The sequence below is a fragment of the Phocaeicola vulgatus ATCC 8482 genome (genome assembly GCF_000012825.1).
Taxonomy (GTDB): domain Bacteria; phylum Bacteroidota; class Bacteroidia; order Bacteroidales; family Bacteroidaceae; genus Phocaeicola; species Phocaeicola vulgatus.
In genome coordinates, this window is sequence record NC_009614.1 from 5,016,297 (window position 1) to 5,131,639 (window position 115,343).

Below are 115,343 nucleotides of genomic sequence, written 5' to 3' on the forward strand. Positions count from 1 at the left end.
CGATAAAACCGATCTCAATAGCAGCTTCAGGCACCGGAGACAAAGCAAAAAGTGCCGAACGGGTAATGATATTGGGAAAGTTCTGAGTCATGTGCTCATAAAACTGCTGTTCTACTTCGGCTGCATCTTCGGGGTCTTTAGTTTCCACCATCACATTGGCATAGTTAGACTTCGGTCCAAAAGAAGAACTTGCCAAATAGTAACGCAACGGAGTACCACCCAATGTCACCGAATATGATTTAACTTTCTCATGATTCTTCAAGTAATCCTCCACCTTCATCACATCCTGATCTACCGCATGAATACTAAATCCCTCAGGGAATACCAGATCAGCACGGAAATAAGGCTTATTCATTTTCGGGAAAAAACTCTGAGGCATAACAGCCATAATAACCAAAGAAAGCACCAAAGTTACAAAAACCGTGGTCAATGTCACAAAACGGCGTTTAATCAGCAAGGTCAGAAACTTCTCGAATTTATGATAGAGTTTAGTATCATACGGGTCTTTCATTGCACCGCCGGGAACAGCTTCTTTCAAAATAAAATTACCAAAAGTCGTAGTCTGGCACAAAGCCAGAATCCAGCTCAATCCCAGTGATACAGCCAATACAACAAATAGCGGTTTCACAATCTCAGCCACGGATGCCGGTGCCAGATACAAAGGCAGGAAAGAGCAGATAGCAATAAAAGTAGCGCCCAGCAATGCCCATTGCGGCTTGATGGCTCCCTCTATCAATGACTGATAACGTGATTTTCCGCGCTTGATACCTATCTGCGCATTATCTGTTACCACAATGGCATTGTCCACCAGCATCCCCATGGCGATAATAAATGCCGCCAAGGAAGTACGGTTCAATCCTACCCCCCACATCAACATAATAAGCAAAGTACCACCTACCGAGAAAAGTAAGGAACTACCTATCAGCATACCGGCACGCGATCCCATCACCACAAAGATAATCAGGATAACAATAACCAATGATTCTATCAAATTCAGGATAAAGCCATTATTCGCCTCATCAGCAATCTTGTCCTCAGGATAAAGCGAGGTCAGTTCAATGCCGATAGGCAACAATTGCTCTATTTCCGCCAACCTTTCGTCCACTGCTTTACCCACAGCCACCACATTATCCTTTGCTCCACTGGCCACACCTATACCGATAGCACGTTTACCATTGACCCGCATCAAGGTTGAAGGCGGATCATAGTATCCACGCTCCACTGTTGCAATATCCCCCAAACGGACTTCCCGTCCGTCCTTGCTGATAATCAACTGGTTTTCTATATCTTCCAGACTGGTATAAGTCCCTTCCGTACGCAAGCGCAACTGATAAATTTCTGTCGCTATATCTCCTGTATTCACCTGTATATTCTGCTTCTGCAAGATGCCCATAATCGAAGTGGGATCAATACCCAATGCCGAAAGTTTGGAGGTAGATATCTTGACATTGATCACTTCGGTCTGCTCTCCGTATAACATTACTTTCTGTACTCCCTCAATCGGGGTCAGCTGAGTACGGATACGCTGTGCCCAGTCACGCAAATCGGTATACGAGAAGCCCTCATCAGCTGTCAAAGCATAATAAATACCATACACATCACCAAAGTCATCATTTACAGTAATGGTAGACGCCCCACTGGGCAACTTAGGTTGTATATTCGCCACTTTACGACGTAATTCGTCCCATTTTACAGGCATATAATCCGGATCAATCGTAGGCTGAAGTTCAATAGAAATCTTAGACAGTCCGAAATAAGATTCCGATTTAATCTGATATACATCTGTCATGGACTGAATTTCACGTTCAATCGGTTCCGTAATCAGTTTCTCCACTTCATGTGGATTCGCTCCCGGATACTGGGTAACCAATACCGCAGTCTTTATCACAAAAGGCGCATCTTCTTTCTTAGGCAGCTTGAAGAAGGAGATTACTCCGCCTATCAACAAAATAGCCAAAAAGAAATAGATAACCTTCCGGTTCTCCAAAGAATATTTTGGAATATTCATGATATGCTCTCTCCTTTTTTATTCTGTTAATATTTTTACTTGCTGGCCATCTACCAGATAAGACGCTCCGGCAGACACAACCTGTTCGCCCGGTTCAATATTTCCGGATACTATCAGGTCGTTACGTCCTACAATAATTCCCTCATCACTGACTTTACGCAGTTCTACTTTCTGTGTAGACGGATTATATATAAATACGATCTTGCTATTCAAGTTATTATCAAACACTACAGCGGACAAAGGCACTGTAATTCCTTCTTTTACCACATCATTCTCAATATTGACAATAACACGGCAAGAAAAGCCCACCGATACCTTATATTTTTTCAAATCAAATTCCGGATCATCAATGTAAAGGAATACAGGAACTCCTGCCCCATCGGGAGAAGCCTCTACATACTCCTTTACTTTTGCCTGAAATAATTTTCCTTTATAGGCATCAAATTCTACGTAAATAGTAGAAGGAGAAGTTACATAAGAAATATTCGTTTCGGGGATAGTGAACTCCACTTGCAATTTAGCCGGATTAATCAAACACACCACTCCTTGTCCTGGCTGTACACGCTGATAGTTTTCAACATATTTTTTTTGGATAAAGCCATCAAATGGAGCGCGTAGTTTGGTGTCATTCAATGTGTTTTGCGCATTTTCAAATGCCGATTTGGCATTGGTATACGAAGCTTGGGTCGTTTCGAACTCTTGCATGGAAATAGCATTCTTGGCCAACAGTTTCTCTGCGCGTTGCATTTGTGATGACGCCTTTTGGAATGAAGCCCTCTTAGCGTCATAATCCAGTTTGTAATCTGTCGGATCAATTTCGGCCACTACCTGTCCTTTCTTCACCCGTTGTCCTTCGAGTACATTCATTGCTACCAGCGGACCGGACATTTTAAATGCCAAGTCACTGAACTGATCAGGCGACACAACACCTGAATACGATTTTTCGATCCTGCTTAACGAGGTCACTTCCGCCAATTTCACGGGCCGAGGACCGCGTTCTTGTGCAGGTTGCTGTCCGCAAGAACAGAACACTGCCGCAATCATTGCCATAATAGACAAATTTTTACCTTTCATACTGTTTATCTTCACTATTAGTTTCGCTGCAAAGTTCTTATAATTATTAAAAGCGTACAAGTGCTAACAGTAAGATATATTAGTCTATTTTTAAGCATTTTCTTTGTTATCTGCTCTAACTGCCCTATATTTGTGGTGCATAATCAAAACCTTCTTTATTTTTATGAAGTATATAGATGACATTAACTTATTTAAATCGAATAAGGATTTCGTTGCAGAAATTGACATGACAGGATCATTAGGCCGTATTTACCACTATCCGCAACGAATGGAAGGATGCTTGTTCCTTCTGTGCCTGCGAGGTGAATGTGACATAACGATCCATCTGTCTGAACACAAGATACAAAAGAACGACATTGTCACTATTCTGCCAGAAACCTTTGTACATGTTCACCGGCAAAGTCCCGACTGTCGTCTGTACTTGATAGGATTCAACAAAGAGTTGCTGAACGGAATAAATCTCTTCAATTCCACCATGAACTATCTTTCAGCCCTGATTGACACACCCATTATCCCTCTGCGTCCCGAAATAACCGAGTTGTTTCAAGACTATTTCCGGTTGCTGATAAAAATGAAACGTATGGGAGCCAAGCCCAATAAAGAGTTAATCAGCACCATGCTGCTCACTATATTGCACGGTGTAGGCAGCATTCATCAGAACACCAATGTAACCACACGTACTTTCAACCGTGGAGAAGAAATTGTGAAACGCCTGGTCCAATATATCATCAAACATTATACGAAAGAACGGAGTGTAGCTTTTTATGCCGACCTGCTTCATATATCCCCTCAGCACCTCAGCACTACTGTCAATAAGATTACGGGAAAAACTGTTACAGATATCATCGCCAAACTAGTGATAACAGATGCGGAAGCCAAACTAAAATCCACAGACTTTACCATTCAGGAAATAGCCTATTCACTTAATTTCCCAGACATCTCATTCTTTGGGAAATATTTTAAAAGATATACAGGAATGTCACCGAAACAGTATAGGGAGAGCACATAACAATGCTCATTCCCCATATAATACGGTTTCGGTAATCCATGCAAAAACATTGGCTATCAATTTGGAAGCATCATTATTGATGGTTCCTGCTGTGTTATTAATGTGATTCTCACTAGTCGCCCCTGTACCGGATAAATTACTGCTCATATCTGTATCCCCCCAATATACAATTCTCCTGGAATAATCTATACCCAACACTATTCCCCCACCAGGCCCCATCAAAATAGGAGTTATGCCCTCAGAAGCACTAGTATTCACCTGTATCTCACCATGATATATATCATAATTCCGTAATGCAAAATTCGAAGTGACAGGAGCATTTTTGGTAAAAGGTCCGTCAGTAGTAAAATAATGATTACCAATAGTAGAAGCAGCCAAAGGATAAGGTCCTCCGTTTGATGTAAAATATTTGATGCCACTCTTCCCCGCAAGAATTTCCGCTAACAAATTCTGACTTACATCGGAAGCATCATAAGAGGCGATCAAGACACGATTCTTCTTTGTTTTCAGCCAGTTATGAAGTTTATGAGCATCTTGACTACCAAACTGCGAGGTTGGCACATAATTTATATATACTACATCAAACAGAGAAAAAAGAGCATCTGTCAAATTATTAGCATTAACCCCTACTCCCACCAAATTATAACCGCCACACTCCACTACCCCATCGGGTCCAAAATTAGTTTGATTAGTCAAAATACCACGAAGTCCGGTAGCACGAGCTTCAGCACTACTAGAACCTAAAATATTAGTACCCAAATACCCCAGACCGGAAGTAAATGACATCAAATTGATCGTTTTATAAGCTGCTATATCATACTTCTGCTGTATGCTGACATAAATAGTCCACCGCTGAGCTGTAATCACAAAATGCTGTATACGGTTGCTACCATCTGCCAAATTATTTTGCAAAGCTGTTATCACCAACCGACTTCCATTATCCTCCTTCGTTACTGTAAAATAATCATTAGACAAAGACTGGGCTCCGGTTCCTTGGAGCACACCTGCATCATCTGCCCACTGCAACGTATAATCCAAAAGGTCTGTACTGACACTAATAATTCCCTCAGAGCCGGTTTTATGCTTCAAAACAACTTCACGTGTTGATATTCCGAAATGATGTTCTCCGTCAAAATACATATCCATAGTATCATCATCCCATGCTTGTACCTCCGCCACTATATTAGATGAACGGTTATGGGCTGCATCATCCGGCGTACTCCATCCCGGAGCCGATACCTTCTTTATATTAAATATATATTTATGGTTACGTAAAACTTGCCCAAAAGCATTATGGTTATTATCCGGATCAAAATCCATTCGATAATAACTTGGCGTATTGCTATCAGCATAGTATCCCTCTACCACTATACAAGTAGCTTTATCTACCTGGTCTGCAGGTTCAGGCGACCAAGTTTCGGATAAATAAAGCCGGGCGGAAAAATTATTCCAATTCTCTGAAGAAACAGGAAATATCGAACTGTCCACATTCCTGTCACTACCTTCGGGTACACTTGGAAAAGTTACTTTGCTCACTCCCGTTTCATCCGGAATAACTTGCAGATAATTATTGGCCCGATAAGCTTTTACCCCTGTCATTCTAAAATTAGCCACTTCCGTAGCTGTCACATCCACTCTAGCTATGGAACGTAACATTTTCAATCCTAAAATAGTACCTGTTCCCGTCGGCTTCAAACCTTCCGGCAATTCATATTCTCCAGACATGGGAAAAACAGATGTCAGATAATCAAATTTTCGATTCATTTTCTTCTTTATCATTTCTTCACTATCACCAACGACAGGCTCATCAGCCACTACCACATCGGTGGCATTTGCCAAAATCAATAACTTCATAGGGATATCACCGGATTTCAGTAACGCCGTAAAAGTTATGGTAGAAGCAGTGTTGTTGATAGACAACCCCGGCACACGATATTTATATTTACCCTCCTCAAATACCAATATTTGAATCTCATTTATCAAAGTTTCATGATCAATCGTACGAACTATCCCCCTTGTACGGGTATAGGTGACCGCCGGTACAGTTACAGCCAACTCTATCAAAACATTTTCTGTACCTTCATTTTTATCGGGCTTTACGGGTAATTCTGCATTATCTGTACAAGATATACATAAAAAGATGATAACCAATATAGCCATTAATTTACTCATAATTGTTCAAGTTTGTTTTATTTTGAAACAAAAGACAGAGGTTCTTGGTTCTAATCATATTCATTAAAACAATAAGAATATGAAAACAAGTAAAATGTTTATAACCATAGTCACTGCTTTGGCAATGGCTTCGTGCAACAATGACAAAGAGTTCGCCAATCAGCCAGAGCTGGAAATGCAAGTTCCAGAAGCATACGCATCTTTCTCCATCAGTATCCCCCATACTTCGGGAACACGCTCTGTAACCACCCGTTCCACTGAACCAGGAACAGATGCAGAAAATATCGTAAAATCCCTTCATATATTTATTTACGATAAGGAAGCACCTTTCACTTCTACGGTAGCAGAATTCAGCGTTGCCGCAAACACACTCCAACAAGCCCCCGGAAATACTTCCCAATGGATTACCACTCGGCCCGTCAATACCAAAAAAGCGGATAAATATATCTTTGCGGCAGTAAACCTGAATACAGAAATTGTAGATTATATTACCTCTAATGGCTTGGGAGCATTCAATTATAAAGAGTTTACGCAAGAGGTCGGCAAACTGGCAGATCAAACAAACGGGTTCATTATGTTTAATGAAAATTATCCCAATATCACTCCAGCCACAAATTTATATGAAGATAAAGCCGAAGCAGAAAAACATCATATTTCAATACCAGTCAGCCGTGTTACTGCAAAGAGTGCTGTATTCACTTCACCTACGTTTAAAGTAAAAGGAGGAGGATCCATGACAGATTTGAAATTCGGTTGGCGAAACTTAAATAAGAAATTCTATTTTATTCAAGATAGCAGAGATGGAATTGTCAAAGACTATAACTGGAACAGCTATACAGAGCAAGATTTTTCAAGAGGCACAGATGCTATAAACGTTTACGGAAATGATACTCCTCCCTCTGTCTTCTCTTATGCTCCGGAAAATACGTTTCAATATGTATCGGGAACATCAAATGTAAATGAAAGCACTTTTATCAGTATCAGCGGAGTCTTCACTCCTGCCAAAATCGTAACTAGCAAAAATGACTCCCCTACCGGTGAAAGTGATTTTACAATAGAGAATAATACAAGTGGCCCCGGAACAACTTTTTATGTAGTACATACCGCTGATGGGACAGCCAATTACTTTATAGATGGTGCTATTGCAGAAAAATATGCCGAACTTTGTGCAAACAATACTACAGGTATGCCTGCACTCACCGGTGATTATGTGTTGGCAGACAATACCTACACCAATGGCATATGTTATTTTCATGTACAGGTCAACGGTAACGTAACAGCGCCCCAAGCACCTTATAATATATATCGAAATCAATATTTCAAAATTACTGTCAATTCCATACAAGCCCCGGGAAAACCATCCGATAATTTTGATAATAATCAACCTATCCAGCCTAACACATGGATCAGTGCAGATATAGAAGTCATTCCATGGGAAGTAATAGAGGAAGACCATGATCTATAAATGGGTAATAATTATTCATTAACAAAATGAAAATCAGATTGAAACTGGCATCTCTTGTTCTGTTGTTATTTGTTCTAACCAATTGCATTAAAGAGAATGAATGTTGCTGTTCTCAGGACTATACAGTCCTGGGACTCAAATTCCGCTACGCAACAAACAAAAGCATACATCAGCAAACAGAGTTCCCTCCAAACGCCATGCTGGCTGTTTTTATTTTTGATGACAAAGGAACATTCGTTTCCCAAATAAATGACTCATTAAATCAAGTTAATGACGACTACACCATGAAACTGCCTTTCAAACAAGGCAGCTATCAATTCGTAGCCTGGACAGGTTATGATGAAACCTGTTACCAATTGTCCGCATGCATTCCACAACAGACTGACATACACGATTTCTTTTTATCTCTGAAACGTGAAAAAGACAATCAAACTATCAACCAGCCTAGTCTGCTCTATCATGGAATACATGACATTGTGAAAATCAGAGAAGGAAAAGAAAACATTGTATGGATTGACTTAAAACAAATCACCAACCATATCCAAGTTATCGTCCATAATTTGAATGATAAAAAGAAACATATCATCTATATTGAAGACAACAATGGGAAATATGACTCTTTCTTGCAGTATGCCGATGATGAAAAAATTACTTATCTTCCCACCTACTCAAATCCATCAAACACCACATCTTCTCTCATAGCCGATTTCACGGTAATGAAGCTGGATAAAAACAGAGAGCCACGACTGAAGATTTCAGATGATACAGGAGTCATCCGTTATGATGAAAATCTTATAGGCAAACTGCTGCAAAAAAAACCTTACATTGATTTCGACTACAATCATGACTTTACCATTGAAATATCATTCAACGATTATATTCCTGTGAGTATAAAAATTAATGGCTGGGAAATTATCAATGAATCGGTATAACAAACATAAAAAGAAGGTGCAGTTCACATTACGACGCACCTTCTTTTATTATTCATCTATAAAGCCTTCGGCTTATAAATAGCGTTCCACCAAGTCGCATCATCCTGCAACCATTTGGCAAACCAGGCAAAAATCGTGTTCTGCCACTGAATCCTCTTGCCATAATCCACTATATGATGATCTTGTCCCGTTACAGCCACAAAAGCCGTTTCGCGCCCCAGTAACTTCAGTGCTGTAAACATCTGAATGCTCTCTCCCACCGGTACATTCACATCCGCATCACCGTGCAAGAACAGCAAAGGCGTATGTATCTTGTCCGCATTGAACAACGGGCTTTGTTTTACAAAAAGATCAGGATTGCTCCACGGATAACTATTCGCCATGGAAACTTCACTGTACGAATATCCCCAATATCCTTCCCCCCAATAACTGGTATGATCACTGATACCGGCATGAGAGATGGCCGCTGCAAAAATATCGGTCTGTGTTTGCAGGTATTGTGTCATGAAGCCGCCATAGGATGCACCTATACAGCCTATTTTCTTGTCATTGACAAAAGCATGTTCTTTACAAAACTGCTTTGTACCTTCTATGATATCCTGTGCCACCCCTTCCCCAGCTGTATTGACGTGGCGGGCAGAAAATTCCTGTCCGAAACCGGTAGCACCGCTAGGTTCTATCACATACACCACATAGCCCAATGCCGCGTATGCATGATGCGGATAACGGCTTTCGAAATTACGGCTGACCGGACTGCACCCACCATAATAATTCACAATCATAGGATATTTCCGGTTGGCGTCAAAATGAGGCGGCAGGTAATAACGACCATAAATGGTATCACCACGAGAATTGGTAAAACTCCAGGCCTTGCATTCGCCCAGCTCCACATCTTTCAATATGTCTTTACTTAAGTCTTCCAACAAAGATGATTTCATCTTTTTGGTATTCATGGTGTATAAACGGTCGGAATTTGAGGCGCTCTGTCCATAATAGACCATAACCGGAGCATTTTGCGCCAATGAGAATGAGTTGACCAAATCTTCTGAAACCTCCAGTTGCTGAATTTTCCCATCAGCGGGATTCATCCGGTACAAACTGTAACAGTCACGGTTCTCGGCCGTGAAATATATTTGCCCGTCGGCCTTATTCCACACGGCACGCTGTACGCTGGGATTAAAATCTTTCGTCAGCGGAGTGACTCTCTTATCAGCTATATTCAGCAAATAAAGCTGACCGTCCGTCATACTCGGAGTCTGCCCCTCCTTTACATTTTTCCCTATTCCACCCAGCGATTCAGGCGAGCCGGATACCAATACCTGCGTTCCGTCAGGTGAAAAACGGGCTCCACTGATAAAACCATCTTTATCTATCAGCAGTTCCGCCTGTAAAGTCTGCATATCCAACCGATATAGTGAGAATAAAGTAGTAGGACGCTTGGTCAGACGGCTCTGACTGGTCATCATCAAAAGATACCGGCCGTCATTGGAAATATCGGCAGCCCAGACATTGTGATAACCGAAAGTCAGTGGCTGCAACAAACCGGTCTTCAAATCATATTTAGCCAGATAAGAACGGTTACGCCACCCCGGCTGGCGATCATCCGGTTCCAGGACCTCATAAATTTCTTTACGTTCTTTCGGACCTTCCTGGGTCATGGTGAAAAGCAGGTAGTCTTCCGTAGGTGCGAACTGGAAATACCCGTCAGGTAATTTATTCACCAGCACAGTTTCCATTCCGGTAAGCGGATCCACAACTATCAGCTGCCTGCCATCCACCCCCGTACGGGTATAATAATAACGGTTAGAACGAGGCATCCATTGCATATTTTCAGTACGCTCCGCCAAAACCTTACCGCTGGCAAGTTCAGTAATGCGCGTACTACCGGCTGACCGACCACCTACATAAGTCGTACGATAATTGGCAATCAAATATCTGCCATCAGGGGAAAGCCCTACTCCGGCAAAACGAGTTCCATGCAACACATCCGCCAAAGTATATAGCTTTTTGTTATCTTGCTTAAGTGAAATGCTTCCCTCTTGATCCGTATCCACACTCACTTTCAAGGAATCTGTTTTCCCTGCTTCAGAAAGATATTTAATAACTACAGAATGGGTGGCCGGCTCCAAAGCGAGTTCAGTTCCTTCCTGCTTCTTTCCATCTACATAAAGCTGGTATCTTTTCAGCCCGTCAATCTTCAGCTTGGCTGTGGCATAACGAGTATTCTCCAACACAAAACCCATCATGTGCAAGGCATATCCCGAGTCACTTCCCGGCAAAACCCCGCCTGTAAATAAAGTTCCCTGTTGCAATACGTCCACAGAAAGATGAGTGTCCAACAGACGTCCGGATACAAAAGTCTTTGAATTCACATCCACGCTGTCCACCTGAAAAGGGGCCTGTACAACGTAGGGGCCGGCATAACGGAAAGTAGTAATGTCAATCGTTTCAGCACCTGCCATCACAGCCCAGGCAAGTGCACAAGACAATAAGATTTGTTTCTTCATATTTCTAACAATTTGTGTTACACAAAGATACGAAATATAAAAGAAACAAAAACCTTTTCCTACGATTTTCAATGCTTCCTACAACATATTATTTCACCTCTCCCGGCAGATAGCGTAACTGCAAATACTGTTCCCCCGGTTTCAGATATCCCCCTTCGAATATTTCTTTCCTGATCCGGTAAACTTCCACTCTTTTCAATAAGTAATTTTCTACCTTCATCGGCTGCTTTTTACACCAGGAAAGCACTTTCAGACTTCCATCGGCATGAACATCCGCATAAACCTTTACCGTTCTTATCGGAGTCCCGTCCGTTATCTTACGTCCTCTTTTATAATCCACCCACAAAATAGCTTTCGCTTTTTCCCCCTCACATGTTCCGGCATACTCATCCGTTTCGGACGCGGTGGAAGGTGAAGAAGTTCCCTTACAACCTACAACCACACATAAAATCAAAAGATATAAAATATAGCTTCCTCGTGTTTTCATATCAATCGGATTAGTCTTTTATCTCTTCTATAGGAGTAATATCCTCTATTTCAGGCATCCCCGGTTCTTTCTTCTGACGGAAGCGGATGATGTTTATCAAATCGGACAGTCCGTATACAATGCTGCTCACTCCCAGAATGATGAATGGAACAGCAGCAGCCGTAAATGGATTAAATAATACCACAATACCTGCAATCAGCACCAACACAGGTATCACAAAGAAACCTCCCGGTACCACCGTCCAACTACGCGCAGCAGATAAATTCACAATCTGACTGATTCCCGCCAGTACCAAAACAGCACCCAGCACATACATCAGGATACCGACAAAAAATGCCGGCATAATCATCAGCCATAATCCGAACAAAAGGCTGCCAAGCCCGGCAATAGGAAAACGACTGCCATCCTGCTTGCCACGAATCAAATACCCGGATAAAGAAAAGAGTCCCGGTACTAGAAACAACACACCGATTGTAATAACCAGATAAAGAATGGCAGCCTCAGGCCATGCCACCAGCAACACACCGATGACCAACGCACAGATACATCTGATTATAGAATAATTCATTGTTTTCATATTCAATCATGTCTAATTGGTTAATGAAGCGAATATACTGATTATTTCTGAGAAGACAGATGCAAAATGGATATTAATTTTCAGACAGAAGAACAAAAGAACAAAAAAAGAAAGCCAAAACAAATTTTCCTGCCATAAGCTTAGAACTAATTCTATTGTTCTATAGACTTTAGCAAACAGAATGTTATACCGACTATTCCAATCTATTCTTTCGTACCCATGCCTGAAGATCATCCTTTTGTCTTATGACAAATCACTCTATCTGTTCTGTTTCAGGCAGACTTTGTTCATTCTCGTCCTCATCGATCAAAATAGCCCAAAAGAGCCACCATAACAGCAATCCTGCCAACAACACGGCACCTATTCTTATCCAAAGTTTACGTTTCATACACTTCATTTTAATGATTTATTAACTGATGTATTAAAACCATTCCGCCACCCGAAATGTTCATTTATAAAACCAATTTAAAGTAATAAGATTATGAATAATGGAAAATTCTTTGCCGGACTGGCACTAGGAGCGCTGGTCGGCAGTGCATTAAGTTGTTTTGCGCACAGCAACAGAGGTCGCAAATTGAGAAGAGACGTGTATGATGCCATTCAGGACTTACAAGAAGATGCAAAAGACCTGGCTCATCATGCAAAACATAAAGCAGAAGAAGTAAGCAGTGAAGTAGCCGGAAAAGTAGGTGAGAAAGTGGAAGAAGTGAAAGGGAAAATACACGAAGCTGCAAATAAATAAAAAAAAAGTAAGTTTTTCTTTGGAGTTTAAAACAAAACGCTTACATTTGTCCCAAAATAAAAACAGATTTTATGAATAGAATCATGGTAAATACATATTGGTGGCGTTTCTTACAACTAAACAAGTCGTAAGGGAACCAGACCATGTATATATACCTGACATTCTAAAAGGATATTCAAACTGAAGGCCTGTCGTACTTACGACAGGCCTTTTTTCGTTAGTGCAATTAACATTAAAATATAGAACGACAATGAAAACTTATCAGGTAAACAAAGAAGGTTATTATGGCGAATTTGGAGGGGCGTATATTCCCGAAATCCTTCACCGCTGTGTGGAAGAATTGCAGAATGCCTATTCCAAAGTATTGGAAAGTGAAGGATTCAAACAAGAATTCCACCAGTTACTACGCGACTATGTAGGACGCCCTTCACCTCTTTACCTGGCAAACCGGCTAAGCAAGAAATATGGCTGTAAGATCTACCTGAAACGTGAAGATTTAAACCACACCGGAGCACATAAAATCAATAATGCCATCGGACAGGTGTTACTGGCAAAACGTATGGGGAAAAAACGTATCATTGCAGAAACCGGAGCTGGACAGCATGGGGTGGCCACCGCTACGGTATGCGCTTTGATGAACATGCAATGCATTGTTTACATGGGCAAGACCGATGTAGAACGCCAGCATATCAATGTAGAAAAGATGAAAATGCTGGGAGCCGAAGTCCGCCCGGTCACTTCCGGCAACATGACACTGAAAGATGCTACAAACGAAGCCATCCGCGACTGGTGTTGCCACCCTGCCGATACTTACTATGTCATCGGCTCTACCGTAGGCCCTCATCCCTACCCTGATATGGTGGCACGTCTGCAATCCGTTATCAGCGAAGAAATCAAAAAGCAGCTGAAAGAACAGGAAGGAAGGGAATATCCCGATTACTTGATGGCTTGTGTAGGAGGAGGAAGCAATGCGGCAGGAACCATTTATCACTATATAGATGATGAACGTGTGCAGATTGTCCTGGCCGAGGCAGGAGGCAAAGGTATAGACACCGGTTTCTCGGCCGCTACCATCCAACTGGGGAAAATGGGAATTATCCACGGAGCAAAGACCTTGGTTATCCAAAACGAGGACGGACAAATAGAGGAACCTTACTCCATTTCTGCCGGTCTGGATTATCCGGGCATAGGACCCATGCATGCCAATCTGGCCAAACAGCAACGCGCTTTGGTACTCGCCATAAACGATGATGAAGCCATCCGTGCCGCATTTGAGCTGACCCGGCTGGAAGGTATCATTCCTGCATTGGAATCGGCTCATGCATTGGGAGCATTGGACAAAATGAGATTCAAGCCAACGGATATAGTGGTTCTCACCGTATCAGGACGCGGAGATAAGGATATTGAAACCTACTTGAAAGAATCCGGCACAAGGACCTCCTTGCAATAACACATAGAAACCCATGAGAGCAAAAACCCTATACGGACAACTATAAACAGAAAAGAAACAATGAAAACTTTTACCTATACCACCCGATGCAAAACCATACTGGGTGACCTGCATACACCGGTCAGTACCTATCTGAAAGTGCGCGACATTTTCCCACAGAGTGCACTGATGGAAAGTTCCGACTATCATGGAAGTGAGAACAACCGTTCTTTCATCGGACTGAATCCTGTAGCCAGCATCGGAATCAATCATGGCACAGCCACTGCCACCTACCCTGACGGCAGCATAGAAGAACATCCCATCAGCGAACATTTCCGGGCAGACCATGCGATCTCCGATTTTCTGAATCGTTTCAAGGTAAGCGGAGAATACAACAACTACTGCGGACTGTATGGCTATACCACTTTCAATGCCGTACGCTATTTCGAACATATCAATGTAAAAGACAGCCGTGATCCTAAGAACGATGCTCCGGATATGTTGTATATCTTATATAAATACCTGATTGTCTTCAATGACTTCCGCAACGAAATGTTATTACTGGAAATGTTGCAGGACGGTGAGGACAGCCATCTGGATTATGTGGAAAAAGCGATCCACAACCGTAACTATACTACTTACGACTTCCGTGCCGTGGGCGAAACCACCAGTACCCTGACCGATGAAGAACATAAGGCGAACATCCGCAAAGGCATTGCCCACTGTATGCGCGGCGATGTTTTCCAAATCGTCCTTTCACGCCGTTTTATCCAACGTTACGAAGGAGATGATTTCAAACTTTACCGTGCTTTACGCAGCATCAACCCGTCCCCCTACTTATTTTACTTCGATTTCGGAGGCTTCCGTATTTTTGGTTCCTCTCCCGAAACCCATTGTAAAATAGAAAACGGGCGTGCCACCATTGACCCTATCGCCGGAACCACCCGCCGCAACGGAGACAAGAAAATAGATGCTGAACTCACCGCCAACCTATTGGCTGATCCCAAAGAAAATGCGGAACATGTAATGCTGGTAGATCTGGCACGCAATGACTTGAGCCGCAACTGTCACGATGTACAAGTAGAATTTTACAAAGAAGCTCAATATTACAGCCACGTCATTCATCTGGTAAGCCGGGTCAGCGGCGAACTGAACCCCAAAGCCAATCCCATCAAAGCATTTATTGATACTTTCCCGGCCGGAACCCTGAGTGGCGCTCCGAAGGTAAAAGCCATGCAGCTGATCAGCGAATACGAACCTCACAGCCGTGGAGCCTATGGAGGTTGCATCGGATTTATCGGGCTGAACGGCACATTGAACCAAGCTATCACCATTCGTACATTCGTCAGCCGCAACAACGAACTATGGTTTCAAGCCGGTGGCGGCATCGTAGCTAAGAGCAATGAAGAGTACGAATTACAAGAAGTAAACAACAAACTGGGAGCACTTAAAAAAGCAATCATCCTGGCAGAACAAATGTAAAAACGAATCATCATGAAAACAGTAATTATAGACAACTATGACTCATTTACCTACAATTTGAGTCATTTGGTAAAAGAACTGGGAGCCGAAGTTACCGTATTACGTAACGATGCTTTCCAACTGGAAGAATTGGAAAAATTCGATAAAATCATTCTTTCACCCGGTCCCGGTATTCCATCAGAAGCAGGCCTGCTGCTCGAAGTAATTAAAAGATATGCCGGCAAGAAACCGATTCTGGGTGTATGCTTGGGAGAACAGGCCATAGGAGAAGCTTTTGGCGGCAAACTGACCAATCTGAGCGAAGTATTTCATGGCGTACAGACCCCCATCTCAATTAAAAAGAACCAATCAAAAGACAAAGGAAAGAAAACCGATTACATTTTCAACGGACTGCCGGATGAAGTGCCGGTAGGACGTTATCACTCATGGGTGGTAGATACGGACGGTTTCCCTGAGTGCCTTGAAATAACCGCAGTAAGCCAGGAAGGTCTCGTCATGGCATTGAAACATAAAGAATACGATATCCACGGCATCCAGTTTCATCCCGAATCCGTACTAACCCCCGATGGTAAAGCCATGATAGCCAACTTTCTAAACGCATAACCCCAACCGTACATAATAAATATGAAAGCTATATTATCCCGCCTCTTCAATCACGAGGAACTGACCCGAAAAGAAGCAAAGAATTTGCTGCTCAACATAACCCGGGGAATGTATAACGACGCACAGATAGCCGCCCTGCTGACCGTTTTCCAAATGCGCGGCATCAAAGTAGAAGAATTGATAGGTTTCCGTGAAGCATTGCTCACCACCCGCATACCTATAGACTTTTCCGCTTACACCCCTATTGACATTGTGGGCACAGGCGGTGATGGAAAAAATACCTTCAATATCTCTACTTGCGCCTGCTTCATTGTAGCAGGAGCCGGATATCATGTTGCCAAACACGGCAACTATGGCGCGACTTCCGTCAGCGGAGCCAGCAATGTCATCGAACAACACGGTGTAAAATTCACGAACAATCCGGATAAGCTGACCCGTTCTATGGAAGAATGTGGAATGGTCTATATGCATGCCCAGTTGTTCAATCCTGCCATGAAAAGTGTAGGCCCTGTCCGCAAAGCACTGCAAGTACGTACCATATTCAACCTGCTAGGTCCGCTGGTTAATCCATGTCTTCCGGCTTACCAACTTCTAGGAGTCGCCGATCTGCCGCAAATGCGCCTTTATACCAACGTGTTCCAAAAACTGGGCATTGGCTTTGCCGTAGTAAACAACCTGGACGGTTACGACGAAATCTCACTGACCGATGAATTCAAAGTGATGACCAATCGCTACGAAACCATCTACAAGCCATCCGAACTAGGCTTCTCTCTCGCCAGACAAGAAGAGCTTTATGGTGGGAACACTCCCGAAGAAGCGTCGAAAATCTTCAATAACGTACTGGAGAACAAAGCCACCAAAGCCCAGACAGACTGTGTACTGATTAACGCTTCTTTTGCCATACAAGCCATGGAACCGGCCAAACCGATAGAAGAATGCGTGGCCATCGCCCGTGAATCATTGGAAAGCGGAAAAGCATTGAATACATTGAAAAAATTTGTGGAACTGAACAGTTGACTACACACCCGGTATTCCACTACCAAACGCCTCATACAATGACAGATATATTAACAGAAATCATCGCCTGCAAGCAAATCGAGATCGAACTGCAAAAGGCTGCCATCAGCAAAGAAATGCTGATAAACAATTGTAACGAACCCATGCCACGTATCAGTATGCGTGCCAGTCTTGCCTCTTCTCCTTACGGCATCATCTCCGAGTTCAAGCGTCGCTCTCCCTCCAAAGGATGGATAAAAGAAGACGCACAGGCAGATACCATTCCTCCCGCTTACGAAGCGGCCGGAGCCTCCGCACTTTCCATCCTCACCGATGAAAAATACTTCGGCGGCAGCCTGAAAGATATCCGTTCGGCACGCCCCCACGTGCAACTTCCCATTCTAAGGAAAGATTTCATTATAGATGAATACCAACTTTATCAGGCACGCATCGTAGGAGCGGACGCTATCCTTCTTATAGCCGCCGCTTTGAAGAAAGAGCAATGCAAAGCCCTAGCCCTCAAAGCCCATGAACTGGAACTGGAAGTCCTGCTGGAAATCCACAACGAGCAAGAACTGGAATATATAGACGAGAACATTGACATGGTGGGAGTCAACAACCGTAATCTGGGAAGCTTCCACACAGAGGTGGAAAACTCTTTCCGTCTGGCGGAAAAACTACCCGAAGAAATGCTCCGGATCTCTGAAAGCGGCATCTCCAGCCCCGAAACAGTCAAACAACTCCGGGCTGCCGGCTTCCGAGGCTTCCTGATAGGGGAAAACTTCATGAAAACACCCGCACCGGGAGAAGCCTTAAAAGAATTTATAACCCAACTAGAGAAATGTTAGGATGAAGCAACAATGATTATCAAGGTATGCGGTATGCGCGAGCCCGAAAACATACGCGCCATAGAGCAAGCCGGAGCAGACTGGATGGGCTTCATCTTCTTCCCCCAATCTGCCCGCTACGTATCACATCGTCCGGAATACCTACCGGAACAATGCCACCGGATCGGGGTCTTCGTCAACGAAAGCAGCGAAAACATCCTGCTGAAAGCACAGGAATTCGGTCTGCACCATATCCAATTGCATGGCAGGGAGACACCGGAACAATGCCGCAAATTAAAAGCCGCCGGACTGGGAGTCATTAAAGTTTTTTCCATAGCACAGGAAAGTGACCTGCAATCCGCCGGTTGTTATGAGGGCGTTTGCGATTACTTTCTTTTCGACACTGCCTGCTCCGGATATGGCGGCTCCGGCAAAACCTTCAACTGGAATATCCTGCAAGCCTATCGGGGAAAGACGCCTTTCCTGCTGAGTGGCGGTCTCCGTCCCGGCAGTCTTTCCCTTTTGTTGCAATTCAAGCATGAACAATGGGCAGGTATCGACCTGAACAGCGGATTCGAGACCGCTCCGGCTCTGAAAGACGACGCCGCCGTCCACACATTTATAAACCAATTAAAACAAAAAATACAATGAACAGAATCAACCAGTTATTCAGTACCAAGCAAAAAGACATCCTATCTATTTATTTTTGTGCAGGCTTTCCTACCTTAGAAGGTACGGCAAGCACCATCAAAGTCCTGGAAAAAAAAGGGATTAACATGATTGAAATCGGCATTCCTTTCAGTGACCCGATGGCTGACGGTCCCGTTATCCAGCACGCCGCCACCCGCGCCTTGAAAAATGGCATGACACTGAAGCTCCTTTTCGACCAACTGAAAGATATCCGTAAAGAAGTACAGATTCCGCTGGTGCTGATGGGATATCTCAATCCCATCATGCAATATGGATTCAAGGATTTCTGCCGCACTTGCCGGGAGACGGGAATCGACGGAGTGATTATCCCCGACTTGCCTTTCAAAGATTATATGGAGGAATATCGTTCCATAGCCGAGGAACAAGATGTGAGAATCATCATGCTCATCACTCCGGAAACCAGTGAAGAACGTATCCGCCTGATTGATGAACATACCGACGGTTTTATCTATATGGTATCTTCCGCCGCTATCACCGGTGCTCAAAAAGATTTCAACGCACAGAAACAAGCCTATTTCCAACGCATCGCCGACATGAATTTACGCAATCCCCGCATGATAGGTTTCGGAATTTCCAATAAGCAAACCTTCGAAACCGCATCCGCTCATGCCGCAGGAGCCATCATCGGCAGTAAATTCGTGACCTTGCTGGATGAAGAAGACGGAGATACGGAAAAAGCAGCGGACAAGCTGCTGGAAGCCTTGAAAAACTAACCTTTCACAACTCGTAACATCCTCTTCTTCAAAAATCCACCTGAAAGATCATGGCGATACAAGTGAAAAATATAATATCTTACAGGTATAAGATTATATATCTTGCAGCAGTAAGATCTATAATCTTATACCTGATCTTTCTACTTCTTCCATCCACAGCATCCGGCAGAAGCAGTTATCACCTATAAAGAAAAACATTTTGTTATTTCCCTCTCTTATTTTTGTCATACTTATACATAATTACTATCTTTGTGCCAAAATTAAACAAGAGAAGCGCATGATACAGAGTGAATATCCTTCCGTTTTGCTAATATACACAGGCGGTACGATCGGCATGATTGAAAATCCTGAGACAGGTGCACTAGAAGCCTTTAATTTCGACCAGTTACAAGACAATGTCCCCGAATTGAAGCGGTTCAACTATCGCATCTCCTCTTACCAATTCAATCCCCCCATTGACTCTTCGGATATGGAACCTGCCTTGTGGGCCAAGTTAGTCAAGATCATCAAATACAATTATGATAATTTTGACGGGTTCGTCATTCTGCACGGTACAGACACCATGGCATACACCGCTTCAGCGCTCAGCTTCATGCTGGAAAACCTGAGCAAGCCGGTTATCCTGACTGGCAGCCAGCTGCCCATCGGCATGTTGCGCACCGATGGAAAGGAAAATCTGATCACTTCCATAGAAATAGCCGCTGCCAAACATCCGAACGGCACTGCTATTGTACCCGAAGTATGCATCTTCTTCGAAAACCATCTGTTGCGCGGAAACCGTACCACAAAAATAAATGCGGAGAATTTCAATGCGTTCCGTTCATACAATTTCCCTTCGCTGGCAACAGCAGGCATCCACATAAAATATGAATATGACCGTATTCACAAAGCCGATCCCAATCTGCCATTAAAACCACACTATCTTTATGATACCAATGTAATTATACTGACCCTTTTTCCGGGCATCCAGGAAAACATGATCAGCAATATTCTGCATACACCGGGATTACGCGCAGTGGTATTAAAGACCTACGGTTCGGGCAACGCTCCGCAAAAGCCGTGGTTCATCGAACTTCTAAGGGATGCCACCTCACGGGGAATCATCATTGTCAACATCTCCCAATGCTCTACCGGAACAGTGGAAATGGGAAGGTATGAAACCGGACTCCATCTGCTGGACGCAGGGGTCATCAGCGGCTATGACAGTACGGTGGAATCCGTTCTAACCAAACTGATGTTCCTTTTGGGACACGGAAAAAGTGAAAGAGAAATACGTTACCAAATGAGTATTCCAGTAGCCGGAGAGTTTACGAAATCATAATTTATTGCGTTCCAATTATCATCCGGCGGGATGATTGCAGAATCATTAAAATGGTGTAATCTGCGATGAGAACTTAACGATTTTATAGCATGTAATCTTTTTGTAATATTTGTTTCATCAAATAGTAATAAAAATGCTCCATTTTTGCAATGCTGATCAAAAAAGATTAGTTTTGTAGTATTAAAAAGATGGATATATGAATGATTACCGCATTTTAGTAGTTGACGATGAAGAAGATCTATGCGAGATTCTTAAATTCAATTTAGAAAACGAAGGGTATTTTGTGGACACGGCAAACTCTGCCGAAGAAGCCCTGAAGATGGAACTGACCCAATACAACTTGCTGTTGCTGGATGTGATGATGGGAGAAATATCAGGATTCAAAATGGCGAACATGCTGAAAAAGAATAAAGCTACTGCTTCTATTCCCATTATATTCATTACTGCTAAAGATACTGAAAACGATACCGTAACAGGGTTCAACTTGGGAGCCGACGACTATATCTCGAAGCCATTTTCACTGCGCGAAGTTATAGCACGCGTTAAGGCTGTCCTTCGACGCACCAGTCCTACACAGGGAAAAGAAGCGCAAGAACAATTACAGTACAAAGGGCTTTTAGTCGACATAACCAAGAAGAAAGTCAGCATAGACGGTATAGAAATTTCCCTGACAAAAAAAGAATTCGAAATCCTGTTGCTGTTGTTACAAAACAAAGGCCGCGTATTCTCACGCGAAGATATTCTGGCTAAAGTATGGCAGGAGGAAGTCTATGTGCTGGACCGTACCATTGACGTCAACATTACCCGCTTGCGTAAAAAAATAGGCGAATATGGAAAATGCATCGTCACCCGCCTGGGATACGGATACTGTTTTGAATGCGAATAACCTAACCTGTACCTTTCCATGACTATTAAATTATCCAGCCACGTCCTGTCATTCAACAAGAAACTATTCTTGTCGGTAATTTCCTTATTCATAGCATTCGCCATCTGTTTCATGGCATTCCAATATCGCAGGGAGAAGGAATACAAAATAGAATTGCTGAACACACAACTCCAGAATTACAACGACCGCCTGAATGATTTTCTCCGTGGCAGGGATACACTGAATATTCAACAATTGAACGACTATGTTTGCGAACACACCTTTGAAGATCTACGCGTGACACTGATCAACAAGAATGGTACTGTAATTTATGACAATCTGGAAAAAGATCCCAGCCACTTCGAGAACCACCATAACCGTCAGGAAATAAAAGAAGCCATCATTTATGGCAGCGGCTACTCCATTAACAGACAATCGGAAAGCCTGGGCGGTGAATTTTTCTATTCGGCAAAGTATTATCCTAATCTGGACTATATCATTCGTTCAGCCCTTCCCTATAATGTCAGTCTGATGAGACACCTGAAAGCAGACTCTCATTATGTATGGTTCACACTGATAATCAGCCTGATATTAATAATTGTGTTCTACCGATTCACACATAAATTGGGAATGTCTATCACCAAATTGCAACAATTCGCCATGAAAGCCGACCGCAATGAACCGATAGACACTGATATGCAGGATACCTTTCCCAAAAACGAACTGGGCGAAATATCCCAACATATCATCCAGATTTACAAACGTCTGCATCAGGCAAAAGAAGATTTATATATCGAACGCGAGAAACTGATCACCCATCTCCAGATCTCGCACGAAGGCTTAGGCGTATTCAACCACCGCAAAGAAGAGATTCTGGTAAATAATCTGTTCACACAATACGCCAACCTTATCTCGGACAAAAATCTGAGTTCTACGGAAGAGATCTTCTCCATCCCCGAATTGCAGCCCATCACCCGTTTCATTACAAAAAACAAGGAACGCAGTATCGGCAAAGAAGAGAAACGGATGTCATTGAACATAGACAAAAACGGACGTATCTTTGCCGTGGAATGCATTATCTTTCAAGATGACAGCTTTGAAATCTCCATCAATGACATCACTCAGGAAAAGGAACAGGCACTTCTGAAAAAACAGCTGACACAGAATATCGCCCACGAATTGAAAACCCCTGTAAGCAGCATACAGGGATATCTGGAAACCATAGTAAACAATCCTACCCTGCCCCGTGAGAAAATCAATGCTTTCCTGGAGAGAAGCTATGCACAAAGTAACCGGCTGGCACATCTGTTACGGGATATCTCCGTACTTACCCGCATGGAAGAAGCTCCGAACATGATCGAAACAGAACCGGTAAACCTCACCACCATGATGCGGAATATCCTGAACGAAGTAACTTTGGAACTGGAAGAAAAGCAGATCACAGCCCACAATATGCTGCCTGAAGGACTGACCATACAAGGCAATTCTTCCCTGCTATACTCCATCTTCCGGAATCTGACAGACAACGCCATTGCATACGCAGGAACTCATATTTCCATAACCATCCGCTGTTTCCGTGAAGACGAACGTTTTTATTATTTCAGTTTCTCGGACACAGGCGTAGGAGTAGGACCCGAACATCTAAGCCGTTTGTTCGAGCGTTTCTATCGGGTGGACAAAGGACGTTCACGCAAATTGGGCGGTACCGGACTGGGACTAGCTATTGTAAAAAACGCAGTCATTCTGCATGGCGGAACAATCTTCGCTAAAAATACCCCCGGTGGAGGTCTGGAATTCATATTTACATTGAGTAAAGAATAAGAGGATACAAGAGCCTGTTTCTAAATTTTCTTCAAAATTTAAACAGGCTCCAAAAAATAAAGAAAGATAATTGTTTTCTTAAATATAAACTGTATCTTTGCAGTGCATCGGTTCATTTATCTCCCCTCCGAGGTGAATGATTAAAAGGGAATCAAGGTGAGAATCCTGAACAGTCCCGCTGCTGTATGTTTCACTAAACGCATAAGCAAAATGCCAATAACCACTGGGATAATTTCCGGGAAGGTGCTTATAGCGGAAACGAGTCAGAAGACCTGCCTGTGCATTTATCAAATCTGAAGCTTTCGAGGAAAGAGCTTGGAACACTGAACGTAAGGGATGCCTTTAAACACATCCGCTATTTTCTCCGTTTCACTGTCCGGAAAAGAATATCAGGTAAAAAGAAAATTTATTTTAAAGTAAACTCTGCCAAGTTTATTTGGAGTGCTCAGCCGAAGTGATTCGCCTGAGCATTATTTTATAATCCAAGTCAATACAAAATCGGGATGAGTGACATAACGGACCCGATAACGTTCCTGCCGGCCTGTACGATATTCGCATGCCTCGAACTCCCCCTCTTCCGACAAGCTGAAAGGAAAAATACGAAGATGACGAATGAAATCCACCTCCTCTACTCCCATCAGTTTGAACAGTGCCTCCTTGGCCGACCAATGGAGCAATAAAGCATAAACTTCATCTCCTTCCATCATTGCGGGTTCTTCATCGGAACGAATAAAACGGGAAGCTACTTTCCGCACTCTGGTTCCATACTGCTCTATATCCATTCCCACCTCACAGGAAGAATGAAGCGCCACCGCCACATAACCGCGAGTATGCGAGATGCTGATATACCGGCTTCCATCCTTTAGATAAGGCCTTCCCGAAGAGTAATAAGCTATCTCCTTTTCTTCTCCACACAAAGCCTTCAGCAGCACACGTACCGACAACCATTCATGCTTCCGTTTTTCGGAAAGAACAGCCAATTTCTCCCTATACCAGTCTTTATGCTCCAATGATGCCAGCAGTTGTTCCGTTGTTTCATCAGACTTCCATATTCCAAGCAGAAACTCCCCTTCGATATAAGTACGGTATAAAGGCATAATAAAATCTATTTCTTTTCTTCTTCCACGGAGCTGGAAGAGTCAACGATAACTTTTACTTTCAAAATGCGGCGCGTATTCATTTCAAGTACCTCAAAATGATAATTCCCATAATCTAACCGCTCGTGCAATACAGGAAACTCCCCTTTTATTTCCAGCAACAAACCGGCCAAAGTGTCCGCATCTCCTTCCACTTTCTCGAAAAGAGCGGGATCAGCTTTCATAATCTTATAAAAATCGGACAGCAAGGTTTTTGCCTCGAATATATAGGTACGGTCATTCAGTTTCACATACGTACGCTCTTCATCATCGTATTCATCATTAATCTCTCCTACAATCTCCTCGATGATATCCTCCATTGTAACAATGCCCGAAGTACCTCCAAACTCATCGACAACGATGGCAATATGGATCTTGTTCGCCTGAAAATCACGCAAAAGGTCATCAATCATCTTCGTTTCAGGTACAAAGTAAGCAGGACGGACCAATGTCTGCCAACGAAAGTTGTCGCCCTTGCCCAAATGAGGAAGCAAATCCTTTATATAAAGAATCCCCTTTATATTATCCCGCGATTCGGCATATACCGGAATACGGGAATAGGCATTTTCCACAATACATTTCAACACATCGGAATAAGGAGTATTGATTTCCAAGTCCACCATATCCAGCCGGGAAGTCATCACTTCCTTAGCCGTTTCCTCACCAAAACGGATAATACCTTCCAAAATATTGCTTTCCTCTGAAATCTCACTCTTGTCCGTCAGTTCCAAAGCCTGTGAAAGTTCGTCGACAGAAATATTATAATTCTTTTTTGCCACACATCTGTTCACCAAAAAGGAAGAACGGACCAGCAATGCCGACAAAGGTGAAAAGAATTTCTTTAAAAAAGAAATGGCAGGAGCTGCCTTACGGCAAAACTTCAACGTGTTCTGTGCCGAATAAATTTTAGGCATGATTTCACCGAAAAGCAACAGCAGAAAAGTAAGGACAACCGTTATTAGCAGGAATTCCAGAATCACGGAATTTCCAAAGTGTATGGTGCTGGCAAAAAAGTAATTGCACAGCATGATAATGGTTACATTGACAAAATTATTAGAGATAAGAATAGTCGCTAACAAGCGTTCGGAATCATTCAGCAGGGCGCTGATACGCCTGTCCGAAGTATGTTTTCCTTCCTCTATCTCACTTAAATCAACAGGTGAAAGGGAAAAGAAAGCTATTTCCGAAGCAGACACAAAGCCTGAGGCATACAACAATAAAACAGCTAACAAGATAGCTATGATAGCTCCCATGGTAGGAGCTGTTACGGTTACACCGTCAAATAAATCCGCCAAGCGGCATAAATACGAGTCAGGGTCCAAGGAATCTGGTTTTAGTTAAACATCAAGTTCTCTTAATTAAAAAGGTAAATCGTCCGTCAGACTATTATCCGAGGCTTGCTGTTGTTGCAGAGCCGCTTGTGCAGACACCTGCTGCCGGGATACCGCTTGTGCCTGCGGTACATATCCTGTACCCGGTTGCTGCGAGGTGTTACGCGGGGTCAGCATCTCCATATTATCAGCAAAAATCTCGACAATGGTACGTTTTATGCCATTCTGGTCATCGTATGAACGGCTGCGGATTTTCCCTTCTATGTAGAGTTTGTCGCCCTTACGGACATATTTTTCCGCAGTTTGGGCCAGTCCTCTCCATAACACGATATTATGCCATTCCGTACGTTCGGGAACCTGTGTTCCATTCTGCAACGTATAGGCACGATCGGTGGTGGCCAACGAGAAAGTGGCAACGGCAATGCCGGTATCCAAATATCTCACATCAGGGTCCTTTCCTACATTTCCAATCAAAATGACTTTATTTACTGACATTCTATTATTCCTTTTTAATTATTAGGCTCCAAAATTAGCGAAAAAAACTGATTCACCAAACGCGATACGGCAAATTTATGCAAATCTTCCACGCTTATTCTCTGATACTTCGCAAAAGAAGCCGAATTCTCAGGGAGAATCACTTCATAAAAATTTGCGTAAATCACCCGGTGGGATAACACGTGCTTCACCCCTTTCCGCACCAGCCGCACTATGGGCTCCTCTCCTCCGGCCAGCATCTCGCGAAACTGTGGCGATGCATACAGTTCCTCTTCCGTCCACTCACGATCCGTTTCTATCAAAGGCGGTTCATACAAATTTTTCCATATATCATTTCCGCTGCGCTTATGTATAAAGGTATACGCGCCCATGCGTACATATATATAATTAAAATAACGATTAGTCACCTTGTTTTTATGTTGCTTCACAGGCAAAGAGCCGGCAATCCCCTTCAGACGCGCCACACAAGAATCGTTTAGCGGACAAAACAGGCAGTCGGGCGCTACCGGAGTACACTGCAAAGCTCCAAAATCCATGATAGCCTGGTTGTAGAGACCAGGGCGCTCACGGTCCAGCAACTCATCGGCAACCCGGACAAACAGTTTCTTTCCTTCCGCCGAATCAATGGGGGTATCAATGCCTAACCAACGGGACAGCACCCGATACACATTACCGTCCACCACTGCGTATGGCATACCGTAAGCAAATGAACAAATAGCCGCTGCTGTATATTCTCCCACTCCTTTCAAAGCACGCACCCCAGTGTATGTTACAGGAAATCCTCCTGCCTCTGCCATCCTTCTGGCCGCAGCATGCAAATTTCTCGCACGGGAATAATACCCCAGCCCCTGCCAATATTTCATCACCTCATCCTCATCGGCTGCCGCCAGTGCGAACACATCAGGAAAACGGGCCACAAAACGTTGATAGTAATCATATCCCTGAACCACACGAGTTTGTTGTAGAATAATCTCCGAGATCCATATCAAATAAGGATTTTTTGTCCTTCTCCACGGCAAATCACGCCCGTTTTCCCTATACCAATCTATCAATTTTCTGCTAAAATTCTCCATATCAGTATTATATAAAAGTGCATTCTATGCAATATTTCCGCAAAAGTAAACCAAGAAAATGGAAGAAGATGCTTTTTTTAGGAAATTTATTCTGAATATATTTCTTAAAGAGGGAGAAAAGCTATATATTTGCAGTCCAAAAAATTAAGATATAAGTATAACAATAATTATTTAGCGAAATGACTAAAGCAGATATCGTAAACGAAATTACGAAAAATACCGGTATTGACAAGGTGACAGTGTTAACCACACTTGAGGCTTTCATGGATACAGTAAAGGATTCATTATCTAAAGAAGAAAATGTGTACCTGCGTGGTTTTGGAAGTTTTGTAGTGAAGAAAAGAGCTCAGAAGACTGCTCGCAACATTTCAAAGAACACTACAATCATTATTCCGGAGCACAATATTCCGGCATTTAAACCAGCTAAGACATTTACATTATCAGTAAAGAAATAATAAACAAGAGTATTAACCCATAAAATTTGAAGCTATGCCAAGCGGAAAGAAGAAAAAAAGACACAAAATGTCTACTCACAAGCGTAAAAAAAGACTAAGAAAGAACAGACATAAAAGCAAAAAATAATTTGTAGTCTGTCTGTGACGACAAATAAAGAACAAACCTTGCAAAGCAACAAAAGTCTTTCAGGTTTGTTCTTTGTTTAATGAGAAAAGTGAACAATTTAAAAATACAAAAGTGACAAGCGAACTAGTAGTAGACGTACAACCCAAAGAGATTTCCATCGCACTCCTTGAAGATAAAGCGTTGGTGGAATTTCAGAAAGAAGGGAGAAGTGCTTCCTTCAATGTGGGAAATATGTATTTGGGACGGGTAAAGAAACTAATGCCCGGCCTTAATGCCTGTTTCGTGGATGTCGGCTTTGAAAAAGATGCTTTTCTTCATTATCTAGACCTAGGTCCTCAATTTCATTCTTATCAGAAGTATCTGAAGCAAGTTTTAAGCGACCGTAAAAAACTTTTTCCCATCACAAAAGCTACTATGCTGCCTGATATTGAAAAGGAAGGGACGGTTTCAACCACCCTCCAACAAGGTCAGGAAGTTATTGTGCAGATTGTAAAGGAACCTATCTCGACCAAGGGCCCCAGACTAACCTGCGAATTGTCATTCGCCGGACGTTATTTGGTATTAATCCCTTTCAACGATAAGGTTTCGGTATCACAAAAAATTAAATCGAGCGAAGAACGCGCCCGTCTGAAACAGTTATTGCAAAGCATCAAACCGAAAAACTTCGGAGTGATTGTACGCACCGTAGCGGAAGGCAAAAGGGTGGCCGAGCTTGATGCAGAGCTTAAAGTCTTGCTGAAACATTGGGAAGAAACAATCACTAAAGTACAGAAGGCTCCCAAACTGCCGGCATTGGTATACGAAGAGACCAGCCGCACAGTGGCCATGTTGCGCGATCTTTTCAATCCGTCTTATGAGAACATCTATGTGAACGATGAAACAGTGTTCCATGAGATTAAGGATTATGTATCACTTATCGCCCCTGAACGAGCCGAAATCGTAAAACTGTACAAGGGTCAGCTTCCCATATTCGACAATTTCGGTATTACCAAACAAATCAAATCCTCTTTCGGGAAAACCATTTCGTATAAAAGTGGAGCTTACCTGATTATTGAACACACAGAAGCACTTCATGTAGTGGATGTCAATAGTGGAAACCGCTCCAAATCTGCCAACGGGCAGGAGGCTAACGCACTGGATGTAAACCTGGGTGCCGCCGACGAACTGGCACGCCAGTTAAGATTGCGTGATATGGGTGGTATTATCGTGGTTGACTTCATTGATATGAATCTAGCAGAGAACCGGCAGAAACTGTACGAACGTATGTGCCAAAACATGCAGAAAGACAGAGCAAAACATAACATTCTGCCCCTCAGTAAATTTGGATTGATGCAAATTACCCGCCAACGCGTGCGTCCTGCCATGGATGTCAACACGAATGAAACCTGTCCCACCTGCTTCGGGAAAGGTAGCATAAAGCCATCCATCCTTTTTACGGATACTTTGGAGAGTAAGATTGACTACCTGGTCAACAAATTGAAGATAAAGAGATTTACGCTGTACATCCATCCGTACATCGCAGCATATGTGAATCAGGGTCTGGTTTCCCTGAAGCGCAAATGGCAAATGAAATACGGATTCGGAATAAAGATTATCCCAGACCAAAGTCTGGCCTTCCTGCAATATCGGTTCACCGATGTTCACGGTGAGGAGATAGACATGAAAGAGGAAATCGAAATCAAGTAAAAGAAAAGGGAGTGATAAAAAATGTCACTCCCTTTCTTTATTTCACTACTCTAATATGCAAGGCTTGATTTCGACGTTTCACAAGCTCAAATACCAGTCACATTCTGCCGATTACAACTCACCCAACCATCACAAAGCTGGCAAAACAAAAGCACATCCGTTGCCCCTATTTTATTTACCTTGCTTATAGTCTTTCACTATTCCCTCCGCAATCCAATTTGCCAATGCCTGACGGTTATTCTTCAGAACCAGCCGTTGTTGGTCACGCTTGTTCCGAATATTTCCCAATTCCAAAAACACCGCTACGGGAGTCGTATTACGCAATACATACAAATTACGTTCACTCACCGTTCCGCGAAAGCCACGGTTTGGCTGATGCTTGTCATATTTCCTATCAAAGGTACGGTGCAAGTTATTGGCCAACCGCCTACCCTTCGTACTTTTAGGAGCGTTATAAAAAAACACATCTGTCTGCTGTCCCTTACTGCGACTGTCCACATGAATAAATACAGCTCGTTTGTAACTGCTCTTATCTTTCCGATACAGTTTATTCACCCAGTCACAACGTTGCTTCAAACGAGCCACCTGATTCAAGGGAATAGGATCTCCCATGCAAGTTTCACGTTTACTGTTTGCCAGGACATGACCGTCACGAATACCATCTTTCTTATCTTGAATGATAATATGCACCTTCGCACCTCGTGACAACAACTCACGTGCCAACCGCAGAATAATATCGTATGCATACTCATCCTCATGCAACTGACGCCCCTGATAGATACCGATGGCCCCAGGATCGGGACCTCCGTGACCACTCACCAAATAAAAACAAGCTCCGCTTAGTTCATTGGATGTAATCTGATAGGTAGCATATTCCTTTCCAAATAATGCCTCTTTGCCGGTACGAGGCTTTTTCTTCGCCAGAAGCGGTGATAGAACAAAAAATAAAAACGTGACAAATAGTACCGATCCTCTCATTACCTGTTATTTTTCTCCCAACATTTCATCTATCTTCTTGCACAAAGAAGAGAATTCTTCTTCATTGTACAAACGGGTCAGCATTACAATCTTGCCCGTTTTGTCAATCAATACATTACGGGTGATGCCCGCTTTACGGTCTGCATATCTGGCAAAAATATCAGCTCCCGGATCAAGAGCCAACGGATAGGTCACGCCGGTACGTTTGGCAAAAGCCACTACGGTTTCCAAAGGTTCGTCCCGATCCACTCCAAAGAGAGCAAACGCTTTATTATCCTTATGTTTCAACCAGATATCTTTTTCAATAAAAGGCATCTCCTTTCGGCAAACTCCACACCAACTGGCAGTGAACTGAAGCATCACCACCTTGCCACGCAAATCAGAGAGTTTCACTTTCTGTCCGTCTGTCAGTTCCATTTCAAAATCGGGAGCCATATCCCCTACCTTTACTATATAACCGGCATTATCAGGAGTAACCTGTTGTGCCTTCACCGGCTGACTCAGCAAACATGCGCAAACCAGCAACATCAGACTCATAAACTTCTTCATCGTTCTTCTCTTATTTTTATATATTCGCTACAAAGATAGGCTATTCCATCATTTTTTCGTAATTTTGGCACCCAAAATAACTACCAACTTATCAAGAAGATGAATATTTTTTGGGATACAATTACTCATTACAATGCGGGTACCTGGATTTATCAAGTTATTATCACCCTTATCGGCATTATTTTAACCTGTTCTCTATTCAAAAGCCCCACAAAAAAAATAAAAGTAGCGATGAAGTTATATCTTATATTCTTGAATGTATGGATAGCTTCCGTGTATTACATGATTTATTGTGAACCAAGAAGTTATAACAGTGCTTTGGCAGGATTTTGGGGAATCATGGCCATCTTCTGGATTTATGACCTGAAAGTAAACTACACCCCTTTTGACCGGACTCACAAACATACCGCACTAGCCGTCCTGCTTTGTATGTTGCCATTGGCCTATCCACTCTTCTCCATTATAAGGGGGATGAACTTTCCCATGATGACCTCACCTGTAATGCCTTGTTCGGTAGCGGTTTTCACCATCGGACTGCTGCTGGCATTTTCCAAACGAGTCAATATCTTTCTCGTCATGTTTCTCTGCCACTGGGCACTGATCGGTTTCACCAAAACTTACTTTTTCCATATTCCCGAAGATTTTCTGCTGGCAAGTTCGGCTGTACCGGGCCTTTATCTGTTCTTTAAAGAATACACAGCTTCCCATCTGCATACTTCCACCCTTTTCCGTGCCCGTATGATTAATCTCGCCCTGATTATTGCCTGCGGTGCAATCGGAGTGCTGTTCATGATATCTATGGTGTGCGAACTGGCTCAAGAACAGGCTTTATCGAAATAAAAACACGTCTTAATGAGGTACTTTGCAAAATCTTTCGTATTTTTGCCAACAAATTGAGTTAATGTTTTAACAGGATGAACGTATTAGAACTAAGTGAACAGGAGATTATCAGACGAAACAGTCTGAATGAATTGCGCGCTATGGGCATCGAGCCATACCCCGCAGCTGAGTATGTAACCAATGCATTTTCTACAGATATAAAAGCTGAGTTCAAGGATGATGAGGAACCTCGCAAAGTATCGGTAGCCGGACGTATGATGAGCCGCCGTGTGATGGGTAAAGCTTCATTTATCGAATTACAGGATTCAAAAGGCCGTATCCAGGTGTATATCACCCGTGATGACATCTGCCCGGATGAAAACAAAGAAATGTACAACACTGTGTTCAAACGTCTGCTGGACCTTGGTGACTTTATCGGTATAGAAGGATTCGTATTCAGAACCCAAATGGGTGAAATCAGTATCCACGCTAAAAAACTGACCGTACTGTCCAAGTCTATCAAACCGCTTCCTATTGTAAAATACAAAGACGGAGTCGCTTACGACAAGTTTGAAGACCCTGAACTGCGTTATCGCCAACGTTATGTTGACCTTGCTGTGAATGAAGAGATAAAAGATATCTTCATCAAGCGCAGTAAAGTATATAGCTCTATGCGCGAATATTTCAACTCAAAAGGTTATATGGAAGTGGAAACCCCGATTCTGCAATCCATTGCCGGCGGAGCAGCCGCACGTCCATTCATAACTCACCACAACGCACTGGATATGCCGCTGTACATGCGTATTGCCAGTGAGTTGTACCTGAAAAGACTAATTGTAGGTGGTTTCGAAGGAGTGTATGAAATAGGTAAGAACTTCCGTAACGAAGGAATGGACCGCACACACAACCCTGAATTTACCTGCATGGAAATATATGTTGCCTACAAGGACTATAACTGGATGATGGAATTTACAGAAAAAATGATTGAAAAAATCTGTCTGGATGTAAACGGCACCACTCAAGTAAAAGTAGGCGACAACATCATTGACTTCAAAGCCCCGTACAAACGTGTCACCATGCTGGACTCTATCAAGGAACACACCGGCTATGATCTGACAGGCATGAACGAAGAACAGATACGAGAAGTTTGCCAGAAACTCAATATGGAGATTGACGACACAATGGGCAAAGGCAAACTGATCGATGAAATCTTCGGAGAATTCTGCGAAGGTACTTACATCCAGCCGACTTTCATCACCGACTATCCGAAAGAAATGTCTCCGCTGACAAAGATACACCGCAGCAATCCGGATTTGACCGAGCGTTTCGAGCTGATGGTGAACGGCAAGGAACTGTGTAATGCATACTCCGAATTGAACGACCCGATTGACCAGTTGGAACGTTTCGAAGAACAAATGAAACTGAGCGAAAAAGGAGATGATGAAGCTATGATTATTGACAAAGACTTCGTCCGTGCGCTGGAATACGGTATGCCCCCCACTTCGGGTATGGGAATCGGTATGGACCGTCTGACGATGCTGATGACCGGACAGTCTACCATTCAGGAAGTATTGTTCTTCCCCCAGATGCGTCCCGAAAAGATTACTCCGAAAGACACTCCTGCCAAATTTATGGAACTGGGAATTTCAGAAGACTGGGTTCCTGTCATTCAGAAAGCAGGCTATAACCTGGTGAGCGATATGAAAGAAGTGAATCCGCAGAAGCTGCATATGGACATTTGCGGAATCAACAAAAAATATAAATTGGAACTAACCAATCCTACGGTGGACGAAGTTGCCGGATGGATTGCGAAAATTGAGAATTGAGAATTTAAAGATTGAGAATTATTCCAATTGTCAATTATCCATCATAAATAATAAGCATGAAATTGCCCGGTAAAATAGCGATAATGGGTGGTGGCAGCTGGGCCACGGCTATTGCAAAAATAGTCTTGGCTCAGGCTGAATCAATCAACTGGTATATGCGCCGCGACGACCGAATTGAAGAATTCAAACGTTTGGGACATAATCCGGCTTATCTGACAAGTGTGCGCTTTGAAATAAAGAACATCAACTTCTCTTCAGATATCAACAAGATAGTAAAGGAATCGGATACCCTGATATTCGTTACCCCCTCTCCCTATCTGAAAAGCCACCTGAAAAAGCTGAAAACCAAAATAAAGGACAAGTTCATTGTCACTGCTATCAAGGGTATCGTCCCTGACGAGAACCTGATTGTTTCCGATTATTTTCATCAGGTATACGGTGTTCCCGAAGAGAATATAGCCGTCATTGCAGGTCCGTGCCACGCAGAAGAAGTAGCCTTGGAGCGTCTTTCCTATCTGACTATCGGATGTAAAGACATTGACAAGGCGAAGATATTCGCTCGGCAGCTGGCCGGACATTACATAAAAACTTCTGTAAGCCCGGATGTGGCAGGTATAGAATACGCTTCGGTATTGAAGAATATTTATGCTATCGCCGCTGGAATTTGCAGCGGTCTGAAATATGGCGACAATTTTCAGGCTGTATTGATTTCAAATGCCATTCAAGAGATGAACCGCTTCCTGAATACCGTACATCCCGTAGAGCGTTCTATTGATGATTCCGCTTATCTGGGTGACTTGTTGGTTACCTCCTACTCCAATTTCAGCCGGAACCGCGTATTCGGAACCATGATTGGTAAAGGTTATTCCGTAAAAAGCGCACAGATAGAAATGGAAATGATTGCCGAAGGATACTACGGAACGAAATGTATCAAGGAGCTAAACAAGCACTTGCACGTGAACATGCCTATCGTAGATGCCGTTTATAATATTTTATATGAGCGCATCTCGCCCATGATTGAGATTAAATTATTAACTGATTCATTCAGATAAAATATCAGATACAATGAAGAATATTAGTTTAAACATCGACAAAGTAGCCGGTTTTGTTTCTAAGGAAACAATCGCTGCTTACGAACCTCAGGTGAAAGCCTGCATGGAAACATTGGAAAACGGTACAGGTAAAGGTAATGACTTCTTGGGTTGGTTGCATTTGCCATCGTCTATAACAGCCGAACATTTGGCTGACTTGAAAGCTACTGCCCAGGTTCTGCGCGACAACTGTGAAGTAGTAGTCGTAGCAGGTATCGGTGGAAGCTATCTGGGAGCACGTGCCGTAATAGAAGCTTTATCCAATAGTTTCCAATGGTTGAAAGCAAAACAAGACGGACCCGTCATCGTTTTTGCAGGCCACAATATCAGCGAAGATTACTTGTTCGAGTTGACTGCATACTTGAAGGACAAAAAGTTCGGTGTAATTAATATTTCCAAGTCTGGTACTACTACAGAAACCGCCTTAGCTTTCCGTTTACTGAAAAAACAGTGTGAAGACCAGCTTGGCAAGGAAATGGCGAAGAAAGTGATTGTTGCCGTTACAGATGCCAAAAAGGGTGCCGCACGTGTTACAGCCGACAAGGAAGGATATCAGACTTTCATTATCCCCGATAATGTAGGCGGTCGTTTCTCTGTCCTTACTCCAGTAGGTTTGCTGCCTATCGCAGTGGCAGGATTTGACATTGAGAAACTAGTGGAAGGCGCACGCACGATGGAAACAATATGTGGTCCGGCTACTCCGTTTGCCGAAAATCCTGCAGCTGTTTATGCTGCCACCCGCAATGAATTGTATAAAGACGGAAAGAAGATTGAGATTTTGGTAAACTTCAATCCCAAACTGCACTATATGAACGAATGGTGGAAACAATTGTACGGTGAATCCGAAGGTAAGGATGGTAAAGGTATTTATCCGTCTGCCGTCGACTTCTCTACCGATCTCCATTCTATGGGACAGTGGATTCAGGAAGGTGAACGTACTATCTTCGAAACAGTTATCTCTATCGAAAACCCGGAACATACGCTTCAAGTTCCTTCGGACAGCGAAAATTTGGATGGCTTGAATTTCTTGGCAGGAAAGCGTGTAGACGAAGTGAACAAGATGGCAGAACTAGGTACTCAGCTGGCACACGTTGACGGTGGTGTACCCAATATGCGACTGATTGTACCCGAACTGAATGAATACTACCTGGGAGAAATCATCTATTTCTTTGAAAAAGCTTGTGGTATCAGCGGTTATTTGCTGGGAGTAAATCCGTTCAACCAACCGGGCGTGGAAGCATACAAGAAAAATATGTTTGCTTTGTTGAATAAACCGGGATACGAAGAAGAGTCTAAAGCTATCCAAGCTAGATTATAATATCAAAAACCTATTCAGAATGCCATTTATCAATGTCATTCCGAATAACAGTGAAGAATCTGAAAGCATCCATCAAATGCTTGCAGATTCTTCACTTTGTTCCAATCCAACGGTCACACCTTTGGAAATAATAACTATACATTTATTCTATGTTTAAAGAAGCGATAAATAACTATCTTCATACTCATGGATACGAATCCATCGACTTGAAAGCCGTATTATTCGATATGGACGGCGTGCTGTTCGACTCCATGCCCAACCATGCTGAGTCATGGCATAAAATAATGAAACGCTTCGGTTTCGGCCTCAGCCGAGAAGAAGCTTATATGCACGAAGGGCGTACCGGTGCATCTACGATCAATATAGTAAGTCGTCGGGAACGTGGGCATGATGCTACTGAAGAAGAAATAAAAGCTATCTACCAAGCCAAAACTGAAGAATTCAACAAATGCCCCAAAGCAGAACGGATGCCCGGCGCACTGGAAGTATTGACTAAAATAAAGAGTGAAGGACTGACTCCGATGGTAGTAACCGGTTCGGGACAAACTTCGTTATTGGACCGATTGAATCATAATTTTCCGGGCATATTCCAAGCCAACTTAATGGTTACCGCCTTTGATGTGAAATATGGGAAACCAAATCCGGAACCATATCTGATGGCCCTAAAGAAAGGCGGCTTTAAACCCAATGAAGCGTTAGTAATAGAAAATGCACCACTAGGTGTACAGGCGGGAGTTGCAGCCGGTATTTTTACCATCGCCGTGAATACAGGACCATTGCACGACAATGTGTTACTGAATGAAGGAGCGAATTTACTTTTTCATTCCATGCCCGATTTCAATAAAAATTGGGAAACACTACAATCTGCATTAAAACAAGATTAAATTTTGCAAGAATTCTTCACAATCAATAAAAAAGAGCTCCTTGCTTTCACCTAGATGAAAAACAAGGAGCTCATATTATATAAAAAATCACAGCCTATCAAAATACCTGAACCTACTTTAAAACTTTGCGTAACCAAGGAATAACCAGTTCGTTTTTAAAATAATGAGAAGGGGGATCTACATTGACCGCTTCGAAATAGGTCTTTGAATCCAGTCCTTCATCAAGGTGCTCCACATCTTTTCTAACTGCCTTATCAGCAAACTTCGGATAATGATGAAACTCCGCATTTTCCGGTTTTCCACTAGCAGCATAAGCAGATTGTACCAAACGGAAATCACGGTCCAACCCTCCCTCTGTAAAAATGATAGGACGAGGAGCTAATGACGCAACAACATCTGGAAAATTAAAATACCTCCAATAACCAGGTATCAGATGACGGATAGAATTTGGAAAAGGACGTCTGTTTTCCTTGTCAGGTTTAGTCATTACAACGGCACGTTCCTGAGTCTGGCATAGAAAATCATTGTACACAAAAGCATAAATATCCTTATCCAACACCCCCAAGACCATCATCGGTTCTGTACCTAATGAGAATCCGCTAATCACAATCCTGTCCTTTCGGATATAAGACTGGGCTTTCATCCAATTCAGCACCTGCATATCCAGATAAGAAGTATACCCTAGCCAACTCCATCCCAGTTCAAGCAAAAAACGGGAAACAACATCATAGTCATAATTCCATCCTTTATCATAACATTCCAAATCGGAGGCTTCTCCAGCAGCGGCATTATCCACCGCTACCGCCACATAACCTTCTTTAACCATATTCAAAGCCATACTTACTTTGGGATTATTATAATCCTCAGTTAACTTATCACAGATGCCGGGCTCACCAACCAATCCTTCTTTGGTCCTTCCGGACCCCGGAATGCACAAAACTCCGGGTACTGCACCCTTCAAATGTTCCGGTTTCAAAACCAGAAAAGTGGAAACTGACTTTGGAAAAGGATAGAACTCCCATTTCTCTAAAATATATCCCTCTTTTTTTTCCGTTTTCACACAGACAGGAGACGGTTGTCTCTTTATCTCGGGAAACTTCATGATCTCCACCATCGCAGCACGCACTCCATCCTGCCATTGCGTAAATTCCTGTGCGGACATACCGGAACGGTAAGCATATTGGGGATGTGTATCTTTCAACATCTCATGAACAATGGCATAAGTACTTAGTAACCGTCCATCCCCACGATCTGATTTCACAACTGCATGCTTCTCAGGTTGGTAATTCTGAGAATTACCAACCATACATAAGCTGCATACAGATACTAAAAAGAGCAATCTTTTCATTATCATCATATTATCTCACTATTATTCATACCCCGGAGTCTGCTTGATTTCCGGATCTCCATTCAAAACTTCCACATTAACAGGCCACAACATCATATACGCCTTATCCTCTGTTAATATAGGCAATGAACTTCCATAATGCGCTTTAACAGAAAAGACAAAAGGTTTTCCGTTGGAATCACGTAAACGCAATAAATCAAACCAGCGGCTTCCCTCACCTACAAACTCTTTATCACGTTCCTGCAAAATAGCCCACTCATTATCCGCATAATCTCCTGCAATATATTTATGTTGTTCAAATTTATCACCATAAGCACGCTTACGTACCTCATTTATATATGCAGCACATTTATCCGGAGCTCCCAACCCGTTTTCACACTCGGCCAGCATCAACAAAACATCAGCATATCTATATACCGGTACATCTGAATCATAATAATGAGTTCCTCCATCCGTATGTCCCATCAGTTTTTTCCAACAAGCGCCACGAATCTTTCCTTCGAACATATATTGAAAGAAAGTAGCATCCAAACGAGTATCTTCCTTATCATAAATCTCAATAAACGGCACTTTATACTCATAACGTAATGGTCCGGCTGTCAATAGCTTCAACGGATCCGGACCATATTTATTTCCATCCAAGTCCGTAGCATTGGTAAACAAGGCTACATTATAGAACCAGTTCGCCCCCCAATTGGTCAATTCATTCTTATTAAAACACAGAGCGAAAATGATCTCTTTATTCTTCTTCCCTTCCGGAGTCCATAAATCCGCAAAGTTTGGAAGCAGTTCGAATTGTTGGTTCACCAAATTCAATAAAGCCTTCTTTGCTGTCAACAAGTCACTGTTATTAGGATCTACGGCAGTCAGAGTAGCTATATGATCTCCTGCAATATCATCATCTGGTAATCCTGTAGTGACTTTGGCAGACCACATATATATCTTGGCCTTCAAAAGTTCCGTTGCATGATAAGACCATTCATATTGGTTGGACATCTTCTTATCCGACTCATTGAAGAAAGCTTCGGATTTATTAATATCTTCTTTGATAAACTCCAACGTTTCCTCCGGAGTAGAACGAGCCTTATATAATTGCGTAATATCAATGCTACCCTCGGTAACTTTCGGTTCCGTCTCTAACGGCACACCACCAAATGTTCGATAAAGATAGAAATAGTAATATGCACGCAAGCCATAAGCCTGTCCCAAATAAAATGATTTCTCCGTTCCAGTCAGATAATCAATTTCTTTATCTACATTTCTGATAAACAAATTTATATGCATGATATTTGGGTACACCTCATACCAATCATCGATACCGGTATTATCTTTCGTAAGCAGATTATTAGTCATAGGCGGACCATATACCCCCTCACCCATAGAAGTAACATCACTTATCAGAATCTCACTTCTGAACTCTCCCAATGTGACAGGCATCTGATATTTATCTCTTAAATCGGCATGAATACCAGTCATAAACATTTCTACCTGAGACTTCTGATTCCAAAAATCATTAGAGCCATAATAATCTTCAGGAGACAGGTCCAACGCATCACAAGCAGACAATACCATCATCCCACTCAACAATATGCTATAAAATATTTTCTTCATAATCCTTCCTATTTATTAGAATGTAACATTTAAACCCAAAACAACTGTTCTAGGGAGGGGATATCCTCCATTCTGACTGACACCATATTCGGGGGTCGCCATATTTTTGGCTGCTGTAATATATCCCAAATTCTGTGCTGTTACAGAAACATCCACCTTGCTCAAACCGGATTTATGAATCCAACTCTGAGGCAAGGAATACGACAGGCTTATTTCACGAAAAGCCAAATAATCGCCACGATAACAATTAATGTCCGATATTCTGTCATAATTACGTTTGCCCAAAAAGTCAGCCCATCCATACACCGGATATTTTCCATTCGGATTACTTTCCGACCAGGAATCTTTAACTAAAGAAATGGTATTAAATGTTCCCTGCATATTACCCATAATCCAAGGAGTTTTCCAATCATGTACCCAATAGCCTAAAGCATAATCCAAACGGCAGTTCAAAGTTAACCCTTTCCATGAAGTATTAATGTTAAAGCCTCCGGTCCAATGAGGTATCGTATTACCCAATTTCACCCGGTCATAATCATCAATCACACCATCCCCATTCACATCCTGCCATTTCACATCACCAGCCTGTATAGGCAGTCCTTTCTCCTTTTCGGCATCCGACAATTTAGCCCAAGCTTCAGGGCCATAAAGCACTTTGGCATCTGCTCCATTTTCCGTATAAGTGGATCTGTCTATCAGATTGCCTGGAATCTCACTCTCACTCTTATAAATACCAAGAGATTTAAAGGCGTAAATCACACCATATTCCTGTCCTTCCTGATAACCACCTACCCATTGTCTTTCATAGGTACCATCTGCCAGCTTGCGTCCCGTATAAACCTGATAGGCATCCTGCATATTATTCGGCAATCCATTGTACGGTAATGAGATAATCTTATTCTTATTATAAGCGGTATTCATACTAACTGTAAATTTCCAATCTTTGGTACGCAAAACATTGGCAGTCAATTCCAACTCCATACCTTGGTTTTGTACTTCTCCATTGTTAGAAAGGAAAGAAGAAACTCCGCTATGAGAAGGCAGGGTGATTTCTGCAAATTTATCCTGTGTATGTCTATTATAATAGGTGAAGTTCAAGATATATTTGTTATTCAGAAAACCAATATCGAAACCTGTCTCGAATGTGTACGATTTTTCCCATCTCATGGTGGGATTAGGCAAATCGTTTATCATCAAAGGAACTTTGCCATTATAGTTGGGTACTATTTTACCATCTTTATCTTTCATAATACCATAAGAACCTTGAACCGTATAATAATCAAGTCCTGTCACTACATTACCATTAGCATCCAGTACACCAGACACATTTCCATTGGCTCCGTAACTAGCACGAATTTTAGCATAAGAAAGTACATTGCTACAAGACTCCATAAAATTCTCTCTACTCAATACCCAACCGGCTGATATACCGGGAAAGGTTCCCCAACGGTTATCTTTTGGCAGTTTGGAGTATCCGTCGCGACGTAAAACAAGGCTCAGCAAATATTTGGACTTATAATCATAATTCACTCTGCCAAAGAATGAAAGAATACGCTGTCTGTAATGCCAAGAATCTATTTGCCGCACTCCGGCAGCAGTCGAAGTATAATTCAAATCCTGAAAATCAGATAATGGAGATCCATAACCAGATGCCGAAAAACCTTTCTTGTATGAGTCATAATATTCTACACCTACCATCGCATCCATAGAATGATCTTGCCGGAATGTAGTCTGATAATTCAAGATTCCATTGTAAGTCTGGTCTAAAAGCCGTTCATGTTTGTTGGAAGTACTATGATTAGTATCATACACCGGTCCTGTAGCTACAATATAGTCCCCTTTGAAGAACTCTCTGCTATCATCAAAATAGAACCAAGTTCCTGTGGTCTTGAATGTCAATCCTTTCATTATATTAAAGGTAAAAGACTGGCTCAGATTAAACTTGTCCGTATTATTATCATAATTCAATGCATCCTCATACACTTTCACTGTAGTCCAGCCACGAGCATAAGAAGCCACGGCAGGGCCTGCCAACCAATCACCGTCCGGACTTTTCACACGGAATGTAGGAGGAACGGACAAGGTAGTACTGAAAAAATTACCTTCACCGGCATATCCTGCACCACCATCGTCCCATTTTGCATCGGTAAATGTCAAAGAAGAATTAGAAGTAAGCCAAGGCTTAATTTTATAATCTGCATTGATCGTGAAGTTCAAACGGTGATACCAGTTGTTCATCGCATTTCCTTCGCTGCGATTATAGCCTAGGCTTGCATAATAATGTCCTTTATCATTGCCACCGGATACGCTCAAGTTATAATCCTGAGTAATAGCCGGAGATTTGATATTATAATCTTTCAGTTGATTATCACAATAAATCAATTTTTGTCCCGGATTCACCGGGTCATCCATTGTCTGCCAACCTTGTTTTAACAGGAAAGCCAGGTCATCTGTATAATTCATAACACCCCATACGGCTGTATTATCCTTATTACCATTAAGTACATTCCCTTTTTCATCAAAATATCTGTTTCCCGTTCCGTAAGGCTGTGTTCCGGATAAAGTCGCATCACTAGCAAATCCATGCCAAGCACCCGATTTATCCTGCCATATATGCGAAGACCGATAAAATGCCGAACGCATATAATACAAATAATCATGAGCATTCAAAAATTCATACTGGCTATGAAAAAAATTGAAACCGACTTTCGCACTCAAATTTATTTCCGTATGTCCTTCCGAACCTCTTTTAGTAGTAACAAGAATTACACCATTGGAAGCACGCGCACCATAAATAGCCGTAGCACCAGCATCTTTCATGACCTCCAAAGACTCGATATCCTCCGGATTCACATCACTCAACGACTCGCGTACAGCACCATCGATAATAACCAAAGGTGAACCGCTACCATCCAGATTGGTACCACCACGAAGCACCAAAGTAGGAGTGGAATTCGGATTACCGCTAGTTTGCTGTACCCTTAATCCTGCCACTGCACCAGAGAGTGCTTGCGCCGGATTAGTATGGGCCCCCGTACTTAAAGTAGAATTGTCAACTTTAGCAATGGAATTAGTCATCTTAGAACGAAGTTGTGTGCCCCCATAACCTGTTATCACCACTTCATCCAAAGTCTTATTGTCTTCCTGCAGCTGAACATTCAGAAACGTTTTTTTCCCTACCAACATTTCTTGAGTCAGATAACCGATATAAGAAAAGACCAAAGACGTTTTTTCACTTACCACTAACGTAAACCGGCCGTCTATATCAGTTATGGTACCATTGGTAGTACCTTTCTCTATAATATTAGCCCCAATAATTGCTTCTCCTTTGGCATCGGTCACTATACCTTTGACAGTCACTTTATCTTGTTGCATAACAATGGGACGCGTTTCTTCTCTAGAAATGGCCTTGCGAATTATTACTTGTCTGTCACGGATATGATATTCCAAATCAGTACCGGCAAACATTTGTTTCAGTACCTCCTCTATTGTTTTATTTCGTACATCCACATTGACACGACGAGACAAATCAATATCTGTACGATATATAAAAATAAATTGACTATTCTTTTCTACCCAATTAATCACACTCTTCAAAGTCTGGTTCTCCATGGAAACGGTAAAGCTGGTTTGTTCCGCATAACTCATTTCCGCAAAAGCCTCTTCATAACCTGTAAATGTTAAAATCATGGCTAAACTCATACATTTTGTGAATTTAGGCATGAGTTTTATTCTATTCGTGTATTTTTTCATATATTTGATTGTTTTTTCTATTTATTTCAAGGTAAATAATTAAACAACGATTCAGTGACCAGATAGTACGGCAAATACTGTCTGGTTTTCTTTTTTTACATCCTTCTTTTATTCCATAGGCTAAAGTATTTTAAGGTTCAACAATTCTCATTTAAGGCTCACATAGATTTCATCTTTATCATTTATTGTATAATGCAATGATAATGAAAGACATAAGTTATCCATAACATTGGTAATATCTGTTTGAAGATCCAGTTTTCCTGACAATGACAAGGTCGTAATCTCTGCATCATACCGTATTTTACACCCATAATACCGCTCAAGCTTCTTTAAAACATCTCCTACGGGTCTTTGATGAAGCAGCAATAAATTATCCTTCCAACTGATGTATTCGGACACATCAACCTTACGTACCTGCGTTTTATTGCCTTTAATATCCACCAATTGATTAGGTGCTAATCTTACTTTGCTCTTATTCTCAGTAGTTACTTCCACGCTTCCACGTACTAAAACAACAGATGCAGCCTCATCCTCCCTATAGGCACAGACATTAAACGAAGTACCCAGCACGCGTATATCAAACTCTCTTGTTTTGACAACAAATGGGCAATCCTTCCTTTTGGCTACATCCAGATAAACCTCCCCCTCTACCAAGATTTCACGTTTCCGTTCTTCAAAAATATCCGGATATATCACTTTACTACCTGAATTTATATAAATTCTAGTACCATCAGAAAAAGTAATATCAGCTCTTTTCCCATTAGGAACCATTATTTGATGCATTTCATTCTTTACAGATGAAGCCTGGGATATTTTAGTATTTAATGCATACTGCTGAATATTCGAACTTCCTAAAGTATCATATTTTAAAGAAGCATCATTTTTCAGATTCATAGCTTGGTTATCTGTTATCAGAATCACCTCATCACCGCAAATGGAAGTCGTGTCATTCAGCAATGCTATATCAAGCTCCGTACCCTCATCAACATTGGTACTCCACCAGTTCATAACTAAAGCCAAAGCAATCGCTGCCGCTATCGACAAAGACCACCTATAAATATGACGTCTGTGGGGAACCTTTTTTTCCCTTCCTACTCGTTTCATCACGTCCTGAAAAGATTTGTCTACATCAACAGATTCCAGTTCATCTGCTTCCCGAATCTTCTCAGTCAGGCATTGAACTGTTTTACGAAATTCATCTGAATTATATATTGTTTTTTTATTTTTCATCGAAAAACCTTTTTATTAAGAAAACGGTGCCCGATAAAAAAGGTACTCATAAAAAAGAAAAGAAATCACACTTTTCTTTGCATGAGCCTTCGCAAAACCAATAGACAAACCTTATATGACAAATAAAAGAACTTATTCATCACACAAATATCACTTCATTCCATGAAAACATGCCCAAATGATAAAACAACAATGATTAACTACTCGCTAAATCAAGAGAAGTGAAAAGCCCAAACACTACGCACAGGCACATGAACACAATGCACCAAGATACTGAAAATCCATATGGTTGAAACAGAGAAAAAGAATTCACGCAAACGTGCCAATGTACGCGACAAAAGATTCTTGCTTGATTGAGGATTCATACCTAAGATAGCGGATATTTCCTGATGGCTCAATTCTTTTACATAATATAAATACAGAATTTCACGCTGACGACCGGAAAGACGTGAAATTGCCTTAGCCAGCCTTCTTTCATTCTTCACATCCACATCATCTTTCTTAAATAAAGAATTTATTATTTCTTCGCCCATCGGAAAAAACTCATGGCATTCTTCAATCACTTCCATAGGACGTAAAGACTGAAACGCATCCAGCAGTTTATTTCTAAAAGAACAAAGCAAATACGCTTTTACATTATCAGTATAATGCAAATTCCTACAATTTAAAATCAACTTGACGAACAGATTCTGTATGGTATCGGCAACCAGCTCTCTGTCACCTACCATACGAATTCCATAGGAATACAATAACGAATAATAGCGTCGATAAACTTCTTCAAATGCCGCCGTTTCTCCTTTAATAAAAGATTCCCAAAGTTTAGTTTCACCATGTGTTCTATCAACCATAATACTAGCTCCTTAAAAACTTATTGAGCTTGCTCAGAGTTAAACTTAACAAGAAGGCAATATAAGAGATGAACCATGTAATGAATTCATCTCTTACTTTATAATACCTACATATTATTCAAACAGTTTACTGCGCGACAACATACAAGCACCGATGATCCCGGCTCTTTCTTTCAATTTAGATTCTACAATAACAGAATCACGGTTCATCAAGTTCAGTGTATATTTTCGAATAGCTGTAGTGATGGGTTGTGTCAAATAATCACCTGTACGTGACAATGCACCACCAATAATGACTAGCTCCGGATTAAATATATTAATAAGTCCCGCTACATGGCGACCTAATTTCACTCCGATTTCTTCCACCAGTTCAATACACAGCAAATCTTCCTTATTTACCGCATCAATGATATCATCCAAGGTCAAATCTTCCAAATTTTTCTTGGTATTGGAGATAATAGAGTTTTCACCATTATTAATATGTTCCAACAGAATACGATGCAAAGCAGCCCCCGAAACTTCCGTTTCTATGCATCCTTTTTTCCCACAATGGCAGATAATCTCATTCTCATATCCAAAATTATGCCCGAATTCGCCAGAGAAACCAGATTTTCCTTTATAAATCTTTCCATCAATGATAATTCCCATACCCAATCCCCAACTGACATTGATAAAGATGATATTCTTCTCACCTTTCACAACACCTTGCATATACTCACCGTAAATCATAGCACGAGTGTCGTTATCAATAGAAACACGATAACCACCCACCTTTTCTGATATGACATCCGTCAACGGGCGCTCATCAAAATTGAATATACTGTAACTATATCCCAAATCCGGATTCACACGCCCGGAAAGATTTACATTAATATTTAATATCTTATCTTTCTCAACACTGACTTTTTGAAGAAAATGTTTAATCAACTTACACAATTCGTCTAAACTCTCAGGGGTATTCTTCGCTTTAAAAGGAACATTCATTTTTAGCTGAACTACATCTCCTTTAAAATTTATCAACCCTAAGTTAATGGAAAACTGACGCACTTCAACACCTACAAAATATCCGGAATCTGCATTCAAACCATACAAACTGGGATGTCTTCCCCCACTGGTTTCCAGCTTTCCATAGTCGTTAATGTAACCTTCCTCACACATTTCATCAATGAATTTTGTAACTGTAGGCACACTTAAATCCATCTCTCTTGCTAAATCAGTAATCGTAGAGCTTCCATTATAAATATAATGGGTAATGATTTTCTTCTTCATCACAGCCATCTTTGAGCCCTTTTCAATTTCTTTCAACAAATTCTCACCCATAATAAAATATTCCGTTAATGTCCACAAATATAGTTATTTTTTTATGAAATCAAATCACATTTAAAGAGAATTTTCAAAAATTATTTTAGAAGATGTAAGCTAATTATCATTTTTTGTAACAATTCCATTTTCCATATACATTTAAAGAACGTTTCTAAGTCGCTTATTTATCTTTCTATTTATTAAAAGAGTGATTATTAATAAATAAATTTAGTTTTTACTTGTTGTTTTCATAAATCATTTATATATTTGCACGCAACATGATTAAGTAATATAAAATATTCATTTCAAATAAATTAAAGGCTATGGAAAAGATTCACGGATTAATTGACGCACCTTTTACTCCCTTTTATGAGAACGGAGAAGTAAATTATGAACCTATTGAAGCCTATTGCCAACTATTGGTTAGAAACGGACTTCAAGGCGTATTTATCAATGGTTCTTCCGGAGAAGGCTATATGCTGACAGAAGACGAACGCATGAAACTGGCTGAACGCTGGATGGAAGTAGCACCCGAAGGATTCAAAGTCATTGTCCATGTAGGAAGCACTTGTGTAAAATCAAGCAAACGTCTAGCAGAACACGCTCAGAAAATCGGAGCATGGGGTATCGGAGCAATGGCACCTCCTTTCCCCAAAGTAGGACGCATTGAAGAATTGGTGAAATACTGCGAAGAAATAGCATGCGGCGCTCCTGCACTTCCTTTCTATTTTTATCATATCCCAGCTTTCAACGGAGCATTCCTCTCAATGGTAGCATTCTTGGAAGCCGTAGACGGTCGCATTCCTAATTTCGCCGGTATCAAATATACTTTCGAAAGCCTGTATGAATACAACCAATGCCGTTTATATAAAAATGGCAAATTTGACATGTTGCACGGCCAGGATGAAACGATCCTTCCTTGTCTGGCTATGGGCGGTGCACAGGGCGGTATCGGTGGAACAACCAACTATAACGGCAAAGAACTCACAGGTATTATCGAAGCATGGAAAGCCGGTGATCTGGAACTGGCACGCGAACGCCAGAATTTCGCACAGGAAGTTATCAATGTCATCTGTCACTATCGTGGAAACATCGTTGGCGGTAAACGCATCATGAAACTGATCGGGCTGGATTTAGGAAAGAACCGGACTCCGTTCCAGAACATGACAGATGAGGAAGAAGCTGCCATGAAAGCCGAACTGGAAGCAATCAATTTCTTCGAAAGATGTAACAAATAAACCTGAACCACGATGTTTTCAATAGACTATATAAAAGAATGGTCGGAATCATACAAAACAGATCTGACCACCAATATCATGCCGTTTTGGCTGAAATACGGGCTGGACAAGGTCAATGGAGGTATTTATACCTGCGTTGACCGAAACGGCAGCTTGATGGACACCACCAAATCAGTGTGGTTCCAAGGAAGATTTGCTTTTATCTGTTCCTATGCATATAATAATATAGAAAAGAACGAAGCATGGCTGGCGGCAGCTAAAAGTACAATAGACTTTATAGAAGCGCATTGTTTTGACTCTGACGGACGTATGTATTTCGAAGTGACTGCCGAAGGCACTCCCTTGCGCAAACGCCGTTATATTTTCTCGGAGTCATTCGCAGCCATCGCCATGTCGGAATATGCCATCGCATCCGGTGACCAGACGTATGCCGTAAAAGCATTAGACTTGTTCAAACGGATGCAGTATTTTATGGAAACACCAGGCATACTCCCTCCAAAATATCTGGATACTCTTCCTATGAAAGGACATTCCATCACAATGATCCTGATTAATGTAGCATCACGTATCCGTCAGGCCATTCAAGATGAAAGCTTCAACGGACAGATTGACGCTTCCATCGCCCAACTGCGCAAAGATTTCATGCATCCCGAATTCAAGGCGTTGCTTGAAACGGTAGGCCCCCATGGAGAATTCATCGACAGCAACATGGGCCGCACCATCAATCCGGGACATTGTATCGAGACCGCCTGGTTTCTGCTGGAAGAAGCCAAATACCGTAATTGGGACAAAGATATTACGGAATTGGCCCTCACTATCCTTGATTGGTCTTGGGAGTGGGGATGGGACAAAGAATTCGGAGGTATCATCAACTTCAAAGACTGCAAGAACCTTCCGCCACAGGATTATTCCCAAGACATGAAATTCTGGTGGCCTCAGACAGAGGCTATCATCGCTACTTTGTATGCATATTTAGCAACCGGAAATGAAAAATACCTTGACATGCACAAGCAAATCAGCGATTGGACATACACCCATTTCCCTGATAAAGAGTGTGGAGAATGGTTTGGATATCTCCATCGTGACGGCACGCCTGCACAAATGGCCAAGGGTAACCTGTTCAAAGGCCCGTTCCACATTCCAAGAATGATGATCAAGGGCTATACATTGTGCAAGGAAATACTCGACAACAAAAAATCACATTTATAAAGCCCTTTATCTATTAGCATGAAAAACAGTAAAATTTATCCTTGGGTTGTAGTAGGATTATTATGGGGTGTTGCCCTGTTGAATTACATGGACCGGCAAATGTTGTCCACAATGAGAGATGCCATGGCGGTGGATATCACCGAGCTTCAGTCAGCTGCCAATTTTGGGCGACTGATGGGAGTCTTTCTTTGGATATATGGCTGTATGAGCCCTATAGCCGGAATGGTGGGCGACCGCATGAACCGCAAATGGCTTATTGTTGGCAGTTTGTTTGTATGGTCGGCCGTCACTTATCTGATGGGAATCGCCGACACCTATAATGAAGTTTTTTTCCTTCGCGCCTTGATGGGAATCAGCGAAGCGCTCTATATTCCTGCCGGATTGTCACTGATCGCCGACTATCACTCCGATAAGTCACGTTCATTAGCCATCGGTATTCACATGACCGGGCTCTACACCGGGCAGGCCATCGGAGGTTTCGGCGCTACAGTAGCCGCTGCTTTTTCCTGGCATACAACCTTTCATTGGTTCGGCATCGCCGGCATCGCATACGCCGTAATTTTGATGCTTTTTCTACATGAAAAGAAGGATAGAATACAAATTGAACAAATAAATTCACCTTCCGGTAAAGAAAAAAGCAATTTATTGAAGGGATTATCATTACTTTTCAGTAATATTGCATTCTGGGTGATTCTGCTATATTTCGCAGCCCCCAGTTTACCGGGATGGGCAACCAAAAACTGGTTACCTACCTTGTTCGCCGAGAACCTGAATATACCGATGTCACAAGCCGGCCCCATGTCGACTATCACCATCGCGCTATCCTCGTTCATTGGCGTAATTATTGGTGGAACCTTATCCGATAAGTGGGTGCAAAGAAATATAAAAGGACGTGTGTACACGGGTGCCATCGGCTTGGGACTTACTATTCCATCCCTGCTTTTACTAGGGTTCGGACACAGTTTCGTAGCTGTTGTGGGAGCTGGATTATTATTCGGAATCGGTTATGGTATCTTCGATGCCAACAATATGCCGATTCTATGCCAGTTCGTATCATCCAAACACCGTGCTACCGCCTATGGTATCATGAATATGACAGGCGTGTTTGCGGGAGCAGCCATTACCGAAGTCTTGGGAAAGTGGACAGACGGAGGTAAGTTGGGACTGGGATTTGCCATGTTGGCTATTATTGTGCTTATCGCACTGGTAGTACAATTGACATTCCTCCGTCCCAAAACGGATAATATGGAATAACCCGTATAGTTAACTTAACACTTAAAACTTAAAAAAGAAAGAACCATGAGAGTAATTATTGAATCTGATTACCAAGCGCTGTCACAATGGGCGGCAAACTATGTAGCTAGTAAAATCAATGCGGCAAATCCGACTCCTGAAAAACCTTTTGTTTTAGGTTGTCCCACAGGATCTTCACCGCTAGGCATGTACAAAGCGCTGATAGAACTGAACAAGCAGGGAAAAGTATCTTTCCAGAATGTCGTTACTTTCAATATGGACGAATATGTAGGCTTGCCTGAAGATCATCCAGAAAGCTACCATACATTTATGTGGAAAAACTTTTTTAACCATATTGATATAAAGAAAGAAAATGTACATATCCTGAACGGAAATGCCGAAGACCTGGAAGCAGAATGCGCCAACTACGAAAAACAAATAGCCGAAATCGGAGGCATCGACCTGTTTATGGGAGGTATCGGTCCCGACGGACATATCGCATTCAACGAGCCGGGCTCATCTTTGTCTTCACGCACACGTATCAAAACACTGACTACAGACACAATCATTGCAAACTCACGTTTCTTTGACAATGACGTGAACAAAGTACCTAAAACTGCGTTAACAGTAGGTGTAGGGACTGTCCTTTCAGCCAAAGAAGTTCTGATTATCTGCAACGGGCACAACAAAGCACGTGCTTTGCAACATGCCGTTGAAGGTGGTATTACACAAATGTGGACTATCAGCGCATTACAAATGCACCAGCATGGCATCATTGTTTGTGACGAAGCCGCTACAGACGAACTGAAAGTCGGTACCTACAAATATTTCAAAGACATCGAAAAAGCTAATTTGTAATTTATGAGAACAAACTTAAGTTCGCAGATTTCTCTGAACAGAGTATCTCCGAAATATTATAAACCCGAAAATGCGGTGGAACGTTCTGTCTTGACCCGCTGCGAAAAAGTGCCTACCGACATCTATGAAACGATGGAGGAAGGCGTGCAGCACATTGCCAACGAAATTACGGCAAAAATTCAGGAACGTCAGCGCGAAGGAAAGTTCTGCGTGATTGGGGCTGGAACCGGTGCTTCATTACGGCCGCTTTATGCCGAACTAGTCCGTAAACATAAAGATGAAGGACTAAGTTTCCGTAACGTAGTAATTTTCAATTTATATGAATATTACCCTTTGGCTTCCGAAGGGGCTGGAAGCAGTTTCTCACAGCTGAACGACTTATTCCTAAGCCAAATCGACATCGATAAACAAAATGTATTCACCATCGACGGAACGATTCCGCAGGAAGCTGTCATCGAATACTGCCGCCTGTACGAACAACGTATCCAGACTTTTGGCGGTATAGACATCGTATTAATGGGCATTGGTCGTGAAGGCAATATTGCCATGAACGAGCCGGGATCAAGCTTGAGCTCCCCTACCCGACTGATTTTGATTGACTCAACCTCGCGTGCTGAAGCTGCACACAACTTGGGAGTGGACAATCTCCCTCCCTGTTCCATCACGATGGGTGTGGCAACTATTATGGCTGCCCGCAAAATCTATTTGCTGGCATGGGGAGATGACAAAGCCGATATCATCAAGAAAGCGGTGGAAGACAAAGTGAGCGACACTCTGCCCGCTTCTTATCTGCAAATGCATAACAATGCAAATGTCTGCATAGATCTGGCAGCGGCTTCTCACCTTACCCGTATCCAACGTCCGTGGCTGGTAACCAATTGCGAATGGAACGACAAATTGATTCGCAGCGCTATTGTATGGTTGTGTATGCGTGTCAAAAAACCGATTCTGAAACTGACCAACAAAGATTACAATGAAAACGGACTGAGCGAACTGCTGGCACTCTACGGTTCTGCTTACAACGTAAATATCAAAATATTCAATGACTTGCAGCACACCATCACCGGATGGCCCGGCGGCAAGCCCAATGCAGATGACACCTATCGCCCCGAACGGGCAAAACCATTCCCGAAACGCGTGGTAGTCTTCTCTCCGCACCCGGATGATGACGTAATCTCAATGGGTGGAACTTTACGGCGTTTGGTTCAGCAAGGTCACGAAGTACACGTAGCATACGAAACTTCCGGAAACATTGCCGTAGGCGATGAAGAAGTAGTACGTTTCATGCACTTCATCAACGGTTTCAACCAACTTTTTGATGAAAACTCCAACGAAACCATCAAAAACAAATACGCTGAAATCAAGAAATTCCTTGCCGCCAAGAAAGAAGGCGATATGGACAGCCGCGATATCCTGACCATTAAAGGACTGATCCGTCGTGGCGAGGCCCGTACTGCAAGTACTTACAATCAAATTCCATTGAACCGTGTCCACTTCCTCGACTTGCCGTTCTATGAAACAGGAAAAATCGAGAAGAACCCTATCAGTGAAGCCGATGTGGAAATCGTTTTACAGTTACTACGTGACGTAAAACCCCACCAAATTTATGTGGCCGGTGACCTTGCCGACCCGCACGGAACCCATCGTGTCTGCACAGACGCAGTGCTTGCCGCTATCGACATCGAAAAAGAAGCCGGTGCCGAATGGTTGAAAGATTGCCGCATCTGGATGTATCGTGGCGCATGGGCGGAATGGGAAATTGAAAACATTGAAATGGCCGTACCGTTCAGTCCGGAAGAATTGCGTGCTAAACGTAACTCCATCTTAAAGCATCAGTCTCAGATGGAAAGCGCACCGTTCCTGGGCAACGACGAACGTCTGTTCTGGCAAAGAAGTGAAGACCGCAACCGGGGTACCGCTGCTTTGTATGACCAACTTGGTTTGGCATGTTATGAAGCAATGGAGGCCTTCGTGGAATACGTACCCCTATAATTTAAGAAACAACCTAACCTAATTTTATACTAACCTTTAACCAAAAAACCGAAAATCCCCGATGGATGTGATATCCCTCGGGGATTATTTTTAGATTTCCATTTATTGCAAATGATATCCCATAGTCATCCTCACCACAGCTACCTGCTTCGAGCAACACACCCCAAACTACATCTCATAATTCATTAATCCCATAGCCAAACAAAGCAAAATCCCCCAGACAAGGATCTTCGGGAAAAACCTCAGCCAAAGCCGCAGTAATAGTTCTTGCATTATTCAGCGTATAAGATTTACTTCGGGTCAGCTCCAATCTGAAAGCCATCTCACTGACATGTGTATCCAAAGGGATAATCAACTCACATGGAGAGAAATTCCTCCAGATTCCAAAATCCACTTCCGAATCGCGACGGATCATCCAGCGCAGAAACATATTCAATTTCTTTTGCGGCGCCTTATCCGACACTCCAAACAAACGACAAAGACGTTGCATCGGAGTTCCATCCGTTTCGCAAAGAAGAGCATTCTCCATACTCTCATACCTATCATATATAGTATACAGCCAATGAAACAATTGTGCCATTCTATTTTTTGAAACCGTCCGATAGAACGACTCCTCACCACAGAAATCAATTTTCCAGTTCCCGGACAACACATACTGCAAAGGCTGCCGGTTCATTATGGAATCCAGCCGTTCTGCCGCCTTCAGTATTTGAGGGCGGGCTCCGAAACTAAGAAAAGCAGTCAGAAAAGCACTGATTTCAATATCCGCTTTGAAATGATAGCGATGCGGGAACTGTACCGGATCAGAAGAAATAAAATCAGAGTTATGATACCGGTCAGCATATTTCCGCAAAAAATCAGCTACCGCCATCCGGCTCTCATGAGTTTGCCGTTCTGTAATATAAGACATGAATCGCTCTTGTTCGTTCTTTCGGGTCATAAATAAAACGTTTATGATTTGTACACAAAGGTATATTAAAATAAAATAGATTGCATTTTCTGAAATCAAATTCCATCCTTAATCCTCAACTTGCCTTTTCTATATTCTTTAGGTGAAATCCCCACATATTGCTTAAAATACTTTCCAAAGAAAGACTGCGTAGGGAAATTCAATTGGTCTGCAATCTCCTTGATACTCAGATCCGATCCTTCAAGCAACTGTTTTGCCTCGGTAATCACCATTTGCACAATCCATTGCAAAGCACTATTTCCCGACTTCTCTTTAATGATGGTGGAAAAATAACGTGGAGTAATATGCTGCATCCTCGCATAATAAGCAACATCACGCTCCTTTCTATACAAACGGAAAAGAGCCAGCATGAAATTCTGAAAAATCACATCCTTCTTGTTCTGCGGCAAGGGCTGCATGGGTTGGTTGGCAAAATACATATTCAATATCTCATAGCAGAAAGTCTGCCCCATCGACTTGATCAGTTCCAAAGTCAGGCGTTGTTGCTGCAAATTCACCTCTTGCACATCCTCCGCCTCTATCCTCTCCCGCAAATTATCCAACAGATACTCCAAATGAGCACGTTGCTTATCCGAAAGTGATATACAAGGATGCTTCCGCATAAAAAGCTGGTTTTCCACATTGATCACCCTATTGACGATAGGAATGATATAATCTAAATCCACTTCAACCATAACCCCTTCCGCATCCTCACTCTTATGAAGCAGATGCACCAAGGTAGAAGCCATGTAAATATACACATCACCGGGATTTATCTGAAAATGCTTATCTTCCAGTGAAACCTCCACATTTCCTTTCCGGCAAAAGAAAAGGCCACATTTATTAAATGTCGAAATAATCTGTCCGTCTTTAAAGGCATACAGTTCACTATCCGAAAGAAATCTAAAGAGAAAAGGCATCTGTTGTCTGTCCATCAATCTATACATTCTTTAATTTACTGCAAAATAAATACAAATCGTAAACTTTCCAGCTACATAACAACCCAAAAATATACAAATCGGACAATTTATCATTCATATCAACCTTTTCTATCCTCTTGCTTCGGAATAACTTTGTATCAGAAAACTAATTGCACGAAAATCATAGTAGTATGAAACGAATTTATCTTATTCTAACAGGTATTTCCTTGATCTTACTAAGTTCCTGCGCACAACGTGCCCAGGAAGCCAAAGGTCATCAGACAGTAAAAATAGACACAGTTGTTTCTGCCGACAAACAAACGTTCCTGCAATTTCCGGGAAAGGTAAAAGCCGCACAAGATATCAGCCTTGCCTTCCGGGTAAGCGGAACCATCAGCAAAATACATGTAAAAGACGGCGCCCGTGTACAAGAGGGACAATTACTGGCCGAACTGGACCCCACCGACTATCAAGTACAACTGGATGCTACTGAAGCAGAATACCAGCAAATAAAAGCGGAAGCAGAAAGGGTCATGGCTCTTTACAAAGACAACGGAACCACCCCCAACGCCAATGACAAAGCCGTATACGGGCTCAAGCAAATCACCGCCAAGTACAAACACCATAAAGATCAGTTGGCTTACACCCGGCTCTATGCTCCTTTCAACGGGTATGTCCAGAAACGCCTGTTCGAAGCTCACGAAACCATCGGAGCCGGAATGCCCGTCATTGCCATGATCAGCGGCGGAACCCCCGAAGTGGAAATAAATCTGCCTGCGGCCGAATATATCCGCCGGGAGCAGTTCGACAATTATCACTGCACATTTGATATCTATCCGGGCGAAACCTACCCGCTGAAACTAATCAGTGTCACCCCGAAAGCCAACGCAAACCAACTATACACCATGCGCCTGCAAGTAGTACCCGGCACACGGGCTATCCCTTCTCCCGGCATGAACACCATGGTAACCATCCTTTGCCGTACAGAGCAGGAGAATACTCTTTCTGTCCCTACCGGCGCCATCCTGCAAAAAGAAGGCAAAGCGTATGTGTTCGTCTTTCATCCATCCAGCAATACCGTACACAGACAGGAAGTATCCATACTGCGTTTGTTGAACAACGGACACAGTCTCATCACTTCCAGACAACTGCAACCGGGAGAGCAGATTGTATCCTCGGGCGTACACCACATTGAGGATGGAGAAATTGTAAAACCTTTGTCACCGGTCACTAACACAAATATAGGAGGATTATTATAATGGACATCAGTAAATGGGCATTCCGGAACAGGAATCTGATTTATTTCCTGATAGCGGTTCTGCTGCTCGGCGGAGCCTATTCCTGCTATCAGATGAGCAAATTGGAAGACCCCGAAATAAAAGTGAAGCTTGCCATGGTAGTCACCACCTATCCGGGTGCTTCCGCGCACCAGGTAGAACTGGAAGTAACGGATGTGCTTGAAAAGAACATCCGCACCATGGGCAACATTGACAATATAGAAAGTTATTCATACAACGACCTGTCCCTGATACAGATAGAACTGCTGAGCACCGTGCCGGACGATGACGTGGAACAATGCTGGGACATGCTGCGCCGCAAAGTAAGCGACGCCCGCGCCCTGTTGCCCGAAGGAGCCACCACCCCGATAGTCAAAGATGACTTCGGAAATGTATATGGCATGTTCTATGCCCTGACAGGTGACGGACTGTCCGACCGTGAACTGTCCGACTATGCCGAACTGGTAAAACGGGAAGTGAACGAACTGGAAGGGGTAGACCGTGTGGAACTCTACGGCAAACGTTCCGAATGCATCAATATCTCCCTGTTGCAAGACCGTATGGCAAACCTCGGTGTTAAACCTGCAGAAGTACTGGCAACCTTGAACGGCCAGAACAAAACCACCTATACAGGATATTATGAAAATGGTGAAAACCGTATCCGCGTCACAGTAAACGACAAATTCAAAACCGTAGAAGATATCGGAAAAATGCTGATTCAAGGACACGATGACGACCAGCTTCGCCTGAGTGACATCGCCCGTATAGAGAAAGCCTACGAGAACCCCACACGCAATGAAATGTTCTATGACCATGAACGCGCTCTCGGTATACTCATCGCTGCCTCCAGTGGTTCGGACATTATAAAAGTAGGCCATGCCGTAGAAAGCAAGTTGGAAGAACTCAAAGCCGAACGTCTGCCCGCAGGAGTGGAATGCCACAAAATCTTCTATCAGCCCGAACGGGTAGGCAGCTCTTTGGGAACCTTTGTCATCAACCTGATAGAATCCGTCATCATCGTAGTACTGATACTGATGATAGCAATGGGGTTCAAGAGCGGCCTTATCATAGGTATCAGCCTGGTCATCACCGTATTCGGTTCTTTTCTGTTCCTTTATTCGGCAGGCGGAACCATGCAGCGCGTATCATTGGCTGCTTTTGTACTGGCAATGGGAATGTTGGTAGACAACGCCATCGTCATCATAGACGGCATACTGGTAGACTTGAAAGCCGGCAAAAACCGGATGGAAGCCATGACCGCCATCGGAAGACAGACAGCCATGCCTCTTCTGGGCGCGACACTGATAGCCATTATCGCCTTTCTACCCATCTACATGTCCCCCGACACCGCAGGCGTCTACACGCGCGACCTTTTCATCGTACTTGCCGTTTCCCTGTTGCTAAGCTGGATATTGGCACTGATCCATGTACCACTGATGGCCGACCGCCGGCTGCATCCTGCCATAGATACTGACAGTACCGGAAAGCGAGTATACAAAGGTAAAATCTATGCCACCCTCCGTTCGGCACTGCGGTTCGGTCTGGCCCACCGGTGGAGTTTTGTATTTGCCATGACCGGTCTGTTGCTGCTTTCCGTTTTCGGCTACCAATATATGCGTCAGGGCTTTTTCCCCGACATGGTTTACGACCAGCTTTATATGGAATACAAACTTCCGGAAGGGAATAACTATACACGTGTGGTTCGAGATTTGGAAGAAATAGAAACCTATCTGAAAGGACGGGAGGAAATAACCCACGTCACTACCTCCATAGGCGGTACGCCCGGACGCTATAATCTGGTACGGAGCATTGCCAACCCCTCACTTTCGTACGGCGAACTGATTATCGACTTCACCTCACCGGAAACCTTGGTAGAACATATAGACGAAATCCAAGCTTACCTCTCCCAAGCCTATCCGGACGCATACATCAAATTGAAAAGATATAATCTGATGTTCAAGAAATATCCCATAGAGGCGCAATTTCTGGGTCCCGACCCTGCCATCCTGCACCAACTGGCCGACAGCGCCCGCGCCATCATGGAAAGGACTCCGGAAGTCTGCCTCATCACCACCGACTGGGAACCTCAAGTACCCGTACTGACCATCGAATACGACCAGCCGTCTGCCCGTGCCCTCGGCCTGAGCCGTAATGATGTCAGCCTTTCCCTGCTCACAGCCACCGGAGGCATTCCTATCGGCTCTTTCTACGAAGGTATCCACAAAAACAACATCTACCTGAAATGCCTCGACGAGAAAGGAGAACCGATAGAGGACCTGGGCAACGCACAAGTCTTCTCGTCTCTGCCTTCCCTGAACGGACTGTTGAACGAGGAAACCATGGTGAAGCTGAAAGCCGGCACACTTTCGAAAGAAGATTTGGTGGAAAGCATCATGGGAAGCACACCGCTGAAACAAATCAGCAAAGAGATTGATATCCGGTGGGAAGATCCGGTAGTTCCCCGTTACAACGGGCAGAGAAGCCAGCGGGCACAATGTTCGCCCGCACCCGGCATTGAAACGGAAAAAGCACGTCTTGCCATCGCGGAACAGATAGAAAACATACCATTACCCGAAGGTTATTCACTGGTATGGCAAGGAGAAAAGATAGCCAGCGACCAGTCCATGAAGTACCTGTTCCAAAATTTCCCGTTAGCCATCATTCTGATGATTGCCATCCTCATCATGCTGTTCAAAGATTATCGCAAACCCATCATCATCTTCTGCTGTATTCCGATGATATTTGTAGGGGTGGTAGCGGTCATGCTGCTCACAGGAAAAGTCTTCAATTTCGTGGCTATTGTAGGCACATTGGGATTGATCGGCATGCTGATTAAAAACGGTATTGTGCTGATGGATGAAATCACCCTTCAGATCAATGAAGGAGTAGAACCGATCACCGCACTGATAGACAGTTCCCAAAGCCGTCTCCGCCCGGTCATGATGGCCTCGCTGACAACGATTCTGGGTATGATTCCCTTGCTGTCCGATGCCATGTTCGGTTCCTTGGCGGCAGCTATCATGGGTGGATTGCTGTGCAGCACACTGATCACGCTGCTCTTTATCCCTATATTATATGCCTTGTTCTTCAAGATAAAAAACAATTGATTCATTTCACTGACATACAAAACCGAGAATAAATGAAAAAGACAATGATACTCCCCCTCTGCTGTCTGCTGTGGCATCTTGCCACCCCCGCATGGGCACAGGAAACACTGAGTCTGAAAGAGTGCCGCGAAATGGCATTAAAATACAACAAGGAAATGGCGGCTTCCGTGAAACAGACGGAAAGTGCCCGTTATACTGCCAAGAGTTACAAAGGGAACTTCTTCCCCAACTTCACCGTCAGCGGAACAGGACTTTACAGTAATGCCGACGGTAGTTACGGCATAGCCGGAGGCAACCTGCCCGTCTTTCTGCCCGATGGAACAGGACAGTTCAATCCGGGACAACCCGCAGGCTTTGCCTACTTCCCCGGCATTAACCTGGACTATAAAATAGGATGGGTCTATATGGGCGGTGTGCAAATGGAACAGCCCCTCTACATGGGCGGTAAAATCCGTGCCGCCTACAAAATGTCCTTGCTGGGCAAAGAAATGGCACAAATGAATGAAAATCTGACCGCAACAGAAGTCATTCAGAAAACAGATCAGGCATACGCTCTGGTAGTAAAAGCAAAGGAGATGAAAACAGTAGCCGATGCATACCACGCTGTATTGACGGAATTAAAAAATAACGTAGAGAGTGCTTACAAACATGGACTTAAACCTCAGAATGATGTATTGAAAGTACAAGTAAAGCTGAATGAAAGCGAGCTAGGTATCCGAAAAGCCGAGAATGCTCTCCGCCTGGCTACCATGAACCTCTGCCACCTGATAGGGAAACCACTGACCACACAAGTTCATGTTTCCGGAGATTTCCCGGAGATAGAGAAAGACCTGGAAGTACAGGTACTGGATATCACCCGCCGTCCGGAATACGGAATACTGGACAAACAAGTGGCGATAGCCCGCCAGCAGGTGAAACTGAACCGCAGTGAACTGCTTCCCAAAGTAGGGATCAAAGGCTCATACGACTATGTACATGGTTTGGAACTGAACAACAAGAATTTCCTGGACGATGCCAGTTTCTCTGTCCTTCTGAATGTAAGCATCCCCTTGTTCCATTTCGGAGAACGCAGCAACAAAGTACGTGCAGCCAAAGCCAAACTGGAACAAACCCGCCTTCAACAGCAAAACCTGAACGAACAAATGTTACTGGAACTGACCCAAGCCGCCAACAATCTGGACGAAGCAAAGCTGGAAAGCGAACTTGCCGACCGTTCCCTGCAACAGGCGGAAGAGAACAGGCGTGTCAGCAAAAGCCAGTACGAAGTAGGTCTGGAAACACTCTCCGACCATTTGGAAGCCCAAGCGTTATGGCAACAGGCTTACGAAACGAAAGTTGACGCCCGTTTCCAACTTTATCTGAACTACGTGGCCTATCTGAAAGCAGCAGGGACCTTGCATGACAAGCTGTAAGTCTCTTGTTCCGGATTCAGATTGAGTACAAATACAAGCAATCCCTCCTTCTCCGGAGTTTTATAAATGTGCTGCCACTGCTACCACCCACTCTACTGGAACCACCATGAACAAGGCGTTTCAACGGGTGGTGGCAGCACATTTTTTTATGGGTAAAAAGTGCTGCCACCACCACTTTCCCTCTCTTTTTATTCCCAAACGGATAAAAAAGGGGCTATACTTCGGCTATACCTTCCTGCCTGCGCAGCACATACACCGCATGAGAATGCTTTCCTTCTTTGTCCAATCTCTTCTCCTCATACCAAGCCTTCAGCTCGTAGGCCGCCGTAGTGCGCGCCACCCCCAACCATTCCGAATAGGCCAGACGTGTAATGGAACCGTGTTCTTTCAGATAAGCCTCCAGCAACGTCCAACGCTCCTCCTTGCTACGCTTTTTCACCGTAGGCAAGAAGCCGAACTCGGCACGGAGGATGTCTGTTTCCTGCCGCACCCGCTTCACCAGTTCCGGCACCGGACGGAAGTTCACCTTCTTTATCCTCACAGATGCCGCACGTATCTCCTTCCGGTCTGTCACCTCACGCGAGGACAAGGCAAGAGAAAACGTACCCAGGCCGTCCAACCGCACATTTTTTCCTTGCCGCAAATGGGATACAACCATATCGGCCACCTCCTGTAGCACTCCCACCACACAGCCCGCCGAATATGCGCTATGCTTGGACAACTCCTTCACTATGTGATCGGTAGTAATCGTTTCCTTCACCACTACCGCCGGATAAAGCACCGGTTTGCCGTCCTTTTCCTTGAAAGGGTTGGCCTTGAAATCATATTTTATATCCATCATTAAAAGATTTGATCTGTATCCGCAAGCCCTTTCTGCTCTATGGTTAAGGGTTCTCTTCCTTTTGTATTCTATCTCCATAAGCTTTGGACTTGACTCCAAAGGCTATGGAGTTATCTCCAAAGGTTATGGAGTCAACTCCGCAACCTATGGAGATAGAACACATCTGGACAAAGATACTTAATCTTTAGGGGAAAAAGGCTTAATATAAAGGAAAAGATGGATTAAGGAGAAAAATAATCAGGTAGTCGACCCATTCTTAAAAAACTAAATGAATAAACAAAAGGATACGCGATATACAGGGAGATACCCTGATAAAAAGATTGGGTATCTGCGGAGAACAACGGTTTCATTGTATTCTGCGGACAGACAGAACGGTTTATAACCAAACATCAAAGGAAATATATTTGATGCAAAAGAAAGAATATCATTTTTTTATCCTATTTTTGTGTTGGCAACAAACTAATACCATAATACACAGACTGATGAAAACCACTATTTTACTTGGCTTATTATTGACCCTTACGGTTTCATGCAAACACCATTCCAACCCCGTAACTACCGAAGAAAACTTCCACACCCAAGAAGCCAACCGTCTGGTAGCAGAAGCGAGGAACCTATGGTTGCCTCCTTTAGACAGCACTTTCTTCTTTAATGACAGTGAACATATATCTATAAACGACAAGGAAATATGGGCCAAACTTGACAGTGCATTAGCCATTGACCCTACCAATATAAAAGTATATGTGGGAAGAATCAGTTATTTATCAGCCTGCAAAAAGTACCATGAGATTCTGTCTGTACTCCGGCAAGCTGAAAAACAATCCACCCTCAATGCCGACTTATGGTCAATGAAAGCGATGTTTGAAGATTATTTCGGAGACAGCCTTACCGCCCAAAAAAATTATCGGTCTGCCGATTCCGCCTATGCCATCCTCATAAAAGAATATGCTACAGACAGCCTCAGGTATGCCGGTTCCCGCATCAACCGCGCACTGAACATGGCATTGATGACTGATAATATTGCGATTCTTGAAGAAGAGGTGGAACTCACTAAAAAGATATTTCCCAAGACATGGAAAGGACCGGACAGTAGTTTTTACGGGAAAAATAAAAAAGACTTTTTCGACAAATGCTTTAACGTCCGCAAAAAGTAATCCAGCCTGCTACATCAAGAAAATTACAAATCATTGCATTTGAAAGAACAGACCTGTAATACCTACTTTCAATACAAAGACTTTTTAGCACAAAGGTGTAACTTTCTCTTCTTTTCACCGACTAACCTAATAAAAACACCTTTGAAAGCTGATGAGTATAGAACAGGAATTTGCCGACAAGCTAGTGCAATACAAGCACATCATTTACAAGGTATGCTTCATGTATGCAGACAACAAGGACGATGTGAACGACCTTTTTCAAGAGTCTGTATTCAATATATGGAAGTCATACAAAAACTTCCGGGGGGAAAGTTCGTTTGTCACATGGGTTTACCGCATATCCCTGAACACGTGTATCTCGGACTTCCGAAAGAAAAAGAAGTATGACTATGTACCTTTGGAACAGCAGGTAGATATTCTGGAAGATTGTGAACACAACGAACTGCTGAAAGAAATGTATTCACTCATCAAACGACTGAACAAGGTGGACCGTATGTTTATCCTGCTCTGGCTGGACGAGAAATCATACGATGAAATAGCCGAAATCACCGGAACGAACCGCAATAATGTCGCGATAAAACTGCACCGTATAAAAGAGAAATTAAAAAATATGTCGAACTTGTAATCATACAATTATATGGAACTTGAAGAATTGCAAAAAGCATGGAAAGAGTTGAATGAACGGGTCAGCCAGAATGAACTGGTTCATCAGCAACAGATTATAGAGATGTTGTCACGGCAAAAAGAAAGTTGCCTGCAAAGAATGCTGAGGATGGACAAAATAGCTTCTATATTTATGTTAGGAGTAACGATTCTAATGTTCGTTGATTTTATTCATTTGAACGGTAAATTAGTGTTTTGGCCGGCAATATTCGGACTTCTGCTATATGCTCTTACAGTCAACTTTGCAGGAGTTATTTTATTGACTAAAATAAAAAAAGAAACAAACCTTGAAATGCAAATAAAGAATATACTCCGATATAAAATGCTTATCAATTGGAGTTATATCATCGGATATTTGCTGGTAACTCCTTTTATATGCATATTCCTTTACACCTACCGCCACCTGTGGTGGCTCATGATAACAATGTTTGGTTTAATCTTAGCAGGTGTACTGACAGACTACTTCCTCTTCCATCATGTATCGGACAGAATTAAAGAATTGACACACGTCAATAAAGAATTGATGGAACTGAAAAAGAAGCATAAAGAATAAATTTTCACTCTACAGTGAGGGTACTTATCCGGATATTTTATTCCTTTGTACCCTCAATCAGAATAAAAAGCACTTTATGTTTCAACTGTATCTGCTGCTTCGTCTGAAAAATTTTGGAAGAATAGTTATAGAATTGGGTATCTTCAGAATAGTCTTCCTTACCATCTTAACGGTGGCTGCCATCATGATATTGTTCTTGGCAGAAAACCGTTTCGCTATTCCTGTGGTATGCGTTCTCTTATTAGCCGGTTATCATAATGTCCGGAAAGACAAAGAGTTTTTACGCACTTTAACACCTCATCTTTCTGTGTTCCTGATAAAAGAATACACCTTGATCGCATTACCTTTTGCCGGAATAGAAATAATAAAAGGACAATTTACCGACGCTATCGGCTTATGGCTGTTCGCCGCCTTATTACCTTGCCTGAAAAAAATAAAACTGGAACACAAACCTGTCCGTCTTCCTTTTCTTTACAAAGGAAGTTATGAATATATACGAATGTTCCGCCAATCTTTCTGGGTCTATATCCTACTCTTTCTTTTTGCAACCGCAGGAACCGTACACGGAAATATAAAAATAAACAAAGTATGTCTCATACTATGGGGATTGGTACAGGCATCAGGCTATCTGCAAACAATGGACAACAGATATCTTCTTCATTTCAAAAATTTCAAGACTTTATGCCTTTTCCAACTAAAAAGCATAGCATGGAATGTTTTCATCACCTCCATTCCTTTCAGCTTAACGCTTATAGCGTCTACCTATGACCAAGATGAAATCCTCTTTTTCTTATCTTATTATACTGCCACCTTAATTTATGCCATTGGTATCGGTATGTTGCGCCATATCATCCCATCCCCCCTATTGCTGTTTATTGTGCAATTAAGTATATTAATGCCTTTTTATTTAGGCTCTCTTTTTGTTCCAATTATTTTAATACCCGGCATAGCACTTACAGCATTGCTGACCTGCCATGCGCACAAACGCTTAAAAAGATTATTATGATAGAAGTGAATGATTTACATAAAAGTTTCGGTAAGGTCAAAGTATTAAACGGCATTCATTTGGAGTATCACCCTGGAAAAATATATGGCTTGGTGGGCGAGAATGGAGCCGGAAAGACTACTTTATTCAATTGTATAATGGGAATCTATGATTATACCGGAAGCATAACCAAAAGCAAAACTTTAAAAACAGGTTATCTGTCTGCATCCAACTTCTTTTATTCCCAAATCACGGGTCTTGAACACTTGGAATTCTGTATGAAGGCCAAAGGTCTGCCGGTCAATACACCCACCATTCAACATTTAAATGAAATTTTCCAACTGCCCCTTGACAGGTATGCTGCCGAATATTCTACCGGAATGAAAAAGAAACTGGGATTTATGGCATTATTGTTGCAAGACAATGACGTATTTATTCTTGACGAGCCGTTCAATGGGGTGGACTTGAAGGGATGTATCCTGATGAAAAGACTCATCCGGCAACTGAAAGCAAAAGAAAAGACGGTGATAATTTCCTCACATCTCATTGCCTCGCTAAGGGAAATATGTGATATTATCCACTATCTGAACGAAGGGGGTATTTACAAAGAATACCATGAAGAAACAACAGAAGAGATAGAAGAGGATATATTATGCAATACTAAAAGCTGATTCATCTATCATGATGAAACAAATATAACAGTGGTTTTACCACTGAACTACCATGAAAAAATAGAATGAAAACCTAAAGAAATATTTGTTCATAATGCATTGTTTTTATAATTAAAGAAAATCTCCTTTCACCATAACAAATTGTAAATCAATAGAATTATAATCCGTTTGGTGTGAAAGGAGATTTTATAAAGTCCTGTTTCCGTTCTTATTCAGCCGGTTCTTACAAAGTACAAGTTCCTTCGACCAGCTTGCCCATTGCCCATACGGCACGGATATTCAAGTCCTGGTCAAGAATCAAGATATCGGCATCTTTGCCTTTCTGAAGTGAGCCCTTGCGGTCATATACTCCCATAATCCTGGACGGAGTTTCCGAAGCCATACGGACAGCATCTTCCAATGGGATTTCTGCCTTTTGCACCAAGGTACGGATCAAACGGTCCATGGTAGCCACACTGCCTGCCAAAGCAGAACGGTCGGCCAGTTTGCACACACCATCCTCAATGATGACACGAGGGTCAAAAGCTACATTGCTTTCACTGGCGGCACATGCCAAAGCATCGGTAATAACACAAGCACGTTCCACACCCTTAATCTTATATATCAGGCGCAAGATAGTAGGAGGAACATGAATACCATCGGCTACCACTTCCACTGTCATATCGTCTATCAGATAGATACTTTCTACTGTACCTTCATATTTATACTCACGGCGCTTATGGAAGCCCGGCATCGCATTATAGAAATGTGTAGCATGAGAATAACCGGACTCCCAGGCTGCACGGATATCTTCATATTCGGCCTGTGTATGTGCCACAGAAGCCAAGATGCCTTTTCCTGTGATATACTTACCAAACTGCATGGCACCCGGCAATTCGGGTGCAGCATCCCAACGCTTGATACAGCCCCACTTCTCTACAATAGGAATATATTCCTTCGGATCCGGGTCTTTTATGTTTTCAGGCATCTGACCGCCTGCCATCTTCATATTAAGGTAATGCCCTTCAAGATGAAGACCAAGTACCGGACTGTCCGGTTCCGCCATCAACCTGGTACAAGTTTCGGCAGCTGCCTCAATCATCGGTACGGTAGAAGAAGACAACGTTGGGAAAATACTGGTAGTACCATGTTTCATGTGAGCATTAATGGCTGTACGGAAAGCCTCTTCCGTACCTTCCATAAAATCACCGCCACCACCACCATGACAATGGATTTCCACACCACCGGGAACAACATACATACCTTTAGCGTCAATCAGCTCGGCTCCGATAACAGCTAAATCACAATTGGTAACTTCTAAAATCTTATTGTCGCGCATAAGGACAGATCCGTCCTTCAACCAGCCCTGTGGGGTAAGAATCTTTGCGTTAATGATTTGGGTCAACATGATACTATGATAAGTTAGAATTTTTAATTGGCATATTAAATTTGCCAACAAAAATAGCAACTTTTTCACTTTCTAAAACAGATTTCCCCAATTATTTTCCAACTTTTTTTAATAAATAAGCCCCGCTTAATAAAATCAAGCGGGGCACAGATAGTGGAAATTGAAACAAATCTTTTTACTTACTCATTAAAACTAGCCTACCTGATTTAAGTCCTTTACCTGTTGCGGTCAATATGATTTCTCCCGGTTTATCAGTACTTTGCACAACAGCAGTCATCATTCCGTTAAACACTTTCATCTGCGGAACATGGAAAAGTTCCAATGAAGTGGGATCTCCGTTTGCACCGGCACGATAGGTTCCCGCACCTTTTACAGAATACTTGATGAGATGCTGCGCATCGGGACAAAGATTACCCTCTTTGTCCACCACTCTTACTGTGACAAATGACAAATCCTTGCCATCAGCCTTTATTTCATTGCGATCTGTAACCAGTTCTATATGGTCGGGCTTGCCTGCCGTATGGATTTCCTTTTCGGCCACAGCTTCCCCCTTATCATTATAGGCAACCACTTTTACGGTTCCCGGCTCATACTTTGTATCCATCCACATCAAACGGTAGCGTTTCTGGCGTTTGAAATCTGCTATGGAAGCAGAATCCGCACTATTTTCAGCCGTTACAGTCAAATCTTTGGTACGCTTACCCTGACTCTTGCCATTGATAAACACTTCTGCCGACGGATAATTTGTATAAACAAAGATAGGAGTCACTTCTCCTTCACGTCCCGGCCATGTCCAATGAGGAAGGATATGCAGCGTTTCTTCATCTTTGTTCCAATGACTGCGGTACAGATAGTAACGGTCTTTGGGCAATCCGGCCAGGTCGATGATACCGAACAAAGAAGAATGGCTGGGCCAATCAGTATAATAAGGAGTCGGTTCGCCCAAATAATCGAAGCCCGTCCATACAAATTCTCCGATACCCCATGCGTTATCCTCATGCCAAATCCAGTCATCCTCCGGCAAATTGGACCAACCACAATGTTCCACATCGTAAGAAGAAGACTGATGATCGTCATATTTCTTCATAGCCTGACGGACAACAGGGAATTTATAGACGCCACGCGAACTTACTGTAGAAGCTGTTTCACTACCTAGAATAATCTGCTGAGGCAATTTCTTATAGTTTTCTGGATATTTATGAGGGCGGTAATTGAAACCGGCCACATCCATCACAGCAGCCATATTATTATTTACTACAGCATCAGGCGCATCCATACCTTGTGTTACAGGACGGGTAGGATCTTCACGATGACAGATATCCTGTAACATACGCGAAAGCTTTGGTCCGTTATTGCCATTCCACTGGTCGGGTACTTCGTTACCGATGCACCACATAACAATACTCGGATTGTTACGGTAATGACGGATCAGATTAGTCAGATCCTTCTCCACCCATTCATCAAATATTTTATGATAACCGTTGGCCATCTTTGCCGATTTCCACTCGTCGAAAGACTCCACCATCAGCATCATACCCATTTCATCACAAGCCTCCACCAATTCGGGTGCCGGCATATTATGAGAAGTACGGATGGCATTACAACCCATATCTTTCAGAATACGAATCTGACGACGTATAGCGGCATCATTTACAGCACCGCCTAACGGACCCAAGTCATGATGGTTACATACCCCTTTGAATTTGGTCAGCTTTCCATTCAGGAAAAAGCCCTTGCCGGGAACAATCTCCAAAGTACGGATACCAAAGCGGGTGGTATATTCGTCTTTCAAGGTATTCCCTTCATATACTTTGGATTCAGCTGTATAAAGAACCGGAGTATCAGGACTCCACAACTCAGGATTAGCCACTGCAAACTCCTGTTCAAACAAAGCATTATCAAAAACACTCAACTTGTTTTCCCCGGTAGCAACCACTTTGCCGTTTTTATCCTTGATCTGCGTCACAATACGGTAATTATCCTTATTAGCTCCTTCAGGGCTAACCAAAGAAGTTTTCAAAGACACTTTTGCATATTTGTCTGTCACCACAGGAGTGGTAACATACGTCCCCCAAGCAGGAATATGCGTATCTTCATTGATTACCAGATGAACATTGCGGTACAATCCGGCCCCCGGATACCAACGTGATGATTCAGGCTCGTTTTCCAAACGGACTGCCAGTTCGTTCCTCTCACCCGGTTTCAGATAAGGGGTCGCATCCACATAAAAAGAATTATAACCGTAGGGCCAATAACCGGCCTCCTGCCCGTTCACATAAACACGGGCATGGCTCATTGCTCCATCAAATATCAAAGTCGCTTTCTTGCCTTTCTCAAAACCGGGAGCATCAAAGTTCAGGCGATACCATCCGGTTCCTACAAACGGAAGACCTCCGGTACGTCCGGCATGTTCCATCGCCTCGGTCTGTCCATCTTGAGTAATAGCCATTTCCTGCTTGTCGTTATTGATACTGAACGGACCATAAATCGCCCAATCATGAGGAACGGTGACGTTCTGCCATTTACTGTCATTATAACCGGGATTGGCAAATTCCGCATTATCTTCACGCGTAAATTTCCATCCTTTTTCGAAAGTCTGCTCTGTACGTACCTGCGCTTGCAAAAAAGCAAAATAACAAACAGCTCCTAACGCAGCACACAAAAATCGTTTCGTATTCATAGTTATTTCTTATTAGGATTTTCTGTTACTATAAAAGTAATTTCACCTGCCTTGATCAAATCATCATGCGAAATCAAATATTTATTAATCTTCTTATTGCCCAGTCTGATTTCCTTTATATAATCCCCTTGTCCTTCTTTCTTGATAACCAATTCTTTCTTGCCCCAATATTTAGGATCAAGCTGAACGGTCACTTTATCAAAAGTAGGAGTGGTCAATGTATATTCGGGCACACCCGGACAATCCGGATAGAATCCCATCATACTGAATATAGCCCATGCAGACATCGTACCCGTATCATCATTGCCGGGAATTCCATCCGGCTTAGTTGTGAAATACTTAGCCAGCAATTCCTTCACCAATTTCTGTGTACGCCATTCTTCACCTTTGAAACGACTGAACAGGTAAGGATAGGCTATATCGGGTTCATTGGCCGGATCATAATTCCCTTCATCAAACACGCTTTGCAATTTATCAACAAATTTCTTGTCGCCCCCCATCAACTTTACCAAGCCATTGATATCATGAGGCACAAAGAAAGTGTAATTCCATGCATTACCTTCATGGAAACCGGGACTAGGTGCAAAATTAGCTCCTTCTTTCGGATCAAACGGTTCATAGAATTTGCCTTCTTTAGTTATCGGACGCAAGGTTCCGAAATCCTTGCTATAATAATTTTTATAGCCCATAGAACGTTTGCGGAACAATTTCGCATCTTCTTTCTTACCTAAAGCCTCCGCCAAGGTAGAAAGTGCATAGTCGGCAACATAGTATTCCAAAGCATGAGAAACCGAATTATCATACTGACTTTCCATCGGCACATACCCTTTGGACATATAATCGTCATTATCCGGACGCATCAGATTATCCTTGCCCGGAGTAGTGGCCGACTTATACATTCCCTTATAAGCTTCGTCAATGTCAAAGTCTTGCAATCCCTTCATCCAACTGTCTACCAGAACAGGAATAGAAGGGTCACCTTCCATCGTCAATGTTTCACGACCATACAATTCCCATTTCGGGAACCATCCGTGTTCCTTGTATATGCCCATCATGGTGTGAATCATATCCATCTGACGCTCCGGATATACCAAAGTCATCAACTGGTGATAGTTACGATAAGTATCCCACAATGAGAATACCGTGTAACGGTTATGGTTGGTGGTCAAAATCTTATCTCCCTCCATTTGTGGATATTGTCCGCTTACATCCTGCAAAATATTCGGATGAACCATCGTGTGATACATAGCGGTATAGAATACTCCTTTTTGCTCTTCCGTTCCACCTTCCACTTTGATACGGGAAAGATCATCGTTCCATTTCTTACGGGCTTCCGCACGCAGTTTGTCGAATGTTGTACCGAAAGGCTGTTCTTTTTCCAGATTCAAACGGGCATTCTCTATGCTGACAAAAGACACGCCCATACTGACTTCAATCACTTCTTCCGCTGTGGTATCGTAAGTAAACCACACTCCTATATCATCTCCGCTTATTTCTTTTGTATAAGCAGTATAGAGTTTGTATTTACCGGCCGTATCATCCCATTGCGCCTCCACACCCATCGGACGCATCATTTTCCAATAACCGCGTTTTGCCGGTACTTTGTTGATACGCATTACAAAATAGATAGGAAATACCGCCTGAGGATTATAACAGAAAGTTCCCAACAATTTGGTACCTTCAATCTCACGGTCGTTTACAAAACGAACGGTAGCACCACTCTCATTGGTCAATCCCTCTCCCAGATTCAACAAGATATTGCTTTGTCCGGCAGGAAAAGTAAAGCGTGCCATACTGGTACGTGGAGTGGCAGTCAGTTCACATTTCACATTGTATTTATCCAGTATATTGGTATAATAACCCGGATTTGCAGTTTCACCTTGATAGAAGCTTCCATAATTATGATAATCCACATCCAGTTTGCCGGTGGTAGGCATTAATAACAATGATCCCAATTCCGGACAGCCTACCCCGCTAAGATTAACGTGCGCAAAGCCGGTAAGATATTTATTATTGAATTCGTATGGAGTGGACCACCATTGCTTGTCTTTATCCTTATCCCCTTCGGGAACCCCCATCACATTGAAAGGAGTCACCGACATCATTCCATGAGGGGTTAATGCTCCGGGGTTTGTCGTACCGTAATTAGTAGTACCCACAAAAGGGTTTACATAATCTACCGGCTCTTTCTGTGCTGCCGCAGAAAAAACTGAGATACAAGCCAGAACAGCCGATAACAAAATTTGTTTCTTCATGCTATTTGTTGTTTATATAAGTTCTATTATTTCACTACAATTTCATCTGTAAACAAGAAACCTCCGAATTCGCCCGAAGATGCCTGATAACGTATGTAACGTGCTTTGGCATTTCCTTCCCAACCAAAGTTGATGAAAGTCACTTTGTCATCCTTCACTACTTTATGCTCCATGCGCTTCAGTTCCGTAAACTCCTTACCATCATTGGAAACGGAAATGATCACTTCTGAAGGCATAAAGACTTCAGGTCCACACACCTGCATAAAGTCTGCTCCAACAGAATGAATTTCTGTTTCTTTTTCCATATCAATGGTCACATCCATTCTTTTCTTGTCTATAAAACCTTGCCAACGCCTGTCACCATAAGTCCAGCCTCCGATCACACCATCTACCAAGGCACTGTCACCACCGGCCGAATAGCCGGGATAATAAGCGGCATCCGGTCCGTAAGCCACTTTCTTACCTACTGCCAAATGCTGTACGGGCTGATCCGCTCCCGGACGATTTCCTATCTCATTTTTCAATTCAAAAGGATGGTATCCTTCAGCTTTCAATGCCTCTACCTCTTTCAATGCACGAACATGAAAATCATCATAGTTCTTCACAGAAGGGGCACTCCAAGCAACTTCCGCCAAGGCAAGAATACGAGGATAAATCATCATTTCCGCATGTTCCGGAGTCGGAATATATTCTGTGAATAAATTAGCTTGTACTCCATACACCAACTGGACTTTATCCGCACTCAAAGTATCGGGTACAGGATTAAATGAATAAACTTTGGACAAAGGCAGATAGCCTCCTATTGCTTCCGGCTGGGAATCAGGAGCATCCTGATAAGAATCAAAATAGCAGAACTCACCCGGACTCATAATAGCCATGTGGCCGGAATCAACCGCTTTCATTCCCCCTTCCGTGCCACGCCATGACATGACAGTGGCATTAGGTGCCAAACCACCTTCCAATATTTCATCCCAACCCAATAATTTACGTCCGTGGGCATTCAAAAAGACCTCAATACGATGAATCAGATAACTCTGTAACTCGTTCACATCTTTCAAGCCTTCTTTTTTCATACGTGCCTGGCACAGTTTGCAAGTGGGCCATGAGGCTTTACCTGCCTCATCCCCTCCTATATGAATATATTCGGACGGGAAAAGTTCCATTACCTCTGTCAACACATTTTCCAGAAACTCAAAAGTCTTTTCATTACCGACACAGAAATCGGCTTGTTTGTAAGGTTCGTGTGTACAAGACAACTCAGGATAAGCAGTCAGTACTTCTTCCGAATGCGCAGGCATCTCTATCTCAGGAATAACAGTAATAAAACGTTCCTGAGCGTATGCCACCAGTTCGCGGATATCATCTTGAGTATAATAACCTCCGTGAGCATCTTTACTGCCTTCTTCTTCATACCGTCGTCCGTTATTCCACCATTCTTTCCAGGTAGGAAACTCACGCCATGCCGCAAATTCTGTCAGACGGGGATATTTTTTTATTTCAAGACGCCAGCCCGCAGCGTCAGTAAGATGCAGATGCAGACGGTTCAATTTATAATATGCCAAAGCATCCATCTGCTTTTTTATAAATTCCTTATCGAAGAAATGACGGGAAACATCCATCATAAAGCCACGATAAGCAAAACGGGGTTCATCTGTAATGACTCCTGCCGGCAATCCTTTTTCATCAACCATTTGCAGCATAGTCTGAACTCCATAGAACAATCCTGCCCCGGAAGTTGCACGAATAAGTACCTGATCAGGAGTTACCGTCAGAACATATCCCTCGGAAGAGTTTACCTCCGGCAGTTCCGCCACTTGTTTCAAGACAACATTATGTCCCTCTTCTGCTATTACCGGTTTCAAATTCATGGAAGAAGCCACCAGATAATCTTCCAAAATCTTCTTGTCCCCCTCAGACGCATCTATATATAACCCTGTTTCCGAATTCAATGAAAACACTTCCTGCTGTAATTCCACCTTTAATGGTGCGGGAATAACAGAAAGTGTGCGTTGCTCTTCTTTCGTGCAACTTGCAAACAGCAAGCCCAATGCAACTTCCGCCAATATAATCAATCTTCTCATCTTCTCTTTTCTTTAATTCTATTAATTTCATTAGTACGAATGCCTGGTTTCAATTCTCCATTAATAATGTAATGAAATCCGTCCTGCGAAACTATTACAGCTCCGGCACGCGCACCTTGTTCATATTCGCCTAATGTAGTCCATTTATCCGTCTGCGGATGATAGAGCAGCAGGTTTCTATTAAACCGATACCACTCTACAGGATGTGACAAATATTCTTTTCCCGCATAAATACCTTGCAGAGCTTTTAAGAATATATCCTTATCAACTCCTCCGGCACACAATATCATACCCTCGCCAAAAGAGGTTCCCATTCCACCACCTAAAGAGATCTCATTACCTTCCGCATCATACGGGGTGGCAACCGATGACCATTCTTTCGTTTCCGGAGAATACATATATCCATCTACTGACAAAGAAGCCTGATGCCCTTCAACAGCCGGGGCAAATCCCCCCCACACATAAAGTTTTCCATCTTGTGCCACGCAAACAGATTGTACTCTGGGTTCACCCGGAATATCTGTTTCTCTTTTCCATCCTCCAGACAAATCCGACAGATCAAGCATGTACATGGCCGAGGATGGAATGCCATTTACATTTCCACCGACAATATATAGTGAATGTCCTACTAATGCACCTGCCATATTATCCATAGTTACAGGCAAAGAGGGCAAAGTATCTCTTTTCAAGGTGTCTTTTTGCAAAGATAAAAGAAAAACATCAGACAAGCTGTGTGTTGCCGTAGTCCCTCCAACACAAATTAACCCTTTTTCAGTAGAAATAGTGACTCCATAAGCTGCTGCCTGAGGCAGTTGGCCTATTTTCTTCCACTCAAAAGCCGTATCATTTGACAAAGGGGCGATATATATATCCCGATAATAAGCTTTTTTTCCTCCATCGGCTACCGGTATATCAGGGAAATTACAACCTCCGGCTATCAGCAAATTTCCTTCAATCACTCCCGCATATAATGCAGAAACTCCCTTAAGAAAACCGGTATTCTCTGTAGGGAACCCATGCATTTTCTCAAGAGATATTTCAGAAGCATCCGATTGACCGCTACAAGCAGCCATTGTCATCATGCCCAGTATCGCATAAACGCCATATATTATTTTTCTGATCATGTTTTCATGGTGAAGCAAATAATAAAAAGTGTGCCAAAAGCAAATCAGCCATCCCGCTTGCCCCAGAAACGGATTGCACCAACGCAAACACAGCATTCCTTACGCATATGGACGGAGGCATTCCACCTCACGCCCAACGGTACTCTATCACACTTTTGGCACACAGTCATTATTTGAATATAACTATCAATTTAATGAAATTTCATCAACAAACAAGAAAGCCGGATTTCCTTTGCCACCGTGCCAAGCAGGAATGCTATGTTCCGCTAAAGCGGTCACTTTCACATAACGGGCAGTCACCGGATCGAAAGTCAACGTATGGTTGAACACTCCATTCTTGTCATCCTGCTTCATTGCCGGATATTTTTCTGAAGCAATTTCCTTAAAGTTCTTTCCGTCTTCGGATACAGCTACAGAAAAAGCACGGGCATCAAACACCCAGTCACCTTTTTCCACACAAGTAGAAATAGAAGCGCTGCTGATTTCTGTCGGTTGCTGCATATCAATAACTGCTTCCATATCATTTTTATAGAAAGCAATCCAACGGCCCGTCTTATAGTTACCGTTACCTTTCAATCCGTCCACCAAAGTGGGAGCGCCTTTGAATTCATATTGCTTGTTTACCGGTTGCAACATAGTGACAGGTTTCATACTAGCCTTGTTAAAAGCAATTTCCTCTGTAACCACACGGCTATTTCCTGCAGGACGTACAGTAATCGCTTTAAAAGTACAATTCTGTTTCAATTTCAATGTTTCCGTATACAACTGGGAAGCAGCGGAAGGTTCCGTTCCATCCAAAGTGTAATAGATAGGACTATTATCAATAGTAGACAAAGTAACATCCAGCGTACCATCTTTCGGATTAGGAGTAAATACAGCATTTACATCAAAGACATGCTTGGCATAATTATATTTATAAACATCATAAATATCTACCAACTGAGGCAAACGCTTCAAGAAACCTTCATAGTTTTTCTTTTCCGGCATGGTCCACTGAATTTCAGACAAAGCAGCCATACGGGGTAATTCCATATATTCTACCTGACTGTAGGTAGGAATGTATTCAGTCCATAAGTTGGCCTGTACGCCAATGATGTATTTCTGCTCTTCCGGAGTCAGATCAGCCGGCATCGGCTCATAGTTATATACTGTTTCAACGGGTACATATCCACCAATAGCCTCAGGTTCATTAGCAATATCCTTGGTTTGGTAATAGTCGAAATACAAATAAGTATTAGGAGTCATAATTACATCATGTTTCTGTTTTGCGGCTTCAATACCTCCGGCAACACCACGCCATGACATTACAGTGGCATTGGGAGCCAATCCGCCTTCCAGAATTTCATCCCAACCGATAATCTGACGTCCGTGTCCGTTCAGGAACTTCTCTGCATGATTGATAATGAAACTCTGCAATCTTTCCTCGGCAGTATGATTCTTGTCAGACTTAAGACCTAAAGCCTTGATACGAGCCTGGCACTTTGGACATTTTGCCCAACGTACCTTAGGACATTCGTCACCACCTACATGAATATATTCTGATGGGAAAATCTGAATAATTTCCCCTAATACATCTTCAATGAATTTCAAGGTTTCATCATTTCCTGCGCAAAGCACATCTTCTGATACCCCCCAGATTTTCCATACTTCGTACGGACCACCAGTACAGCCCAAGTTAGGATATGCAGCCAAAGCAGCCTGCATGTGTCCCGGCATATCAATTTCCGGTATAACCGTAATATGACGTTCGGCAGCATAAGCTACAATTTCTTTTGCTTCTTCCTGTGTGAAGAATCCACCATAAGGCTTGCCATCATATTTTCCCGAGTTATGTCCGATAACCGTTTCCGCTCTTTTAGAACCTATTTCAGTCAGTTCAGGACGACTCTTGATTTCGATTCTCCATCCCTGGTCTTCAGACAAATGCCAGTGGAAACGGTTGATGTTGTGCAAAGCCAGCATATCAATAAAACGCTTTACAGAATCTACCGGGAAAAAATGACGTGACACATCCAACATTGCACCACGATAAGAGAAACGAGGATAGTCATTGATTTCAACCGCCGGTAAAGCGATATCCACTCCTTGTGCTACCGGAATAGATTTACGCAACGTCTGGATGCCATAAAATACTCCGGCTTCCGTAGGTCCTGAAATAACCACTTGGTCGCTGGTTACCTTTAACTGGTATCCTTCAGGATTTTCAGCATTTCCACCTAATTGCAGGATTATTCCTTTGCCGTCTGTACCGGCTTGTACAGCCAATGACTTTCCGGTAAGATCTTTGATATAACTTGCCAAAAATTCAGCGTTCTTTTGCATTTTTTCATTGCCTTCCGGATACATTATCTTAGTTCCATTTGACAAAATAAACGGAGCAGCCTGATCCATTACCGAAATTTCCTGCGGTAACGGAATTATCTGATAATTTGCTTCTTTCACTTCTGTGTTACAGGATAAAAGCATAAAACCTGCCATTGTCAGCCCTGCAAGGCCCATTAAAGTTTTCATAATAGATATTAATTGATTAGTTAGTATCACTTAATTGCTTAATAGTTATATCAACCTTTTCATTCTTCTTCAGTTTATCTGAAGTAATAATCACTTTCTTTGTCTGTCCCGGCAACAAGTCAAAGAAGTTGTCAGTAAATCTCGCACCCTGAACAGGAATCTCTATGAACACATCCCTGGCCAGCTGTCTGGCAGACAGAGTCACTTCATATTTTCCATCCATCGGCTTCACTTTATAGCGGATCTCGGTCTTCGGAAGCTCCTGATCTTTTGCGTGGTTAAAGTAATAAATTTCTTCGGATAAAACCTCACCTTTCTTATTTTTTAATGTCATTAGAAGAAAAGTATTTTGAGGACTTGTTGTCATACCTGCATAAGGTTCCTTATAATATAAGGTGGAAGCATTGGCCGGAACCTCGCCCTTGATACTCTTTTTAGTCAGAACCTTTCCATTAAAATCCATCACACGCAACAATAAAGTCACCTCTTTATCCGCTTCCAGTTTGTCCGACATAACATAAATATTCAAATCCTCCCCTTCCTTGACAGCATCTACCAATACCGGAGCAAAAGCTCTTTTTGCCTGATAATGCAACGCTTTCCAATTGCCATAATAATCAATGCTCGACCAGGAAACGACCGGCCAGCTGTCATTCAGCTGCCAATATAAAGTTCCCATACAATAGGGACGGTTACGACGATGGGCTTCCAAACCCTGGCGCACTCCTACCCCCTGCAAAACCAAACCCATATAAACCAACTGATCGAAATCTTCAGGCACTTTATAATACAGTCCCATAGTCTTCTTGATGAGGAAATTACCGATAGTGGCTTTTTGATGAGCATTCATCACCTCCGATTCCAATGCATAATCTTCCGGTGAGGCAAAAGTAGCAATCGTCTTCATTTCAGGAAATGCCTGAAAACCAAACTCACTCATAAAACGCGGAATTTCCGTATCCAGACTTTCAAACGGTTTCTGACCATACCAGATACCCCAATTATGGCTGTCGGCAATCTTCCAACTTTCGGGACGTCCCCAATTGGCCTCGTACGGAGAACCATGCATATAGAAACGGTCCGGATCAAGTTCAGCTACTTTACGAGGCAACAACTCACGGAAAAGTTTGTCATAGCCCTGCTTCATTCCTTCCATAATACCGGGATCAGTGTATTTCTTATCCCATCCCCAGTAGCGCATACCTTCATAAATTTCATTGTTTCCACACCACATAGCCAGACTGGCATGGTTCCGTAAACGCTTGATATTATATTCCGCCTCGGCCTCTACCCGTTTCATAAAAGCAGGATCGGACGGATAAGTAGTGCAGGCAAAAATAAAATCCTGCCAAACTAAAATTCCATTCTCGTCCGCCGCCTGGTAAAAAGCATCATCCTCATAAATTCCTCCACCCCATACACGAATCATATTCATATTGGCATCTTTCACATCCTTGAACAACTGGCGGTAACGTTCTTCAGTAATGTTAGGCAGCAAAGCATCATCCGGGATAAAATTCGCGCCTTTGGCAAACATAGGTTCACCATTGACTACAAAATAGAAGGATTCTCCCTGATCGTCTTTTTCTTTCACCACCTTTATTGTACGGAGTCCGATACGCTCTTTTTGAGAAGCTATCACTTTACCATCCACCTTTATTACGGCTTCAAAGTCATACAATGCAGGTTCCCCCCAACCATTAGGCATCCATAAATGAGGCTGCCGTATCTCTATGGGAAGAAGAATATGGTTTGTTCCCGGCTGCAATGTCACCTCTTTCTGTTCGGTTACCTTTTCACCCTCCTTATAAGAATAAGCAACGGTTACTTCCGCTTTCTGAGGAGTTGCAGAAACACTGTTTACAGTCAGGCGGTTTTCAACTTTCGCCAGATCTTTTGTTACCGAAGCCTGACGTACATAGTAATCATCAATGCGTGCCACATCATAGAAAGTCAGTGTCACAGGCCGCCAGATACCACTGGTTACCAAGCGGATTCCCCAATCCCAGCCATAACTGTAAGGCGCTTTACGGCTATAGATACTAACCCGCTTATCACTATGATCATTATCAGCAGGATAATCAAAACCATTGGTTTCCCATTGGGGTAAAGTTTGCTTGACAGGTGAATGAAACAGAATCTGCAAATGGTTTTCTCCCTTCCGCAACACCTCTTTTACCGGAAGAGTATAGCCGACAAACATATTGTCCGTACGTTCCAACAAAGAGCCGTTCAGGTAAATATCCGCATACGTATCCAACCCTTCCAAAATCAACAAGGCAGCATCCCGCGAGAGTTGCTCATCCGTCACATTAAAAGTAGTTTTATAGACCCAGTCCTCATTCTCCACCCACTGCACTTTTTGCTCATTCATCCCATAAAATGGATTGGGCAGCTTATTATGAGAAATCAAATCCTGATGTACCGTTCCGGGCACCGTAGCCGGCAACCATTCATTCCGGCCGACCTGGGCGAACTCCCATCCCTTATCAAGACTCAGACTCTCTGACTTCTTATACTCCTTTGCACTGAGCATCATCGGAAAGCATCCTAACATCATCAAAACTTTTAATGTTTTCTTCATCTTACCTATCTTTATTAATTTATATACTATTCAGCCCGGAATGTGGATGCAGGCAAACCGGCGCCATTTACCAGATTGGCACGGGTAAATGGCTGCCATCCGTAACGAACCGTTTCCGGCTCTTTCACCTTGTCACTCCATACTTTTATTTTACCGTTTTCAACAACAGCCTGTGCCGGATAAAATAATCCATCATCACCTGCCACTTCGAATGTACGAAGCGATTTCCCATCCGAAGTCGACAACTCCTCCGCATAATCAAAAGAAATATAAGCCGCACCTCCACTAAATACGACCGATTTATAAAGCGGTCCCGAAGGAATGACATTTTTATATCCGTATGTTTTATTCAAAGCCCATGCAGCCAACCGTTCACCGACTTCTCTTTTCTGTTTGGGGTGTACGTCCAATGAGTCTCCCCTATCTGAACTGACAGCCATACCGGTATGAGGAATCTCCGCCATCAAACGACGCTGGCTATCACGGAACCAAGTCCATGACGGACGGTCTATACTGGACAATTGGACAAAATAGAATGGAAGTTCCGCATCCCCCCAATTCTTGCGCCAACTTTCCACCAACAATCCGAACAACTTTTCATGAGCCTCCCGATTATGGGCATTGGACTCACCCTGATACCAAATAAAGCCTTTGACCGGAAACTGTTCCAAAGGACGGATACCCGATTCATACAAATAACAAGGCTCATAAGGATGGCGTTGCAATTTATTGGAAGACTGCTTTACATTCAAGGCAGCACGCCCACGCACCCAGTCTTGAATAAAATCATTCTGCATCCAATTACGTAAGATAGCCGGAAAACGATATTCCAATGTACTACGGTCTATCCATGCTTCAGTAGGAGATCCGCCAATGGCATTGCAAATCAGTCCTACAGGAACTTGCAAACTATCCTGCAATTTCTTTCCGAAATAGTAAGCCACCGCCGAGAAATTACCGGCTGTTTCAGGCGAACAAACTGTCCACCGTGTATCCTTATAATATTGCAGATGATTCAATGAATCGAGTACCGAAGCATCCCACTCCACCGCATCCGTACGCCAACGGGCTTTCATATCATAAAAACGGATATTGCTATTTGCAGCTTGAGGAACATCTTGTGCGGCAGTCGCACTCCAATTCAGATAAAACTCCATATTCGATTGTCCGGAACAGAGCCACACTTCTCCCGCCAACACATTTTCATAGACCAGTTTCCGTTTTTCTGTAGAAACAGTCAGCGTATATGGACCGCCCGCCTTCAATGGCCGGACATCCACCGCCCACTTTCCATCTGCTCCCGTCACAGCCTGAAGTTTCTGCCTGTCTATGGAAACAGTCACTTTCTCACCGGCATCCGCTTTTCCCTGAATAGTCAGCAGACGCCCATGCTGCAATACCATATTGTCCGTATAAATTTCCGGCATTTGCAAACCGCCAAAATCACCGGTTATGCCTTCATACACCGTTTTTGCCAGGACAGCCGCACCTTCCTTATCAGGATGGACAGCATCGGGCAACATAAAAGGATATGGATATAAAGGTGCATGAAAATCTATCAACTGTACTTGTGCGTATTTCGCTATCGTTTCTATAGCCAGCTGAATCTCATCATGCCAGTCGCGTGTGCCGGACTCAAACCGCGGATGACGGTCGGCAATCGGAGTCAGACGGGCAATCAAAATACGACATTCAGGATTCGCCACTCTGAACGAATCAATCAGTGCACGATAATCCGCTATAAAAAAATCACGGTAATTGGGCCAATCACGCGGATCTGTATCATTCACTCCTAAATGAATAACCACTACATCACCAGCAAAAGCCAATGCATCCTTAAACTCTTTCTGTTGCATAAAAGGCCGGTGTCCCTTGTTCAGCAACGTAGCTCCCGGCTTTCCAAAACGCTCCACCGTATACCCTTCACCCAGCATTTGCTGTAACCGGGCAGGATAGGACTCCTTATCAGGATCGGATACACCTATGCCATAGGTAATGCTATTACCTACACAAGCAACCTTCACCCGCTTCCGTGCAAATGAAACGGTACAAAGAAACAAACATAAAATCAGTATTAATGTCTTCTTCATTTCTGGTCAACATAAGGTTTTACAATATCACGCCACAGCAAGTATCCCTTTCCTAATAAATGTAATCCGTCATTAGTGTATACTGGATTCATCTTGCCTGTCTCTTTCTCCACAAAATGACTATACAAATCAATATAGGCAACTCCTTCCTTTACCGCCAATGGTTCCAACAAATCATTAATTTGTTTTACCACCTGCCAGCGTGATGTATGCCCGTTAAACATACCGTAACAATCATTCACCGGCAATACACTTTGCAAATATAATTTTGTTTTTGGAGATTCTTGCTTTATTTTCCGAACAATCATACTTATTTCTGAAATAATTTTATCCGCAGACGTTCCCCGAGAAACATCATTGATACCGATCAATAAAAAAATCTTTGCCGGTTTTCCCTTTACAATCGGATCCAAACGGTCATATACCCCCATACAGATATCTCCACTGATACCCCTGTTCTTCACATTCTTATTTTGAAACAACTCAGCCCACTCGCAACCGTTGGTAATACTGTTCCCTAAAAAAATAATATCTTTTGAAGTAACCGGAAGTTCTTCAAACAAAGTCGCTCTCTGCTCATAAAAAGTAGAATACTTGCGTTCCTGAGCAAACTGGGGTAACGCTAATAATAATCCCAATAACAATAAGACAATACGTTTCATTTTATTTTTGTTTATCTGGTGAATAAATCAATCCCTCTACCGCCCTTTCTCCGTCAGGAGTCACAAAGACAGCAGTAAACATCCACTTCACAAGACGCGTCTCAGCCATCTTAAACTTGCCGATAGGCAACTTTAAGAAAACCTTGTTCCAACCTTTATTTAAATGCACCGCCAATGGCACTCTTCCTACGCAATTCTCATTTCCCAAAGGTACTTCATAACTTTTCACCTTATGCGTAGCAGTCCATACAGGAGGTAATATTTCACGATCATTAATCCAGATACGGCTTCCCTTATAATCCCATTTGTCAGGCAATGGCGCCAGATCCATCTCCGAACGGCTATAATTCTGAAACTCTGCCCATAACCCCACTTCCTGGTCTTTGGGCGAATACACCCAAGTATATGCATAAGCCGTGTGGTTTTCCTTAGGATCAGCATAAAAAGCAGGAACCATATCCCCCCAGACATGGCGTAAATAAATACCTGCCCCTATTGCCTGACGTACACCATACGTATTCCCGTTATAATGATAGATATCCTTTAACTCCTGTTCAGGCGGGAACACCTTATCCATATCTCCCCCATTAGGAAAAGCATCCGTAATATTCCATTTTACATTAGTCTGTTTTACATAGGCGAAAGGATATCCTTTAAACGTATGCTCCTTATGCCACAACATACGCTTTTCAAAATCAGCGAATTCTTTGAATGCTTCCGTGTCTTCGGGTGGAAGTATCGTACCCAGTCCGTCAAAATATTCCGTACCTCCCCCTCTCCAGGCACGCTCGGCAATAGCAAGCATATTGGGATACAAGCCATTTTCAATAACCAGATTCCACTCATTGTCAATCAAACGATCGTGCCACAAAGCCAATATAGTTCCCGCAATGTCCTCACTGCCTTCTGCCTGATCATAAATACGGCTGTTGTACAAAGCTACAATATCACCGAAAACATCAAAATGATTCAGATAATGAAATTTGGAATCGATAGCAGGAATACCCGGTTGCGCCTTTCCACGGTAACTCCACAAATGTGTCATGTCTATTTCCCCCGGTTTATAGTGCCAGCCCGGATTCCAGGATATTACTTTTTTCCCTTTTGAGCGTACATACGCCACCATTTCGGGTACAAAATGCGGATTGGTAAACTCCACCTCATCCGTACCTATATGTAAATAAGGCACATCAAATGTCTCACACACCTCATCCAGCAACAGTTTCAATATTTTCATCCCTTCCGGACTTTGCATATCATGGCGGAAAGCACGCACAAAGGCAGCACTATGCCCCGGCATATCTATCTCAGGAATCAACAACACCTGATGTTTCTTACAAAAATCCACCAAATCGCGTGCCTCTTCCAGCGTATAATATTTACCCGGCATACGGATGGTATTCACACTATCATTCAGCATAGGAAAGATTTTACTTTCCAATCTCCATGCCTGGTTTTCAGTAAGATGCCAATGAAATACATTAATCTTAAACCGAGATAAAATCTCGATCTCTCTTTTCAATTCTTCCATTGAAATATAACTGCGTCCCACATCCTGCATAAATCCGCGTATCCGGAATGCCGGCCAGTCTACAATCTCACATCCGGCAACAGAACTTCTCTTCCCTTTTTTCCGTTCCAATTGCCGAAGTGTCTGCATAGCCCAATACACTCCCTGTTCTGTTACAGCCTCTATCTTTATCCGCTTGTTTGAAACAGAAAGACGATAGGCTTCAGCCCCGTTTAGCCTGGCTTCCTCAATAGACGGAACCAGTTCCACTTCAATCACCGATGACGAGTGTTCAACAATCTCACCACCTGCATTCATGATAAAAACTTCCCACTCCGGCCTCAACACCGGAGTAGAAAGTTTCACCTTTCCCATAGTAAAGTTCTTCCCCGTATCCTTATACAACTGAGGTTTAGGAAGTAACGAGATACTGGTTTGTGCTATAGTTACAGCACAAACCAGTATCATACCAATAAAACTAGAAAATCTGCGTTTCATTATTTATTTGGTCTTAATAATATCTTTCAGCTTTATCGCTTGGAAAGTCATGTGGGCCACACTGCTTTCATATAAAATTCCTACTGTTTCCTTGTCAATCATAGTCAAGCAGCTGTATCCCCAACCCCAACCGGCATCCAGCAGCAATTGATTCTCGGGCAACCAAGTCACCCCACCATCCAGACTTGCTTTGATGGTAATGCTATGACGGTTCTTGGCATCATTCGGATTAGAGAACAAAAGGATGTCTTTACCCAATACATTCTCTTTAGCTTTAACACTAATCAAACTGGCCATACAAACCGGTTCCTGTAAGGCTGTACGTGAAGACTCATGTTCTTTCCATGTTTTACCTAAATCTGTAGTTGTAGAAACGGCACGACTGCCACCACGATTATCACGCATATTCAGCATCAGCACTCCCGGTTCCACTTCCGCTACCTGAGATTCAGTTGTATTAGTGCGTGCCAATGTACTGATATTCCAGGTTTTTCCATGATCCTTACTGTATATAATACCGGCATTAGGAATACGGTCATTGCCAATATACTGGCTGGCAAAGACCAATGTTCCATCTTCCATAGAGATACCTCTACCGGGACCTTGCAGCAAGAAATACCATGACGGATCTTTCACCTGTTCTGTTATATTCATAGGCTCCGACCAGGTCTTACCATCATCATCACTTTTCACCATCATTAATTGTGCTGTATGATTACGGTCCATGCCTGTTTGTGAATTCCACCACGCACGCCCATTTCCCATACCATGTGTCCAGGCAGCGACAATCCAGATAGTTCCTGTCTTCTTATCAACCAAAATGGCCGGATCGCCTACTCCATTCTGTGCTTTAGGCAACCCATCATATTCACCAAATGCCATCGGAATGCGCATTTTCTCCCAAGTCTGACCTCCGTCCGTACTTCTGCTCAGACCTATTTCCACATACTCCTGTAAATCCGCACTATTATTATAGCGTACATCATATACCCCCAACAAGGTTCCTTTATTTGAAGTGGCCAATCCGGGAATACGATAGGCAGCAGCCCCGTCGTCACCGGCATGACGCACGCCGATCCCCATATAATGGGTATCCGCCTTACGGGCTATCTTCAAAGGAGCAACCTGTCCGTCAATCTTAGCTTCCACCACTTCTGCCGACACTTTGGACAAGATAGAAGCAACAGGCTTCATTTGCAGGCTAATCCAAAAATAATTCACTCCCGGAAACAATTTTTGGTCAGCTTTCAATACAACCTCACGCTTCGGGGCCTTCACTTCCGACTTCAAAACGGAATAAGAAGTATTGGCAGCCAATGTTTTTCCCGGAGTATTATTAGATATATAATCTACCGGAGCAAAATAAGTCTTTCCCCTCCTCTCCACGCTTTCAGTTCCACCATAATACAGTTTCACAGATTCAATTTCATTCAAATTCACGTCTTTGCCGAAGTCCAACTTCACTTCATTCAGCATCTGACTTTGAGTAGCCTCTATACGTAAATGAAACAACTCATTATCCTGCCTTTCAATCAACACAGGAATCCGGGTTTCGCGGACAACAACCGTATCTGCCGCCGCACTCAACTTGAAGGGTGCTAATATAAAAACAACAATTAGCAGTAATAAGCTAGGGTTTCTCATAATATTTATAATTTTACGGGTGTAAAAATAAAAGTTTTTATTGAAATTAGAAAATAAAAAGACGGTTTCTTTATTAATTTCATAAAGAACACCGTCTTTTTATGCAATTAAAGATTCTTATCCGACAAAAATTTAATAACCAACCGTTTGTTTCAACAATGGATTATTAGTAAGAGCTCCTTGGTTGATAGGCCAAAGCAGACGGGCAGGCTCCGCCGGAGTATAGTCAAGCACGTACGAATCGCCAAAACGCCTCAAGTCATACCATCGTTTACCTTCCAGCATAAATTCAAACAAACGTTCCTGCAAGACAGCATCCGCCGGACGCTTATCGACTTCCTGATTGGGAAACCCCACTGTTGAAGCATCATACGCATCACCAAACGCACGCCGGCGCACCCGGTTTATCTCTGTAGCCGGATCCTCACCCAAAAGCACTTTCGCCTCAGCCAGCATCAATAGCAAATCCGAATATCTATAAATAGGATAATCATCACATCTCACCCGTGTACTCCCATTCATAACTCCCCAATACTTATGCGGATACACCCCTACCAATTCCAACTTGCCATTTTCCACCTTATTATATACATCTTTCAATGTAACGTCACGACGGGTGTCTCCCGGCAGAAACTTCTTGAAGTTTTCCAATTTCACCATCAGGCGCATGATACCGAAATTATTCTCGACCGACGTATTTATCAAAGTACCATCCGCATTATAGAATTTCCCTAAATAATCAGCCTGTGGAAACAAATCATTATTTCCATTCCACAGATTGTATTCAAACAATTCATTATGAATGGTAAAGATAATCTCTTTATTACCTTTATTATCATAAGCAAACACTCCCTGATAAGTATCCATCAAGTCCAGATTGCTACGGCTGATATTATTCTGTATGTCAACCAACGCATTCTTTGCTGTCCGGGCATCTCCTTCTCCCCCGTCACGATGGGCACTCCACAGATATACATCCGCTTTCAGCATCAATGTGGCAGCCTTTGACCACAGCGATTTTTTTTCCTTTATGGTATAATCGGATCCAAAATAACTTAATGAAGATTCTATATCTTTTTTTACCTGCTCAAAGATTTCGGCAGCCGGAGTCGCCGCCTTTGCCAGTTTACCCACTTCAAAACCCAGGCTAGGCTCTTCCGTAAACACGACATCTCCCCATGAACGATATAGCTGATACATATAGTAAGCACGCAATCCATACACCTGTCCCAAATAATAATTCCTGGCACTTTCAGTCAGCACATCCGTATGAAGAGTTCTGCTGATAAACAAGTTCATCTGGTTGATATTCTGATACAAATCACCAAACCCGCTGATTCCGGGATTCTCCGCATTCAATGTATTATAAGGAAAACGTTCCATCCCCTGGGTAGCTTCTCCACCGAAAGGAATTCCCCCAAAGACATCACTTCTTGCCTCACCCAACAAAAACATATTCCACGAATGGCTCCTGAAGCGACTATGCAGTCCAAAAACAAATGAATCAAACTGTTCCGGAGTTTTCCAGTAATTCAAGTCAGTGATATCGCTCACCGGGTCCATATCCAACGAAGTACATCCACCGGCCAACATAGCCGATGCGGCAAAAGCCAATATTATCTTTTTTATGTTCATACCTTTTCTTTTTTACACATTAAAATGACAATTGTAAACCAAACAGAACGGTTCTTGGTGTAGGATAGCGTCCATTGTCTATACCGCCACGACCATTTGCCTGAATATCCATAACCGGTTCCGGAGAAGTTCCATCATATCCGGTAATATAGAATAAATTCTGCCCCGTAACATACACGGACGCATCGGTCAAGAACACCTTATTTATAAGATTCTTCGGGAATTTATAACTCAAGGTTACCTCACGCAGACACAAATAATCCCCCTTTTCATAGAAAGTAGAGTTATTATTGTTCAGATTCGTTGTACCATTATTGGAACGGGTAATGTTCTTTTTCGCATTCTGGTCGGCCCAATAGAATTTAGGAATACTAGTTTCCGTATTGTTTTCAGACCACGAATTTCTGACATCCGTAATCAAATTGAACGACCCGTTATACTGCCCCAAGATTCTTGCTTTCAAATCATTGTAAATGGTATGACCCACCGCATAGTCAAAACGACCATACAAAGACCAGTTTTTATAGTTCAGCGTGGTAGAAAAACCACCGGTCCATTTCGGATAAATATTACCCACCACCTGACGGTCGTATGAATTTATAACATTATCCCCATTCTTGTCATCCCACAGTACATCTCCCGGCTCAATGGGTTTCCATCCCGGTTTACCCGCATATTCGGCAGCCTTATTCGGCCCATACAGGTTGGCAACCTCATCCACAAAATCACCGGCATGATTTCTCACATCATCCCAGTCACGCAAGATACGCACTTGTTTATAAGCAATGATATCACCCAAGCTTTTTCCTTCTTGAATGCCGCCTACCCAAACCAACGAGTTGGATTTTGGATCCCATACCTGCTCACCCCCCTGACGGTTGTTTACATTCCCGTTAAAAGGCAGCTTCTTCACCATATTCTTCACAAATGAAGTATTAGCGGTGACATCCCACGACCAGCCCTTCCTTGTCAGCAGATTCACCTTGGCTTCCAGTTCGAAACCACGGTTGCTGATAGTACCCAGATTCGTTTTGAACGAGGGAAATCCTGTATATTCCGGCAAATTCACATCAGTCAGCAAATCGGAAGTCGTGCGGTCATAGTAGTCCATAATCATATGAATACGATTATTGAAAAAGCCCAAGTCAAGCCCCAGTTCAAACGTATGGCTCTTTTCCCAACGCAATTTACTATTGACCACCCCTGTATTCAAATAACCCAGGTTACCATTATAAGCACCTACCGAACCATATTTACCATATACATCAAAATTACCGATACCGTTTACATTACCGTTCAACCCATAACTGATACGCGGTTTAATCAAGGATACTACTTCCGCAAACTTTGAATCTTTAAAGAAAGCTTCCTCATGCACATTCCAACCGGCAGATATACCCGGAAAAAATCCCCAACGATTGTCGGACAATTTGGAAATACCGTCATAACGGGCTACCAAGGACACCATATAACGATAATTATAATCATAGTTAACACGGGCGAAACCGGAAAGAATGCGATATCCGGTTTTGACAGAAGTAGTATAAGTACGGTTAGTGCCCGCATTTAAAGTAGGTATATCATCTGTAGGAGCACCGGAAACACGCGCTTCCAGGTTCTGATACTGATAATCAAAATACTCACCACCTGCCATGGCATTGATATTATGTCCGCTAAAACCTTTTTTATATTCCAGAGTCAATGCATGCTGTTGTTGAAAAACTTTTGTATTTGTTTGAGAAGCATTACGATTGGTATTGGAAGCTTGTCCTATCTGTTGATATTTCTTTTCAAACAGTTCAAACTGACTATCTGTATAATACATAGAACTGTTTCCATTCAGGAACAATTGCTGCGGAAGGATTTCCAAAGCAAAACCGATATTAAACGAAGTCTTACGGTTCGTTGTAGAACGAGTCAGTTTATCTTTCCAATAATAAGGATTACCATCCTGATTACTCCATCCGGCAGCAGGACTTCCATCCTCATTCCACGGATTCCAAGTGGGAAACATACTCATGGTACGATAGAACAACTCATACTCTCCCGTTTCTCCGTTCCAAGGGCTTTTCAAGTCGTAAGTCCATAAATCGGGCATCTTGGACCATGAAAAACTACCGCCGGCATTCACTGTCAAAACGGGCAACAACTTGTATGAACCGTTGATAGTCCCGTTCACACGCTGATAATTGGTAGAAATTATCTGACCGTCTTCCGAATAATACCCTAAAGATGAGGAAAATGTTCCTTTGTCATTACCTCCCGACAAATTCAGATAATGATCTTGTGTAAACGCGGCATTGCGGAAAGTCAGATCATGCAGCTCACCGGCATGGTTTCTAAAAATCAAAGTTTTATCATGGTCCACAGGATCCGCCATAGAACGCCATCCTTCATTCAGCAAATGTTTGTTTGCATCTGTCATAAAGGCCAGATCCACTCCGGAGTTAACCCCAAAACCTTTCTGGTTCTCCATACTTGTACCGCCATTGGTACGCTGCCAACCTAAACGTTGATAATACAAATAGTCACCGGCATCCAAATACTTATACCCTTCACGTGCAAAGTTCACACCCCCTTTGAACTTATAAGTAATTTGTGTCCTGCCTTCCACCCCCTTCTTGGTTGTCACCAGAATTACGCCGTTATTGGCACGGGCACCATAAATAGCTGTGGAAGCCGCATCTTTCAGCACCTGTATGGATTCAATATCTGAAGGATTGATATCATCCATAGAACGCACAAGGCCATCCACCACGACCAACGGCCCTTCCAGATTCTTGTTTATGGAAGCACCACCACGCAAAACGATATTGGGCGAACTACCCGGTTTACCCGAAGTATTTGTCACACGCAATCCGCTGACAGTTCCCTGCAAGGATTGGGCCGCATTACTCATAGCTGCATTTTGTAATACTTTATCATCCAACTTTGAAATAGAGTTCGTCATCAACGAACGTTTCTGACTCATTCCATAACCGGTCACCACGACCTCATCCAGCATTTCTGCATCTTCTTTTAAAATAACCTTGTAAGTGTTTGGCACTCCCACTACAATTTGTTGTGTTTTGTAACCTATATAACTCACATCCAGTTTTGCCCCCACAGGCACTTGGATAGTAAAGTTACCGTCTACATCAGTTATTGTACCATTTGTTGTCCCCACCTCCAGGACACTCGCTCCGATAACAGGTTCACCGGTGGCATCTACCACTACCCCTGTTATCGTTTTTGTTTGCGCCATCATGTTTATTGCAAAACAGAGGCATACGATAAAAAAGAGAGCTTTCTTCATGAATCTCAGATTTGGTTGATAAATTAATGTTTAAATAAAAAAGTTTAATTAAGTGTTAGTTTTAAAACCCCTCAAAAAGAAAATAATTTTAAAATCAACAGCGAATATATGCACGTATATTTAGTATATACAAGAAACAAAAGGAACTATATTCTTTATTAGTCTTTGTTTTTTAGAATAAACTAAATATTAAGGCATATTTTAAAAAGTTACATAAGGGAATAACTCAAAAAAGGAAAAAAGGTTCATACGGAGAAGATATAACAAGAAAAAACCTCCTTACAATTCTTTGCAAAGAGGTTACTGAATTGTACACCCGATGAGAATCGAACTCATATCGTCGGAACCGGAATCCGGTATTCTATCCATTGAACTACGGGTGCGTCTGAAACTTGGACGTGCAAAAGTACAAAATATATTGTCTTTATCCTAATAATTTGGGATATTTATCTATCAAAATAATATTTTGCTCATTAATTTAAGTATAAAACAATCAATTTGATTATATTTTCGGCTAAACATATAACAATATCACAAATAATTTCTATATTTGCAAGCAATTAAAACAACTAGATCTATTTTACAATGAGTTACCTAATTAAACCAGCTAACTATAAAGCCTTGCTTGATTTAAAACAAACAGAGTTAGGCATTAAGCAAATAAAAGAGTTCTTTCAACAGAACCTGTCGTCAGAATTACGTCTGCGCCGTGTCACCGCCCCGCTATTTGTATTGAAGGGAATGGGTATCAATGATGACTTGAGCGGAACCGAACGGGCGGTATCTTTCCCTATTAAAGACTTGGGAGACGCACAGGCCGAAGTTGTCCATTCACTGGCAAAATGGAAAAGGCTGACTTTGGCCGATTACAATATAGAGCCGGGTTATGGCATCTATACAGACATGAACGCCATCCGGGCTGACGAGGAATTAGGTAATCTCCACTCGCTATATGTAGACCAGTGGGACTGGGAGCGTGTAATTACCAAAGAACAACGCACGGTTGATTTCCTGAAACAAATAGTAACCCGTATTTATGCAGCCATGCGCCGCACAGAATATATGGTATGTGAAATGTACCCGCAGATCAAACCCTTCCTGCCACATGACATTCATTTCATCCACTCGGAAGAGCTTTGCCAGATGTATCCCGACAAGAGTCCGAAAGAACGTGAACATGCCATCTCACAAAAATACGGTGCGGTATTTATTATAGGTATAGGCTGCAAACTGAGTGACGGTAAAGAACATGACTTGCGCGCACCTGACTATGACGACTATACCACAATCAACCCGGAAAACGGACTTCCCGGTCTGAATGGCGACCTGTTAGTTTGGGACAAAGTACTGGACCGTTCCGTCGAACTTTCCTCTATGGGTATCCGTGTAGACAAAGAAGCGCTGCTCCGCCAACTGACACTCAGCGGACAGGAAAAACGTAAAGAACTGTATTTCCACAAACGCCTGCTAAATGAAACTCTTCCTTTGTGTATCGGCGGTGGTATAGGACAGTCACGACTCTGTATGCTTTATTTACAGAAAGCCCACATAGGTGAAATCCAAGCCAGTATATGGCCCGAAGATATGAGAAAAGAATGCGCCCAACTGGGTATGCAACTTATTTGATTATAATCTATCAGCAATGAAAGAAGAGGATGATTATAAAAAGTCATCCTCTTTTTATTTGTCATTTTTACAAATTACCCCTATCTTTAACGCACATTTTATAATAAAAGAAATGCCATGAACGTACAAATAGAAGAAAGCTGGAAACAACATCTGGCACCCGAATTTGAAAAAGATTACTTTATCAGACTCACTGAGTTTGTAAGAAGCGAATACCAGACTGCCACTATTTACCCACCGGGCAGATTTATATTCAACGCCTTCAATCTGTGCCCGTTTGACAAAGTGAAAGTCGTCATTATCGGCCAAGATCCCTACCATGGTCCCGGCCAGGCGCACGGACTCTGCTTCTCTGTTAATGACGGAGTACCTTTTCCTCCTTCCCTACAAAATATTTTCAAAGAAATACAAAGCGATTTGGGTGCTCCCATCCCTACTTCAGGCAACCTGACCCGCTGGGCGAATCAAGGAGTTTTATTACTCAATGCCACACTGACGGTCCGTGCCCACCAGGCAGGCTCTCATCAACGACGGGGCTGGGAGGAATTTACAGATGCCGCCATCCGTGTACTGGCAGAACAACGTGAAAATATTGTATTCATCTTATGGGGATCTTATGCACAGAAAAAAGGCGCCTTCATAGACCGCAACAAGCACCTGGTACTGGCTTCCGCACATCCGTCCCCCCTGTCAGCCTATAACGGTTTCTTTGGCAACAAGCACTTCAGCCGTACCAACGAATATTTGCAAGCGCACGGGCAAACACCGATTGAGTGGTAGACATAAATAAAAAAATGAGAAATGGTTTCTGATAACAACACGCAACCATTTCTCATTTTTTTATTCCCAACTTCTTCCTAGTACCAATTCACCGCACTACCCGTATTGCTTCGCTGATCCCATTTCAAAGCATCGGTCAGCATACTGGAGTTAGCACGAATACTGAAGTTATAGGAAGTAAAGGGACCGAATACCAAGCCACAGCTCATATTGAAACAGTGCAGGTCACGGCTGATATTGACCGTTGTCATTGACATCTCTTTCGTATTAAAATCATACCCCGAAGAATAATTCACATTCCAGCGGCTACCCAACTTCACATTACCGGAAACATTCAATGAATGAGTCACCGAATAAGGATATCGCATCGTCTTGATATTAATCTGCTTGCTTCTGTCCTCACGAATACTATAACTATAACTCAAGCTCAATGACCATGGCATCTTGAAAGCCATATAGCCATCCGGATCTATAGCCGCCTTCTCTGTCTTTCTCAAACCGGAGTTATCTTCTTCCTCCGTGTTTTCATTGCCATCATCACTGTACTCATCCAGATTTTCATTCTTCTTGTCTTTATCCCCCTTACTGTCCTTTTCATCTTTCGGACCAAACCACTTTTTCCACGAATCATTATTCAATGTATACGAGAAAGAACCGCTATACCCCTGAAAACGACCAAAACGTCCGTATGACCATTCTGTACGGTTGCCTTCCACTACCTTGCCGTCTTTATCAAACTCATAAGCATACGTAGCAAACTGGGCGTTCATATTAAAAGTATAACTCTTGGTCAGTTTCAAGCGCAGATTCATACTCAAATTTCCCCAAGGTTTCTCTTTAGCCGCCGCATTATAGGAAATACTGGCTCCCAACTGGTCAATCAAGCTGATTTTCTTCACTCCGGTAGTATCCGCATCGGATTTCACTTTCATTTCCACATTATTATCTATAGAGAAAGTGAAATTCTCGGATTTACCACTGGGCGAGAAAGAGTAAGGCAAACCTTCATATGGATTATAAGTCTGAGTACGTACTTCTCCATCCGTATCAGTATAAGTATACGTTCCCACATATCCATACCTGGACGTACTGAAGTCCGGTGCATAACTCATGCTCACCGAAGGAGTAAAGACGTGACGGATCATTTCAATCTTGTCGCCAAACAATTTCTTCCACGGTTTGTAGAAACCATACATCTTGGTATTCACCTGCAAGCTCAAATCATAGTTATACACACGGTTGAAACCGTTGATTGTATCTCTCCGCACATTATTAGGTGCCGACGGATCATAACTCTGCTCCACCTTGCGCATATACCAGCGCTCGGTATAGTTGAAAGAAGGCACAACGTTGATATATTTAAACAAAGTGAATGTAGCGCTGATAGGAATCTTATGCTGCATACCATTAGTCCATTTATTCAAACCCTGCTTCAGAATCAGATTATCCTTGGTATTAATCGAGTTCGTCATCTGGCCGGTATATTGGAGTGAGATTTTCTCATACCAACGTTCATCACCTACCGCTTTCTTACGCTTGAACGGATAAATACGGTTCAATGAAATATTCAAATCCGGCAACGTCACACTGATAGAAGAGTCACGCGTATTCTGAGAGATATTGAATGTACTGGACAGATTCAATCCTATTTCGGGGAAATTGCGCGAATAACTCACACTAGACGTCTTGGTGTTATTTGAATACTGCTGCGGGTTATACAAACTACTCAGGTTACGCTGGTCATAACTACTGGTCGCAAAGTTCACATTCGCCGAAAAAGAGCTGTTAGGGTTAGCCTTGGCATCCTGTCTGTGACTCCATGCAATTCTGAAATCTTTTGTAACCATATAGTCCGGCATATTCTTCTCACCGGTTTTCGTTACCAGATAACTGGCATTGAAATTACCGCTATATTTATATCTCTTGTTATAATTAGACTGCACGGACAGTCCCCATGAACCTTTCGTAAAGATCTCACCCAACACTTTCAAATCCATACGGTCACTGATGGCGAAATAATATCCCCCATCACGCAAATAAAAACCACGATTCATTTCATCACCGTATGTAGGCATAATGAATCCTGACGAATAACTGCTGTTAAACGGAAAAAATCCGAAAGGAATGGCGATAGGCAACGGCACATCCTCCACCACCAGCTGGGCAGGACCGAAAACCACATTTTTCTTAGGACGCACTTTCGCCATGGAAAGTTTCAGATAGAAGTGAGGATGTTCGTGATTATCACACGTAGTATATCGTCCGTGACGCAAATAAAGTTCATCATTAGCACCTTTCTTCGACTCCTCACTGGTAACGTATCCTTCCCCCTGCTGAGTAACGATATTATTAATGAACCCCTTCTTCGACTTGAAGTTATAACGCATGATTTTTGACTCATACGGAGTCTCGCCATCCTTAAAGACAGGAGTACCTTTTTCCACGCCAGCCGAGTCGGGAACACCACGGGCATACACCGTACTGCTATCCATGTTCATTGTAATCACGGCAGAGGTCAACTCTATTTTCTCATAGTTCACCTTACCGTCACCATACAGATGGGCATATCCGCCCTCAGTGAATACGATAGAGTCATTTGCTTCATAAATAACAGGCGCATCCAACGGCTGTTTCTTTTTAGGTGCAACCGTATCGATAGACAACGTATCTACCAAAGCACTATCTACTTTCAGGGAATCATTACCGGATGCAGAATTCCGCTTTCTGCGTTGAGCACCTGTACTTAAAGAAAGTGACAGGCATGCAAATAGTAGTAGGAATGTTATAAATCTATGTCGTTTTAGTGGCGTCATTCACAAATCATTTACGCTTTTGAGGGGCAAAATTAAGCATTATCCGCCAATAATGAACTATTTAGCGGATATTTAATTTATTTTTAAGGCTTACAAGAAACATTCGCACCAATGGTTAAAACGGATTATCCCATCTTCCCCATAACGTGAAATACTCTTTAACGCTTTCTCCACGCTCTTTTCCCTGTCCAGATGCGTCTTTGAGAAAAACTTGTCGGCAAAGCAAATAACCTGTTCTTCCAGCGAAACCGGAACCATATTCCGATGAGGAACAGGCAACTGCTGGTCAATAATACTTTGCAAAGACATACCCGCTCCCGTATGTCTCTCACAGACCAATGCATGACGCGGAAATCCTTCTTTCCGCATCAGATCAGCCCCCAAATATCCATGACAAATATAAGGATAAGATCCGAAACAACAAATGCCCTCAGCATCCGTCATAAAAATACCAATATCGTGCAGCATCGCCGCCTCTTCCAGAAACTGCTTGTCCAGATTCAATTCCGGATGCTTTCCGGCAATCCATAACGCCTTATCGGCCACCGAACGGCTATGCGCCAGCAGGATATGTTTCAGTTCATTATCTTCAGGATAATATTTATTAATGATAGCAAGTGCGTCCATTCTCAATTAAATTCTTATTTTTGTGCAATATTACAAAATAATCGCCACATATCATGAAAACAAAATACATTTTCCTATACTGCCTCTTGTTTATCTGCAACGCCGTGACCGCGCAAAAGGTTATCACCGGAGCCGAACAGATGGACCGTCTCTTACCTATATTAAAAGGGAAGCGTGTGGCATTGGTTGTAAACCAAACCTCCAAAGTAGGAGAAACCCATCTGTTGGACACCCTGCTTGCAGCGCATATACAAATAAAAAAGGTATTCGCTCCCGAACACGGATTCCGGGGTGACGCCGATGCCGGAGAAACCATCAGGAACGGAAAAGATACCCGCACGGGAATACCCATCCTGTCCCTTTACGGTAAAAATAAGAAACCTACAGCCACACAGCTACAGGACATAGACCTGATTGTGTTCGACATTCAGGATGTAGGTGCCCGTTTCTATACCTATATCAGCACCATGCAGTATGTAATGGAAGCTTGTGCCGAGAACCGGAAACAACTGGTCATCACAGACCGGCCCAATCCTTGTGATTACGTGGACGGCCCTGTGCGACAGAAAAACCAGAAAAGTTTTGTGGGTATGCACGCCATCCCCATTTTACACGGTTGCACTGTAGGCGAGCTGGCTCAAATGATCAATGGCGAAGGCTGGCTGCCCAATGGCAAAAAATGCGCGTTGACCGTCATCCCCGTGGAAGGCTGGAAACACGGACAACCCTATTCGCTTCCGGTAAAACCCTCTCCCAACCTGCCCAACGACCAGGCAATTGCCTTATATCCTTCACTCTGTCCGTTTGAAGGTACAGCCATCAGTGTGGGCAGAGGTACTCTTTATCCTTTTCAAGTAATCGGTTCACCGGATATCCGCATCTCCTCCTTTTCTTTCAGACCGGAAGCCTTGGAAGGCTTTGACAAGAATCCGATGTATAAAAACCAATACTGCTATGGCAATAATCTCCGCCATATCACCGCCCCGAAAGGATTCTCTTTAAAATACATCATCACCTATTATCAAGCTTATCAAGACCTTGGGAAAGCGGACAAGTTCTTTACCCGCCCGCAATGGTTCGACCTGCTGATAGGGAACCGTACCGTAAGGGAACAAATCATGAAAGGAGCCAGTGAAGAAGAAATCCGTGCAGGATGGCAGAATGAACTGGAAGCCTACAAAAAGATGAGAGAGAAATACCTGCTTTATGAATAATATTTCCTTCCAAGCTGACAGATTTCGTCAAAAAAGGAGACAACAACCCAATCTATTCAGGACACGCAGCACCATTCCTCTGCATCCACCAAGCCCCAACCACAAACGGCTTTCCAACCGCCAACACATGGAATCCGTTTCAATCTTCTTTCCGGAAGGCCTGCATACCTTTCTCACCACCCCGATGATATCCGTGTCCTCACATTCCTCATAAAAACGGCAGACGCCATCCCCCTGCATCAGATAACGACTGTCTCTTTTTTGAATAATCCGATGCAATACATACCGGTCTGTCTGCCGGAACAGAATGACATCAAAAAGTTTCAACTCCTCCTTATCATACGGCCCCACCACCACTTCATCCTTCCCATTTCTCAGTAAAGGCATCATGGAATTGCCTTTCACCCGGAACTTCACACTCCTGCCACTTTTGATTTCCGACTCCACCCACGCAAAGAAACATTCATTCGCTATCCGCTTCATACCCATCTCCATATAAAGTACGACATACTAATTTCACCGCCTCCGCATCGGGCAAACACTCCAGATGATAAACAGGAATGGATGAAACCATCTTTTCCAACAGACTACAAACCCCACAGTATAATTCCTCCTCGTATGCAAATGCAGGAGGAGCAGACGGATGCAAAGCTGCATAAGCCTGCAAAGTGTTCAATCTCCGTATCTTGTTATACGGTGCTTGTGACAAACGTACACATCCGGCCAACGGATAACGCTCCGCCTTATAACAAGGAGTCTTCCCACTCCACGGACTGCCATATACCCACACGCCCCCCTCTTCATAACGCACAATGGGACTGTCATCATTCAGCAACTTACTTCCTGCTATATTTTCCCTCCACAAACGGGTATGGGTACTTTTGCCGGTTCCGCTTTCACCTAAAAAAAGAACCGCTTTCCCCTTATAAACAATACAACTGCCATGCAAGGCAACCGTATCTTTCCGTACCGTCATCAGGCCATACCCCATCCATAAGGCAAACCTTAAAAGACGGGGAGAATAATTACCATATAAACAGATACCTCTCCCGGTTCCACCCATCGTCCGGAGATAAAGCGACGGTTCTCCCTGCGGAGCCAGTTCCAACAAAAAGCTATCCCCACTCACACCGAAAGTACCGGTTACATCTTCATATCCGAACCCATAGGACTTTCTCTGAAAAGCCGGAAAACCCCAACCGTTTCCTTCCCAAACAGTAAAATCCGGCAACCAAGCACCCTCATATACATCTTTTGCCGAAACCAGATCCGGTTGCCAAACAAAAGGCTTGAAACCGCTGATACCATCCACCGCCTCCATCAACCTTTCGTCCGGCAGCGCGAAGCAGTGGCCACCTATTTTATAAATTCGATCCATTGTCTTTTCCATTTAATCTGATTACACGATGACAATACGCCAACGAACTTTCCCGATGGGCTATCGTAAGAACAGTCAGCCCCCTACACTCCTTCATCAGACCGAGAAGCATTTCATTGACAGCCCGTTCAGTCTCATTATCCAATGCAGAAGTAGCCTCATCCAGTAGAAGCACCTCCGCTTTCTTATACAAAGCACGGGCTATGCCTACCCGTTGTTTCTGACCTCCCGAAAGCCTTCCTCCCCCTTCACCCAAAGGAGTATCCATTCCTTGCGGCAATTCATCCACCCAAGCATCCAATCTCACCAGCCTCACTATCTCCGCTACCCGTTCCTTATCTATAGACCGGCATCCCAAAGCAATGTTTTCCGCCAAGGTCCCATCCAGCACAAACACTTCCTGTTGCACATATCCCACCCTGCGATGCCATTCCTGCCTCGGCACATCGGCAAGCGACCTGCCATCTATCCGAATAGCGCCTTTATCCGGAGTGATAAATCCCAAAAGCAGATTAAACAAGGTAGATTTACCCACGCCACTCTCACCACAGATACCTACATATTCCCCCTTACGAATAGTACAACAAAAGTCCTTTAGAACCTCTTTACTTTCAGGATAAGCATAGGTGAGGTGTTCTATCCGTATCTCTTTTTGAAAAGAAAACGCTTCCTGCCCCCATGATGGAGAAACTGCTTCCATCCCCTTATCCCCCAATCCTTCCTCTATAATCCGCAGAGAATAGACCGCATTCTGTACTTGTGTCCAACCACCTAAGATGCCGCGCAAAGCGGGTAACAGCCGGAAAGCCGCCACAGCAAAGACACCTACCAGCGCTTTGATATCCCCTGTTCCGAAAACGGTGAGCAAGGTCAGCCCCGATATGACCGCCATTTCGGAAAGGCAAAGAGGAAGATGCTGTATCGTTTCCAGTTTCAAACGGCTCTCACTGATTTTCCTCACCCTTTGGGCGAATGCCTGCTGAAGAAAAGGAAACGCCGCATTCAGTTCCAATTCGGCATACCCTTTCATCGTTTCCGTGACCAGCCGGGATTGCTCACGACGAGCCTGCTGCTCCTGCTCACCATAACGGCGCATCGGTTTCCTGATCCCCCATCCGTAAATCAGCATGAAAGGCAGAAAGGCAATATACAGCATCAGTACCGTCAACGGAGCGTAAACCAACAAAGCTGCCGTCACCCAAAAAACAAGCAGCAGTTCTCCTGTCATGCGAAGCAAGGGGGAAAGAAGGTTTAAAGAAAAAGCATAACAGATATAGTTCACCTCATATCCCAGCCGGATACTCCCCCTGCTGCGTATAAACAATAATCCCCGTTGATAGTAAGAAGTAAAGAGAGAAAAGCTGAGCCGACGGTAAAGAGACATCAGAAAATGGTTTTGAAAACGTGAAAGCCCCGCTGCCAAAGCGTTTTTCACCAAAATAAAGACTATTGCCACCAGACAAAATAACAGGGCGGCATCTTTATCCCTCCCGTCATCCAACAGAAAAAACAAGACAGGCAACAGGGCAGCGAGTCCGGCAAAGTCAAGTAATGCGCAAAGAAATACGGCACAAACCACCCTTATCCCCATTTTCCTTTCATCAGGCAACAACAAACGGCAGATTCTTTTCAACATAAACCGCTTATTTTCGTTCCGTCTGGAAGATGGTATGGGGAGAGCGCAGATGCAACAGAATAGAATTTCCAACCCATTTGCACAGTGAAATGCGCAACACGCTGTTGCACGCACGATGAGTATGCAGCATACGTTTGGTTTTATAAACCAGAATGCCCCATTTATTCTTCGCCGGAACTGACATCGTATAGGGTGGCCGGATGATTTCCCGTAAGATTTCCTCCGCCAACTCTTCTCCTCCATATACAGGAACGGAAGTTCCCAAATAATCATTACAGAGGCGGGTCATTGCCAATATCATATTTCTAAAACGAATATCCGTCACTTCCTCAGGAATATGCAGGTCGTATCTATTCAGCAGGCAAGCCCAGTCGCAAAGATGATGAAGTGCCAGGCCGCGTGCATAATGCTGGGCGGCATGAAAAGCGAGAAATACGGTATTAAAGGTGGAAGATGGGATTAAAATGGAGCATTTTCCGTCCAATTCCGCCGATACGGGTTGTAGCAGTTTTTGAAGGAGCTTATCCATCTTCACCGCTATACGGTATGTTTCCGAATTAATAAAGGTTTTATGATTCTCTATCGGAATACCTTTATAGTAAAACATACTATGCTTTTCGGAGTGTTCAAAGTCTACCTCTATTCCTTTTTCTTCCATTAACCGGTCTGCCAGCCGGTTGGCCTCGGCATCACTTTTCCGGGAATGGTCTGCCGAATAAGTGAAGATGTCTATATCTCCCCCTTCCCTGTGCGAAGGAATGGGATAATAGGTGGAGAGACCCACTCCTTTCAACTGGACCGTGGTAATGCCATGCGTTTTATAAAAAGCTGAAAGTTCGGCTATGGTATGGCAGTACCGCAGGTAGCGTTTTTCATAGTTCTCTACCGCCATCGCCCAGTTTAACTTCAAAGCCTTCGGGGGTTGCAAACAGGCCGGCAGGGTTTGTATTCCGTCCCATGCCAAGGCCATCACTCCCTGAGTGCAAGCTAGTCTGTAACACGCCTGCCAAAGGGCAGGAGATATATCGGTAAAAAGGATTTCACTAACCGGCTTTGTGCTGTTCAACGCGGATCGGAGCAAGGCAAATAGCATTTGCTCCGGTTGATCGAGTATTATATCCATTGTTATATCAATCAAGTAAGGCTGAACATTTTTTTAGTGCATCTGCCCAAATCACCACATCTCTTTCGGCCTGCTCTTGAGAAATATGATAAGATTCCACCAACACCAAGGCTGCCTCTTGTAAAGTGAAATCCTTTCCCGAAAGTCGTTTCCAAAGTAAGCAAGCGGAAAAATTAAAGGAAATAATACGGGTCAAATCAGTATCGGGAACACCTTGGTTCACAATTATTGTTTCTCCGGCTATGGAGCGGAGTTTGAAATGGGGATTAAGTTTCATAATCTTCTAATCTTAAAAAAAGAAAGCCGCCCGACCTTTCGAGACAGGACGACCTTCTTTTATTACAAATCACTTTCTGCCATGACTAATAACATGATAGCAAATAATTCTCTTATTTTTTATAACTATCCCAACCGGTTCCTGTAAAAGAAGGAGTACCTGTCACATTAATGATAGAGGAAGCATCTGTTATCGATGAATCAACAACCAAATTGCCGTTAAAAGTACCACCCTCAATATTTAATTCCATAGGTTCGGTGTTTCCGGTACTTTTTGATAATTCCACGTTACCATTAATAATACTAGTACCTTTAACAGTTACTTTAACTCCGTCAGTGTAGGTTGAAAAGCCGCAAACATCAAATGCATATGCACCAGTTCCGGCATTAATCGTAGTATTGTTAATTAAAATATTACCACAATTGTTACTCAATACATATAAGGCATTTAGCCCCCTCACTGTCATAGCATCCAACGTCAAATTACAGTAGTTCTGAATCATAATTTTATCATTATCACTTGCCAGTGTTCCGTTTTTCATAGTAACGGTAGAACCTTTCAACAATTGACAACTGTTCGTTTCTGTGCCAGCCGAGCCAACGGTCGGTTTAGCAAGTGTAAGCACATGGTTGTTCAAGTCCAATTCTACAGATTGTCCACTTTGCGTTTTAAAGCCATTACAAGTAGCGTCTCCATTCAAACGTATCTTCACGTTAGCATTACCGCTTAAGTATAAAAGTGCGGACGGATCGGAAAAAGTACCACCGGTAACAGCCAGCGATGCACCTGCACCAACCACATAGATCTTGCCATTCAGTGTTCCACCACTGATAGTCATCTGTCCCAAGTCATTGGCTGCACCATTATGGCCTTCATTATCCACCACATACTGAGCGGAACCAGTCGTATTGAATATACCTCCTTTGATTTCAGCCACATGATGATTCTGTACGGTTGCCTGAGACATATTGGTGAACGTACCGTCGTTGATGACAAGCCGGGCTCCATCATCATTTTTAATGGTATTAAGACCTCCGGCAAATGTACCACCGTTTATGATAAGTGAAGGATTCTGATGATTAGTACCGCTTACATATCCATTTCGCGGATTCGTATTGGTATAATCATAATACCCATTGGCTATCATCGAAGAATAATGCCCGTTTTGCGATATCTCCACATTTGGATTAATCGTCATCTCGCCATGATTCAGAATATTATAATAGCTGTTACCACCTGAACTTTCTGAGTCCTGACCGTTTTCCTTACTTCTAATATAGGTTCCGCCATTAAGAATTACTGTACCGTTATTATAGATACAAGCTTTCCCGTGACTTACATTATCCACTGTACCATTTCCGTTAATGGTCAGTTTACTATCCTTGTTTACGGTAAATGTATCACCAGATTTGTTGGTGATTTTATGACCGTTCAAATTGATGATAACTTCATTCGTTGCGGAAATAGTAAAATCTCCCGTCAAGTCTGTGGCAAGAGTATAAGTTCCACCATTTTTTGCGACATTTTGCAAGTCGGCTACGGCAGCATCAACTACTTCAAATGCATCATTACCGGACAGATTGGGTAATTCAGCACCCTCTTCTTTATAAATAATGACAGTTGAAGTGTTACTGCTTTCACGACTGATGGCTGTTACTTTGGCACCACTCTTCACTCTTACATTACCGGCTTTTACCTTCAATGTATTAACAGTAACTCCTTTACCAAGAACCAATGTGTTTGCAGCAGTAGTTGCCGTTACTTCATCATAAGTAGCTGTTTCGCCATTGGCAGCCAAAGTTACGGTAGAAGAAGGCAGATCTATCTCAAATTTAGGCGCAGTATCTAATTGCGGTACAGATACCAACACGTTTTCAGGTGCAGCTGTACCACCAGTACCAGTGCTCTCTTCTTTAATGGCAACAGCATTTGTTGTAGAAATATTTTCAAAGGATATGCTGACATTTTCTGCCGGTGTACTTTTTTTCGGTATTGAAACTGTAGGACTGGTTTCAGTTGAAGCCACATCAGCCACAGAAACAGAATTGGTTTCTTTTAAAGCATCGGCTACCTCTGATACACTTTCAACTGTTGTCGGCACACTTCCGGATACTTCGTCCAACGTTATAGTTGTGGTATAACGTTCGTTACGTTTAGCATCTAAAGCTTTTGTCTTTAAAACCTGGCTTGTAGCGCCATTACCAATGGAAAGTTCCAAGGCAGGATACTCGGCTACAGGCAACGGGAAATAGAATGTTTTACTGGTCACGTCATTGCCAGCAGTAAAGTTTATAGTTATGGATGAGGAATTTGACGTTTCTGTGGTTGTCAATGTAGGGATACCATCAGCGAATGCTATTTGTGCATTTCCAGCAATGGCTGGAACAGTAGTTTTTTCTTGAGCGGTCATAGAAGTCAATTTCGCCCAAGTATAGTCCTTCGGGATATTATTGACAGTTATGCTCATCAGGGCACCTGCATTTTTAAAAGCCAAGACATCCTGTGCGCTCTCATTTATTTGGCAAGCCATAAGAGCACTGCTGTTTTCTCCTTCCTTATAATTATAGGTATCCTTCAACGTTAATGATATTTTACTTCCATCATAAGAAGCATCGCTGCCATAAGGATAAAAAGCAGCTTTCTTTACAGGACTCTCACCTTCCAGTACTCCTGAGAACCCTGCGTTCTTGGTCCCGGCTCCACTGGATAATGAATAGTTAATGTTAGTGTAAGTAGAAGAACTTCCATTCGTTACAAAAATGCCAATCTCGTCACCTATACTCCAAACGACAGAATTGCCATTCATAGCAGTACGCGATTCAGCATCTCCCATAGTGGCACATACTTCATCAACGCCACTTTTCGCCACGCCCAAATCTTCATTGGAACAACCGGTTATTCCTAATCCAAGAACAGCTAAAGATGTGAACAATATCTTTTTCATACGTGTATGTTTTTAAATTATTTATTTCAATTACCAAGGCTGCGGGTTATAGTCTTCTGTTCCACCACTTACTGCAAATCCTTTTTCCACTTCTACTTCGATAACCTCCACTTTAGGAGCCTCATACATTTCCATATTGTTTGTTTCCATAATTTCCGTACAATAAATTTAGATTATAATTTTTCAATGATTCTGTTCAGACATTATACGCCCCAATTATACCATAGAATATTTTTTTATGAAAGATGCTATAATTGCCGTCTGTGGGCAGAAGACTCCTGGCGGTCCGGTGACATATACTGTGTCTCCGCAACCTCGACTTGACAGATAACGGGAAATAAGGATTCGCATTCCCGCTTGCAGTGTTGTTTTCATACGTCTGTAAATGTTAGATCAGTCTATCTTGTCAAAAGACTTTGCCTAACTCCCCCTCCTCTGTTCGGCGGTTAATAAAAAAAAGCGTGAGGGCTGTATCTTGTTTATCTTATCGTCGGGCCTTCGCATTGCCTTGTACCTAGATAAACAACAGCCACCCACGCCATTAGGTATATAGATGCCACAGTAATGGCAGGTATATAACACAGACGTGAGCGTTGTTGTTATCATCTTCAGGTACAGTTCAAAGTTGCGAAGTTTGACGATAGAAGATAATTTCAATAACGCTTCTTAAAATATGTAACGTTCTACTACGCCATAGTATAATAGTCGGTACAAATATAATAATTTCTTAAATAGGAAAAACGTTTCTTAGCGATTATTTTTAATAATTGCTACCACAAGCATTAAAAACACTTCTGTATTTCACAATAAATCGACTCAACATAACGCCAATACCAATAGAAAGTTATAAGCAATTATACCCTCATGCTCTCATTATGCATATAATCCATTGATAATGAGTGTTGAATGAATGATGGTAGCATATTTCAAAAAGTATCTTTACCCTCATGCCCTCATTCTACAGAACAAATAAAAAGAGCATATCTATCTGATAACCAATAATATGAGCACATACGAAGTCTTAATTCAAAAGTTTGTCAGCCATCGCATTTTGAGCTTTTTCATCACAGTATACTCTATTTTACAAACATCCGATTACATTTTCATGCTGACAAGTTCTACTCATCGTACTTTCCTATTTGTTCTTTCTATTATTCGCAATTGCTTACTCACTAATGTGACTAACTATAATCACAAACGTGACTAAAGTTAATCACAAGTGTGATTAAGTCTAACCACTAATGTGATTAAGCAATTTCCCATAGTAAAGAACTGCAATATGAATGACCGATTATCATATAATGATTTCTATATAAACTATCAAGAACTCCCTAAAATGCAGTAGTTACCGTTGTTTCTCCTAGCAAAATATGATAAGATTCGTGTATATAAAAGGGATCTTGTAGGCATTATGCCATTTTTCTTCACCTAAAACGGCAAAATAGACTCTTTTCTCACCTGAGTGATTTTGAAACGAATTCAGCTATATCACATTGAATATAAGAATATTAGATAATAATCAGTATAATTAAACAGTGAGAGCATGAGGGCAAATTGTTTCTTCAAAAATATGCTACCATCATTCATTTAACACTCATTATCAATGGATTATATACATAATGAGAACATGAGGGCATATTTGCTTATAACTTTCTATTGGTTATCTCCTTTCTTTATTCCTTGATATTACGGATATGACTAACAGGCACACCGCCCACAACCGTATTTGCCGGAACCTCTCTTGTCACGATCAAACCTGCTGCAATGACAGCATTGTTTCCGATGGTTATTTATCGGATAAATGAAGAATAAGTGCTTTGTTTCTTATTCTATTTATCAAATGTTACTTGTACCATTAGAATGAAGAAGGCTGATTAGTATGAATGTGAATATGCTGCATATAAATTTTCAACCAAAACAATTATGGATTGCCGATGAAAAACTTAAATGTCTAATACATGGTTTAGATTAAGGAGAGGATTTTTCCTCTCCTTTTTTCCTTCCGATACGCCCCATTATGAGAATGTGCCGTTTGAGCTGCCGAATTCGTGGGTATGGTGTAGATTGGAAGATATAGCTTATGTTGCATCTGGAAGTACACCAGATAAAACATGCTTTGTAGAGAATGGTGTTCCTTACATTAAGATGTACAATCTCAGGAATCAAAAAATAGATTTTGCCTATCATCCACAATATATTACAGAAGAAGTGCATAATGGAAAGCTCCAGCGTTCGCGCACAGAAGTAGGAGACCTTATTATGAATATTGTTGGACCACCTCTTGGTAAACTTGCAATTATTCCTACAACATTGCCACAAGCAAATTTTAATCAGGCCGCTGTACTAATACGCCCTTACAAATTTAAAGAGGTGTTGGTATCATATCTAAAAGTCTACTTAGAGGAAATGTCAGAAATAAATTCTATTGCCACACGAGGTTCTGCCGGACAGGTTAATATATCACTGACACAATCTCAAAATATGCGAATACCAATACCGCCTTTAAATGAAGTTAGAAGGATAATTGAAGAGGTGTCTAAGTATGATATTTTGATTGATTCGCTCAAACAAAATATTACTGACATTCAAAATCTTATAGCCTATACCAAATCCAAAATCCTTGATCTTGCCATTCACGGTAAACTAGTACCGCAAGATCCGAATGACGAACCAGCCATTGAACTATTGAAGCGCATAAATCCCGACTTCACACCTTGTGATAACGGGCATTATACGTTTGACGTTCCGAGCGGGTGGATAACGACAAATTTAGGGTCAATATTTAATGTCGTATCAGCTAAAAGAATTTTGAAGTCAGATTGGAAGCATAGTGGTGTTCCATTTTATAGAGCACGTGAAATAGCCAAGCTGTCTATTTATGGACTTGTAGATAATGAATTATATATTTCAGAGGAACATTATAACTCATTAAAGGAGAAATTTCCAGTACCCAAAGCGTCAGATATTATGATTTCTGCCGTTGGTACTATTGGCAAATGCTACATTGTAAAAGAGTCTGATAAGTTCTATTACAAGGATGCAAGTGTACTTTGTTTGTGTAATGACTATCAAATAAATGCGAAATATATTTACCACATCATGAGAAGCGAATATATGCTAAAACAGATGTATGATAACTCAAAGGGTACAACTGTTGATACCATTACGATTGAAAAGGCAAAACAATATATATTGCCCCTACCTCCACTTGCCGAGCAACAGCGCATAGTAGCCAAGATTGAAGAGACATTCTCCATTTTTGACGGTATTCAAAATTCCTTAGAAGCGTAAACAAGAACGCTTCTAAGGACTAATGTAACTTTACCAGTTCACCACTTTATCCACAATCTTCTGCTGTTCGCTGGCAGTGCGGCGTAAATAGATACGAGTGGTTTCTATGCTTTCATGCCCCATGAGGTCGGCAAGTAAAGCAAGGTCGTTAAAGCGGTCAAGGAAGTTTTTGGCGAAACGGTGACGGAATGAATGAGGGTAAACCACCTCTTTGTTCATCCCGTATTTTTCAGCAAAATGTTTGAGTTGAGAAGCTATTCCACGAGTAGTAATGCGCTGTCCAAACCGATTCAGAAAGATGTAGCCGGAAGTAAGTCCTATTTCTCTGAGCCATTTCGCAGCCTCCGTGCGCAAGTTCTTCGGGATATACAAACGGCGTATCTTTCCTCCCTTGCTGTATAGGTCAAGATGCCCGATTTGTATATGTTCTGCTTTGATATGGAGTAGTTCGCTGACACGTGCCCCTGTAGCAGCCATAAACCATACGATGAAATACCACTCATCATAACCATCTGCTTTGAGCTGGGCTTTGAGAAATTTGTAATCGGCATCGCTTATTACATTTTCCAAAAAGTTCTTCTGTTGTACCTTTACGAACTTCACTTTCAGTTTCTCTTGTTTTGTAAATTCCAGATACTTATTGATACCTTGCAGCCGAAGGTTCACCGTCTGTGGCTTAAAGTTCTCCACCAAGTACCCCTTATATGCCAAGAGGTTCTTCTTGTTTACTTCTCCATAATGATTGAGGAAATACTGTACCGTCCACACATACGATGTAACGGTGTTCTTGGCGAGATTAGTCTTTGCCAAATGATTTTTGAATTTTGTTACCATACTACATTGATTTATAATGAATACAGTAACAATATAAGAGAATATATCGAACATGATAAGAAGTTGCCTGAAGGATGGGCTATGTGCAGGCTTGAATAAGTTGTAGATTATGAACAACCTACTGCTTATATTATAAATTCAACGGCTTATGATGATTCCTACTCAATACCAGTCTTAACAGCAGGTAAGTCTTTTATAATTGGTTATACCAATGAAGCGACAGGGATATGCTCAAATCTTCCTTGTATAATCTTTGATGATTTTACAACAGATTCAAAACTAGTTGTTTTTCCTTTCAAGGTAAAATCATCAGTAATGAAGATTCTAAAAATGCACAGTGATATTGAGATTGATTATGTGGCAATGTTTATGAGTGTCACATATCAATCTGGTTACACTCATAAACGATATTGGATTTCTGAATACTCAAAATAAGAGATACCTATACCACCGAAGGCAGAACAAAAACGGATTGTTTATACAGCCCGTAATATTTCATTCATCGTATCAAGCACCATATCTATTTTAGCCACAATTCGTTCTTGCTCTTTATATGGCGGTATGGGTATTAAAACATTACCAATAGATGTTTTTGTTAAACTGGGCATAGCCGTACTTTTATCTAATTTGCTAAAATCAAATGATAAGCAGAAATAATACAGATATTTATCAAGTATAGCATCATTAGCCTTCAAGCCAAAAGCTGTATCAACGTTCCAAAAATGTTCCTCTACGAATATAGGATTATTAATTGTACCTTTTCTTCCAATTATTGTAGAACCTGCGATGCAAAGATACTGATTAGCTCTGCCTATAACACCGCCACTACCATAAATTGGATATATACCGTTAAGTGTTTCAACATTTTTTTGAGACTTCCCATTCGTTATACTTGTAATCTGTTTCATTTTACAAATAGCCCATCCTTCAGGCAACTGTGTATAATGCCCGTTATCACAAGGTGTGAAGTCGGGATTTATGCGCTTCAACAGTTCAATGGCTGGCTCGTCATTCGGATCTTGCGGCACGAGTTTGCCGTGAATAGCAAGATTGAGGATTTTACTTTTTGCCTGCTTGATAGTTGTTTGTAAATCTTCCTTGCTATTCTTGATAGTATCAATTAAAGAAATCCACTTAGCCACCTCTACAACAATTCTTTCTTGTTCCTTTAAGGGTGGAATAGGTATCATTAATTGCGAAAGCTTTTGAGCATTGATATTAGATTGATTAACAGCATCCGTTTTTACATTATAGCACCAATTACGATAATAGCTGCTATTCATTACAGTATTAAGGTAGTCTGAAAAAATCAATATCGGTCTAATGCGAATAAGATAGCCAGCATATATGGCTGGTTGTTCTTTCTTATAGATTGCCGTTTTCCCTACCCATTCACTACTGTTTGTGCGATTGAACAGTAAATCGTCTTTTTCAAGTGAGTACAGCTTAATATCTTCATTATTTGACGAATACACTAAATTAGAATAATCGATTGTACCGACATTAGTAATATTCCCCATTCGCAAGACAGCTATTTTTCCCACACTTAAAGACTTCTCTGAAGTTCCGTATTTCAATTCGCACACAATATCTTCTAAATTGCACCATTCCCACCCATTGGGTAACAAATAGGGATAATGGGGCGTATCGGAAGACTTTGCAGACTTCTTACTCCGTTTAATTTTGCCTTCTTTTATCAGTCGTTCTTTTTCAGCCTTGATTCGTTCGAGCAGAACTGATGCTGGTTCATCGTTGGGATCTTGGGGTACAAGTTTTCCATGTATCGCAAGGTCGAGTATCTTTTGACGTAACGCTTTTGTATCCATCGTTATATTTCTGTTTGTAATTGTGCAGTTTTGGCTGCACAATTACTATTCATGTTCTTCCAGTTTCTTTAATTCCTCATTTTCTTCAAACTCTTCAATCCATTCCTTCACCTTAGCTTGCAATAAAGCCTTGTTGGGGAGATAGAGTTGATAAGCAGAAGCATAGATGTTAACATCTTTAGGCAAGGTAAGTTCCACTAGTGCATCGTTCTTCTCCTTACACAGTAGAATACCAATTGTCGGCTTTTCAAAGTCTTGTTTGACATAGCGGTCGTAATAGTTGACATACATCTGCATCTGCCCAAGGTCTTGGTGAGTTAGTTTGTCTATCTTCAAATCTATAAGCACATAGCATTGTAGCAAACGATTGTAAAACACCAAGTCAACAAAGAAATGCTGCTCATCAAATGTGAACCTTTTCTGCCTTGCTTCAAATAGAAATCCTTTGCCAAGTTCTAATAGGAATTGCTGCATCTTGTTGATAATGGCATTCTCTAATTTAGACTCTGAATAAACTGCATCGGGTTTTAGACCAAGAAACTCTAATGTGATGGGATTCTTGATAATGTCTGATGGTTTCCCAATAGATTGTCCTTCCTTAGCCAACCGCATTACTTCATCTTTGTTACGGCTCAAAGCCAATCTCTCATAAAGACAGCTTCCTACTTGACGGCTGAGTTGTCTTTTAGACCATTGTTGTTGAGTACATTCTATTTCATAGAAACTGCGGGCATCCGGATTTTCCACCCTCATCAGTATAAGATAATGAGACCATGAGAGAGCGAATGTCGGCTCAGAGATACATTCCTCTGACTTCGGATAATCGGCTAACCACTGGTTAGCCTTTTGACTCGGCTTTGGACAACCACTGGTTAGCCCTTTAGAAAAAACAATATAAAACTGCCGTATATTCTTAAGCGTTGAATATGACCATCCATCTCCCAACCTATCAGTCAGACGTTTGGAGAGTTCTTTCAGCACCGCCTTTCCATATTCGGCTCTTGTTTCCCCCTTTTGCTCATATTCTACTATATATTGTCCGATATGGAACTTAGTATAAACCTCAGCTATATTGACGGCTGTTGCCACACGTTCCCTTGCCTGCGTAACAAGGTTAACAACCTTCAAGAACAGGTCGTTTATATCTTTATCATTTGTGAAAACCTCTTTTCCCATAACTCAATTTTCTTCAATATTCGCAAGTAGCTTTTCAAGTTCAACCACAGCAGCACTTATCGTTTGGCTTTTATCCTTTATATCAGCCATCAGCTCTGCCAATGAACGGTTGTCCACCTCACCACCTTGCTTTATCCAAGTAATGTCAAGACTTGTTTTGTCTCTGGTAAGAATTTCATCTACAGGGTATTTACGCCAACGACCTTGCGGATTATTTTCTGCATCGTATGTCTCTACTCGATTATTATAGCAAGAAACAAAATCATCCAAATGATGCCGTTCCAGTTTATTGGTGGCAAGCGTATGCTTTATATCTGTACGGTAGTCGTAAAACCATATTTCCTTGGTCGGTTGTCCTTTGCTGAAAAACAACACGTTGGCTTTTACGCCTTGGGCATAGAAAATACCTGTAGGTAAACGCAAGATAGTATGCAAATTAAAATCCTGCAATAAGCGTTTACGAATAGTCTCACCTGCTCCAGCCTCAAAGAGAACATTATCAGGAAGTACAACTGCTGCACGTCCTCCCGTTTTGAGCATAAGCATCATGTGCTGGAGGAAATTTAACTGGTTATTCTTGGTCTCTACATAAAAATCCGGGCGGTTAATATCCACCGATCCAGCCGGACGAGTTCCAAAAGGAGGATTGGCAAGAATCACATCTACAAGAGTTGACGGTTCTTTTTCCAAAGAATCCTCACAAACAATCGGACTACGGTCTGTACCAATACCATGCAAATAAAGATTCATGGAAGCAAGCGTCACCACTAAAGGCGTATTATCCACACCATGCAAAGCTTTGTCACGCAAGAAATCACGTTTTTCTTTACTTGCTGACTGACCTTTCATATAATCGTAAGCTGTAAGCAAGAATCCACCCGTTCCACAAGCCGGGTCACAAACCGTTTCCCCCATTTGCGGATTGATACAATCTACTATTGCCTGAATAAGTGGACGAGGAGTAAAATACTGTCCTGCCCCGCTTTTCTTGTCTTGTCCGTTCTTTTCAAGAATGCTTTCGTAGATAGCTCCTTTCACATCACCGTCCATAATGAGCCATTGCTCCTCATCAATCATGGTGATGACCTTTTTCAGATAAACAGGCTTGTCTATCTTGTTTTGAGCCTTCGTATAAATCGTACCTATCAGATTATCCTGCTCACTAAGCAATTTAAGGGT

Annotated in this window: 85 protein-coding genes, 1 tRNA gene, 1 pseudogene and 1 riboswitch (2 of these 88 cut by a window edge); of the genes and pseudogenes, 38 read left to right on the forward strand and 49 right to left on the reverse strand. The window is 42.5% G+C overall.

Going from position 1 to position 115,343, the window contains the following annotated elements; translation table 11 throughout:
• On the reverse strand, nucleotides 1-2,008 hold the 5' portion of the coding sequence (locus BVU_RS20440) for an efflux RND transporter permease subunit (protein ID WP_005847070.1). 1,040 nt of this gene lie to the left of the window's left edge; the window shows 2,008 of its 3,048 coding nt (coding positions 1-2,008); the start codon lies at nucleotides 2,006-2,008; the stop codon falls past the left edge of the window.
• An 18-nt stretch (nucleotides 2,009-2,026) separates the two neighbouring features.
• A complete protein-coding gene (locus BVU_RS20445) occupies nucleotides 2,027-3,082 on the reverse strand; it encodes an efflux RND transporter periplasmic adaptor subunit (protein ID WP_005847068.1) in 1,056 nt (351 codons plus the stop codon).
• A gap of 163 nt (nucleotides 3,083-3,245) precedes the next feature.
• On the opposite strand from BVU_RS20445, the gene BVU_RS20450 reads away from it, so the two are divergent.
• Complete coding sequence (locus BVU_RS20450; protein WP_005847066.1) at nucleotides 3,246-4,091, forward strand: helix-turn-helix domain-containing protein; 846 nt, start codon at nucleotides 3,246-3,248, stop codon at nucleotides 4,089-4,091.
• Nucleotides 4,092-4,097: 6 nt separating this feature from the next.
• Here BVU_RS20450 and BVU_RS20455 read toward each other — a convergent pair whose 3' ends face one another.
• Nucleotides 4,098-6,263 carry a hypothetical protein gene (locus BVU_RS20455; protein WP_012056005.1) on the reverse strand — a complete coding sequence of 722 codons (2,166 nt, stop codon included), beginning with the start codon at nucleotides 6,261-6,263 and terminating at the stop codon, nucleotides 4,098-4,100.
• 79 nt (nucleotides 6,264-6,342) lie between these two features.
• On the opposite strand from BVU_RS20455, the gene BVU_RS20460 reads away from it, so the two are divergent.
• Together BVU_RS20460 and BVU_RS20465 are read left to right on the forward strand one after the other, a co-directional pair.
• On the forward strand, nucleotides 6,343-7,728 hold the full coding sequence (locus BVU_RS20460) for an Mfa1 family fimbria major subunit (protein ID WP_012056006.1): 1,386 nt from the start codon (nucleotides 6,343-6,345) through the stop codon (nucleotides 7,726-7,728).
• Nucleotides 7,729-7,754: 26 nt separating this feature from the next.
• On the forward strand, nucleotides 7,755-8,660 hold the full coding sequence (locus tag BVU_RS20465; protein ID WP_012056007.1) for a FimB/Mfa2 family fimbrial subunit: 906 nt from the start codon (nucleotides 7,755-7,757) through the stop codon (nucleotides 8,658-8,660).
• 56 nt (nucleotides 8,661-8,716) lie between these two features.
• Here BVU_RS20465 and BVU_RS20470 read toward each other — a convergent pair whose 3' ends face one another.
• The 4 genes from BVU_RS20470 to BVU_RS22960 all read right to left on the reverse strand — a co-directional run bounded on the left by BVU_RS20470 (nucleotide 8,717) and on the right by BVU_RS22960 (nucleotide 12,619).
• Nucleotides 8,717-11,167 (reverse strand): S9 family peptidase, encoded by a 2,451-nt coding sequence (locus tag BVU_RS20470; protein ID WP_005839804.1) that lies wholly within the window; start codon nucleotides 11,165-11,167, stop codon nucleotides 8,717-8,719.
• Nucleotides 11,168-11,255: 88 nt separating this feature from the next.
• The gene (locus BVU_RS20475; RefSeq protein ID WP_005851356.1) at nucleotides 11,256-11,654 is read right to left on the reverse strand and encodes a DUF4891 domain-containing protein; all 399 of its coding nucleotides are present in this window, start codon (nucleotides 11,652-11,654) and stop codon (nucleotides 11,256-11,258) included.
• Nucleotides 11,655-11,664: 10 nt separating this feature from the next.
• Nucleotides 11,665-12,231, reverse strand: a complete 567-nt coding sequence (locus BVU_RS20480) for an HdeD family acid-resistance protein (protein ID WP_005839797.1) — start codon at nucleotides 12,229-12,231, stop codon at nucleotides 11,665-11,667.
• Between the two features lie 253 nt (nucleotides 12,232-12,484).
• Nucleotides 12,485-12,619: a hypothetical protein gene (locus BVU_RS22960; RefSeq protein WP_255323745.1), complete on the reverse strand. Its 135-nt coding sequence runs from the start codon at nucleotides 12,617-12,619 to the stop codon at nucleotides 12,485-12,487.
• A 93-nt stretch (nucleotides 12,620-12,712) separates the two neighbouring features.
• Here BVU_RS22960 and BVU_RS20485 point away from each other — a divergent pair, with 93 nt between their 5' ends.
• The 11 genes from BVU_RS20485 to BVU_RS20535 all read left to right on the forward strand — a co-directional run bounded on the left by BVU_RS20485 (nucleotide 12,713) and on the right by BVU_RS20535 (nucleotide 23,741).
• Nucleotides 12,713-12,973 (forward strand): YtxH domain-containing protein, encoded by a 261-nt coding sequence (locus tag BVU_RS20485; RefSeq protein ID WP_005839794.1) that lies wholly within the window; start codon nucleotides 12,713-12,715, stop codon nucleotides 12,971-12,973.
• A 250-nt stretch (nucleotides 12,974-13,223) separates the two neighbouring features.
• Nucleotides 13,224-14,423 (forward strand): tryptophan synthase subunit beta, encoded by a 1,200-nt coding sequence (gene trpB / locus BVU_RS20490; RefSeq protein WP_005839791.1) that lies wholly within the window; start codon nucleotides 13,224-13,226, stop codon nucleotides 14,421-14,423.
• A 60-nt stretch (nucleotides 14,424-14,483) separates the two neighbouring features.
• Nucleotides 14,484-15,884, forward strand: a complete 1,401-nt coding sequence (locus BVU_RS20495) for an anthranilate synthase component I family protein (protein ID WP_005839788.1) — start codon at nucleotides 14,484-14,486, stop codon at nucleotides 15,882-15,884.
• Between the two features lie 12 nt (nucleotides 15,885-15,896).
• Nucleotides 15,897-16,487 (forward strand): anthranilate synthase component II, encoded by a 591-nt coding sequence (locus BVU_RS20500; RefSeq protein ID WP_005839785.1) that lies wholly within the window; start codon nucleotides 15,897-15,899, stop codon nucleotides 16,485-16,487.
• Nucleotides 16,488-16,508: 21 nt separating this feature from the next.
• Nucleotides 16,509-17,504, forward strand: a complete 996-nt coding sequence (gene trpD, locus BVU_RS20505) for an anthranilate phosphoribosyltransferase (RefSeq protein WP_005839783.1) — start codon at nucleotides 16,509-16,511, stop codon at nucleotides 17,502-17,504.
• A 38-nt stretch (nucleotides 17,505-17,542) separates the two neighbouring features.
• The gene (gene trpC / locus BVU_RS20510) at nucleotides 17,543-18,331 is read left to right on the forward strand and encodes an indole-3-glycerol phosphate synthase TrpC (RefSeq protein ID WP_005851346.1); all 789 of its coding nucleotides are present in this window, start codon (nucleotides 17,543-17,545) and stop codon (nucleotides 18,329-18,331) included.
• Between the two features lie 12 nt (nucleotides 18,332-18,343).
• Nucleotides 18,344-18,961: a phosphoribosylanthranilate isomerase gene (locus BVU_RS20515; protein WP_012056008.1), complete on the forward strand. Its 618-nt coding sequence runs from the start codon at nucleotides 18,344-18,346 to the stop codon at nucleotides 18,959-18,961.
• On the forward strand, nucleotides 18,958-19,734 hold the full coding sequence (gene trpA, locus BVU_RS20520) for a tryptophan synthase subunit alpha (RefSeq protein ID WP_012056009.1): 777 nt from the start codon (nucleotides 18,958-18,960) through the stop codon (nucleotides 19,732-19,734). Before BVU_RS20515 ends, trpA begins: the two co-directional genes overlap by 4 nt.
• Nucleotides 19,735-20,011: 277 nt before the next feature.
• A complete protein-coding gene (locus BVU_RS20525; RefSeq protein ID WP_005839772.1) occupies nucleotides 20,012-21,055 on the forward strand; it encodes an asparaginase in 1,044 nt (347 codons plus the stop codon).
• 196 nt (nucleotides 21,056-21,251) lie between these two features.
• The gene (locus BVU_RS20530) at nucleotides 21,252-21,941 is read left to right on the forward strand and encodes a response regulator transcription factor (RefSeq protein WP_005839770.1); all 690 of its coding nucleotides are present in this window, start codon (nucleotides 21,252-21,254) and stop codon (nucleotides 21,939-21,941) included.
• Between the two features lie 18 nt (nucleotides 21,942-21,959).
• Nucleotides 21,960-23,741 (forward strand): sensor histidine kinase, encoded by a 1,782-nt coding sequence (locus tag BVU_RS20535; RefSeq protein WP_012056010.1) that lies wholly within the window; start codon nucleotides 21,960-21,962, stop codon nucleotides 23,739-23,741.
• Between the two features lie 91 nt (nucleotides 23,742-23,832).
• Nucleotides 23,833-24,036: riboswitch (cobalamin riboswitch) on the forward strand.
• Nucleotides 24,037-24,211: 175 nt separating this feature from the next.
• Here BVU_RS20535 and BVU_RS20545 read toward each other — a convergent pair.
• The 4 genes from BVU_RS20545 to mutY are packed head-to-tail and all read right to left on the reverse strand — an operon-like array spanning nucleotide 24,212 to nucleotide 27,776.
• Nucleotides 24,212-24,838: a 4'-phosphopantetheinyl transferase family protein gene (locus BVU_RS20545; protein ID WP_005839759.1), complete on the reverse strand. Its 627-nt coding sequence runs from the start codon at nucleotides 24,836-24,838 to the stop codon at nucleotides 24,212-24,214.
• Between the two features lie 8 nt (nucleotides 24,839-24,846).
• Entirely contained in the window at nucleotides 24,847-26,199 is a 1,353-nt protein-coding gene (gldE, locus tag BVU_RS20550; protein ID WP_032945280.1) for a gliding motility-associated protein GldE, read from the reverse strand.
• 36 nt (nucleotides 26,200-26,235) lie between these two features.
• Complete coding sequence (locus tag BVU_RS20555; RefSeq protein WP_005839754.1) at nucleotides 26,236-26,703, reverse strand: single-stranded DNA-binding protein; 468 nt, start codon at nucleotides 26,701-26,703, stop codon at nucleotides 26,236-26,238.
• Nucleotides 26,704-26,717: 14 nt separating this feature from the next.
• Nucleotides 26,718-27,776, reverse strand: coding sequence for an A/G-specific adenine glycosylase (mutY, locus tag BVU_RS20560; RefSeq protein WP_005839751.1), 1,059 nt, complete (start codon nucleotides 27,774-27,776; stop codon nucleotides 26,718-26,720).
• A gap of 179 nt (nucleotides 27,777-27,955) precedes the next feature.
• Here mutY and BVU_RS20565 point away from each other — a divergent pair, with 179 nt between their 5' ends.
• Nucleotides 27,956-28,231: an HU family DNA-binding protein gene (locus BVU_RS20565; RefSeq protein ID WP_005839749.1), complete on the forward strand. Its 276-nt coding sequence runs from the start codon at nucleotides 27,956-27,958 to the stop codon at nucleotides 28,229-28,231.
• 238 nt (nucleotides 28,232-28,469) lie between these two features.
• Entirely contained in the window at nucleotides 28,470-30,044 is a 1,575-nt protein-coding gene (locus tag BVU_RS20570) for an Rne/Rng family ribonuclease (protein WP_007840057.1), read from the forward strand.
• A 171-nt stretch (nucleotides 30,045-30,215) separates the two neighbouring features.
• Here BVU_RS20570 and BVU_RS20575 read toward each other — a convergent pair whose 3' ends face one another.
• Together BVU_RS20575 and BVU_RS20580 are read right to left on the reverse strand one after the other, a co-directional pair.
• Entirely contained in the window at nucleotides 30,216-31,022 is an 807-nt protein-coding gene (locus tag BVU_RS20575; RefSeq protein ID WP_005839744.1) for an N-acetylmuramoyl-L-alanine amidase family protein, read from the reverse strand.
• Nucleotides 31,023-31,028: 6 nt separating this feature from the next.
• Nucleotides 31,029-31,571 (reverse strand): TlpA family protein disulfide reductase, encoded by a 543-nt coding sequence (locus BVU_RS20580; RefSeq protein WP_012056013.1) that lies wholly within the window; start codon nucleotides 31,569-31,571, stop codon nucleotides 31,029-31,031.
• Between the two features lie 99 nt (nucleotides 31,572-31,670).
• On the opposite strand from BVU_RS20580, the gene BVU_RS20585 reads away from it, so the two are divergent.
• From BVU_RS20585 to BVU_RS20605, 5 genes are all read left to right on the forward strand, one after another.
• The gene (locus tag BVU_RS20585; RefSeq protein ID WP_032945277.1) at nucleotides 31,671-32,411 is read left to right on the forward strand and encodes a DUF6064 family protein; all 741 of its coding nucleotides are present in this window, start codon (nucleotides 31,671-31,673) and stop codon (nucleotides 32,409-32,411) included.
• Nucleotides 32,412-32,485: 74 nt separating this feature from the next.
• On the forward strand, nucleotides 32,486-34,216 hold the full coding sequence (lysS, locus tag BVU_RS20590) for a lysine--tRNA ligase (RefSeq protein WP_012056015.1): 1,731 nt from the start codon (nucleotides 32,486-32,488) through the stop codon (nucleotides 34,214-34,216).
• A 56-nt stretch (nucleotides 34,217-34,272) separates the two neighbouring features.
• Nucleotides 34,273-35,268, forward strand: a complete 996-nt coding sequence (locus tag BVU_RS20595; RefSeq protein WP_005839736.1) for an NAD(P)H-dependent glycerol-3-phosphate dehydrogenase — start codon at nucleotides 34,273-34,275, stop codon at nucleotides 35,266-35,268.
• A 13-nt stretch (nucleotides 35,269-35,281) separates the two neighbouring features.
• Nucleotides 35,282-36,625 carry a glucose-6-phosphate isomerase gene (locus tag BVU_RS20600; RefSeq protein WP_012056016.1) on the forward strand — a complete coding sequence of 448 codons (1,344 nt, stop codon included), beginning with the start codon at nucleotides 35,282-35,284 and terminating at the stop codon, nucleotides 36,623-36,625.
• A 149-nt stretch (nucleotides 36,626-36,774) separates the two neighbouring features.
• The gene (locus BVU_RS20605; RefSeq protein WP_005839731.1) at nucleotides 36,775-37,509 is read left to right on the forward strand and encodes an HAD family hydrolase; all 735 of its coding nucleotides are present in this window, start codon (nucleotides 36,775-36,777) and stop codon (nucleotides 37,507-37,509) included.
• A 112-nt stretch (nucleotides 37,510-37,621) separates the two neighbouring features.
• On the opposite strand, the gene BVU_RS20610 is transcribed toward BVU_RS20605, so the two are convergent.
• From BVU_RS20610 to BVU_RS20635, 6 genes are all read right to left on the reverse strand, one after another.
• Nucleotides 37,622-38,866 carry an alpha/beta hydrolase family protein gene (locus BVU_RS20610; protein ID WP_012056017.1) on the reverse strand — a complete coding sequence of 415 codons (1,245 nt, stop codon included), beginning with the start codon at nucleotides 38,864-38,866 and terminating at the stop codon, nucleotides 37,622-37,624.
• A gap of 12 nt (nucleotides 38,867-38,878) precedes the next feature.
• Nucleotides 38,879-40,468: a RagB/SusD family nutrient uptake outer membrane protein gene (locus tag BVU_RS20615; protein ID WP_012056018.1), complete on the reverse strand. Its 1,590-nt coding sequence runs from the start codon at nucleotides 40,466-40,468 to the stop codon at nucleotides 38,879-38,881.
• 15 nt (nucleotides 40,469-40,483) lie between these two features.
• On the reverse strand, nucleotides 40,484-44,221 hold the full coding sequence (locus BVU_RS20620; RefSeq protein ID WP_012056019.1) for a TonB-dependent receptor: 3,738 nt from the start codon (nucleotides 44,219-44,221) through the stop codon (nucleotides 40,484-40,486).
• A 147-nt stretch (nucleotides 44,222-44,368) separates the two neighbouring features.
• Nucleotides 44,369-45,451, reverse strand: coding sequence for a FecR family protein (locus BVU_RS20625; RefSeq protein ID WP_005839723.1), 1,083 nt, complete (start codon nucleotides 45,449-45,451; stop codon nucleotides 44,369-44,371).
• 212 nt (nucleotides 45,452-45,663) lie between these two features.
• Nucleotides 45,664-46,299, reverse strand: a complete 636-nt coding sequence (locus BVU_RS20630; RefSeq protein WP_005839721.1) for an RNA polymerase sigma factor — start codon at nucleotides 46,297-46,299, stop codon at nucleotides 45,664-45,666.
• A gap of 114 nt (nucleotides 46,300-46,413) precedes the next feature.
• Nucleotides 46,414-47,619 (reverse strand): ROK family transcriptional regulator, encoded by a 1,206-nt coding sequence (locus tag BVU_RS20635; protein ID WP_005851321.1) that lies wholly within the window; start codon nucleotides 47,617-47,619, stop codon nucleotides 46,414-46,416.
• Nucleotides 47,620-47,924: 305 nt separating this feature from the next.
• Between BVU_RS20635 and BVU_RS20640 the strand changes: the two genes are divergently transcribed.
• Genes BVU_RS20640 through BVU_RS20660 form a run of 5 tightly spaced genes read left to right on the forward strand, consistent with a single transcriptional unit; the run spans nucleotide 47,925 to nucleotide 54,131 of the window.
• Complete coding sequence (locus BVU_RS20640) at nucleotides 47,925-48,839, forward strand: dihydrodipicolinate synthase family protein (RefSeq protein WP_005839718.1); 915 nt, start codon at nucleotides 47,925-47,927, stop codon at nucleotides 48,837-48,839.
• A 12-nt stretch (nucleotides 48,840-48,851) separates the two neighbouring features.
• Nucleotides 48,852-50,048, forward strand: a complete 1,197-nt coding sequence (locus BVU_RS20645) for an AGE family epimerase/isomerase (protein ID WP_005839715.1) — start codon at nucleotides 48,852-48,854, stop codon at nucleotides 50,046-50,048.
• An 18-nt stretch (nucleotides 50,049-50,066) separates the two neighbouring features.
• Nucleotides 50,067-51,302: an MFS transporter gene (locus BVU_RS20650; protein WP_005839713.1), complete on the forward strand. Its 1,236-nt coding sequence runs from the start codon at nucleotides 50,067-50,069 to the stop codon at nucleotides 51,300-51,302.
• Nucleotides 51,303-51,347: 45 nt separating this feature from the next.
• Complete coding sequence (gene nagB / locus BVU_RS20655) at nucleotides 51,348-52,139, forward strand: glucosamine-6-phosphate deaminase (protein WP_005839711.1); 792 nt, start codon at nucleotides 51,348-51,350, stop codon at nucleotides 52,137-52,139.
• 3 nt (nucleotides 52,140-52,142) lie between these two features.
• Nucleotides 52,143-54,131, forward strand: coding sequence for a glucosamine-6-phosphate deaminase (locus BVU_RS20660; protein WP_005839709.1), 1,989 nt, complete (start codon nucleotides 52,143-52,145; stop codon nucleotides 54,129-54,131).
• A 175-nt stretch (nucleotides 54,132-54,306) separates the two neighbouring features.
• On the opposite strand, the gene BVU_RS20665 is transcribed toward BVU_RS20660, so the two are convergent.
• Nucleotides 54,307-55,071: a TIGR02757 family protein gene (locus BVU_RS20665; RefSeq protein WP_005839707.1), complete on the reverse strand. Its 765-nt coding sequence runs from the start codon at nucleotides 55,069-55,071 to the stop codon at nucleotides 54,307-54,309.
• A gap of 65 nt (nucleotides 55,072-55,136) precedes the next feature.
• A complete protein-coding gene (locus tag BVU_RS20670) occupies nucleotides 55,137-56,015 on the reverse strand; it encodes a helix-turn-helix domain-containing protein (protein ID WP_005851311.1) in 879 nt (292 codons plus the stop codon).
• A gap of 176 nt (nucleotides 56,016-56,191) precedes the next feature.
• On the opposite strand from BVU_RS20670, the gene BVU_RS20675 reads away from it, so the two are divergent.
• Genes BVU_RS20675 through BVU_RS20685 form a run of 3 tightly spaced genes read left to right on the forward strand, consistent with a single transcriptional unit; the run spans nucleotide 56,192 to nucleotide 61,796 of the window.
• A complete protein-coding gene (locus tag BVU_RS20675; RefSeq protein WP_012056021.1) occupies nucleotides 56,192-57,259 on the forward strand; it encodes an efflux RND transporter periplasmic adaptor subunit in 1,068 nt (355 codons plus the stop codon).
• Nucleotides 57,259-60,384 carry an efflux RND transporter permease subunit gene (locus BVU_RS20680; protein ID WP_012056022.1) on the forward strand — a complete coding sequence of 1,042 codons (3,126 nt, stop codon included), beginning with the start codon at nucleotides 57,259-57,261 and terminating at the stop codon, nucleotides 60,382-60,384. Before BVU_RS20675 ends, BVU_RS20680 begins: the two co-directional genes overlap by 1 nt.
• 32 nt (nucleotides 60,385-60,416) lie before the next feature.
• A complete protein-coding gene (locus BVU_RS20685) occupies nucleotides 60,417-61,796 on the forward strand; it encodes a TolC family protein (RefSeq protein WP_008782186.1) in 1,380 nt (459 codons plus the stop codon).
• 214 nt (nucleotides 61,797-62,010) lie between these two features.
• Here BVU_RS20685 and BVU_RS20690 read toward each other — a convergent pair whose 3' ends face one another.
• Nucleotides 62,011-62,637, reverse strand: coding sequence for an HU family DNA-binding protein (locus BVU_RS20690; protein WP_016270732.1), 627 nt, complete (start codon nucleotides 62,635-62,637; stop codon nucleotides 62,011-62,013).
• Between the two features lie 482 nt (nucleotides 62,638-63,119).
• Here BVU_RS20690 and BVU_RS20695 point away from each other — a divergent pair, with 482 nt between their 5' ends.
• The 5 genes from BVU_RS20695 (at nucleotide 63,120) to BVU_RS20715 (ending at nucleotide 66,663) form a co-directional block, all read left to right on the forward strand.
• Nucleotides 63,120-63,791, forward strand: coding sequence for a hypothetical protein (locus BVU_RS20695; protein WP_005839695.1), 672 nt, complete (start codon nucleotides 63,120-63,122; stop codon nucleotides 63,789-63,791).
• Nucleotides 63,792-63,942: 151 nt separating this feature from the next.
• Nucleotides 63,943-64,416 (forward strand): RNA polymerase sigma factor, encoded by a 474-nt coding sequence (locus BVU_RS20700; protein WP_005839693.1) that lies wholly within the window; start codon nucleotides 63,943-63,945, stop codon nucleotides 64,414-64,416.
• A gap of 12 nt (nucleotides 64,417-64,428) precedes the next feature.
• The gene (locus BVU_RS20705) at nucleotides 64,429-65,007 is read left to right on the forward strand and encodes a hypothetical protein (protein WP_005839691.1); all 579 of its coding nucleotides are present in this window, start codon (nucleotides 64,429-64,431) and stop codon (nucleotides 65,005-65,007) included.
• A gap of 76 nt (nucleotides 65,008-65,083) precedes the next feature.
• The gene (locus BVU_RS20710; RefSeq protein WP_012056025.1) at nucleotides 65,084-66,013 is read left to right on the forward strand and encodes a hypothetical protein; all 930 of its coding nucleotides are present in this window, start codon (nucleotides 65,084-65,086) and stop codon (nucleotides 66,011-66,013) included.
• Complete coding sequence (locus tag BVU_RS20715) at nucleotides 66,010-66,663, forward strand: ABC transporter ATP-binding protein (protein ID WP_005840406.1); 654 nt, start codon at nucleotides 66,010-66,012, stop codon at nucleotides 66,661-66,663. Before BVU_RS20710 ends, BVU_RS20715 begins: the two co-directional genes overlap by 4 nt.
• 223 nt (nucleotides 66,664-66,886) lie before the next feature.
• Here BVU_RS20715 and nagA read toward each other — a convergent pair whose 3' ends face one another.
• From nagA to BVU_RS20785, 14 genes are all read right to left on the reverse strand, one after another.
• Complete coding sequence (gene nagA / locus BVU_RS20720; protein WP_005840408.1) at nucleotides 66,887-68,050, reverse strand: N-acetylglucosamine-6-phosphate deacetylase; 1,164 nt, start codon at nucleotides 68,048-68,050, stop codon at nucleotides 66,887-66,889.
• A 175-nt stretch (nucleotides 68,051-68,225) separates the two neighbouring features.
• Nucleotides 68,226-70,730, reverse strand: coding sequence for a beta-galactosidase GalB (galB, locus tag BVU_RS20725; RefSeq protein ID WP_012056027.1), 2,505 nt, complete (start codon nucleotides 70,728-70,730; stop codon nucleotides 68,226-68,228).
• 2 nt (nucleotides 70,731-70,732) lie between these two features.
• The gene (locus BVU_RS20730) at nucleotides 70,733-72,985 is read right to left on the reverse strand and encodes a GH92 family glycosyl hydrolase (protein ID WP_012056028.1); all 2,253 of its coding nucleotides are present in this window, start codon (nucleotides 72,983-72,985) and stop codon (nucleotides 70,733-70,735) included.
• Between the two features lie 26 nt (nucleotides 72,986-73,011).
• On the reverse strand, nucleotides 73,012-75,066 hold the full coding sequence (locus BVU_RS20735; protein WP_012056029.1) for a glycoside hydrolase family 20 protein: 2,055 nt from the start codon (nucleotides 75,064-75,066) through the stop codon (nucleotides 73,012-73,014).
• Complete coding sequence (locus tag BVU_RS20740) at nucleotides 75,063-76,190, reverse strand: cyclically-permuted mutarotase family protein (protein ID WP_012056030.1); 1,128 nt, start codon at nucleotides 76,188-76,190, stop codon at nucleotides 75,063-75,065. The genes BVU_RS20735 and BVU_RS20740 overlap by 4 nt, the downstream gene beginning before the upstream one ends.
• Before the next feature lie 186 nt (nucleotides 76,191-76,376).
• Nucleotides 76,377-78,701, reverse strand: coding sequence for a glycoside hydrolase family 20 protein (locus tag BVU_RS20745; RefSeq protein ID WP_012056031.1), 2,325 nt, complete (start codon nucleotides 78,699-78,701; stop codon nucleotides 76,377-76,379).
• Between the two features lie 16 nt (nucleotides 78,702-78,717).
• Nucleotides 78,718-81,285 (reverse strand): beta-mannosidase, encoded by a 2,568-nt coding sequence (locus BVU_RS20750; RefSeq protein WP_012056032.1) that lies wholly within the window; start codon nucleotides 81,283-81,285, stop codon nucleotides 78,718-78,720.
• Between the two features lie 26 nt (nucleotides 81,286-81,311).
• Nucleotides 81,312-83,375: a GDSL-type esterase/lipase family protein gene (locus BVU_RS20755; protein WP_012056033.1), complete on the reverse strand. Its 2,064-nt coding sequence runs from the start codon at nucleotides 83,373-83,375 to the stop codon at nucleotides 81,312-81,314.
• Nucleotides 83,372-84,037: an SGNH/GDSL hydrolase family protein gene (locus BVU_RS20760; protein WP_012056034.1), complete on the reverse strand. Its 666-nt coding sequence runs from the start codon at nucleotides 84,035-84,037 to the stop codon at nucleotides 83,372-83,374. Before BVU_RS20760 ends, BVU_RS20755 begins: the two co-directional genes overlap by 4 nt.
• 1 nt (nucleotide 84,038) lies before the next feature.
• Nucleotides 84,039-86,045 (reverse strand): family 20 glycosylhydrolase, encoded by a 2,007-nt coding sequence (locus BVU_RS20765; protein WP_012056035.1) that lies wholly within the window; start codon nucleotides 86,043-86,045, stop codon nucleotides 84,039-84,041.
• 3 nt (nucleotides 86,046-86,048) lie between these two features.
• On the reverse strand, nucleotides 86,049-87,689 hold the full coding sequence (locus BVU_RS20770) for a sialidase family protein (RefSeq protein WP_005851277.1): 1,641 nt from the start codon (nucleotides 87,687-87,689) through the stop codon (nucleotides 86,049-86,051).
• A 132-nt stretch (nucleotides 87,690-87,821) separates the two neighbouring features.
• Nucleotides 87,822-89,324: a SusD family outer membrane lipoprotein NanU gene (gene nanU / locus BVU_RS20775; protein WP_005840429.1), complete on the reverse strand. Its 1,503-nt coding sequence runs from the start codon at nucleotides 89,322-89,324 to the stop codon at nucleotides 87,822-87,824.
• Between the two features lie 19 nt (nucleotides 89,325-89,343).
• Complete coding sequence (locus BVU_RS20780) at nucleotides 89,344-92,619, reverse strand: SusC/RagA family TonB-linked outer membrane protein (RefSeq protein ID WP_012056036.1); 3,276 nt, start codon at nucleotides 92,617-92,619, stop codon at nucleotides 89,344-89,346.
• 311 nt (nucleotides 92,620-92,930) lie between these two features.
• Nucleotides 92,931-93,002: transfer RNA gene (locus BVU_RS20785), tRNA-Arg, on the reverse strand.
• 202 nt (nucleotides 93,003-93,204) lie between these two features.
• Between BVU_RS20785 and asnA the strand changes: the two genes are divergently transcribed.
• Together asnA and BVU_RS20795 are read left to right on the forward strand one after the other, a co-directional pair.
• Nucleotides 93,205-94,245, forward strand: a complete 1,041-nt coding sequence (gene asnA / locus BVU_RS20790; protein WP_012056037.1) for an aspartate--ammonia ligase — start codon at nucleotides 93,205-93,207, stop codon at nucleotides 94,243-94,245.
• A 117-nt stretch (nucleotides 94,246-94,362) separates the two neighbouring features.
• The gene (locus BVU_RS20795) at nucleotides 94,363-95,025 is read left to right on the forward strand and encodes a uracil-DNA glycosylase (RefSeq protein ID WP_005840435.1); all 663 of its coding nucleotides are present in this window, start codon (nucleotides 94,363-94,365) and stop codon (nucleotides 95,023-95,025) included.
• Nucleotides 95,026-95,102: 77 nt separating this feature from the next.
• Here BVU_RS20795 and BVU_RS20800 read toward each other — a convergent pair whose 3' ends face one another.
• Together BVU_RS20800 and BVU_RS20805 are read right to left on the reverse strand one after the other, a co-directional pair.
• Entirely contained in the window at nucleotides 95,103-97,838 is a 2,736-nt protein-coding gene (locus BVU_RS20800; RefSeq protein WP_008671498.1) for a putative LPS assembly protein LptD, read from the reverse strand.
• 90 nt (nucleotides 97,839-97,928) lie between these two features.
• Nucleotides 97,929-98,465, reverse strand: coding sequence for an HD domain-containing protein (locus BVU_RS20805; RefSeq protein WP_005840439.1), 537 nt, complete (start codon nucleotides 98,463-98,465; stop codon nucleotides 97,929-97,931).
• A gap of 53 nt (nucleotides 98,466-98,518) precedes the next feature.
• Between BVU_RS20805 and BVU_RS20810 the strand changes: the two genes are divergently transcribed.
• Nucleotides 98,519-99,679, forward strand: a complete 1,161-nt coding sequence (locus BVU_RS20810) for an exo-beta-N-acetylmuramidase NamZ family protein (protein WP_005840441.1) — start codon at nucleotides 98,519-98,521, stop codon at nucleotides 99,677-99,679.
• A gap of 27 nt (nucleotides 99,680-99,706) precedes the next feature.
• On the opposite strand, the gene BVU_RS20815 is transcribed toward BVU_RS20810, so the two are convergent.
• From BVU_RS20815 to BVU_RS23145, 7 genes and pseudogenes are all read right to left on the reverse strand, one after another.
• Nucleotides 99,707-100,174 carry a S26 family signal peptidase gene (locus BVU_RS20815; protein ID WP_012056038.1) on the reverse strand — a complete coding sequence of 156 codons (468 nt, stop codon included), beginning with the start codon at nucleotides 100,172-100,174 and terminating at the stop codon, nucleotides 99,707-99,709.
• The gene (locus BVU_RS20820; protein ID WP_008671505.1) at nucleotides 100,143-101,057 is read right to left on the reverse strand and encodes a hypothetical protein; all 915 of its coding nucleotides are present in this window, start codon (nucleotides 101,055-101,057) and stop codon (nucleotides 100,143-100,145) included. Before BVU_RS20820 ends, BVU_RS20815 begins: the two co-directional genes overlap by 32 nt.
• The gene (locus BVU_RS20825; protein ID WP_008782176.1) at nucleotides 101,041-102,693 is read right to left on the reverse strand and encodes an ABC transporter ATP-binding protein; all 1,653 of its coding nucleotides are present in this window, start codon (nucleotides 102,691-102,693) and stop codon (nucleotides 101,041-101,043) included. Before BVU_RS20825 ends, BVU_RS20820 begins: the two co-directional genes overlap by 17 nt.
• A 7-nt stretch (nucleotides 102,694-102,700) precedes the next feature.
• A complete protein-coding gene (locus tag BVU_RS20830; RefSeq protein WP_012056040.1) occupies nucleotides 102,701-103,816 on the reverse strand; it encodes a nucleotidyltransferase domain-containing protein in 1,116 nt (371 codons plus the stop codon).
• Nucleotides 103,817-103,823: 7 nt separating this feature from the next.
• Entirely contained in the window at nucleotides 103,824-104,093 is a 270-nt protein-coding gene (locus BVU_RS20835) for a PqqD family protein (protein ID WP_005840453.1), read from the reverse strand.
• Between the two features lie 112 nt (nucleotides 104,094-104,205).
• Entirely contained in the window at nucleotides 104,206-107,037 is a 2,832-nt protein-coding gene (locus BVU_RS20840) for a fimbrillin family protein (protein WP_012056041.1), read from the reverse strand.
• A 1,673-nt stretch (nucleotides 107,038-108,710) separates the two neighbouring features.
• Nucleotides 108,711-108,827: pseudogene (locus BVU_RS23145) on the reverse strand (sugar O-acetyltransferase); the annotation flags it as partial.
• Between the two features lie 157 nt (nucleotides 108,828-108,984).
• Here BVU_RS23145 and BVU_RS20845 point away from each other — a divergent pair.
• Entirely contained in the window at nucleotides 108,985-110,328 is a 1,344-nt protein-coding gene (locus BVU_RS20845) for a restriction endonuclease subunit S (RefSeq protein ID WP_012056043.1), read from the forward strand.
• 30 nt (nucleotides 110,329-110,358) lie between these two features.
• Here BVU_RS20845 and BVU_RS20850 read toward each other — a convergent pair whose 3' ends face one another.
• The 4 genes from BVU_RS20850 to BVU_RS20865 all read right to left on the reverse strand — a co-directional run.
• On the reverse strand, nucleotides 110,359-111,162 hold the full coding sequence (locus tag BVU_RS20850) for a tyrosine-type recombinase/integrase (RefSeq protein WP_008670108.1): 804 nt from the start codon (nucleotides 111,160-111,162) through the stop codon (nucleotides 110,359-110,361).
• A gap of 476 nt (nucleotides 111,163-111,638) precedes the next feature.
• Nucleotides 111,639-112,988, reverse strand: a complete 1,350-nt coding sequence (locus BVU_RS20855) for a restriction endonuclease subunit S (protein ID WP_007831979.1) — start codon at nucleotides 112,986-112,988, stop codon at nucleotides 111,639-111,641.
• A gap of 45 nt (nucleotides 112,989-113,033) precedes the next feature.
• The gene (locus tag BVU_RS20860; RefSeq protein ID WP_012056044.1) at nucleotides 113,034-114,164 is read right to left on the reverse strand and encodes a PDDEXK nuclease domain-containing protein; all 1,131 of its coding nucleotides are present in this window, start codon (nucleotides 114,162-114,164) and stop codon (nucleotides 113,034-113,036) included.
• Between the two features lie 3 nt (nucleotides 114,165-114,167).
• Nucleotides 114,168-115,343: the 3' portion of a type I restriction-modification system subunit M gene (locus tag BVU_RS20865; RefSeq protein ID WP_005839436.1), read on the reverse strand. Its footprint extends 243 nt past the window's final position; 1,176 of the gene's 1,419 nt are visible here — the last part of the coding sequence; its start codon lies beyond the right edge, outside the window; its stop codon occupies nucleotides 114,168-114,170.

What these genes read in the sequence shown, in the direction of transcription:
- BVU_RS20460 (WP_012056006.1), top strand. Translation starts at nt 6,343, where the DNA reads ATGAAAACAAGTAAAATGTTTATAACCATAGTCACTGCTTTGGCAATG.
- BVU_RS20755 (WP_012056033.1), bottom strand. Translation starts at nt 83,375, where the DNA reads ATGAAGAAGACATTAATACTGATTTTATGTTTGTTTCTTTGTACCGTT.
- BVU_RS20455 (WP_012056005.1), bottom strand. Translation starts at nt 6,263, where the DNA reads ATGAGTAAATTAATGGCTATATTGGTTATCATCTTTTTATGTATATCT.
- BVU_RS20470 (WP_005839804.1), bottom strand. Translation starts at nt 11,167, where the DNA reads ATGAAGAAACAAATCTTATTGTCTTGTGCACTTGCCTGGGCTGTGATG.
- BVU_RS20705 (WP_005839691.1), top strand. Translation starts at nt 64,429, where the DNA reads ATGGAACTTGAAGAATTGCAAAAAGCATGGAAAGAGTTGAATGAACGG.
- BVU_RS20485 (WP_005839794.1), top strand. Translation starts at nt 12,713, where the DNA reads ATGAATAATGGAAAATTCTTTGCCGGACTGGCACTAGGAGCGCTGGTC.
- BVU_RS20860 (WP_012056044.1), bottom strand. Translation starts at nt 114,164, where the DNA reads ATGGGAAAAGAGGTTTTCACAAATGATAAAGATATAAACGACCTGTTC.
- BVU_RS20530 (WP_005839770.1), top strand. Translation starts at nt 21,252, where the DNA reads ATGAATGATTACCGCATTTTAGTAGTTGACGATGAAGAAGATCTATGC.
- BVU_RS20845 (WP_012056043.1), top strand. Translation starts at nt 108,985, where the DNA reads ATGTCTAATACATGGTTTAGATTAAGGAGAGGATTTTTCCTCTCCTTT.
- BVU_RS20450 (WP_005847066.1), top strand. Translation starts at nt 3,246, where the DNA reads ATGAAGTATATAGATGACATTAACTTATTTAAATCGAATAAGGATTTC.
- BVU_RS20715 (WP_005840406.1), top strand. Translation starts at nt 66,010, where the DNA reads ATGATAGAAGTGAATGATTTACATAAAAGTTTCGGTAAGGTCAAAGTA.
- BVU_RS20665 (WP_005839707.1), bottom strand. Translation starts at nt 55,071, where the DNA reads ATGACCCGAAAGAACGAACAAGAGCGATTCATGTCTTATATTACAGAA.
- BVU_RS20595 (WP_005839736.1), top strand. Translation starts at nt 34,273, where the DNA reads ATGAAATTGCCCGGTAAAATAGCGATAATGGGTGGTGGCAGCTGGGCC.
- BVU_RS20825 (WP_008782176.1), bottom strand. Translation starts at nt 102,693, where the DNA reads ATGTTGAAAAGAATCTGCCGTTTGTTGTTGCCTGATGAAAGGAAAATG.
- BVU_RS20635 (WP_005851321.1), bottom strand. Translation starts at nt 47,619, where the DNA reads ATGGGTGAGAATTTGTTGAAAGAAATTGAAAAGGGCTCAAAGATGGCT.
- BVU_RS20555 (WP_005839754.1), bottom strand. Translation starts at nt 26,703, where the DNA reads ATGTCAGTAAATAAAGTCATTTTGATTGGAAATGTAGGAAAGGACCCT.
- BVU_RS20740 (WP_012056030.1), bottom strand. Translation starts at nt 76,190, where the DNA reads ATGATCAGAAAAATAATATATGGCGTTTATGCGATACTGGGCATGATG.
- BVU_RS20645 (WP_005839715.1), top strand. Translation starts at nt 48,852, where the DNA reads ATGTTTTCAATAGACTATATAAAAGAATGGTCGGAATCATACAAAACA.
- BVU_RS20565 (WP_005839749.1), top strand. Translation starts at nt 27,956, where the DNA reads ATGACTAAAGCAGATATCGTAAACGAAATTACGAAAAATACCGGTATT.
- BVU_RS20445 (WP_005847068.1), bottom strand. Translation starts at nt 3,082, where the DNA reads ATGAAAGGTAAAAATTTGTCTATTATGGCAATGATTGCGGCAGTGTTC.
- BVU_RS20670 (WP_005851311.1), bottom strand. Translation starts at nt 56,015, where the DNA reads ATGGACAGACAACAGATGCCTTTTCTCTTTAGATTTCTTTCGGATAGT.
- BVU_RS20735 (WP_012056029.1), bottom strand. Translation starts at nt 75,066, where the DNA reads ATGAGAAGATTGATTATATTGGCGGAAGTTGCATTGGGCTTGCTGTTT.
- BVU_RS20745 (WP_012056031.1), bottom strand. Translation starts at nt 78,701, where the DNA reads ATGAAAACTTTAATGGGCCTTGCAGGGCTGACAATGGCAGGTTTTATG.
- BVU_RS20780 (WP_012056036.1), bottom strand. Translation starts at nt 92,619, where the DNA reads ATGAAGAAAGCTCTCTTTTTTATCGTATGCCTCTGTTTTGCAATAAAC.
- BVU_RS20615 (WP_012056018.1), bottom strand. Translation starts at nt 40,468, where the DNA reads ATGAAGAAAATATTTTATAGCATATTGTTGAGTGGGATGATGGTATTG.
- BVU_RS20815 (WP_012056038.1), bottom strand. Translation starts at nt 100,174, where the DNA reads ATGGAGATGGGTATGAAGCGGATAGCGAATGAATGTTTCTTTGCGTGG.
- galB (WP_012056027.1), bottom strand. Translation starts at nt 70,730, where the DNA reads ATGAATACGAAACGATTTTTGTGTGCTGCGTTAGGAGCTGTTTGTTAT.
- BVU_RS20850 (WP_008670108.1), bottom strand. Translation starts at nt 111,162, where the DNA reads ATGGTAACAAAATTCAAAAATCATTTGGCAAAGACTAATCTCGCCAAG.
- BVU_RS20710 (WP_012056025.1), top strand. Translation starts at nt 65,084, where the DNA reads ATGTTTCAACTGTATCTGCTGCTTCGTCTGAAAAATTTTGGAAGAATA.
- BVU_RS20585 (WP_032945277.1), top strand. Translation starts at nt 31,671, where the DNA reads ATGAATATTTTTTGGGATACAATTACTCATTACAATGCGGGTACCTGG.
- BVU_RS20760 (WP_012056034.1), bottom strand. Translation starts at nt 84,037, where the DNA reads ATGAAACGTATTGTCTTATTGTTATTGGGATTATTATTAGCGTTACCC.
- BVU_RS20610 (WP_012056017.1), bottom strand. Translation starts at nt 38,866, where the DNA reads ATGATGATAATGAAAAGATTGCTCTTTTTAGTATCTGTATGCAGCTTA.
- BVU_RS20650 (WP_005839713.1), top strand. Translation starts at nt 50,067, where the DNA reads ATGAAAAACAGTAAAATTTATCCTTGGGTTGTAGTAGGATTATTATGG.
- nanU (WP_005840429.1), bottom strand. Translation starts at nt 89,324, where the DNA reads ATGAACATAAAAAAGATAATATTGGCTTTTGCCGCATCGGCTATGTTG.
- BVU_RS20835 (WP_005840453.1), bottom strand. Translation starts at nt 104,093, where the DNA reads ATGAAACTTAATCCCCATTTCAAACTCCGCTCCATAGCCGGAGAAACA.
- BVU_RS20810 (WP_005840441.1), top strand. Translation starts at nt 98,519, where the DNA reads ATGAAAACAAAATACATTTTCCTATACTGCCTCTTGTTTATCTGCAAC.
- BVU_RS20675 (WP_012056021.1), top strand. Translation starts at nt 56,192, where the DNA reads ATGAAACGAATTTATCTTATTCTAACAGGTATTTCCTTGATCTTACTA.
- trpD (WP_005839783.1), top strand. Translation starts at nt 16,509, where the DNA reads ATGAAAGCTATATTATCCCGCCTCTTCAATCACGAGGAACTGACCCGA.
- BVU_RS20750 (WP_012056032.1), bottom strand. Translation starts at nt 81,285, where the DNA reads ATGAAGAAAACATTAAAAGTTTTGATGATGTTAGGATGCTTTCCGATG.
- trpB (WP_005839791.1), top strand. Translation starts at nt 13,224, where the DNA reads ATGAAAACTTATCAGGTAAACAAAGAAGGTTATTATGGCGAATTTGGA.
- BVU_RS20545 (WP_005839759.1), bottom strand. Translation starts at nt 24,838, where the DNA reads ATGCCTTTATACCGTACTTATATCGAAGGGGAGTTTCTGCTTGGAATA.
- BVU_RS20795 (WP_005840435.1), top strand. Translation starts at nt 94,363, where the DNA reads ATGAACGTACAAATAGAAGAAAGCTGGAAACAACATCTGGCACCCGAA.
- mutY (WP_005839751.1), bottom strand. Translation starts at nt 27,776, where the DNA reads ATGGAGAATTTTAGCAGAAAATTGATAGATTGGTATAGGGAAAACGGG.
- nagB (WP_005839711.1), top strand. Translation starts at nt 51,348, where the DNA reads ATGAGAGTAATTATTGAATCTGATTACCAAGCGCTGTCACAATGGGCG.
- BVU_RS20535 (WP_012056010.1), top strand. Translation starts at nt 21,960, where the DNA reads ATGACTATTAAATTATCCAGCCACGTCCTGTCATTCAACAAGAAACTA.
- BVU_RS20685 (WP_008782186.1), top strand. Translation starts at nt 60,417, where the DNA reads ATGAAAAAGACAATGATACTCCCCCTCTGCTGTCTGCTGTGGCATCTT.
- BVU_RS20465 (WP_012056007.1), top strand. Translation starts at nt 7,755, where the DNA reads ATGAAAATCAGATTGAAACTGGCATCTCTTGTTCTGTTGTTATTTGTT.
- BVU_RS20680 (WP_012056022.1), top strand. Translation starts at nt 57,259, where the DNA reads ATGGACATCAGTAAATGGGCATTCCGGAACAGGAATCTGATTTATTTC.
- BVU_RS20730 (WP_012056028.1), bottom strand. Translation starts at nt 72,985, where the DNA reads ATGAAGAAACAAATTTTGTTATCGGCTGTTCTGGCTTGTATCTCAGTT.
- BVU_RS20690 (WP_016270732.1), bottom strand. Translation starts at nt 62,637, where the DNA reads ATGATGGATATAAAATATGATTTCAAGGCCAACCCTTTCAAGGAAAAG.
- BVU_RS22960 (WP_255323745.1), bottom strand. Translation starts at nt 12,619, where the DNA reads ATGAAACGTAAACTTTGGATAAGAATAGGTGCCGTGTTGTTGGCAGGA.
- BVU_RS20830 (WP_012056040.1), bottom strand. Translation starts at nt 103,816, where the DNA reads ATGGATATAATACTCGATCAACCGGAGCAAATGCTATTTGCCTTGCTC.
- BVU_RS20625 (WP_005839723.1), bottom strand. Translation starts at nt 45,451, where the DNA reads ATGAAAAATAAAAAAACAATATATAATTCAGATGAATTTCGTAAAACA.
- BVU_RS20500 (WP_005839785.1), top strand. Translation starts at nt 15,897, where the DNA reads ATGAAAACAGTAATTATAGACAACTATGACTCATTTACCTACAATTTG.
- BVU_RS20800 (WP_008671498.1), bottom strand. Translation starts at nt 97,838, where the DNA reads ATGACGCCACTAAAACGACATAGATTTATAACATTCCTACTACTATTT.
- BVU_RS20515 (WP_012056008.1), top strand. Translation starts at nt 18,344, where the DNA reads ATGATTATCAAGGTATGCGGTATGCGCGAGCCCGAAAACATACGCGCC.
- BVU_RS20480 (WP_005839797.1), bottom strand. Translation starts at nt 12,231, where the DNA reads ATGAAAACAATGAATTATTCTATAATCAGATGTATCTGTGCGTTGGTC.
- BVU_RS20605 (WP_005839731.1), top strand. Translation starts at nt 36,775, where the DNA reads ATGTTTAAAGAAGCGATAAATAACTATCTTCATACTCATGGATACGAA.
- BVU_RS20475 (WP_005851356.1), bottom strand. Translation starts at nt 11,654, where the DNA reads ATGAAAACACGAGGAAGCTATATTTTATATCTTTTGATTTTATGTGTG.
- BVU_RS20855 (WP_007831979.1), bottom strand. Translation starts at nt 112,988, where the DNA reads ATGGATACAAAAGCGTTACGTCAAAAGATACTCGACCTTGCGATACAT.
- trpC (WP_005851346.1), top strand. Translation starts at nt 17,543, where the DNA reads ATGACAGATATATTAACAGAAATCATCGCCTGCAAGCAAATCGAGATC.
- BVU_RS20620 (WP_012056019.1), bottom strand. Translation starts at nt 44,221, where the DNA reads ATGAAAAAATACACGAATAGAATAAAACTCATGCCTAAATTCACAAAA.
- BVU_RS20600 (WP_012056016.1), top strand. Translation starts at nt 35,282, where the DNA reads ATGAAGAATATTAGTTTAAACATCGACAAAGTAGCCGGTTTTGTTTCT.
- BVU_RS20765 (WP_012056035.1), bottom strand. Translation starts at nt 86,045, where the DNA reads ATGAAACGCAGATTTTCTAGTTTTATTGGTATGATACTGGTTTGTGCT.
- BVU_RS20580 (WP_012056013.1), bottom strand. Translation starts at nt 31,571, where the DNA reads ATGAAGAAGTTTATGAGTCTGATGTTGCTGGTTTGCGCATGTTTGCTG.
- BVU_RS20805 (WP_005840439.1), bottom strand. Translation starts at nt 98,465, where the DNA reads ATGGACGCACTTGCTATCATTAATAAATATTATCCTGAAGATAATGAA.
- trpA (WP_012056009.1), top strand. Translation starts at nt 18,958, where the DNA reads ATGAACAGAATCAACCAGTTATTCAGTACCAAGCAAAAAGACATCCTA.
- BVU_RS20840 (WP_012056041.1), bottom strand. Translation starts at nt 107,037, where the DNA reads ATGAAAAAGATATTGTTCACATCTTTAGCTGTTCTTGGATTAGGAATA.
- BVU_RS20660 (WP_005839709.1), top strand. Translation starts at nt 52,143, where the DNA reads ATGAGAACAAACTTAAGTTCGCAGATTTCTCTGAACAGAGTATCTCCG.
- BVU_RS20575 (WP_005839744.1), bottom strand. Translation starts at nt 31,022, where the DNA reads ATGAGAGGATCGGTACTATTTGTCACGTTTTTATTTTTTGTTCTATCA.
- BVU_RS20640 (WP_005839718.1), top strand. Translation starts at nt 47,925, where the DNA reads ATGGAAAAGATTCACGGATTAATTGACGCACCTTTTACTCCCTTTTAT.
- BVU_RS20630 (WP_005839721.1), bottom strand. Translation starts at nt 46,299, where the DNA reads ATGGTTGATAGAACACATGGTGAAACTAAACTTTGGGAATCTTTTATT.
- BVU_RS20495 (WP_005839788.1), top strand. Translation starts at nt 14,484, where the DNA reads ATGAAAACTTTTACCTATACCACCCGATGCAAAACCATACTGGGTGAC.
- BVU_RS20700 (WP_005839693.1), top strand. Translation starts at nt 63,943, where the DNA reads ATGAGTATAGAACAGGAATTTGCCGACAAGCTAGTGCAATACAAGCAC.
- asnA (WP_012056037.1), top strand. Translation starts at nt 93,205, where the DNA reads ATGAGTTACCTAATTAAACCAGCTAACTATAAAGCCTTGCTTGATTTA.
- nagA (WP_005840408.1), bottom strand. Translation starts at nt 68,050, where the DNA reads ATGTTGACCCAAATCATTAACGCAAAGATTCTTACCCCACAGGGCTGG.
- BVU_RS20770 (WP_005851277.1), bottom strand. Translation starts at nt 87,689, where the DNA reads ATGAGAAACCCTAGCTTATTACTGCTAATTGTTGTTTTTATATTAGCA.
- BVU_RS20695 (WP_005839695.1), top strand. Translation starts at nt 63,120, where the DNA reads ATGAAAACCACTATTTTACTTGGCTTATTATTGACCCTTACGGTTTCA.
- BVU_RS20820 (WP_008671505.1), bottom strand. Translation starts at nt 101,057, where the DNA reads ATGGATCGAATTTATAAAATAGGTGGCCACTGCTTCGCGCTGCCGGAC.
- BVU_RS20525 (WP_005839772.1), top strand. Translation starts at nt 20,012, where the DNA reads ATGATACAGAGTGAATATCCTTCCGTTTTGCTAATATACACAGGCGGT.
- lysS (WP_012056015.1), top strand. Translation starts at nt 32,486, where the DNA reads ATGAACGTATTAGAACTAAGTGAACAGGAGATTATCAGACGAAACAGT.